The sequence below is a fragment of the Microbacterium sp. CFH 31415 genome, assembly GCF_022538185.1.
Lineage (GTDB): Bacteria > Actinomycetota > Actinomycetes > Actinomycetales > Microbacteriaceae > Microbacterium.
Window position 1 is genome coordinate 1 of sequence record NZ_JAKYXC010000016.1, and the last position, 113337, is coordinate 113337.

Consider the following 113337-nt stretch of genomic DNA (forward strand, 5'->3'; position numbering starts at 1 on the left):
CCCCCGACCTGCCCGTGCTGCTCACCGCCCCCTACTTCGTCGAGGCACTCGGCCGCGCCCAGGACGCCTGGCGCCGCATCGTCGCCACCGCCGCGGCAGCCGGCATCCCCGCCCCCGCCTTCTCCTCGTCGCTCGCCTACTACGACGGCCTCCGCGCCGAGCGCCTCCCCGCCGCCCTCGTCCAAGGACAACGCGACTTCTTCGGCGCGCACACCTACCAGCGCACCGACAAACCCGGCACCATCCACACCCTCTGGTCCGGCGACCGCACCGAGATCGAAGCCCAAGACACCCACTGACCGTCCCGTGTGACGCGGTGCGGTCGTGAGACAGGCGTCGACGGTTCCCTTCCCGCCCTCATCACAAACGTCGACGGCGCTCCCGCTCGCCGCGCGAAGACTTCACCCGTGACGGGGGACGAGTCGAGGGCGGCTCGGTCGTAGGCTCGCGTCGTCGTCGGGACTGTGGTCCGCGAGACAGCCGCCGGTCGTCTCGGACGTAGATGGAAGGGGATAGCGATGGGCTCGAAGAATCTCGCGCTGGTGGTCGGTTCGTACGGTACCGAGGCAGCCGCCTCGGAGGACTATGACGCGCTGCGCAGCGGGCAGGACTCCGGCGGCTACGAGATCGTCGGCGCGGTGGTGCTCTCGCGCAGCGAGGACGGAAAGGTCCAGGTCAAGGAGCACGGTGACAAGTCCGTCGGTCACGGCGCTGCGTGGGGAGCCGGTGCGGGCGCGGTGCTCGGCCTGTTCGCCCCTCCGCTTCTCGCGGCGACCGCCGTCGGGGCGGGAGTGGGCGCGATCCTCGGCAAGATCCGGAAGAACCACGAGGAGAAGCAGTTCGGCGTCGACGTCGACGAGTACCTCGCACCGGGGACGTCCGCGGTCGTCGCCGTCGTCGATGACAAGTGGGCCGACCGGGTCGAAGAAGCACTCGACCGTGCGGACAAGCGCATCAGCAAAGCGATCGACTCGAACGACTATGAGCGGTTGCGCAAGGCGATCGAGGAGTCCGCTGACGATGTGATCGAGCAGATCAACTCGTAGCGCGCGGCTCGGTCCTGCGGCCGTCTTCTCACCCGCCGGGTGACCGAACGCGCGGCGCATCTCGCCGCGCGTCGCCCGGCCTCGAGCTGTCGCTACGCAGTCTCGGGGCGGGCGATGCGATCTTCCGGGGCAGCCTGCTCGAGTGTGGCGGTCGCCGCGCGACGGCCTTCGGCGATGAGGCGCGGTACGTCGCGCATCGTCCATTGCGCCATGCGCTCCATCTCGGGCTGGATGAGGATGACCGACGGATCGGCGACGAGGTCCGACAGCTTCGTGCTCGTGCGCATCATGCGCGCGTTCTCCCACTTGGCGTGAAGATGCACGACGATGACGCGATCGGCTCCGAGCTTGCGCGCGGCGAAAACCGGGACGTTGTCGACCAGACCCCCGTCGGCGAGCAGCCGGCCGCCGAGCCGCACGGGCGGGAGCAGTCCAGGCACCGCGATGGTGGCGCGCAGCGCCGCACTCAAGGGGCCGCTGTCGATGACGACGGCCCGGCGCGTGCGAAGATCGGTCGCCACCGCCCCGAACCTGCGCGGCAGGTCCTCGATCCGCGGGGCTTCGCCGTGCAGCCGATGGACGGCCTCCGCGACGACCTGGGTGTCGAGCAGCCCCCAGCGCGGCTGGAAGCTCCACTTCGCGATCCGGCTCCAGCGAAAGCGTCGCGCGATCTCTTCGAGTTCGTCTCCGCCGAGCCCCGACGCGAAGGCGGATCCGACGAGGGCGCCCGAGCTCGTGCCCGTCACGATTCCCGGACGCAGGCCTCGCTCTTCGAGCACCTGGAGCACGCCGACATGGGCGGCTCCGAACGCGCCGCCGCCGCTCAGGGTGATGCCGAGCCTGGCGTCATCGGCGATCGGGAGATCGGTGGACACGTGGCGAACGTACACCCGTGCGGGCCGCGCGCGGCTGGGGCGGCCTCAGTCCGTGCTGTGGGGCGGGATGCTCGGCAGGTGCGTGCTGTCGAGCGCGACCTCTTCGGCGGGCGCGACGTATGTCTGCCGGCGGCGCACGAGCGATCGCTCGTCCGGGCGGGCGACGGCGACCTCGCTCATCGGCGGGTCCACGACCGTGGCTCGAGCGGGACGGTACAGCCGAGCGCGCCTCTTCTGGTCGACGCGCTGAGTGTCGAGGATGAGCTCGTCCTCCGCGCGGCACCGCGCGCACTCGTCATTCGAGACGGTCCGCCGGTAGTGCGGCGACCACCCGCACGTGTGCGGCGGCGGCGCCTCATCGCGGAACATGCTTCGAGGGTAGCCGCGCTGCCTGTGTTGCGCGGGCAGCACACTCTCTCGGCGTCGGGCACGCTCGTTCGAGGAGCGCCGCATCGAGGGGCAGACCTGCGCGGGGTGAATCCTGTCAACCCCCTCCGGTCGCCCGCCGCACGCTCCTAGCGTGGAGCCCATGACTGATCTGAGTGGAAAGCGCGTCGCCTTCGTCGCGACCGACGGATTCGAAGACAGCGAGCTCACCTCCCCCTGGCAGGCGGTGACGGATGCCGGCGCGACGGCCGTACTGATCGCTCCCGAGCCGGGCGAGATCGAGGGCAAGAACGGCCACAAGCAAGCCGTGGACGAACTGACAGCTGACGTCGATGCCGGCGCCTTCGACGCGCTCGTGCTGCCGGGCGGAGTCGTCAACGCCGACCACCTGCGCATGGACGGCAACGCCGTCGATTTCGCGCGGGCGTTCTTCGAACAGCAGAAGCCGGTGGCGGCCATCTGCCATGCCGCTTGGACGCTCATCGAGGCGAAGGTCGTCGAGGGCCGCACGCTGACGAGCTACCCGAGTCTGCAGACCGACCTCCGCAACGCCGGCGCGACCTGGGTTGACGAGGAGGTCGTCGTCGAGGACGGCCTGGTCACGAGCCGCACCCCCGACGACCTCCCTGCGTTCAACGCGAAGGTCGTCGAGGAGATCGCCGAGGGCCGGCACTCCGCGCAGAGCGCCTGACCCGGACGAGAGGCCTGGCCCGCATCGGCCGGGTGAGGCCTCTCCTCGCGACAGCTCCGCCCGCGACTGCTCTGGTGCGGCCGGAGAATGTTCACTAGGGTCCGAGCCATGACGCCCCAGATCGGTGTGGACGGGCCGGCTTCGGATGCTCTGCTGCGCGCAGGGCGGTTCTTCACGAGGTGGGACGAGACCGCCGATCATCGCGCTGCCTTCCTCGAAGGAGGCCGCGACGGGGACGCCTTCTATCGCGATCGGTGGAGTCACGACAAGGTGGTGCGGTCGACTCACGGGGTGAACTGCACGGGCTCCTGTTCGTGGAAGGTGTACGTGAAGGACGGCATCATCACGTGGGAGGCCCAGGAGACCGACTATCCGAGCGTCGGCCCCGACCGTCCCGAGTACGAGCCCCGCGGGTGCCCCCGCGGGGCTGCCTTCTCCTGGTACACCTACTCGCCGACGCGGGTGCGCTACCCGTACGTGCGCGGCGTGCTCCTCGAGGAGTACCGCGCGGCGAAGGCCCGAGGCAACGACCCGGTCGAGGCGTTCGGCGAGATCACCCGGAATCCCGAGACGCGGCGCCGCTACCAGCTGGCCCGCGGCAAGGGCGGTCTCGTGCGCGCATCGTGGCGCGAGGCGGTCGAACTCGTCGCGGCCGGCTACGTCCACACGATCAAGGAGTACGGGCCCGACCGGGTCGCCGGCTTCTCGCCCATCCCGGCGATGTCGATGGTGTCGCACTGCATCGGCACTCGCTTCACGCAGCTCGTCGGCGGCGTGATGACCTCGTTCTACGACTGGTACGCCGACCTTCCCGTCGCCAGCCCCCAGGTGTTCGGCGACCAGACCGACGTGCCCGAGTCGGGCGACTGGTGGGATGCGACCTACCTCATGATGTGGGGGTCGAACGTGCCGGTCACCCGCACACCCGACGCCCACTGGATGGCCGAGGTGCGGTACCGCGGTACGAAGGTTGTGACGGTCAGCCCCGACTACGCCGACAACACGAAGTTCGCCGACGAGTGGCTGCCGTGCCAGGCGGGCACCGATGCCGCCCTCGCGATGGCGATGGGGCACGTCGTGCTCAAGGAGAACTACGTCGACCGCCGCGTGCCGTTCTTCGCCGACTTCGCGCGCCAGTACACCGACCTGCCGCACCTCGTGCGCCTCGTCGAGCGCGACGGCGCCTACGTGCCGGGCACGTTCCTGACGTCGAAGGACCTCGGCGGTGACACTCCCGAGGATGAGTGGAAGACGGTGGTGCTGGATGCCGCGTCCGGCGCCCCGCGCGTGCCGAACGGCTCGATGGGGTTCCGCTACGCCGCATCGGGGGAGGGTCTCTGGAACCTCGATCTCGAGGGAGTCGAGCCGGCCCTGTCGATCGGCGACGCGCCTCAGGACGCCGATAACGTCGAGGTCCTCCTGCCGCGGTTCGACTCCGCCGACGGCTCGGGCGAGGTGCTGCGCCGGGGGGTCCCGGCGACGCGGGTCGGCGGCATCCTGGTGACCACAGTCCTCGATCTGCTGCTCGCTCAGTACGGCGTTCCCCGCGAAGGGCTGCCGGGCGAGTGGCCGAGTGGCTACGACGATGCCGACTCCCCGTACACTCCCGCATGGCAGGAGGAGATCACCGGTGTGCCGGCACAGGCGTGCACGCGCATCGCCCGGGAGTTCGCGGCGAACGCGGCCGAGTCGAACGGCCGGTCGATGATCATCATGGGTGCCGGCATCTGCCAGTGGTTCCACGGCGACGCGACCTACCGCTCGATCCTCGCGCTCCTCATCCTCACGGGTTCCATGGGGCGCAACGGCGGCGGGTGGGCGCACTACGTCGGGCAGGAGAAGTGCCGGCCGATCACCGGCTGGCTGTCGCTTGCGAATGCGCTCGACTGGAGTCGTCCACCGCGCACGATGATCGGCACAGCGTACTGGTACATGCACACCGACCAGTGGCGCTTCGACGGGTACTCCGCCGATGCGCTGGCATCGCCGCTCGCCGAGGGCAATCTCGCCGGCATGCACACGGCCGACACGATCGCCCAGTCCGCACGCCTCGGCTGGATGCCCTTCTACCCGCAGTTCGACGTCAACCCGCTCGACCTCGCCGACCAGGCCGACGCAGCGGTGGCGAACGGAGAGGCGGCGGATGCCGCATCCTACGTCGCCTCACAGCTCCGGTCCGGCGAGCTGCAGCCGGCCATCGCCGACGTCGACGCCCCCGAGAACTGGCCGCGCCTGCTCACCCTGTGGCGCTCGAATCTCATGGGGTCGAGCGCGAAGGGCAACGAGTACTTCCTCAAGCACCTGCTCGGCACGCACAGCAACGTCATGGCGACCGATGAAGCCGCCGTGCGGCCGAACGATGTGAAGTGGCACGACAAGATCCCGGAGGGGAAACTCGACCTGCTGGTCTCGGCCGACTTCCGCATGACCTCGACGACCCTCCTCTCGGACGTCGTGTTCCCCGCAGCGACCTGGTACGAGAAGCACGACCTGTCGTCGACCGACATGCATCCGTTCGTGCACGCGTTCACCCCGGCGATCGACCCGCCGTGGGAGGCGAAGAGCGACTTCGATCTGTTCCACGCCATCGCCGTCGAGTTCTCGGCGCAGGCTCGGACGCACCTCGGCACGCGCAGGGATCTCGTCTCCGTGCCGATGCAGCACGACACTCCCGGCGAGACGTCGCAGCCGGGCGGGGCGGTGCGGGACTGGTCGCGCGGTGACGGCGTCGGCGTCCCCGGCAAGACGATGCCGCAGTTCACCGTTGTCGAGCGCGACTACACCGCGATCGCCGACAAGCTCGCCACCGTCGGACCCCTCGCCGACGAGCTCGGCTTCACCATCAAGGCCGTGACCTACGACGTCTCGCACGAGGTCCAGCGGCTGGCGCAGAAGAACGGCGTGATGCTCGGCGGCGCCGCTGAGGGGCGTCCGGCGATCGACACGGACGTCAAGATGGCCGAGGCGATCCTGGCGTTCTCCGGGACGACGAACGGCGAACTCGCCTCGCAGGGGTTCCGCACGCTCGAGAAGCGCGTCGGCAAGCCGCTGGCCGACCTCGCGGAGGGCTCGGAGGAGAAGCGCATCACGTTCGCCATGACCCAGGCGGCACCCGTGCCCGTCATCACCTCGCCGGAGTGGTCGGGATCGGAGACGGGTGGGCGCCGTTACGCGCCGTTCACGGTCAACATCGAGCGGCTCAAGCCCTTCCACACACTCACCGGCCGGATGCACTTCTACCTCGATCACGCGTGGATGCGCGACCTCGGCGAGGCCTTGCCCATCTATCGCCCGCCGCTGGACATGAACCGCCTGTTCGGCGAGCCCAAGCTCGGACCCGACGGCGCGCAGCAGGTCGTGGTGCGCTATCTCACGCCCCATTCGAAGTGGTCGATCCACTCGGAGTACCAGGACAACCTCTTCATGCTGTCGCTCTCGCGCGGCGGCCCGACGGTGTGGATGAGCCCAGCGGATGCCGCGGCCATCGGTGCCGCCGACAACGACTGGGTCGAGTGCGTGAACTCCAACGGCGTGCTCGTCGCGCGGGCGATCGTGTCGCACCGCATGCCGACCGGCGTCGTGTACGTGCACCACGCGCAGGAGCGCACGATCGACGTGCCCAAGTCCGAGGCGACCGGTCGGCGGGGCGGCATCCACAACTCCGTCACGAGGCTGCTGGTCAAGCCGACGCACCTCATCGGCGGGTACGCGCAGCTGTCGTACACGTTCAACTATCTCGGCCCGACGGGCAACCAGCGCGACATGGTGGCCACGGTGCGCCGCCGCTCGCAGGAGGTGACGTACTGATGCGTGTGATGGCCCAGATGGGCATGGTGATGAACCTCGACAAGTGCATCGGGTGTCACACCTGCTCGGTCACGTGCAAGCAGGCGTGGACGAACCGCGCGGGAACCGAGTACGTGTGGTTCAACAACGTCGAGACGCGCCCCGGTCAGGGCTATCCGCGCCGCTACGAGGACCAGGAGCAGTGGCGCGGCGGTTGGACGCTCAACAAGCGCGGACGCCTGGCGCTGCGAACGGGCAGTCGCCTGAAGCGTCTGCTCACGATCTTCTCGTCGCCGGTGCAGCCGAAGCTCGCCGACTACTACGAGCCCTGGACGTACGACTACGAGACCCTGATCGACGCACCGCTCGGCGACGACTTCCCGGTGGCACGGCCGAAGTCTCTCATCACCGGTGAGGACACGAAGATCACGTGGTCGGCGAACTGGGACGACGACCTGGGAGGTGCATCGGAGATGGGGCATCTCGACCCCATCGTCGAGCGGGTGCGGCGCGAGTCGGAAGACAAGATCAAGCTGCAGTTCGAGAAGACCTTCATGTTCTATCTGCCGCGCATCTGCGAGCACTGCCTGAACCCGTCGTGCATGGCGTCCTGCCCGTCGGGCGCGATCTACAAGCGCGCCGAGGACGGGATCGTGCTCGTCGATCAGGACCGCTGCCGCGGCTGGCGCCAATGCATCACGGGTTGCCCGTACAAGAAGATCTACTTCAATCACAAGACCGGCAAGGCCGAGAAGTGCACGCTCTGCTACCCGCGCCTCGAGGTCGGCATCCCCACGGTCTGCTCCGAGACGTGTGTCGGGCGCCTCCGCTACCTCGGTCTCTTCCTCTACGACGCCGACCGCGTCACTGAGGCGGCCTCGACACCCGACCCCCAGGACCTCTACGAAGCGCAGCTCGACCTGATGCTCGACCCGGATGACCCCGAGGTCATTGCGGCGGTGCGCGCACAGGGCGACATCCCCGAGGACTGGATGGATGCCGCGCGCCGGTCTCCCGTCTACGCCCTGGCGAAGACCTACCGGGTGGCGCTGCCGCTGCACCCGGAGTACCGCACGATGCCGATGGTCTGGTACATCCCGCCGCTGTCGCCCATCGTCGACCTGCTGCGCGACCAGGGTCATGACGCCGAAGCGGCGGGCACGCTGTTCGGTGCCATCGAGGCTCTGCGCATCCCGGTCGAGTACCTCGCCGAGCTCTTCACCGCCGGAGATGCCCATCTCATCACCATCGTGCTTCGGCGCCTCGCCGCCATGCGCGCGTACCTTCGCGACATCACGCTCGACCGGGAGCGCGACGAGTCGATTCCGCAGGCGGTCGGGATGACCGGCGATTCCATCTACGAGATGTATCGCCTGCTCGCCATCGCGAAGTACGAGGACCGCTATGTCATCCCCACAGCGCACTACGAGCGAGCCCACGAGCTGGAAGAGCTGGGCTGCTCGCTCGACTTCGACGGCGGGCCTTACGGGAACGAGTCGGGCATGTTCGGCGAGGCGAGCGGGCGGCCCGTCCCGGTCGCGGTCGAGACCTTCCAGGCGCTCAAGGAGCGGCAGACGTCCGACTCGGCGGCGAGCGGCGAGTCACTGCGAGGACGCGTCAACCTCCTGAACTGGGACGGCAACGGGGCGCCGCCCGGGTTGTTCCCGCCGCGAGACGACCGACCGGATGCCCCGGACGAGGGCACGCGATGAACGCCCGAGTGGTCCACCAGGCGGCGTCACTGTGCCTGAGCTACCCCGACGACGCGGTGCTCGGATCGGCGGCGATGATCGACGATGCCCTGCGCGAGGCGGCACCGCAGGCCGCGGCATCCTTCTCCCCGCTCCTCCACTGGTGGGCGACCACGCCGCCGGCCGAGGTGCAGTCCGCGTACGTCGACACCTTCGACATGTCGCGGCGCCACGCGCTCTACCTGAGCTACTGGACGGATGGCGACACCCGCCGTCGCGGGGCCGTGCTCGCCGACCTGAAGCGCCGGTACCGCGAGCAGGGGCTGGCGATCGACGGCACGGGCGAGCTGCCCGACTTCCTGCCGCTCGTGCTCGAGTTCGCCCGGCACGCCCCGCGCGAGGGGGCGGCACTGCTCCAGGAGTACCGGCCGAGCCTCGAACTCATCCGCCTCGCCCTCGGTGACCGCGGATCGCCGTACGCCGGCGTCGTCGCTGCCGTGTGCGACACGCTTCCGGGACGCTCGCCCGCCGACCGCCAGCAGGCGATGGCGATGGCCGCAGCCGGACCGCCGCGCGAGTCCGTCGGTCTCGATCCGCACGACCCGCGGCTGCTGCCGCTCGAACCGGTCGGGAGACGCTGATGGACCTGTTCCTGTGGGGCATCCTGCCGTACATCATGGTCGCGGTGCTCGTGGGCGGCACGATCTGGCGCTACCGCTATGACCAGTTCGGCTGGACGACGCGCTCATCCCAGCTGTACGAATCACGTCTGCTGCGGATCGGCTCCCCGCTGTTCCACTTCGGGATCCTCGTCGTCGTCATCGGTCACGTCGTCGGGCTCGTCATCCCGAAGGCATGGACGGACGCCTTCGGCGTCTCGGAGGACATGTACCACCTCGCCGCGCTCGGCCTCGGCACGATCGCGGGATTCGCGACCCTCGTCGGAGTCGGCATCCTGATCTACCGGCGTCGCACCACCGGACCGGTGTTCATGGCGACGACGAAGAACGACAAGACGATGTACGTCGTCCTCGTGGCGGCGATCGTCGCGGGACTCGCGACGACGGTGCTGAGCGTCATCGGCCCGCCGCACGAGCTCAGCTACCGCGAGACGGTGGCACCCTGGTTCCGCTCGCTCTTCGTCTTCCAGCCCGACATCGCGGCGATGAGCGAGGCCTCGCTCGACTTCAAGGTCCATACCGTGATCGGCATGCTCCTCTTCATGATCTGGCCGTTCACGCGGCTCGTTCACGCGTTCACCGCGCCGGTGCACTATCTCTTCCGCCCGTACATCGTGTACCGCTCGCGCGACGGACGACCGACGACGGCGCGCGGCATCCGCCGCGGCTGGGCGCCCGTCGGGACGACGGACCGCACCCCCGACCGCAAGGCCGGCCGCAGCGGCACCAAGACCGGAGGACGACGATGAGAGTGGATGCCGCGGGCGTGGCGGGCGGTACCGTTCAGGCGCTGCCCGGCCGCACCAAGAACCTTCTGCTGGCGCTGCTGGCGTTCACGATCACGTTCTGGGCCTGGAACCTCGTGGCTCCCCTCGGCGTGCAGTACACCGCCGAGATGGGTCTGGACTCGACGCAGGCGTCGCTGCTCATCGCGACGCCTGTGCTCGTCGGCTCGCTGGGGCGCATCCTCACCGGCGCCTTCACCGACCGGTTCGGCGGGCGCCTGATGTTCACCGTGCTCACGGCGGCCTCGGCCGTGCCCGTCGTCCTCGTGGCGGTGGCGGGGGTCATGGGGTCGTACGCCCTGATGCTCGCGTTCGGGTTCCTGCTCGGCATCGCCGGAACGACGTTCGCCATCGGCATCCCGTTCGTCAACGCCTGGTACGAGCCGTCGAAGCGCGGGTTCGCGACGGGCCTCTTCGGCGCGGGCATGGGCGGCACTGCTCTGTCGGCGTTCTTCACACCGCGCATGGTGGCGTGGTTCGGCTATGTCCCGACCCACCTCATCATGGCCGGCGCCCTCCTCGTCGTCGCACTCATCGTGTGGCTGTTCATGCGGGACTCGCCGCGATGGAAACCCAACACCGCCCCAGTGATGCCGAAGCTCAAGGCGGCGTCGAAGCTCGCGGTGACCTGGCAGATGGCGTTCCTGTACGCCGTGACCTTCGGTGGCTTCGTCGCGTTCTCCACCTACTTGCCGACGTATCTCAAGGAGGTCTACGGCTACGACCTCGCCGACGCCGGTGCGCGCACGGCCGGGTTCGCCATCGCCGCCGTGATCGCACGGCCCGTCGGCGGGTGGCTGTCCGACCGCATCGGGCCGGCGACCGTGCTCGGCATCTCGCTGGGCGGCGCGGCCGTGATGGCCGTGGTGATCGCCACGCAGCCGCCGCCCGAGCTGGCGGCGGGCACCTCCTTCGTGCTCATGGCGCTCGCCCTCGGTCTGGGCACCGGCGCTGTCTTCACGTGGGTGGCTCAGCGCGCCCCGGCCGAGAAGGTGGGCACGGTGACAGGGATCGTCGGCGCAGCCGGCGGACTGGGCGGCTACTTCCCGCCGCTCGTGATGGGGGCGACGTACAACGCCGAGGCCCACAGCTACACGATCGGGCTCAGCCTTCTCTGCCTGACCGCGTTGGTCGCGCTGGGCTTCACGATCTTCCTCGCACGACGGGGGCGTCGCGCGGAGTGAGAACGGTGCCTCGGGTCACTGCTCGAGGAAGCGCACCGGCAGGTCCGCGATGTCGAGGCCCGATGCCCGCAGGAGCTCCTCGATCGCGGCGTGCTGCGTCTCCGGCGCGACGATCTGCACCCTCGCCTGCCCGTTCGTCTCTCGGCCGTCGGCCCAGAAGCTGTTCACGGCGTGTTCGTCGGCGAGCTCGGTGAGCAGCGCGAGATACCGGTCGCCCTCATCCGGCGGAACGGCAACCCCGAGCGAGGACGAGTTGATCTCCACCACGGTCCCGGAGTCGAGACCGGCCGCGGCGACGAGATCCGCGGCGTGCGCGACGAGCGGAAGGAGATGCCCGAATCCGGCGGACCGCGCTTCCTCGACCTCGACGAACGCGAACCTGGTCTCGTCCCACCTCGCCGGCTGAACGGCGAGCCCGGGTGCGACCCGGTCGAGCTCGTCGACGACCTCGACGGCATCGAACCCGAAGTCCGGGCACCGCGTGCCGCCGCTGACCGCGCTCGGGGAGGGCGAGTCGCCGTTCACCGACACGTCCGTACCCGACGGCGTGCGCACGTGGAACGACCACAGGACCGCGTCGGGGTACCCGGTCGTGCACGCGGCGTCGAGCAGTCCGGGGAGACCCGCCTGGTCCACGGTCACCGCCATCCACGACGTCGGGTTCGAGAACGTCGGCGCCTCGACCCAGCGCTCCTTCTGGACGGAGTCGACACCGGGGAGGGTGTCGATCACGCTCGCGAGCTCGTCGAACTCTGCACTCGGCCTGTCGAAGTGCTCCTCGTTGACCATCCAGGCGAACAGCACCAGGGCGGCGACGACGAGGCCGACGAGCGCGACCACCAGGAACGTGACTCCGACCCGTGCGGCGGTCTTCCCGTGAGGGCGACGACCGGCGGGGTCGGCACCCGTCTCAGGCGAGAGCGTCGTCACCATGTCGCACCGCCTCCCGACGGATCTGGGGCTCGTCGCCTCGAACCTACCGCGTGCCGGGCGGATCCGTCCCGGCGATCTTCGCGGAACCCGTGGACGGTGACCCCCAACGGGGCTACTGTCGCGGTGTCGTCGAAGCTCTCGCAGAGGGGCGGTGCCGTCATCTCCCACGCCAGTGCCGCGCGCTCGATGCCCACCCCGCAGCGGGTGCAGGGCACCTATTACACGCTGATGCTCGGCAACACGCTCGCCGCCTCATTCATCTGGGGCGTGAACACCCTCTTCCTGCTCGACGCCGGACTGTCGAATCTCGAGGCGTTCTCGGCGAACGCGTTCTTCACGGCCGGCATGCTGATCTTCGAGATCCCCACCGGCGTCGTGGCCGACACGGTCGGTCGACGGGCGTCCTACCTGCTCGGGACGATCACGCTGGCGGTCACGACCGTCATGTACTGGCTGCTGTGGGTGTGGCAGTCGCCGTTCTGGGCGTGGGCGATCGTGTCGGTGCTGCTCGGGCTCGGCTTCACCTTCTTCTCCGGCGCGGTGGATGCCTGGCTCGTCGATGCACTGAAGGCGACGGGCTACGCCGGCAGCCTCGAGACCGTGTTCGGGCGCGCGCAGATCGTCGGCGGCATCGCGATGCTGTCGGGCTCGGTGCTCGGGGGCATCGTCGCGCAGGCGACGAACCTGGGCGTGCCGTTCGTGATCAGAGGCGCCATCCTGCTGCTGATGTTCGTGGTTGCCGCCCTGCTGATGCGCGACCTCGGTTTCACGCCGGATCGCAGCGAGACGCCGCTGCGCGCGACGCGCACGGTCCTGCGCGCCTCGTTCCGGTACGGGCTGGGTGACCCGCCGGTGCGCTGGCTCATGCTCGCCAGCCCGTTCACCGCCGGCGTCGGCATCTACGTCTTCTATGCGCTCCAGCCCTATCTGCTCGAGCTCTGGGGTGACGAGGAGGCGTACACGGTGGCCGGGCTCGCCGCCGCGCTGCTGTCGGGAGCGGCGATCGTCGGCGGGGCGCTGGCCCCGTGGGTGCGCAGGCTCTTCCGTCGTCGGACGTCGGCGATCCTGCTGGCCACCGTCGCGAGTGCGCTCGTGCTGCTCGGCCTGGGACTGGTGCGCAATTTCTGGTTCGCGATCGTGCTGGTGGCGCTGTGGGGCATCGCGTCCGCGATCGACGACCCTGTGCACCGCGCATACCTCAACGACATGATCCCGTCGAAGCAGCGGGCGACGGTGCTGTCGTTCGATTCGCTGATGGGCTCGGGTGGCGGTGTGGTGATCCAGCCGGTGCTGGGACGAGCGGCGGATGTCGGGGGCTACGGCACCTCGCTCATCTGGAGCGGCGTCATCTCGGCCGTCGCGATCCCGTTCGTCCTCCTGAGCAGGGCGCAGAACGCCCCTGCCGACACCGCCAGGGAGGTCACCGCGGACCCGCAGGCATGAGGTGGTCGCACGCCATGATCGGCCGCGCCGCTCACCATCGCCCGATGCGGGTGATGCCCCACCGGAGGCATCCCCCCTACGCTCCAGTCCTGTGACCGGGGGGCCGCATCCTCGCCGCTGCGGGGCCCTCGGCCGGACGACACGGACTGTGGACGAGAGGGCATCGAGATGACCGAAGAGAAGAAGACATCGATCGTAGGACACCCGCTTCCTCCCGCCCGGTCACTGCCGTTCCCCCCGAAACCGTCGGGCAGCTATGCCGGTCGCACCCTCGCCGAGTCGACCTATTCACCTCTTCCGCCCGAGCAGCACCTCGGTGACGACGCACCGAACATCCTGGTGATCCTCATCGACGACGCCGGGCCTGCGCTGCCGGCGCCGATCGGCGGCAAGATCGATACTCCGACCCTCGAACGCATCCGCGGGGCCGGCATCGGCTACAACCGCTTCCACACCACCTCGATGTGCTCGCCGACCCGCGCGTCTCTGCTCACCGGTCGCAACCACCACCGCGTCGGGGCGGGACAGATCGCCGAGCTCGCCAACGACTGGGATGGCTACTCGGGGCACATCCCCAAGAGCAGCGCGACGATCCCCGAAGTGCTGCGTAACTACGGCTACTCGACCGCGGCGTGGGGCAAGTGGCACAACACCCCCGCCGAAGAGACGACGAAGGCGGGACCCTACGAGAACTGGCCGACCGGAAACGGGTTCGAGTACTTCTACGGCTTCCTCGCGGGTGAGGCGTCGCAGTACGAACCGAACCTCGTGCGCAATACCACGAGCGTCTTGCCGCCGAAATCGCCGGAAGAGGGCTACCACCTCAGCGAGGACATCGCCGACGACGCCATCGCGTGGCTGCGCGACCACAAGGCGCTCTCACCCGACAAGCCGTTCTTCATGTACTGGGCGACCGGCGCCATCCACGGGCCGCACCACGTCCACAAGGAGTGGGCCGACAAGTACAAGGGCGTCTTCGATGATGGATGGGACGCCTACCGCGAAGACGCCCTCGCCGGTGCGAAGGCGGCGGGCTGGGTGCCCGACGACGCCGTGCTGACCCCGCGGCCCGAGTCGCTGCAGGGCTGGGACGAGATCCCCGATCACCAGAAGCCGTTCCAGGCGCGGCTCATGGAGCTGTGCGCAGGATTCGGCGAGCACGCCGACGTGCAGGCCGGCCGCGTGGTCGACGAGCTGGAGCACCTCGGCTACGCCGACAACACCATCGTGGTCTACATCTGGGGTGACAACGGGTCTTCGGGCGAGGGCCAGAACGGCACGATCAGCGAGCTGCTCGCGCAGAACATGATCCCGACGACGGTCGACCAGCACATCGCCGCGCTCGAGGAGCTCGGCGGTCTCGACGCCCTCGGCACTCCGGCGACCGACAACCAGTACCACGCGGCGTGGGCCTGGGCGGGTTCGTCGCCGTACCAGGGCATGAAGCTCATGGCATCGCACCTGGGCGGCACGCGCAACCCGATGTTCATCCGCTGGCCCGCGCGGATCGCGCACGATCCCGAGCCGCGCACGCAGTTCCACCACGTGATCGACCTGGCGCCGACGATCTACGAGATCCTCGGCATCTCGCACCCCGACACCGTCAACGGCATCCCGCAGGACCCCATCGACGGCACGAGCTTCGCGTACTCGATCGACGAGAAGACCGCCGAAGGCCGCCATCGCGTGCAGTACTTCGAGATCATGGCGAGCCGCTCCATCTACGAGGACGGCTGGATGGCGTCGACCACCGGACCGCGCCTGCCGTGGGTTCCCGGAGCGCCGCCGGGAATGAAGACGTGGACGCCCGACCACGACGTGTGGGAGCTCTACAACCTCGACGAGGACTGGAGTCAGGCACACGACCTCGCCGACCAGCACCCCGAGAAGGTGGCGGCGCTGAAGGAGCTGTTCGCGATCGAGGCGGCGAGGAACAAGGTGCTGCCGATCGGAGGCGGCCTGTGGGTCGTGCCGTTCCACCCCGAGCTGCGCATCTCGCCGCCGTACACCGAGTGGGACATGACCGGCGACACCGTGAGAGTGCCCGAGTTCTGCGCGCCGGCGCTCGGGAACAAGCCCAACACGGTGTCGATGGAGGTGACCGTCGGCGAGAAGGCGAACGGCGTGCTCTACAAGCTCGGCGGGGCAGGGGGCGGTCTGACGGCGTTCGTCGTGGACGGCATCCTGACCTATGAGTACAACCTGTTCCTCGTGCAGCGCACCACGGTCGCGGCATCCGATCCCCTTCCGGCGGGCGATCACGCGATCGAGATCGAGACGTCCTATGTGGAGCCGCGCCCGGGCGGACCTCTCTCCGTGGTGCTGCGTGTCGACGGCGCCGAGGTCGCGGCAGGCACCGTCCCGGTCAGCGCGCCCCTGCTGTTCTCCGCAAACGACTGCCTCGACATCGGCCGCGCGTACGGCGGCGCCGTCTCGCGGGCGTACGCCGACCGGATGCCCTTCGCATTCGACGGCGAGATCGGGCGCGTACACGTGGCGTACACCGTGCCGGCGAAGGCCTGAGCCGAGGATGCGGGCGACTCCGGGTCGCCCGCGGCCGCTGGGTCGCGTCGCGTCGGTCGCTAGCCGTGGAAGGGACACCTCCCGCCGGAGGCTGCGGCGCGCACCTTGCCGCCCGACGACGGCTTGGTCGGCAGCCTGCGACGGTTCACGCCCAGACCCTGCGCGAGGACCGTGAGCCGCGGGTCGCTCAGCACGGCGATCGCCGCGGAGAGTCCGGCCAGCGCGAGCTTCTCGCCGGGGCAGCGGTGGCCGGTGCGCACCTCCGCTCCGCCGTGCGGGACGAAGGAGCTCAGAGCCTCGTAGTCGTCGACGCCGACGAACCGCTCGGGGTCGAAGTCGCCGGCGCGCACCCACGACGCGTCGTCGGTGTTCGAGCCGAAGATGTCGAGCACGACGCGTCCGCCCTTGCCCACACGGTGGCCGTCGAGTTCGACGTCGGCGATCGCCCACCCCGGCAGCATCGGCACGAAGGGCGACATGCGGCGCACCTCCTGCGCGAAGGCGAGGGCCAGCGGGCCGCCGACGAGCGAATCGCGCTCGCCGGTCTCGGCGGCGATGCGTGCTCGCCACCCAGGCTCCTCGTGCAGGCGCTTCGCCGCGAACGCCACGAACCGTGCGACGGCCACCATGGGACGGATGCTGTTCTGCAGCTCCACCCCGGCGAGTCGGGGTGTCAGCAGAGCACCGTCTCGGTCCGTGTGCCACGCCCACTCGGCGAGCGCCGTGCCCGGCGGTGCACTGAGCGAGCCGGCGCGGACCGCTTCGACGAGGCGTGCCGCGTGGCGGTCCGACCAGGCGCGGTTGAGCTGCGCCTGAACGAAGGCGGGGGAGTACGGCGCGCCGAACCCGTCGACGATCTGGGCGAGCCGCGCCGACCACCGGGTGCGCGCCGCCGCGGTGCCGGGCAGTCCCGCCCACGTCGTGATCGCGCGGCCGAGCGCCCCCACTGCCGCGTCGTATGCGGAGCGGCGACCGCCGGCGATCCAGTCCGCGAGCTCCGCCTGCCACTCGCGCTCGAGCAGCGGGGTGAGCCGCTCGACCTGGGCGTCGTCGTAGGCGACATCGACGAACGTGGCCTTGCGGTGACGGTGGTCCTCGCCGTCGAGGCTGTGCACGGAATCGTGCCCGAACAGGGTCTCCTGAACGATCGAGGGCATCGCACCGTGCCGTTCGACCAGCCGGTCGTCGTAGAAGACGTCGACGCCGTCGGCGCCTCGCACGAACAGCGCCTCCCGCCAGAGCAGCTGCATCGGAACAGCGCGCGCCCCCCGGCGCGCTCGTCGCCACAGGCTCGCGCTGAAGTCGTACCCGCGCAGGGCGAATCGGAGACCGTCGTCGATCAGCATTCCGCCACGCTCGCAGGTGCGCGGCGCCCGTGCCAGGGGGTGCGGCTCCCGCGGCGGCTGTGCTACACGGGCGCTTGGCGGGCCGCGGCGGCCTCGGTCGGCCGCGGCGGAGTCGGCCGCGGTGGCGCCTGTCGATTCAGACATTCCGGCGCTCGTCAAGGCCTCCCACCGTGTGCGGGAGGACTGGGATGCTGGGGCCGGCGTGTGGGGCGCTGGGCGAGTGCGAGGAGGCATGGCCATGGAGATGACGCGTGTGATCACCGGGGGCGATCCCCGGCCCGACCTCGTCTGGGTGGGCAACGGCGGTTGGGTGGCGTGCGACTCCCTCGCAGGCCACAGCGATCCCCATCGCGTGGTCGCCTACCTCGAGTGCAAAGACCAGATCGTCTACGTGCTCTGGGTGCACGGTCGTGCCGGCGTCGACGAATACCCCTCGCTGCGGGAGGCGCTGGCCGCCATCGCCGAGGGGATGCGCGTGCGGCGGGAGGGCAGGGCAGTGGAGACGGCGCCGGTCGCGGTTGCCGCGGCCTGACGTGGGCTCCCGGCGCGTCGTCAGTCGGGCAGGAAGTTCTCTCGTGCGAGCGGCGCCACCTCGAGCTCCGCAGCGTCAGCGCGCGTGATCCACCGCAGTTCGGCGATCTCGGCGCCGACCGTGGGACTCTGCGAGCCGATGTCGGCGGCGAACACATCGGCGACGACGAGGCAGCCGGGCTCATTGGCGGCTGCGGCGGTGAACGCGCCCAGCGAGCGGAGGTCGTCGACGGGGACGTGGATGCCGAGTTCTTCGGCGAGCTCGCGGCTGAGGGTCTCATCCGGTGACTCGCCCGGTTCGGGCTTGCCACCCGGCTGCATGAAAGCCGTCGTCCCCTCCTTGCGCACCAGCAGCAGTCGACCGTGCTCGTCGAGGATGACCGCGGCCGAGACATGGATGCGGCGGGGCTGCGTCGGCTCGTCGGGCAGGGTGGTCACCCCGGCACGCTAACAGGTCGCGCCCATACGGGCCGACGTAGAATCGCGTGTGCCTGACCAGACCCCCGCCGCCGACCTCCCGCCGAGCGGCATCGACCGTGCCGACCTCGAGACGACGCTCCGCGTCCTCGGGAGCATGGCCGGGCTCGACGAGACCCACCCCGACTTCATCGCCGTGCGGCGCGCGACCGCAGCCATGTTCAAGGCGGTCAAGAAGGAGCGGAGGCGAGAGATCCGCGAGGCGATCGCACAGGCGGACAAGGCGGTCGTCGCGGCGACGGCCACCGGAGCTCCCGACCGGATCGACGACGAGACGCGCGGCATCCCGATCAGCACGTCCACGACGGCACCGACGGCGGGCACGCTCATCAAGGCCCGCGGCTGCTACATCTGCAAGCAGCCGTACACGGTCGTCGACGCGTTCTACCACCAGCTCTGCCCCACCTGCGCGGCGATGAGCCACGAGAAGCGCAACGCCCGCACCGACCTCACCGGCAAGCGCGCCCTGCTGACAGGCGGCCGCGCGAAGATCGGCATGTACATCGCGCTGCGGCTGCTGCGCGACGGCGCGCACACGACGATCACGACCCGTTTCCCGCGCGACGCCGTGCGCCGTTTCAGCGGCCTGCCCGACGCCGCCGACTGGATCGACCGGCTCAAGATCGTCGGCATCGACCTGCGTGATCCGGCGCAGGTGATCGGCCTCGCCGACGAAGTCGCCGCCGCCGGGCCGCTCGACATCCTGATCAACAACGCGACGCAGACCGTGCGTCGCTCGCCGGGCGCGTACCAGCCGCTGGTCGACGCCGAGCTCGCGCCGCTGCCGTCCGGCCCTCTGCCCGAACTCGTCACGTTCGGTCACACGAACGACCAGCACCCACAGGCACTGGAGCGGTCGGTCACCGCGCATCCGATCCTCGCCGCCGCGGCCGCGCGCGCCGACGAGCTCACCGAGCAGGCGATGGCCGCGGGCTCGAGCTCGCTCGAACGCCTCGCGGCGGGCACGGCGATCGACGCGGGTGGGCTCATCCCCGACCTCGACCACTCGAACTCGTGGGTGCAGCGGGTGGACGAGGTCGACCCGCTCGAGATGCTCGAGGTGCAGCTCGCCAACACGACCGCGCCGTTCCTCCTCATCTCGCGACTGCGCCCGTCGCTCGCCGCCAGCCCGGCGCGGCGCACCTATGTGGTGAACGTCAGCGCGATGGAGGGTGTGTTCAACCGTGGCTACAAGGGGCCGGGGCATCCGCACACCAACATGGCGAAGGCAGCGGTCAACATGCTCACCCGCACGAGTGCGCGCGAGATGTTCGAGACCGACCGCATCCTGATGACGAGCGTCGACACCGGCTGGATCACCGACGAGCGCCCTCACCCGACGAAGGTGCGTCTCGCCGAGGAGGGCTTCCACGCCCCGCTCGACCTCGTCGACGGCGCGGCCCGCGTCTACGACCCGATCGTGCGCGGCGAGGCGGGCGAAGACCTGTTCGGCGTGTTCCTCAAGGACTACGCGCCCGGCGCATGGTGACGCTTCCCGAGCCCGGGCACCGGGTGGTCGTGCGCTACCTGCTGCCCTCGGGGCAGGCGACGGACGCGCTCGGAGAACTGCTGGAAGCGGATGCCGAGACCGTCGTCGTCGACGGCAAGCGCGGCATCGAGCGCATCGCACGGGCCGACATCATCGCGGCCAAGGAGGTTCCGCCGCCACCCGCTCCCCGACCTCGCATCGTCTAGGCTCGTCGGCTATGGCAGTCGGCGCGACCATCCACACCTTCGACGTGTCCCTGGCCGACGTCGATCGCGGTGTCTATGAAGACCTCACGCTGCGTGTGGCGCGGCATCCGTCCGAGACCGACGCGTTCATGATGACACGCGTACTCGCGTACTGCCTCGAGTACGAAGAGGGCATCGCGTTCAGCGAGGGCATCTCGGCGACCGACGAGCCGGCCGTGCTCGTGCGCGACCTCACCGGCCGCGTGATCGCGTGGATCGAGGTCGGCGCCCCCGACGCCGAGCGCCTGCACCAGGGCAGCCGGCTTGCCGAGCGCACCGTCGTGTACACGCATCGCGACCCCGCGAAGGTGATGGCGCCCTGGGCGGGGAAGCGCATCTACAACGCCGAGGGGATCGTGCTGCACAGCTTCGACCCCGGGTTCGTCGACGCGGCCGTCGCCGCGATCGCGCGGCGCAACACCATGACCCTCTCGGTCACCGAGCGCCAGCTCTACCTCGAGCTCAACGGCACCAGCACCTCGTCGGAGATCCACGACCACTCGCTCGCCTGAGTGCGCGCGAAGCCCGCGCCGCGGCTTCTCCGACCTTCCGCCACCGGCATCTCTCCTGAAGCTCGCGCGCTCCCTGTCAAACCGTCGGGAGATTTCGGCCTCTACGGCCCGCGCGCGCAACGCGCGACGGCGTTTCTCCCGACGGTTTGACCGCCGCCCGGCCTCACCCGCGGGGCAGGGGCGGCGCGCACTCGCGGGGCAGGGGCGGCGCGTGACGCGCGCAGTCCCAGGGGAAGGGCGCCGCCCCACGGGTGGAGAACGCTTCGCGGCGCGGGAGCATAAGCCTTACGCGCGCTCGCCGCAACGGGGCACCCCTGTGGGCGCAAGCGTCCTAATCTCGCCGCATGAGTTACGACAACGACGCGCGCACCGACCGGGATCGCACCGTGCACGACGCCGACACGGTTGCCGCCGCACCCGTGGCACCGGCGGACCTGTCGCACGGCCAAGCGCTCGCCGAGGAGCGCAACCGCTTCGGCGGTGTGAAGTTCGGCTCGGCGTTCTTCGGCTGGCTCGCTGCCTTCGGTGCGGTCGTCCTGCTCTCGGCCATCGTCGGCGCCGTCGGCGCCGCCATCGGCATCGAGACCGGCACCACGGTCGAAGAGGTCGCGGACGCGGCGTCCGACAACCCCGACACGGTAGGCATCGTCGGCGCCATCGCGATCGGGATCGCCCTGTTCGTCGCGTACCTCGCGGGCGGCTACGTCGCCGGGCGCATGGCGCGGTTCAGCGGCGCGGCGCAGGGCTTCGCCGTCTGGCTGTGGGGAATCGTCATCGCGATCGTGGTCGCGCTGCTCAGCCTGGCGGCCGGCAGCCGGTGGGACATCCTGTCGGCGCTCGACGGCTTCCCGCGCTTCCCGATGGACGCGACCGTGACAGGCATCATCACCGCCGTCGTGGCGGCGCTCATCACGCTCGGCGGCGCGATCCTCGGCGGCATCCTCGGGATGCGCTACCACCGCCGGGTCGATCGACTAGGCGTGGACCGCGACGCCGACGGCGTATGACCTAGAAGACCCTCGCAGGGACCATCCAGAGAAAGGAGAACGCCATGGGTGCAGGAGATGACATCAAGCACGGCGCGGAAGAGATGAAGGGCAAGGTCAAGGAGGGGGTCGGCGATATGACCGACAACGAACGCCTCCAGGCCGAAGGCAAGATGGACCAGGCCAAGGCCAACATCAAGCAGGCCGGCGACGATGTGAAGGACGCCTTCACCAACGATCGCTGATCTGGCGTGCCGCGTGCCCCCGGTTACGGCCGGGGGCACAGCCGTGCCCACGCGACCGAAGCCGCGTCGGTGCTACGCCCCGGGACGGCGCTACGCCCCGGGTCGGTGCTACGCCCCGGGACGGCGCTACGCCCCGGGACGGCGCGTGCGCACCTGCGGAGGAGCGCTCGAGTCGAGGATCGCGCGCAGGCGGGCGGCCTCGTCGGCCGGCATCCCGTACCCGTGCTCGGGCTGCGGGTAGGCGTGCGTGCGCACCTCTTCGGCGTAGGCCGAGACGGCGCCGATCATCTCGCCGCGCAGCTCGGCGTAGCGCTTGACGAACCGGGCGGTGTGGCCGTCGTAAATGCCGAGCAGGTCGTGGAAAACGAGCACCTGGCCGTCGGTGCTCGGTCCGGCGCCGATGCCGATCACTGGGATCGAGAGCTGTGGCATGATCGCCTCGGTCACGGGGCTCGGGATCGCCTCGAACACGATGGCGAAGCATCCGGCGTCCTGGAGGGCGATCGCGCTCTCGCACAGGGCGACGGCCTCCTCCGCGGTGCGGCCCTGCGCGCGGTAGCCGCCGATGTTCGCCGCGGTCTGCGGGGTGAGGCCGACGTGCCCCATCACCGGGATCCCCGCGGCGACGATCGCGCGGGCGCGGTCGACCGACGAGCCTCCGCGCTCGATCTTGACCGCGTCGCAGCCGGTCCTCTTCACGAAGCGCTGCGCGGTCTTCACGGCCTGCTCGTCGGACTGCTCGTACGACCCGAAGGGCAGGTCGGCGACGAGCAACGGCGTCGACAGCCCCCGTCGCACGGCGGCCGTGAGCATCAGCATCTCGTCGACCGTCACGGGCACGGTCGATTCGTGCCCGAGCACCGTCATCGCCGCCGAGTCGCCGACGAGAACCATGTCGACGCCTGCCGCCTCGGCGATCTGGGCGCTCGGATAGTCGTAGGCGGTGACCATCGCGATCGGCTCGCCGCGTTCCTTCATCGCGGCGAGCGCGCCGAAGGTCATGCGGGGGCGGGCCGGCTTGCCGGTCGTAGGGAAGGATCCTGCGCTCATGGGGTGGCCTCCAGGATTCGGTTGTCGATGAGTCGTGCCTTGCCGACCTGCGCGGCGACGGCCAGCAGCGCTCCGCCGTCCACACGGTCGAGCTCGGCGAGGTCGTCGGGCGACCGCAGTTCGAGGTACTCGGGCTCGATGCCGGCGCGCGCCAGCACCTCGCGTGCGGCCGCGATCACAGCATCCGCACCGGTCTCGCCGCTGCGGACGACGGCCTCGGCTGCCTCGAGAGCACGGTTCAGCGCGGTCGCCTGCTCACGCGCGGCAGGGTCGAGATAGGCGTTGCGCGAGCTCATCGCCAGCCCGTCCGGCTCGCGCACGATCGGGCATGCGACGATGCGCACCGGCATGTCGAGATCGCGCACGAGCCGGCGGATTACGAGCACCTGCTGAGCGTCCTTCTGGCCGAAGTACGCGGCATCCGGCGCCACCATCTGGAACAGCTTCGTGACGACCGTCGCCACCCCGTCGAAGTGGTGCGCGCCTCGGTGGGCGCCGTCGAGCACGTCGGTGATGCCGGCGATATGAATGGTCGTCGAGAATCCGCGTGGGTATACCTCGTCCGCCGGAGGAGCGAACAGGATTTCGGCGCCGGCCCCCGCGGCCAGTTCGGAGTCGCGCGCCTCGTTGCGCGGGTACGACGCGAGGTCCTCGTTCGGCCCGAACTGCGTCGGATTGACGAACAGCGACACCACGACGAGGTCGTTCTCGTCCCGTGCCCGGCGGACGAGCGAGAGGTGACCGTCGTGGAGGGCGCCCATCGTCGGCACGAGCCCGACGGAGGCGCCTTGCGATCGCGCATCGCGCACCGCGGCACGCACATCGGCGACGGTCCGGACGGTCCTCATGCCGGTGCCCCCTCCGAGCCGACGAGCGCGCGCGTGCGCTCGGTCAGCTCGTCGAAGAGCGGAAGAAGGCCGGGAGCGGATGCCTCGACCGCGGCCCGCTGCCGCTGCACGGTCGGCTCATCTCCGCGGACGATCGGACCGGTGAGCGCCTCGCGCGGCCCAAGGGCCGCCCAGTTCTCGACCGTGCCGCGCACGAGCGGAACGAGGTGCGCGCGGAATCCGTCGGGAAGGCCCGATGCCGCAGCCACCGTCTCGGCGGCCGCCTGCAACGTCACGAGGTAGTTCGACGCGATCGAGGCGGCCGCGTGATACCCGGCACGCTGCTCGTCGCGCACCTCGAACGGCCGGCCGCCGACGGCGAGGGCGAGCTCTTCGGCGGCCCGCAGCGCCTCGGGCGAGGTGCCCGCGACGGCGCATCCGATGCCCGCGAAGGAGTCGGCGCCCTCGGTGCCCACGAAGGCCCGCAGCGGGTGCAGCCCGAAGTCGACGCCCACCTCGGCCAGCGGCGTCGCGCCGGACGTGTGGCCCACGAGGGGCGCGGCATCGCGCGCGACCGTGCCTGCCTCGCCGATCTCGCGGTCAGGGACGCACAGGAGCACGGCGTCTGCGGGTTCGACCCGCTCGCCGCGGCCGGTCGGGCCGTGAACCTCGTAGCCCGCGGCGCGCAGCGAGGCGGCGGCGGCTCGGCCCACGCGGCCGGCCCCGACGACGCTGATGCTCGCGACGATGCGACTCTGATTCGAGGTGCTCATGATGATGGTGACGACCACTGGCGGCCGATCTGTCGAGTATCCCACTGCGGCGCGGGCGGCGAGACGCCGCGAGTTCACTCCCCGCGGGTGATGCACGGGCGCAGGGCGACCGGCACCCTTGAGGTCACCGTGGCGGAGCCGCGCCCTGCGCACGCCGGGGGAGAGGACGCCGCACCCATGGATGACGCGCCGATCGAACGGCTGACCCGGGCTCAGCGCCGGAAGGTCATCGCCCTCGGCCTGCTGCGGGCGCTCCTCTCGGCGGCGGTGCTCGTCACTCTCTACTTCCTCGTGCCGCTCGACTGGATCGACACGATCCCCGTGCCGCTCGCGATCGTCGTCGCGGCCGCCGTGCTCGCAGGGGTGACGGTGTGGCAGGTGCTCGCGATCATCCGCTCTGCTGATCCGGGCGTGCGCGCGATCGAGGCCCTCGCGGTCATCGCCCCCATCTACCTCCTCCTCTTCGCCACCATGTACTTCCTGATGTCGCGGAACGATCCCGCTGCCTTCACCGGCGACCTGTCACGCATGGACTCCCTCTACTTCACGGTGACGATCTTCGCGACGGTCGGGTTCGGTGACATCAGCGCGGTCACCGAGCTCGCCCGCGTGGTGGTGACGGTGCAGATGATCCTGAACCTCATCGTGCTCGGCGCAGGTGTGCGCCTGCTCACGATGGCCGTCAAGTACGGGCGGGAGCCGTAACCCTCGGATGCCGACGCACCGGCGCCCGCCACCGATCGCTGACCCTCAGGGCGCGGCGAGCGGGTAGCGACGACGCAGGATCACGCGCTGCACCAGCGTCCAGACGACGGTGGTCGCGAGGTAGATCGCCGCGGCGAGCGGGACGAACAGCGCCACGACGGCGGTCGTGAACTGCAGCGCCCCGACGGCGCGTGCGAATCCCGCACTCGCGAGGGGCGAGGCATCCGCTCCGTCCGTCACAGGCTGTCGGAACGCGCGTCGTGTGAGCTCGGCGGCGACGGCGATCACGACGATCAGCGCGCCGAACACCGCGAACGTGGGCGCCGTGGCGGTACCGGCGGCGATCGACCCCACGAGGCTCGCGCCGAGCGGGACGCCGAGGAGCGTCTCGGACTGCAGCGCATTCGCGTGCCCCGCGATCGCCGGGAATGCGAAGAGCGCGTAGACGACCCCGATGACCGGCGCCTGGGCCACGAGGGGCAGGCAGCCTGCGAACGGCGAGGTTCTCGTCGGCGTACAGCCTCATCGTCTCGCGCTGCAGCCGCTCACGATCGCGGCCGTACCGCTTCTGCAGGTCGCGCAGCTTCGGCGCGAGCCGGCTGCGCGTCTGCTCGGCCTTCGCCTGCGAGACGCCGGCGGGCACGAGCACGGCGCGCACCAGGAGGGTGATGAGGAGGACGGATGCCGCGGCCGCCGCCGCACCCGCGAGTGGTTCGAGGAGGGCCGTGAGCTGCATGAGCACGGCGTATGCCGCGTCGAGGACTGCGGCGACAGGGGGGAGGGCGTAGATGTCCAAGGGTGGTCCGTTCGTCGATGCCGAGGTGGTCGCGTGCGGCCACGACGACACCGGCAGACGCCGACGGCCACCCCGGCGGACGGGGAGCGCGGACGGCGCGGAACGGGGTCAGGCGGCCGGGGCCGCGTATCCCGGCGCTCGCGGACGGGAGTGCCCAGGGGCATCCGGATCGCTCTGCGCCGGACTCACCGAGACGTCGATCGCGCGCCGCGGGTGCGGCGACGACCCGACAGCGGAGGCGGGAAGCTCGACCGGAACGGCCGTGAGGGCGACGATCGCGATCGCCGCGAGCGCGGCGGCGAGCACCAGCGCGCTGGGCTCCCGGACGGCGACAGCGCCGAAGACCTCGAGCAGCAGGCGGAGCAGGATGCCCAGAGACTCGAACATGCCCACCGCCTTCCGTCGATCGCGCTCACGCTAACACGGGCATCGGGCTAGACTGACCGCGTGTTGACCTGTCGTTGTTGTCGCTGAGTGCCTCCGGCACGCCTCCGCGACCCCGACAGCCCGTCCGCGCTCAGCGCGGCGACACCACCAAGGACACATCCGTGCGTTACGCCAAGAGCGTGGCCGACCTCGTCGGCAACACCCCTCTCGTCCAGCTCACCCGCGTCACCGACGGCATCGCCGCCACCGTGCTCGCGAAGGTCGAGTACTTCAACCCCGGCAGCTCAGCCAAGGACCGCATCGCCCGCAACATCATCGACGCCGCCGAGCGCGATGGCCTCTTGAAGCCCGGCGGCACGATCGTCGAGCCGACCAGCGGGAACACCGGCGTGGGGCTCGCACTCGTCGCCCTCGAACGGGGCTACCGCATGATCTTCGTCGTGCCCGACAAGTTCGCGGGCGAGAAGGTCGCGGTCCTGAAGGCGTACGGCGCCGAGGTCGTGATCACCGAGACGAGTGTGCCGCCCGAGGATCCGGGCTCGTACTACAGCGTCTCCGACCGCCTGGCCCGTGAGATCCCCGGCGCCTTCAAGCCGAACCAGTTCGCGAACCTGAACGGCCCCCGCGCGCACTACGAGACCACCGGGCCCGAGATCTGGCGCGACACCGACGGCCGGGTGACGCACTTCGTCGCAGGCATCGGCACAGGAGGCACGATCACCGGCACCGGACGATACCTGCGCGAGGTGTCGGGTGACGCGGTGCGGGTGGTCGGCGTCGACCCCGAGGGCTCGCTCTACTCGGGCGGGCCGGTGCACGGCTATCTCGTCGAGGGCGTCGGCGAGGACTTCTGGCCCGAGAGCTACGACCCCTCGGTGCCCCACGAGCTGCAGCGGGTGTCCGACGCCGACGCGTTCGCGATGACCCGGCGCCTCGCCCGGGAGGAGGGGCTGCTCGTCGGCGGCTCGAGCGGGATGGCCGTCGTCGGCGCGCTGCGCGCGGCCCGCGACCTGCCCGCCGACGCGGTGGTCGTCGTGCTGCTGCCCGACCACGGGCGCGGCTACCTCAGCAAGATCTACGACGACGACTGGATGCGCGCGCGAGGCTTCGACGTCGCCGCGCCGGAGCCGGCCGTCGACAACGCCGACCACCGATCCGAAGGAACCCAGGCATGACCGACTCGAACGTCCCCCGCGGATTCGAGACCCGCGCCGTCCACGCCGGACAGGCGTTCGACCCGACGACGGGTGCGGTCATCCCGCCCGTCCACTTCTCGACCACGTATGCCCAGGACGGCATCGGCGGGCTCCGTCAGGGGTACGAGTACGGCCGCAGCGGCAACCCGACGCGCACCGCGCTCGAGGCGCAGCTCGCCGCGCTCGAGAGCGGTGCCCACGGCCTGTCGTTCGCGTCGGGTCTCGCCGCCGAGGACGCACTCCTGCGGTCCGTGTTGAAGCCCGGCGACGAGGTGCTCCTCGGCAGCGACGTCTACGGCGGCACCTACCGACTGCTCGCCCGGGTGCTCGCGCCGTGGGGCATCGGTCTGCGCATCGTCGACATGAGCGACCTCGCCGCGGTCGGGGCCGCGCTCGCCGAGCGGCCGGCGCGGATCCTGTGGGTCGAGACGCCGAGCAACCCGATGCTGCACATCACCGACATCGCGGGGCTCGCGCAGCTCGGCCACGATGCCGGCGCCCTCGTCGTCGTCGACAACACCTTCGCCTCGCCGGCGCTCCAGCAGCCGCTCTCGCTCGGCGCCGACGTCGTCGTCCACTCGACGACCAAGTACCTCGGCGGGCACTCCGACGTCGTCGGCGGCGCGCTGATCCTCAACGACGACGCCCTGTACGAGCAGGCGAAGTTCCACCAGTTCGCGGTGGGTGCGGTCTCCGGCCCGCTGGACGCCTGGCTCACCACGCGCGGCATCAAGACGCTCGCAGTGCGCATGCAGCGCCACAGCGAAAACGCGCAGGCGGTGGCGGAGTTTCTCGACGCGCACCCCAAGGTCGCGCGCGTGTACTACCCCGGCCTCCCGGCGCACCCCGGTCACGAGCTCGCCGCCCGCCAGATGAGCGGCTTCGGCGGCATCGTCTCCGCGGAGCTGGCGGACGCGGCATCCGCTCGCCGTCTCGCGGAGTCGACGAAGCTGTTCCAGCTGGCGGAGTCGCTCGGCGGAGTGGAGTCGCTCATGAACTACCCGGATGCGATGACCCACGCATCGGTGCGCGGCACCGAGCTCGCCGTCCCCGAAGAGCTGGTGCGGCTGTCGGTCGGCATCGAGACCGTCGACGACCTCATCGCCGACCTCGACCAGGCGCTCTCGGCCCTCTGAGCCTGGCTCGGCCTGCTCACCTGTCACAACGTGCCGCCGGAGGGGGCACTTCCCGACAGGTGAGCACCCGCGCACCCGACTCCACCTGCTCACCTGTCACAACGTGCCGCTGGAGGGGGCACTTCCCGACAGGTGAGCACCCGCGCACCCGACTCCACCTGCTCACCTGTCACAACCTGTCGCCGCAGGAGGCACTTCGCGACAGGTGAGGAGGCCCGCGCTCGAGTTCCCGGTGAGCAGGGGAACGCCGGGGTCGTAGGCTCGAAGGATGACCGAGAGCGTCCTGTCTCAGCCCCTGCAGATCGGGACCGTCACGGTGCCGAATCGCATCATGCAGACGGCGCACTCGAAGCAGTACTCCGACCGCGTCGAGTCCGATCGCGAGACCGCGTACTTCGTGCGGCGGGCGCAGGGAGGCTGCGGCCTGTTCGTCGCCGGCAACCACTTCGTGCATCCGTCGGGCTCGATCCGTGGCTTCCAGGACGCGTTCCGGCCGGAGTCGGTTCCGGCCAGCCGACGCATGACCGACGCGATCCACGACGCCGGCGCACGCGTCTTCGTGCAGCTCAACCACCACGGCGCGCAGGCGCAGCCCGACGGCCCGGACGGACCGCGCACGGTGTATGCCCCGTCGCGCATACTGTCTCCCTCGACCTCGCACGCGACGCGGGCGATGAGCCACGACGACATCGCCTCGGTTGTCGAGGCGTGGGCGACCTCGGCCGAACACGCCCGCGACGGTGGGTTCGACGGCGTCGAGATCCACATGGCGCACGGGTACCTGCTGCACCAGTTCCTCTCGCCGCTCTACAACGCCCGGCGCGACGAGTACGGCGGCGACCTCGAGGGGCGTACGCGATTCCCGCGTGAGGTGCTGCGCGCCGTGCGAGCCCGTGTCGGCGACGACTACACGGTCGGCATCCGCATCGTCGCCAACGAGTTCCACGCCGACGGTCTCGACGGCGCGGCGATGCGCGAGGTGATCGCGCGCCTTCGTGCCGAGGCCCGCATCGACTTCCTCGACCTCGCCGCCGGCGGTTACCACAACGTGCACTACGTCTTCCCGTCGTCGGCCATGCCGGTGGCGTGGCTGCGCGAGGAGGTCGCGGCGGTCAAGGCGGCGAATCCCGACGTGCCGGTGTTCGGCGTCGGGGCCGCGCAGTCCGTCGAAGCGGCCGAGGAGGTCGTCGCGTCGGGCATCGCCGACATGGTCGCCCTCACCCGGGCTCAGATCGCCGATCCCGACCTCGGGCTGAAGCTCACCGGCGCGACGGGTGCTGCCGAGGCCGGAGGCATCCGCCACTGCATCCGGCTGAATCAGGGATGCCTCGGCCGCGGCAGCCGCGGACTGGCGATGTCGTGCACCGTCAACCCGCTGGCGGGCCGGGAGCGCGAGCGTGGGGCACGCCCCCGCGCCGAGGTCGCGCAGCGGTGGATCGTGGTCGGCGGCGGACCGGCGGGCATGCGCGCCGCGGTCGAGCTCGCGGCCGACGGGCACGCCGTCACGCTGCTCGAGGCCGCCGAGGAGCTCGGCGGGCAGCTGCGGCTCGCGCGACGCGTTCCCGGCCGTGAGAGCGTCGGCCTGCTCGTGGAGGACCTGGTGCGCGATCTCGCGGACGCGGGGGTCGACGTGCGGCTCGGGGTGCGCGCGACCGCCGCCGACCTGCGCGCGGAGACCGCCGACGGCATCGTCCTCGCGACCGGGGCGACGGCACCGCGCCGCTCGTCGCTCGCGCTGGGCGGCGCGTACGCGGGCGGCTTCCCCCTCGAGGGCACGGTAGACGCGTTCGCCGCGGCATCCGACCCCTCACTCGTCGGATCGCGGATCGCCGTCGTCGACGCGGACGGCACGGCGTATGCGGCCGGCATCGTGCTCACGCTGCTCGAGCACGTCGAGGAGCTCGAGCTCGTCACGCCCTTCGAGTCGGTGTTCCCGCACATCGGCGCGGGCTACGACCGCCCCCTGCTGCTGCAGCGACTGCGCGCGCACGGCGGGTTCCGGCGCCGCACGTCGCAGTCCGTGACCGCCGTCCGCCCGGGCGCGGTCGACCTCGCCGACACTCTCACCGGCGTCGACGAGACGCTCACCGGGCTCGATGCCGTCGTGGCGGTCGAGCCGCGCGCCTCCGTCGTGATCGACGGGCTGACGGATGCCGCGCCGCGGGTCGTCACCATCGGCGACGCCTATGCGCCCCGCACGATCGACGCCGCCATCTTCGAAGCGGTCGAGGTCGCCTACGACGTCGCCGGGCTCGCGGTGCTCCGCGGCTGAGCGCGGCCGCTTCGCGCCGTCTGACGTCCGCCGGACACGCTGGCTAGGGTGGGGCGAGTGGACCCCGTCGCGGCGACGCTGATCATCCTGGCACTGGCGATCGTCGCCTTCGTGAGCAATCGCGTACCCCTCGGGATCGTCGCGCTCAGCGTCTCGCTCGCACTGTTCTTCACGGGCGTGCTCACACTGCCGCAGGCGCTCGCCGGCTTCGGCGACCCGACCGTCCTGTTCATCGCGGCCCTGTTCGTGGTGAGCGAGTCGCTCGATGCGTCGGGCGTCACCGCGTGGGCGGGGCAGAAGGTCATCGGCCGCGCGGGCACGCGCCGCCTTCCGCTCCTGGTGCTCATCTGCGTGCTCGTCGCCGGGGCGGCCGCGCTGATCAGCATCAACGGTGCGGTCGCCGCGCTCCTGCCTCTGGTGGTCGTCGTGGCATCGCGCGCCGGCATCCCGACCTCGCAGCTCCTCATGCCGCTCGCCTTCGCGGCCTCCGCCGGTTCGCTGCTGCTGCTCACCGGCACCCCCGTGAACGTCATCGTCTCGGAGATCGCCGCCGAGAACGGCGGCCGCCCCTTCGGCTACTTCGAGTTCGCCCTCGTCGGTGTTCCGCTGGTCGTCGTGACGGTCGCGTTCATGGCCCTGTTCGGCCGGCCCCTGCTTCCGGTGCGCACCGTCAGCAGCATGCCCCTCGACCTGGTGCGGCACGCGCGCCTGCTGCGGCAGCAGTACTCGCTCAGCCTCGACACCGGCGTGATCATGGGGCCGCAGAACGGGGTGAGCGAGGTAGTGATCCCGCCGCGGTCACCGCTCATCGGCTCCACGGTCTACTGCGGCATGGCCGCGCCCGGCGGCGATCTGGTGATCCTGGCCGCCCGTCGCGGTGAGGAGCAGCTGAAGGGCCAGGACATCACGCTCCAGGCGGGCGACGTGCTGCTCATGCAGGGCACGTGGGACGACCTCACCCGGCACGCCGAGAAGACGGGCGTGCTCGTGGTCGACCCGCCGGCGCGACTGCGGCGCTCGGTGCCGCTCGGCCGCGGTGCGAAGCGATCGCTCGTCGTGCTCGCAGCGATGATCGTGCTCCTCGCGACCGGCGTGGTGCCGCCCGTCGTCGCGGGACTGCTCGCGGCGATGGCGCTGGTGCTGACGCGGACGGTCACGCCGATGCAGGCGTACAGGTCGATCTCGTGGACGACGATCGTGCTGATCGCCGGCATGATCCCGCTGTCGACGGCCTTCATCGAGACCGGCACCGCCGCGCTCGTCGCCGACGGGCTGCTGTCGTTGCTCGGCGCGGGCGGACCGCACGTGGCCCTGGCGGCGCTGTGCCTGCTCACCGTCGTGCTCGGTCAGCTGATCAGCAACACCGCGACCGTGCTCATCGTCGCTCCGATCGCGGTGTCGGTCGCGGCATCCCTCGACCTGTCGGTGCAGCCGTTCATGATGGCGCTGACCGTGGCGGCGGCCGCCTCGTTCCTGACGCCCATCGCGACCCCGGTCAACCTCATGGTGATGGAGCCCGGAGGCTACCGGTTCGGCGATTACTGGAAGCTCGGACTGCCGCTGGCCGTGATCTTCCTGCTGTTCGCCGTGCTCTACGTCCCCCTGGTCTGGCCCTTCTGAGACCGGCGATGCCCGGCGAATCGCTTCGCCGGGCATCGGGAGTGCTGTGCCGCGGGAGCAGCCGCGCAGCGTCTCAGGACGGCGTCAGGCCGCGGACCAGCCCCCGTCGCTCGCGAGGGTGACGCCGTTGATGTTCACGCCGTCGTCGGAGAGCAGGAAGGTGATGGATGCCGCGAGAGCGTCGGCCTCGACCGGGTCGGACATGATCGCCATGCCGGTGCGCACACGCGCCGCTCCGAGCGGGGATGCGAAGCTCGCCTCGATGTTGGTGATCGTCGCGCCGGGGGCGACCGCGTTGACGCGGATGCCGCTGGGGCCGTACATGAAGGCGCTCGACCTGGTGAGGCCCACGACGGCGTGCTTGGACGCGGTGTAGGCCGCACCGGCGGCAGAGCCGCGCAGCGCGGCCTCGGATGCGGTGTTGACGATCGAGCCGCCGCCCTGCGCGAGCATCGTCGGGATGACCGCGCGCATGAGCTTCATCGTGCCGTCGACGTTCACGCGGAAGACGCGCTGCCAGACGGCGTCGGAGACCTCGCCGACCGGCGTCATGTCGTCCATGATCCCGGCGATGTTCGCGAGGCCGTCGATGGTGTCGCCGGCCGTCTCGACGATGCGGGCGATCGCGTCGTCGTCGGTGATGTCGGCGACGACGGCGGCGATGTCGGCGTTCGCGTGCTCGGCGACGAGTTCGTCGAGGCGCTCCTGGCTGACGTCCACCGCGACGACGCGACCGCCCTCGCGCGCGATGCGGGACGCCGTGGCGCGGCCGATGCCCGAGCCTGCTCCGGTGACGATCACGGTCTGACCGGCGAAGCGGGCCTGGTCGATGCGTTCGGTCCACTCGCGCAGCGCGACCGGGGGCACGGCGTCATCGGCACCGTCGGCGGTGACGGCCGGGGCAGCGCCGGCGGCGCCCTCGGGCACATCGCCCGCGGCGGCACGCGCGATCAGGTCGTCGAGCATCTCCTTCGTGAAGGAGCCCCGGCTGAGCTTCACGAGTCGCTTGATCGCGAGACGGCGGACCGGCGTGAAGACGTCGGGGGTCTGCCCGCTCTGGGCGAGCAGGTGCGTGAGGATCGCGTTTCCGGCGGGGTCGGCCAGCCAGTCGGCGATCGAGGAGTCCCCCGTGAGGGGCTTCGGGTTGCCCATGATGAGCTCCTTCCTAACCGGACATCGTTGTCCGGAACTATGCTACACCCGTGCAGAGCACCGCATCCCCCCGTGCGAACCGTGGTCCCGCCGCCGCCGCCGAGAATCGCAGAGCCCTGATCGCCGCCGCGCGCGAGGTGTACGCCGACGGCGGCCTCGCCGCGCCCTTCAGTGCCGTCGCCAAGCGCGCCGGCGTCGGACAGGGCAGTCTTTATCGGCATTTCCCCGATCGCACGGCGCTCGCCGTCGCGGTGTTCGAGGAGAACGTCGCCGAGCTCGAGGAGTACATCTCCGACCCCGACCGCACGATCGACGACCTGCTCGACCGGGTCGTGGCCCAGGCGGTCGAGTCCACCGCGCTGCTCGAGCTCATCACGGCCGACCTGCACGACCCGCGCGTGCAGCCGCTCGGCGAGCGCTTCGCCGTCGTCGTGTCGTCGCTGGTCGAACGCGAGCACCGTGCCGGACGCATCGGCGACCACATCGACGCCGAGGATGTGACGATGGCAGCGGTGATGCTGGCCACCGAACTGGCCCGCACCGACCCGCCGGCCCGGCCCGCCGTCGCCTCGAGGGCCAGGCACCTGTTCGCCGCCGCGTTCGCGCCGCGCTGACGCGGCGCCCTATGCTCCTCGCATGGGCAGGTTCATCTACGACACGACGGCGAACTCGGTCGACATCGATGATCGGACCCTCGCGCACCTGCGCATCGTGATCATGAACAAGCTCCGCCGGGGGGAGCCCTTCATGTTCGACGTCGAGGTGGGCGACGGCAGCGGTCGTCGAAGCTTCTGGATCCATCCCTCCGTGCCGCTGCAGTTCCACTTCTTCGGCAGCCGTCAGCCGCGGGTCAACCGACGCTGGATCGAAGACCTGATGCTGTCTGCGAGCGGGCCCTCCGGTCTCTCGATCGTCCCCGAGCCGACCGAGGACGCCGCGCCCGACGAGGACTGAGCGCCTCAGTCCTCGTCGCCGGGGGCGGGGAACTCGGTGCCCGCCACCCGCAGGGTGCCGACATCGAGGCTGTCGACCTCGACCGCGCCGAGCGTGATGTCGCCCTCCGCCGTGCCGCCCGCCGGGGCGGGCGCGGAGTCGATGTGCTCCGCGACGAGGGTGATGCCGCCCGAAGAGCTGGCCGAGTTGGCGAGGTCTTCGACCCACCGCCGGCTGAGCTGCGTCGGCTCGGGGTCGTCGAAGACGAAGCGCAGCGGAATGGAGGGGTGCAGCCACAGCGTGCTGCGCCCACGCGGTTCATCGTCCGGATGCTCCCAGGACACGGTGAAGCTCTCACCCCGCCGCAGCTTCGTCGTGATGACGACCTTGAGATGGGCCAGCGCCCGGTCTTCGATGTGGATCGGAGTGGCCGAGCCGCCGTAGTAGATGGTCCCCACGCCGCGATCCTATGCCTTGCCGCCCCGCCGAGGCTCCGGTTCCAGCAGGCGTGCGAGAAGATCGAGCGATTCGGCCTGGGTGACCGACTCGTCGAGCATCCACTGAGTCTGCAGCCCGTCGGACGCCGCGATGACCAGCGACGCCACAGCCGCGGCGTCGACGTCGGCACGGATGCGCCCGGACGTCTGCCCGCGCTCGACCCGCTCGACGAGGTCGGCGCGCACCGCCGCGAAACGCTCGGTGGCGAAGGCGGTCGCGTCGGGATGGCCGGACTCGAGGGCTGCCGCCACGAGCGTCGAGTACAGCTGCACGAGCCCGGGCACGGCGTGGTTGCGGCCAGCGGATGCGGTCATGATGTCGACCGGCGACGCGTCGACGCCGTGCGGCTCGGCCTCGCCCTGCTGGCGCTCCGCCTCGCGGTACACCTCGACGAGCAGCTGTTCGCGCGACGAGAAGTAGTGCGTCAGCGCGGCATGCGAGACGCCGATCTCCTGCGCGATCGAGCGCAGGCTGGTGCCGGCCGACCCCCGACGCGCGAAAACCTCGATGGCGCGGTCGAGGATCTGCTGCCGCCGGGCGAGACCCTTCGCGTACGGCCCGCGCGGTCGGGATGCAGCGTCGTCGTCGGTGGCGACGGCGGGCTCTTCGGGCATGCAGGCATCCTAGCCAGATCTAAAACCTCCATGTGGAGGTTTTGTGCTACCGTGCTCACGTGGCGCCACTCGGCCACGTCGGCGTCGACCACAGGAGAGGTTCCATGACGGCACTCACATCGGTTCAGCTGTTCACCGTGAAGGACGCCCTCGAGGCCGATCTGGACGGCACCCTCGCCGAGATCGCCCGCCGCGGTTTCACCGCCGTCGAGCCGTACGACTTCGTCCGTCGCGCGGCGCCGCTCGCGGCATCCCTCACCGCTCACGGCCTCACCGCCCCCACCGGCCACGCATTCCTGGCATCGACCTCCTTCGTCAACCCCGACGGCAGCGGCACCGCCCTCCCGGTGCCGACGCCCGACGAGGTGTTCGACGCCGCCGAGACCCTCGGCATGGGCACCGTCATCGACCCGTACACCGAGCCCGCCCGCTGGGAGACGCGCGAGCAGATCGAAGAGACCGCACGCCTGCTCAACGCCGCCGCCGAGATCGCGGCGGGGCGCGGGCTGCGCGTGGGGTACCACAACCATGCGCACGAGCTCGAAGCGCAGATCGGCGGGCAGACCGGGCTCGAGCTGCTCGCCGAGCTGCTGGACCCGCGGGTCGTGCTCGAGGTCGACCTGTACTGGGCGGCCCGCGCCGGAGTCGACCCCGCCGCGCTGCTCACCACGCTGGGCGACCGCGTCATCGCGGTCCACGTCAAGGACGGCACGCTCGACGCGGAGGCGATCACGGCGTACCCGCCCGCTGACCAGGTGCCGGCGGGGACGGGCAGCGTTCCGCTGACCGCGGCGCTGGATGCGGCATCCGCTCTCGAGTTCGCCATCGTCGAGTTCGACGCCTACGCCGGCGATCTGTTCGACGCGATCGAGCAGAGCCGCGTCTTCCTCGACGAGCGGGCGGCGGTCTGATGAGCGCGCCCGCCGGCGTCGGCATCATCGGCGCAGGGAACATCAGCGACCAGTACCTGCGGAACCTCACGGCCTTCCCCGATGTGAACGTCATCGCGATCGGCGACCTGCTCGAGCACCGCGCGCGCGAGCAGGCGGCGAAGTACGGGGTGCCGAAGGCCGGGGGCGTCGACCTCGTGCTCGGCGACCCGGAGATCGAGATCGTCGTCAACCTCACCATCCCCGCGGTGCACGTCGAGGTGTCCGAGGCGATCCTGGCCGCGGGCAAGCACGTGTGGACCGAGAAGCCCATTGGCGTCGATCGTGCGTCGTCGCTGCGCATGCTCGAGAAGGCGGATGCCGCGGGTCTTCGCGTCGGCGTCGCTCCCGACACGGTGCTCGGACCCGGCGTGCAGACGGCGAAGCGCGCGATCGCCCGCGGAGACATCGGGCGCCCGCTGTTCGCGCAGACGACGTTCCAATGGCAGGGGCCGGAGATCTTCCACCCCAACCCCGCGTTCCTCTACGCCGTCGGCGGCGGTCCGCTGCTCGACATGGGCCCGTACTACGTCTCGGCGCTCGTCCACGTCTTCGGTCCCGTCGCGTCGGTCGCGGCGGTCGGCCTGCGCGCCACCGACTCGCGCGTCGTGCAGGTCGGGCCGCTCGCCGGGCAGGAGTTCCCCGTCGAGATCCCCTCGACCGTCTCGGTGCTGACGCAGTTCGAGGATGGCGGCCAGGCGTCGAGCCTGTACAGCACCGATTCGCCGCTGCTGCGCCAGGGCGTCGTTGAGATCACCGGCACCGAAGGGACGCTGGTCATCCCCGATCCGAACACATTCGGCGGTCCGATCACGATCACGCGGCCGCTCGCCGAGATGATCGTGCCGCCGGCGCCGGTGGTGCAGGAGGTCGTCGAGGTCGAGCAGGAGGGCGTTCTCGCCGGCCGCGGCGTGGGCCTGCTGGACATGGTGCGGTCGATTCGCGCCGGTCGCCCGCACGTCGCGACGGGGCGCTTCGGCTACCACGTGCTCGACACGCTGCTCTCGATCGAGGAGTCCGTCGAGTCCGGCGCCTTCGTGCCGGTGCAGAGCACGATCGACGAGGTCGGGTCGATCCCGGCCGACTTCGACCCGTACGCCGCGACGCTGTAGCTCGCCGCAGACTCGGCCTCTCCGCGCCGGTGTCAGCGGGTGGCGCGGGCCAGGTTCGCCTCGAGCTGGGCCTTCGTCTGCCGCGACACGTACGCCGGCTGGTCGCGCTCGACGCGCCAGCTCTCGGCGACCGAGCCGATGTCGACGGTGTCGAACCCGAACTCGTCGTACAGCCCCGTGACGAACGCCACGGCGTCGGGGTGGTCGCTCGCGGTGGCGAGCGCGCGACGGTCCTCGGTGCCGGAGGGGGCACCCGTCGTGAGGATGTCCGTCGAGTACAGGTGGTTGAACGCCTTCACGACCTTCGAGGTGGGCAGGTGCTCCTGCAGCATCCCGGTCGTGGTCGTCTGCTTGGCGTCGAGCGCGGCGATCCGGCCGTCGCGCTCCCAGTAGTAGTTGTTCGTGTCGAGGACGATCTTGCCCGCGAGGGGCTCGACCGGGATCTGGTCCAGCGCCTTGAGCGGCACGGTCACGATGACGACGTCACCGGATGCCGCGGCATCCGTCACGGTCCCTGCCGAGACATTCGGACCGAGCTCTCCGGCGAGCGCCGTCAGCGTCTCGGGACCCCGCGAATTGCTGATCACGACCTCGTACCCGCGCTCGGCGAGGCCGCGCGCGAGGGTCGATCCGATGTGTCCTGCTCCGATGATTCCGACTCGTGTCATGCCGGAGGAGAACGCGCAGACGCCCGGCGGGAATTCCCGCCGGGCGTCATGCGGCGACTCAGAGCCGGGTCCAGGCCTCCGTCAGCACCGAGCGGAGGATCTGCTCGATCTCGGTGAACTCGTCCGGTCCGATGGTCAGCGGCGGCGCGAGCTGGATCACGGGGTCGCCGCGGTCGTCGGCCCGGCAGTACAGGCCGGCGTCGAACAGGGCCTTCGAGAGGAAGCCGCGCAGAAGACGCTCGGACTCGTCGTCGTCGAACGTCTCCTTCGTCACCTTGTCCTTCACCAGCTCGATGCCGAAGAAGTATCCGTCGCCGCGCACGTCGCCGACGATGGGCAGGTCGGTCAGCTTCTCGAGCGTCTGGCGGAAGATCGGCGAGTTCTCGCGCACCCGCTCGGGCAGGCCCTCTTCCTCGAAGATGTCGAGGTTCTCGAGCGCCACGGCGGCCGCGACAGGGTGACCGCCGAAGGTGTAGCCGTGGTAGAACGCGGTGTCGCCGTGGGCGAACGGCTCGTAGATGCGGTCCGAGACGACCGTGCCGCCGAGGGGCGCGTAGCCGCTGGTGACCGCCTTGGCGAACGTGATCATGTCGGGCTGGTACCCGTACGCGTCGCACGCGAACATGTGCCCGATGCGGCCGAAGGCGCAGATGACCTCGTCCGACACCAGCAGCACGTCGTACTTGTCGCAGATCTCGCGGACCCGCTGGAAGTAACCGGGAGGGGGCGGGAAGCATCCGCCGGAGTTCTGCACCGGCTCGAGGAAGACCGCCGCGACGGTGTCGGGACCCTCGAACTGGATCATCTCCTCGATACGGTCGGCGGCCCACACGCCGAACTCCTCGAGGCTGCCCGTGGGAGCGCCCATGTCTTCGGCGCGGTAGAAGTTCGTGTTCGGCACGCGGAAGCCGCCAGGCGTGAGCGGCTCGAACATCGCCTTCATGGCGGGGATGCCGGTGATCGCGAGGGCACCCTGCGGGGTGCCGTGGTAGGCGACGGATCGCGAGATCACCTTGTGCTTGGTGGGCTTCCCCTGCAGCTTCCAGTAGTACTTCGCGAGTTTGAAGGCCGTCTCGACCGCCTCGCCGCCTCCCGTGGAGAAGAAGACCTTGTTGAGATCGCCGGGCGCGTAGTCGGCGATGCGGTCGGCCAGCTCGATCGCGGCAGGGTGCGCGTACGACCAGATCGGGAAGAAGGCGAGCTGCTCGGCCTGCTTCGCGGCGACCTCGGCGATGCGCTTGCGGCCGTGGCCGGCGGCGACGACGAACAGGCCGGCCAGGCCATCGATGTACTTCCTGCCCTGCGAGTCCCAGATGTGGTGGCCCTCGCCCTTGACGATGATCGGTACGCCCGGTCCTTCGGTCATCACCGACTGGCGGGCGAAGTGCATCCACAGATGATCCTTGGCCATCTGCTGGAGCTCGGCCTCGGTGCGGGCGTGGCGTTCGGTCGTGGTCGACATGGGTGGGCCTTCCGTAGGACGTGTCCCCGACCCTACGCCGTAGGCCCTCGGGTGCGTCAGTGGCCTCGGCAGACAATTGGTGCGGTCTCACCGACCCGTCCGGACGCGCTGACGTGGCGCAGGCTCGGCGTCATCGCGCGCGCTCGAGCGTCACATGTTCGATCATGCACGCTCACTAAGGTTAGGCTTACCTGATCCGATACGTTCGCGAAGGAGATCCTGCATGACCCCTCGACGCACCGCGATGGCGGCACTGGCCGTCGTCGCTCTCGTCACCACCGGTTGCGCCGCCACGCCGTCAGGTTCCGGCCCCGCTCCGTCGGAGGATGCCGCCGCCATCGAGAGCGATGGCTTGCTGACGCTGTACTCGGGCCGCAGCGAGGATCTGATCGGACCGCTGATCGAGCAGTTCACCGAAGCGACGGGCATCGAGGTCGAGGCGCGATACGGCTCGACGGGCGAGATCGCTGCGCTGCTGCTCGAGGAGGGGAACGCGACTCCCGCCGAGGTGTTCCTGTCGCAGGATGCGGGCGCCCTCGGCGCGCTCACCGCGGCGGGGCTCGCCTCGACGATCCCCGCCGAGCTCGCAGGAGCGGTCCCCGCGGGCTTCACCAGCACGGACGGCAGCTGGGTCGGCATCACGGGACGCGCCCGCGTGATCGCGTACGACGGCACGCAGCTCACCGAGGACCAGGTGCCCGACTCCGCCGACGACCTCGTGGCGCCGCGCTGGAACGGCAGGGTCGCATTCGCCCCGGGCAATGCCAGCTTCCAGTCCTTCGTGACGGGGCTTCGCGTCCTCGAGGGAGAGGACGCGGCGGACGAGTGGGTCGCGGGGATGGCCGCGAATGCCCCGGTGCTGACGGAGAGCAACGGTGACTCGCTCGAGCTCGTCAACACCGGTGCGGCGCAGCTCGGCCTGATCAACCACTACTACTGGTACGAGGCGGCCGCCGAAGTCGGTGCGGACAACATGCGCGCGCAGCTGAAGTTCCTCCCCGGTGACGCGGGCGGGATCATGAACGTCACGGGGGCGGCGATCCTCGCCGGCGCACAGGGCGATCCGGACGCCCTCGCGTTCGTGGAGTATCTGCTGTCCGACGAAGGTCAGGCGTACTTCGTCGAGCAGACGTACGAGTATCCGCTGGTGCCGGGCGTCGCGGCGCCGGAGGGGCTGCCCGAGCTCGACACCCTCGTGAACCCCGGCCTCGACCTCAGCGACCTCGAGTCCGTCTCCGAGACGCAGGAGCTCCTCGCCGCACACGGTCTCATCTAGGCGCCGTGCGCCGCTCGACCCCGAGTCCTCGCCGGAAGGCCCCGCCGCTGCTGATCGCAGCGGCGGGGCTGTCGGCCGTCCTCGCGGCGATCCCGCTCGTCTACCTCGGCGTCCGCATCGGCGAAGCGGGATGGGAGGGTGTGATCCGGGTGCTGGAGCGGCCCCGGATCCCCCTACTGCTCGCGAACACCGTCGTGCTCGCGGCATCCGTCACCCTCTCCGCCGTCGTGCTGGGAGTCGCCGGCGCACTCGCCCTCAGCCGCGTCCGGCTCCCTGCGCCGCGGCTGTTCGCGGTCGCGGCCGTGCTGCCGCTCGCGGTGCCGTCGTACCTGGCGGCGTTCGGCTGGCTCGCGACCTTCCCGGGGATCCACGGATTCTGGCCGTCGTGGGCGGTGCTCACCCTTGTGACCGTTCCCTATGTGACCCTCCCCGTCGTCGGAGCGCTCCGCGGCGCACCTGCCGCGTTCGCAGAGGTCTCGCGCACGCTCGGCCACGGTCCGATGCGCACGTTCGTCTCGGTGGTCTGGCCGGGCATCCGCACCCCGACGCTCGCCGGTGCGCTGCTGACCTGCCTGTACGTGCTCGCGGACTTCGGCGGGGTCGCGCTGTTCCGCTACCCGGTGCTGACGACCGCGATCCACCAGGCGTACGGGGCGAGCTTCGACCGGTACTACGCCGCCGTCCTCGCGGGCGTGCTCGTGGTCATCGCGCTCGCGATCTTCGCGGCCGAGCGGCGCCTCCGCCCGCGCCGGGAATTCGCCGTCGGACGTGCGGGCTCCAGGCCTCCGGGCCTCACGGGATGGATCGTCCCGGTCGCCGCCGTCGTGCTGCTCATCGCGCCGATCGGCGCGGTCGCGGTGCCGGTCGCGAGTCTCGTGGCGCGCCTGCTGAACGCGCAGACGGTCGGCGAGACGGATGCCTCGGCCCTCGCCGAGGCGACGGCCAACACGATCGTCCTGTCCGTCGCCGGCGCGATCATCGCCGTGATCCTCGCCCTGCCGATCGCGACGCTTGCCGCGCGGTACGCGGGGCGGGTGGCGCGCATCCTCGAGACGGCGGGGTCCGTGCCGCTCGCGGTGCCTGGGATCGTCGTGGGACTCGGACTCGTGTTCTTCTCGCTGGTCGCTGTGCCCGCGCTCTATCAGACGTCGATCCTGCTCGCCTTCGCCTACGGCATCCTCTTCCTGCCGAAGGCGGTCGGCACGATCCGTTCGTCGATCGAGCGCGTCCCTCGTGCGCTCGGCGACGTCGCGGGGACTCTCGGGCACGCTCCGCTTGCGACGTGGTGGCGCGTGACGATACGGCTCGCGCGACCGGGGATCCTGGTCGCGGCGCTGTTCATCGCGGTGACGGCGATGAAGGAACTGCCGGCGACGCTCATGCTCCGCCCCACGGGGACGACGACGCTCGCGGTCGAGCTGTGGGCGAGGACCGACATCGCCCAGTACGGAGCCGCCGTGCCCTATGCGGTGGTGCTCGTCGTGCTCGCGACGATTCCGGCGGCGCTGCTGTCGCCGCGGGAGGAGCGTGTCGAAATGGGAAGGCCGGTATGAGCGAACTCGTGGTGGACGGTGTGGTCGTAGGCCTCGGCGGTGCGGACGTGCTGACGGATGTGTCGCTGCGGGTGCGCGACGGAGCGTTCGGAGTGATCGTCGGCCCGAGCGGCTGCGGCAAGTCGACGCTGCTGCGCACGATCGCGGGGCTGGTCCCGGCGCGCGCGGGACGCGTGGAACTCGGCGGCGAGATCGTCACGGATGCCGCTGCGGTCGTCGTGCCGCCGGAGCGCCGCGGGGTCGGCTGGGTGCCGCAGGACGCGACGCTGTTCCCGCACCTGACCGTCGCGCAGAATGTCGCGTTCGGTCGTGCCGGCCTCCGGGCGCGCCGACGACGGGCAGGGGAACGCCTTCGTGCCACCGATGACGAGCGCGTGCTCGGCGAGTTGCTGGAACTGACCGGCCTCGACGCCCTCGCCGCCCGGTACCCCGACCAGCTCTCGGGGGGTCAGGCGCAGCGGGTCGCGCTGGCACGCGCTCTGGCCGCAGAGCCCCGGCTGCTTCTGCTCGACGAGCCTTTCGCCGCGCTGGATCCGCAGCTCCGCGGCGAGCTGCGCGAGGACGTGCGCTCGCTGCTCGAGCGCTTGCGCGTGACCTGCCTGATGGTCACCCACGATCAGGACGAGGCGCTGCTGATCGCCGACACGGTGGTCGTGATGCGCGACGGGCGGGTGGTGCAGGAGAGCTCGCCCGTCGACCTCTACCGGCATCCCGTCTCGCCATGGGTCGCGACGTTCGTCGGGGAGGCCGTCTTCACCGACGGCGTCGCGGCGGGGACGGTCGCATCCACCCCGCTCGGCGATCTCGTCATCTCGCCGCCCGCGAGCGGCCCCGTCACCGTGATGCTGCGACCGGAGCAGTTCGAGCTGAGGCCGGACGGAGAGATCTCCGCCCGTGTCACACGCGTGCAGTACGGCGGGCACGCCGCACTCGTGCACCTGGAAAGCGAGGCGGGGGCCCTCCTGGCACGCGTGCGCGCTGGATCGATCCCCCGGGTCGCTGACGCGGTCGCGGTCCGCGTCAGCGGGTCCGCGATCGCCTATTCCTGATCCGGCGGGAGGGGCACGCTGGGCTCGTCGGGCGACGGGAACGTGGGTTCCTGCGGGTTCGGGGCGAGCGGCTCGTCCGGCGTCGGAACGGGCGGCTCCGTCGGGTATGGTCCGGGTGTCTCGCCCGGTGCCCCCGGTGTCTCGCCTGGAGCGCCCGGGGCGCCGGGGAAGATGTTCGGATCAGTCATGGGAAGGCCTCCTGTACCTCCCAGAGTGGGCCGGGGCGCGGCATCCCTCACCCCCGTTGACCGGGCCATGCGCGCGGTGTAGTGCTCAGGACGTGGGGGTCGACGCGCCGCTGGGGTCGGCGAGGAGCCGCTCGAACGCCGCCTCGGCCGCACCGATGAGCAGCCGGTCCTCGGCCAGCGAGGCGATGCGGATGTCGAGGCCCTCCATGTTCGCCGTCATCGCCTGCGCGCCGACCGCCGCCGTGAGCCCGTCGAGGTCGTGCTCGGCGAGCGTCGCCAGGAAGCCGCCCAGCACGACGACCGACGGATTGAGCACGTTCACGGCGTTGGCCAGTGCGGTCGCCAGGATGCCGCGCTGCCGCGTCAGCTCGTCCCGGACATCGGGCTGATCCGATGCCGCAAGCGCCGCGGCGAGAGTGGGCTCGTCGGCGGCCGACAGCCGCACGGCCGCGAGCAGCCGCGCGCGGCTCACCTCGTCCTCCAGCACGCCGTCGCCCGCCCGCCGGTCGGCGTTCGACGCGATGCCGGGCCGGTTCTGCCCGAACTCGCCGGCGTAGCCGCCGGCGCCGGCCACCGGCATCCCGTGCACGATCAGCCCGCCGCCGATGCCGCTCGCGCCGCCGTTGAGGTAGACGACGTGGTCGATGCCGCGCGCGGCTCCGTAGAGGTGCTCGGCGACGGCGCCGAGGCTGGCGTCGTTGCCCACGACCGTCGGCAGCCCGGTCGCCGCGGTGACGAGGTCGCGCACCGGCGCGTCGGTCCAGTGCAAGTGGGGGGCGTCGCGTACGAGGCCGTCAGCCGCGCGCACGAGGCCGGGCACGGCGAGGCCGACCGCGACGATGCGCGCCCCGCTCAGTCCGCCCTCCCGCCACGCCGCGATGCGCTCGGCGATGATCGCCGCGGTCTCTTCCGGGGTGACCAGGTGGTCGACGTCGATGCGCTCGCGCAGCACGATCTCGCGGTCGAGCCCGATCGCCGCCAGCGTCACGGCGTCGACCTCGGGGTTCACCGCGGCGGCGATGACACGGGGCGCGGCGGCGACCACGGGGGAGGGGCGCCCGACCCGCCGTGACGGATCGGGGGCGCGTTCCTCGACCAGTCCCTCGCGCGCGAGCTCCGCCACCAGATCGGCGATGGTCGACCGGTTCAGCCCGGTCGCTTCGGTCAGTGCGGCGCGAGACACCGGGCCGTCGAGGTGCACGAGTCGCATCAGACGGGCCAGGTTTCGCTGGCGCACGCCTTCGGCGGCGGGGGACGGATCGGTCATCCCCCTCACTGTAGGGCCGTCACCGTGATCGGATCGGTATTTGTTGCGCTTGACTCCAAATGTGGTGCGGCCTACTCTGAGGACGTCCACATCACTTTCGACGTAGAGGTCGAAACTTTCGAGAGGTTCGAGGATGAACACACGCAGCAGGATGCGCGTCTTCGCCGTGATCGCAGCTGCCGGCCTCACAGCCGGCGCACTCGCCGGCTGTACGGCCGGTGGTGGCGACGGCGACGGCGACGGCGACGGCGAAGAAGTCACACTCACCTGGTGGCACAACGCCACCAACGGTCCCCTGCCCGAGGTCTGGGAGGAAGTGGCGGCCGAGTTCGAGGAGGCCAACCCCGGCGTCAACGTCGAACAGGTCGGCTACCAGAACGAGGAGCTGCAGCGCACGCTGATCCCCAACGCGCTCGCCGCAGGCGACCCGCCGGACCTCTTCCAGGTGTGGCCCGGCGGCGAGCTGCGCGACCAGGTCGAGAACGGCTACCTGATGCCCCTCGACGACCTGATCCCCGACACCATCGAGAGCGTCGGCGCCACGGTGAACCCGTGGCAGGTCGGCGGCGAGACCTACGGGGTCCCCTTCACGTTCGGCATCGAGGGCTTCTGGTACAACACCGACATGTTCGAAGAGGCCGGCGTCGAGGTGCCCGAGACGTTCGACGACCTCGTCGACGCGGTGGGCGACCTGCGCGAATCGGGCGTCGTTCCGATCTCGGTCGGAGCCGGTGCCGGCTGGCCGGCCGCGCACTGGTGGTACCAGTTCGCGCTCAAGTCCTGCTCGCCCGAGACCCTCGCGGCGGCGGAGACGGACTTCGACTTCAGCGACCCGTGCTGGGTCGAGGCGGGCGAACAGCTGCAGGACTTCATCGGCATCGAGCCGTTCCAGGACGGCTTCCTCGGCACCGTGCCGCAGGAGGGTGCGGGCAGCTCGGCGGGCATGATCGCCAACGGCCAGGCCGCCATGGAGCTCATGGGCCACTGGAACGCAGGCACGATCGGCGGCCTCGCCCCCGACGAGCAGGTCCCGGCCTTCCTCGGCTGGTTCCCCGTGCCCGGCATCGACGGCGCGGCAGGCGACCCGACCGCCGCGCTCGGCGGCGGTGACGGCTTCGGCTGCGCGGCCGAGGCTCCGCCGGAGTGCGCCGATCTGCTCGCGTACATCATGTCCGAGGACGTCCAGCGCCGCTTCGCCGAGAGCGGCTCGGGCATCCCGACGGTGCCCGCTGCGCAGGACGGGCTCGAGGACGAGAACCTCAAGGCCGTCGCCGCCGGTCTGGCCGACGCGTCGTTCGTGCAGCTCTGGCTCGACACCGCGTTCGGCACCACCGTCGGCAACGCCATGAACGAGGGCATCGTCAACCTGTTCGCAGGCAACGGCACCCCTGAGGACATCGTCAAGCGGATGCAGGACGCCGCGGCGACGCTGTAACTATGGCCACTCTCACCACGCCCGGGCCCGCGGTCACCGCGGGCCCGGGCCCTGCACCCGCGCGCCCTCGGCGGCGCGGCGAGGCTCGCAAGCGCCTCGAGATCTTCTTCTTCATCACCCCCGCACTCGTGCTGTTCCTGGGGTTCGTGATCCTGCCGGTGATCCTCGCGGCGGTCTACAGCCTCTTCAATCTGCCTCCCGCGTTCCAGTGGGAGAACCTCGCCGACTCGGGCCGCTTCATCGGCCTCGACAACTACGTGCGGGCGCTCACGACGCCCGAGTTCCAGCGCGCCATCGCCAACACGTTCTTCATCCTGATCATGTCCCTGCTGATCCAGGGCCCGATCGCGATCGGCATCGCGCTGCTGCTCAACCGGCGCCTGCGCGGCCGCAGTGTCTTCCGCCTGCTGATCTTCGTGCCTTACGTGCTCGCCGAGGTCATCGCGGGTCTGTCGTGGCGACTCATCCTCCAGCCCAACGGGGCGGTCAACGCGACCCTCGAGGCCATCGGTCTCGGTGGGCTGGCCCAGAACTGGCTGGCCGACCCGAACCTCGCACTCTGGACGATCTTCTTCATCCTCACGTGGAAGTACATCGGCTTCGCGATCCTGCTCATGCTCGCGGGTCTGCAGGGCGTGCCCGATGAGCTGGCCGAGGCGGCGGCAATCGACGGCGCCAGCTGGTGGCAGATCCAGCGGTACATCACCCTGCCGCTCCTCGGTCCGACGATCCGCATCTGGGCGTTCCTCTCGATCATCGGCTCGCTCCAGGTCTTCGACATGATCTGGGTCACCGTTGCGCCGGCCATCCGGCGGATCTCGACCGAGTCCATGGCGACGTACATGGTGCAGCAGGGCCAGTTCGCCGGGCAGCCCGGCTACGGCAGCGCGATCGCCGTGATCCTGTTCGTCATCTCGCTCGTCATCGCACTCGTCTACCAGCGCTTCGCGCTGCGCCGCGACCTCGCGGGATCGGTCACCGGGTCCTCGGCCCGCGGCACGCGCGAGCCCGGTGTCCGCCGCAAGAGAGGGGAGGGCTGACATGTCTGCCACCACCACCATCGTCACCGGCAGCGCGGAGCCCCGCGACGTTCAGCCCGTCCGCCGCAGGTTCGACTGGGGCCAGCCGTTCGTCTACCTCGTGGCGCTCGTCATCGCGGCGATCGCCGTCGGCCCCGTGATCTACGTCTTCATCGGGGGTCTGCGCACGACTCCCGACCTCAACGCCAACCCGGCCGGCCTGCCCGATCCGTGGACCCTCGAGAACTGGATCGCCGTGCTCACCGCGCCGCGGTTCTGGGGCAATGTCTTCGCGAGCTCGGGGCTGGCCGTCTCGACGACCGTCGGCGTCGTCGTCGCGGGCATCATGGCCGCCTTCGTGCTGGCGCGCTACGACTTCCGCGGCCGTCAGGGGCTCTACACGCTGTTCGCCGCGGGCCTGATGTTCCCGCTGACCGTCGCTGCGCTGCCCCTGACGCTCATGCTGCGCACGCTCGGACTGCACGGAACGTATCTGGGCGTGATCATCCCGGGCATCGCGTTCGCCCTGCCCACCACGATCATCATCCTGGTGCCGTTCCTGCGGGCGATCCCGGCCGAGCTCGAAGAGGCGGCGATGATCGATGGTGCTTCGCGCATCGGGTTCTTCTGGCGCATCATGCTGCCGCTGGCCAAGCCGGGCCTGATCACGGTCGGCATCCTGGCCTTCGTGGCGAGCTGGAACGGCTACCTGCTGCCACTGCTCGTGATCAGCACCGGCAGCCTGCCGCAGGAACTGTGGCCGCTCCCGCTCGGCGTGACGCAGTTCTCCAGCCAGTACTCGCAGAACACCGGCGCGATCCTGGCGTACACCTCATTGGCGATGATCCCGGCGCTGGCGTTCTTCCTCGTGGCCGAGAAGCGGATCGTCGGCGGACTGACAGGAGCGGTGAAGGGATGACCCTCTCGAACCAGGCAGGCATCGAGAGCGTCGCGCCCTGGCGCGATGCGACGCTGCCGATCGACGAGCGCGTCGACGCGCTCATCGCCGAGATGAGCGTCGCCGAGAAGGTGGCGCAGCTCTACGGCGTGTGGGTCGGAGCCTCCGACGACGGCGAGGACGTCGCCCCGCACCAGCACGACATGGACGACCATGTCGACTTCGACGCCATCCTGCCGATGGGGCTCGGGCAGCTCACCCGGCCCTTCGGCACGGCTCCGGTCGACCCCGCGACCGGCGCGCTCTCGCTCCAGCGCGCGCAGCAGCGGATCATGGCCGCGAACCGCTTCGGCATCCCCGCACTGGCGCACGAGGAGTGCCTCGCCGGGTTCGCCACCTGGGGCGCGACCGCCTACCCGGTGCCGCTGAGCTGGGGAGCGTCGTTCGACCCCGACCTGGTGCGCGAGATGGGTCGCCGCATCGGAGACGACATGCGCTCCGTCGGCGTGCACCAGGGCCTCGCGCCGGTGCTCGACGTCGTGCGCGATGCCCGCTGGGGTCGCGTCGAGGAGACGATCGGCGAAGACCCCTACCTCGTGGGCACGGTCGCGACCGCCTACATCCAGGGCGTCGAGTCGGCGGGCGTCATCGCGACGCTGAAGCACTTCGTCGGCTACTCCGCCTCCAAGGGCGGCCGCAACCTGGCGCCGGTCTCGGTGGGTCCTCGCGAGCTCGCCGACGTGCTGCTGCCGCCGTTCGAGATGGCGATCCGCGAGAGCGGGGTCCGCTCGGTGATGAACTCGTACACCGACCTCGACGGCATCCCGACGGCCGCAGACGCCTCGCTGCTGACCGGCCTTCTCCGCGACGAATGGGGCTTCGAGGGCACGGTCGTCGCCGACTACTTCTCGATCGCCTTCCTGAAGGAGCTCCATCGCTACAGCGAGGAGTGGACGGATGCTGCGCGCGACGCGCTCGCTGCGGGCATCGACGTCGAGCTGCCGACCGTCAAGACCTTCGGGCCCGCGTTCGTGCGCGCCGTCGAGGATGGCGAGGTCGACGGGGGCCTCATCGACCGCGCGCTCCGGCGCGTGCTGCGGCAGAAGGCGGAGCTCGGCATGCTCGACGCCGCCTGGTCGCCGGTACCGTCCGCGCTCGCCGACCGTGACGGCGCGAGCGAGGACGTGCGCGGCAGCGTCGACCTCGACCCCGCCGCCAACCGCGACCTCGCCCGGCGTCTCGCCGAGGAGGCGGTCGTGCTGCTCTCCAACGACGGCACCCTCCCTCTGGCCCGCCCGAAGCGCATCGCCGTCGTCGGGCCGACCGCCGCGGACCCGTACGCCGTGCTGGGCTGCTACTCGTTCCCGTCGCACGTCGGGGTGCGGCATCCCGAGATCCCCATCGGCATCTCCCTGCCGACCCTGCAGGATGCGGTCGCCGCGGAGTTCCCCGACGCTGAGATCGTCTACGCACAGGGCACCACGGTCGACGGCGGCGAGACCGAGGGGTTCGACGCGGCCGCGGCCGCGGCATCCGCCGCCGATGTCGTCGTGCTCGCACTCGGCGACCGTGCCGGACTCTTCGGCCGCGGAACCAGCGGCGAAGGCTGCGACGTCGCCGACCTGTCGCTCCCCGGGGCGCAGCAGGCGCTGCTCGACGCCGTGCTCGACAGCGGTACGCCGACCGTCGTGACGCTGCTGGCCGGGCGCCCCTACGCGCTCGGCTCGGCTCCCGAGCGCGCGGCGGCGATCGTGCAGACGTTCTTCGCCGGCGAGGAAGGCACCGCGGCGATCTCCGGCGTGCTGAGCGGCCGGGTCAACCCGAGCGGGAGGCTGCCGGTGAGCGTGCCCCGCGACCCGGGCGCTCAGCCCTCGACCTATCTCGCGGCGACGCTCGCGCGGCGCAGCGAGGTGTCGAACATCGATCCCACCGCGGCGTTCGCATTCGGCCACGGCCTCGGGTACTCCCACTTCGTGTGGGCGGATGCCGCGGCCTCTGCTGCCGAGATGGGAGTCGACGGGTCGGTGACGGTGTCGATCCACGTGGGCAATGCCGGCGAGCGGGATGGCGTCGAGGTCGTGCAGCTGTACGTGCACGATCCCGTCGCATCGGTCGTGCGGCCCGTGCAGCGGCTCATCGGGTACGCGCGCGTGCCGCTGCGGGTCGGCGACCGCGTGCGCGTGTCGTTCGAGGTGCCGGCCGACCTGGTGTCGTTCACCGGCGCCGACGGCCATCGCCGCGTCGAGCCGGGCGCGATCGACTTCGGCTTCGGGCGCTCGAGCGCCGAGATCGTCGCGACCCGCACGGTGCGGGTGACGGGCGACGTGCGCCACGTCGGGAGCCGACGCGCGCTGCACGCGAAGGTCGACGTGACCCCGGAGTGAGGTCCGCCGCTACGCCCTTGCCGGGCTGATCGCCCGCACGGCCGCGTCGAAGTCGAGGGTCTGGAGCACCTCGACAGCGCGGTCGGAGCGGGCGCCGGCGAGGACGACGAACACTGCCCCGACGACGTCGATGTAGCCGACGACGCCCTCGGGCACCCGCACCTCGTAGCGGTCGACGTCGATGCGGTCCCAGCGCACGACGGCGTCAGGCGGTGCGGGCTGCTGCGGCCGGCGCGGCGGGAGTTCGCGGAGCGTGCGGACTCCGCGGGAGCGCAGGGCGGTCGGGCGTGGCGACGACGTCGGCAGTTCCAGGACCATGGGCGCGCTCCTTTCGCGTGAAGCGATCATGCGCCGCTTCCTGCGCTGGAGCAGGAGGCTTGACTCTGGTCCGGCTCCCCGGTATGCCCGGTCCGCCGGGTGAGTGGGCGCCCCAGCGGCGTATCGGAACCTCTGCCCGTCCCGAGGTCCGCGGGTGCGGGAAGGCCCAGAATCGGACATCGCGCCCGACACGCGGGGCGAGGGATGCTTCGCCCGCGCGTGTCGCCCGGATCTCCGATGTTGCGACACCCGACCCGGCGGGCTGTTCAGCGAGCGGGCGGCGGGGCGCTGCTGTCGCGCACCACGAGGTGCGTCGCTAGGTCCATGCGCAGGGTGTCGGCCGTGGCGCCGTCGGCGAGGCGCAGCGCGAGGCGCGTGGCCTCCTCGCCCATGCGCCGCAGCGGCTGGTGCACGGTCGTGAGCTGCGGGCTCATCCAGCGGGAGAGCGCGATGTCGTCGTAGCCCACGACGGACAGGTCGTCGGGCACGCGGAGTCCCGCCGCCGAGCCGGCGGCGATGACGCCGAGCGCCTGCAGATCGCTGCCGGCGAAGATGGCGGTCGGCGGGTCGGGCAGAGCCAGCAGCTCGCGGCCGTGGTGCTCCCCGCCGCCGGGGTGGAAGTCGCCGAACCGGATCAGCTCAGGGTCGATCGGCAGCCCGGCGGCGTTCATGGCCGAGCGGTAGCCGTCGACGCGGGCCAGCGAGCACATCATGTCCTCGGGGCCGGTGATCGCGGCGATCCGGTGGTGACCGAGCTCGATCAGGTGGCGCGTGGCCATGAGCCCGCCCGACCAGTTCGCCGATCCCACCGAGGGCACGTCGGGCGACGGGTCGCCCGCCGGGTCGACGATGACGAACGGGATGCCGCGCGACCGCAGCTTCTCGCGATAGGTGGCTTCCAGGTCGCTGAACACCAGCACGACCCCGACCGGTCGCCGGCGCAGGACGCCGTCGATCCAGTCGGGCGCGGGCGAGTGGCGGTCGCCGCTCACGGTCAGCACGACGGAGAGACCGGCTGCGTGCGCGACGTCTTCGACCCCCTCGATGACCTCCATCGACCAGATCGGCTCGAGCTCGTGGAAGACGAGCTCGACGAACTCGCTGCGCTGCGCGGACGCGCGGCGCTGGTAACCGTGTCGGGCGAGGTGCTCCTCGAGCCGGGCGCGGGTCGCCGGCGAGACATCCGTGCGGCCGTTCAGCACCTTCGACATCGTCGCGAGGGAGACCCCCGCTTCCGCGGCGATCTCGGCGAGGGTCACTCGGGTCGTGTCGGCCATGGTCCGATGCTACCGCCGAAAGTATCGGGCGTCGGGAGCGTAATTCTCGGAATCGAGCAGTGGACGTGGCATCCGCTCATGCTATAGGTTGTCTTAAACAACATTTAGTTCACCGTCGAACCTGGTTCGCCGCCGAATCGAGGAGCGTCATGCCCACCCCCACTCCCGCCGACAAGTTCTCCTTCGGTCTCTGGACCGTCGGCTACAACGGCACCGACCCCTTCGGCGGGCCCACCCGCAACCCGCTCGACGTCGTGCACGTTGTCGAGAAGCTCGCCGAGCTCGGCGCCTACGGCCTGACCTTCCACGATGACGACCTGTTCGCGTTCGGGTCCACCGACGCCGAGCGCCAGAAGCAGATCGACCGGCTCAAGGGCGCGCTCGCTGCCACCGGCCTCATCGTGCCGATGGTCACGACCAACCTCTTCTCGGCGCCCGTGTTCAAGGACGGCGGCTTCACCGCCAACGACCGCGACGTCCGCCGCTTCGCGCTGCGCAAGGTCTTCCGCCAGCTCGACCTCGGTGCCGAGCTCGGCGCCAAGACGTTCGTCATGTGGGGTGGCCGCGAGGGTGCCGAGTACGACTCGGCCAAGGACATCCGCCAGGCGCTGGAGCGCTACCGCGAGGCCGTGAACCTGCTCGGCGACTACGTCACCGACAAGGGCTACGACATCCGCTTCGCGATCGAGCCCAAGCCCAACGAGCCGCGCGGCGACATCCTGCTGCCGACGCTCGGCCATGCGATCGCGTTCATCGACTCTCTCGAGCGTCCCGAGCTCGTCGGCCTCAACCCCGAGGTCGGCCACGAGCAGATGGCAGGGCTCAACTTCGCCGCCGGCATCGCGCAGGCGCTGTTCCACGGCAAGCTCTTCCACATCGACCTCAACGGCCAGCGCGGGATCAAATACGACCAGGACCTCGTGTTCGGCCACGGCGACCTCCACAACGCCTTCGCCCTCGTCGATCTGCTCGAGAACGGCGGCCCCGGTGGCGTGCCCGCCTACGACGGCCCGCGCCACTTCGACTACAAGCCCTCGCGCACCGAGGACGAGGTCGGGGTGTGGGAGTCGGCCGCCGCGAACATGCGCACCTACCTGCTGCTCAAGGAGCGCGCCGCCGCATTCCGCGCCGACCCCGAGGTGCAGGAGGCGCTCGCCGCCGCGAAGGTCGACGAGCTCGCGACCCCGACCCTCAACCCGGGCGAGACGTACGACGACTTCCTCGCCGATCGCTCGGCGTACGAGGACTTCGACCCCAGCGTGTACCTGGGCGGCAAGGGCGCCGGGTTCGTGCGCCTGCAGCAGCTCGCGACCGAGCACCTGCTCGGCGCCCGCGGCTGAGGCATCCGTCCCCCAACCCCGCCCCGCTTCCCGCGAGACTTCATCTGGGCACCGAGACTGCATGCACCCGCTGCAGTCTCGGCGCGCCAGTGAAGTCTCGCGGGAAGGGACGCCTGAAGGAGTGCACATGAGCCTCGTCATGGGAGTCGACTCGTCGACCCAGTCCTGCAAGGTCGTGATCACGGATGCCGCGACCGGCGCGATCGTGCGTCAGGGGCGCGCATCCCACCCGGTCGGCACCGAGGTCGACCCCGCCGCCTGGTGGCAGGCGCTGCAGGCCGCGATCGCCGACGCCGGCGGTCTCGACGATGTCGAGGCGTGGGCTGTCGGAGGCCAGCAGCACGGCATGGTCGTGCTCGACGAGGGCGGGCGGGTCATCCGCCCGGCGCTCCTGTGGAACGACACGCGCTCCGCGCAGGCGGCGGCCGACCTCACGGCCGAGTTCGGCGCCGAGGTGCTCGCCCGCCGCACGGGACTCGTGCCCGTGGCATCCTTCACCCTCACGAAGCTCCGCTGGCTGCGCGATGCCGAGCCAGCCAACGCCGCGCGCGTCGCGGCCGTCGCGCTCCCGCACGACTGGCTGACCTGGCGCCTGCGCGGCTTCGGACCCGAGGGCGAGTCGCTGCGTGGACCGGTCCTCGACGAGCTCGTGACGGATCGATCGGATGCCTCGGGCACCGGCTACTGGAACCCCGAGACCGCCGGTTACGACCGTGACCTCCTGGCGGCGGGCCTCGGGCATGACGCACTGCTGCCGCGCGTGCTCGGCCCCGACGAGTGGGTCGAGGACGCGGACGGCCGTCGCGTCGGCGGCGGCGCGGGCGACAACGCCGGCGCCGCGCTCGGACTGGGCGCCGGACCGGGGGACGTCGTCGTGTCGATCGGCACGAGCGGCACCGTGTTCGCCGTCAGTGACGAGCGCACGATCGACCCGTCGGGCACGGTCGCCGGCTTCGCGGACTGCACGGGGCGCTTCCTGCCGCTCGTCGCCACCCTCAACGCCGCACGCGTGCTCGACGCGATCGCGGGCCTGCTCGGCGTCGACCACGCCGAGCTGTCCCGGCTCGCGCTCGCGGCGTCGCCCGGGGCGGACGGCCTCGCGCTGGTGCCGTACTTCGAGGGGGAGCGCACCCCGAACCTGCCCGACGCGACCGCGTCGCTCACCGGGATGACGCTCGCCTCGACGACGCGGGAGAACCTCGCGCGCGCCGCCGTCGAGGGGATGCTGTCGGGACTCGCAGCGGGCCTCGACGCCCTGCGGAGCCTCGGCGTGCCGCTCGAGCGCGCGCTGCTCATCGGCGGAGGCGCGCAGTCCGAGGCCGTGCGGGCGATCGCCCCCCTTGTGCTCGGTCTTGCGGTCGAGGTGCCCGAGCCCGGCGAGTACGTCGCGCTCGGCGCCGCGCGCCAGGCCGCCTCGGTGCTCGCGGGCTAGGCCCCGCCGGCCGGACTGCCGCCTCGTTGCGGACGCGCTGCTGACGGGCTGAGGCCGGTCTGCTGCCGCGCTCCGACGGGCTGCTGCCGGGCCACCCGGTCTGCGTGCGGGCCGCCCGGTCTGGCCCGCGCCCCGCACCCGTGGCCACCGGGCTGCCGAGCCGAGGCAGAATGAACCCATGCCGGAGCGCTCCGACCTCGACGCGATCGCGGCCGAGCTCTACGTCCTCCCGCCGGCCGAGTTCACGGCTGCGCGCAACGCCCGTGCCGGCATGGCCGACCGGTCGATCGCCGCGCAGGTGAAGGGGCTGCGCAAGCCCACCGTCGCCGCGTGGACGGTCAACCTCCTCGCCCGCGGCGGCCGGCTCGGCGAAGCGCTCGAGTTGTCGGCCGCGCTGCGCGAGGCACAGGACGACCTCGACGCCGCCGAGCTCTCCCGGCTCGGACGTCAGCGCCGCGCCCTCGTCGCCGCCCTCGCCACGCAGGCCGCCGGACTCGCGAAGGACGCCGGCGTCGCCGTCAGTGCCGCGGCGCGGGACGACGTCGAGAAGACGATCAATGCGGCGGTGATGGATGCCGCGGCCGCCGCCGCCGTCATGACGGGTCGCCTCGTCAGTCCGCTCGAGGCGGGCGCCTTCGAGGAGGCCGATCTCGTGGACGCGGTCGGCGGATCCCTCCCCGGCGTCGCCGCGCCTCGGCAGCGCGACGACCTCGCCGAGCGACGCGCGCGGAAGGCGGCGGAGAAGGCTGCGCGCGAGGCCGAGCGCCTCGCCAACGAGGCCGAGCGCGAGCTCGCCCGCATCGACGCGCAGCGGACCAAGCTGCAGGAGCGCGTCGACCATGTCTCCGAGCGCATCGACGACCTGCGCCGCGACCTCGAGCGGCTCGAGGCGGAGCAGGCGAAGGCACAGGCGGCGCTCGGGCAGGTCGAGGAGGAGCGGGGGGCCGCGGCATCCCGGGCCCGATCGGCCGCGAAGGACGCCGAACGCGCGCGCGACGCCCTCGACGGCTGAGGCATCTCACAGGTGTCTCGTAGCCGCCGTCCCTACCGTGGGGACATGGCCACCCCGGCGCCCCTCGCGCGCGCATCGAGTCCCGACGACACCTCGATCACGGTCTCGGCCGCCGAGCTGCGCGAGATGCGCGACGAGTTCGAGCGCTTCCTCATGGAGTACCGCTTCGGCATGCAGGAGGTCGAGACGAAGCTCGGCATCCTGCGCGACGAGTTCCAGCTCGTGCACGACTACAACCCGATCGAGCACCTCGCCAGCCGCGTCAAGTCGCCGGACAGCCTCGTCGAGAAGGTGCAGCGCAAGGGCATCGATCCCGACTTCGCCTCGATCCGCGAGCACATCACCGACATCGCCGGCGTGCGCGTCACGTGCAGCTTCGTCTCGGACGCGTACCGCCTGTTCGACCTGCTCGCCGCGCAGGACGACATCCGCGTGATCACCGTCAAGGACTACATCGCGCAGCCGAAATCGAACGGCTACAAGAGCCTCCACGCCATCGTCGAGGTGCCGGTGTTCCTCTCGAGCGGCCGCGTCGAGGTGCCCGTCGAGGTGCAGTTCCGCACGATCGCGATGGACTTCTGGGCGAGCCTCGAGCACAAGATCTACTACAAGTACGACACCAACGTGCCCGCCGGACTGCTCGATGAGCTCAAGGATGCCGCCGACACTGCCGCTGAGCTGGACGAGCGCATGGAGCGGCTGCATCGGGAGATCCGCGGCGCGGTGCACCCGGCGCCGCCGATGCGCCCCCGGCCGGTCCGCGCGATCGAGGCCTGACCTCCGGCTCTCCGGCCGGAGCAGACCGGCGTCACCACGCGGCTCACTCGTCGCTAGGGTGAGTCCGTGGACGATCTCGAGCCGACGCTGCTGATCATCCCGATCCTCGGCGTCCTCGCGCCGCTCGCAACCCGCGGACTGGGGCGATGGGTGCGCGTGCCGATCGTCGTGTTCGAGCTCGTACTCGGCATCCTCGTCGGCCCCAGCGTGCTCGGATGGGCGCAGCCGGATGCCTTCATCGACGTCCTCTCGGAGTTCGGCCTGGCGATGCTGTTCTTCGTCGCCGGGTCCGAGATCGAGTTCGCGGCGTTCCGAGGCCGTACCGGCCGACGGGCATCGCTCGGATGGCTGCTGAGCCTGCTCCTCGGCGTGGGGCTGGCCTGGATCTTCGTGCCGGGCGAGGAGGCCGTGATCATCGGCATCGCACTGTGCTCGACGGCGCTGGGCACGATCCTGCCGATCCTGCGCGACGCCGGAGAGCTCAAGACGCCGTTCGGCAAGGCGATCGGCGCGATCGGGGCGATGGGAGAATTCGGGCCGCTCATCGCGATCTCGGTGTTCCTCGGCGGCCGGGCGCCCGGTGCGTCGACGGTCGTGCTGCTGCTGTTCGTCCTGCTGGCCGGTTTCGCGATCTGGCTCGCCCTGCACGTGCCGCGTGGTGCGATGCACCGCTTCGTCAACTCGACGCTGCACACGTCCGGGCAGTTCGCGATCCGCGTCGTGCTCGTCATCCTGGCGGCGCTGATCGCGATCAGCGTGGTGCTCGACCTCGACATCCTGCTGGGCGCCTTCGCCGCGGGCATCGTCTGGCGCCTGCTCATGCGCGACGCCGCCGAGTCCGACCGATCTGCAGTGGAGAGCAAGGTCGAGGCGCTGGCGTTCGGCTTCCTGGTGCCGGTGTTCTTCATCTACACCGGGGTCACGTTCGACCTCGAGGCTCTGATCGCGCAGCCTGTCCTGCTCCTGCTGCTGCCGGTCGTGCTCGTCGTGCTGTTCCTCGTGCGCGGACTCCCCTCGACGCTCGCTGCGCCCGAGGCGTCGACCCGCCGCGACCGGCTGTCGGTCGCGCTGCTGGGGGCCACGGCGCTGCCGATCATCGTCGCGGTGACGGCGATCGGCCTCGACGAGGGCATCCTCTCGTCGGCCGCGGCCGCACTCCTCGTGGGCGCCGGGATGCTCTCGGTGCTGCTGTTCCCCCTCGTCGCGATGAGCATCCGCGGCGAGCGGCGCGTCGGATCGGCCGTGCCGGTCGAGGACGACATGGCATGAGCGTCGCCGCCATCCTCGATGCCGCCCGTGAACGCCTCACCCCGGCACGGCGGGAAGCCCTCGGCGAGCTCGTCTCGCCGCGTCGTGTGCTCGGGATCGCCCGCGCCCCGCGGATCGTGCGCGCAGGCACCGCATGGCACCTCGGCGCGCTGCTGCTGACCGACGACGCCGTGCTCGCGACGGGCGAGATCATCCGTGCCCGCAGCGAGACCATCCGCGGGTACACCGCCGAATCGCAGCGGCGCCGGGGCGAACTCGCCGCGGCCGCACGTCGCGGCGGGTTCGAGGAGGGCGAGACCGTGCACATCGGGTGGCGGATGCTGGATCCCGCCGCCCTCGACGGCACCGGGGCCGGCTCGGGCGCGTCGGACGGCCCGCTCGCCCTCGTCGCCGGCGTCCCGAGCATCCGGTGGAGCACCTCCGGCGGCTTCATGCCCCTCGACCGCTACCTCGACGAGCGGATCGGGCTCCTGCTCGACCCGCCCGCCGGCGCGTGACCTCGTAGGGGAGTGCCCGTCTCCTGTCAACAGGGGTGGGCGCGTCAGCCGACTTCCGTAGCGTGAGGGCATGGCCGCCAAGGATCTCACTCGCCAGATCGTCGTCATCAGCGCCTTCTGCTTCATGATCGTCGCCGCGATGGTCGGTTCGGGCCTGTTCGGCGGCACGTCAGTCGAAGACCTGCAGGACGGCGCGCTCTCGTCGGAGGGCTCGTACCTGGCGCCCGCCAGCACGGCGTTCTCGATCTGGTCCGTCATCTATGTCGGGCTGTTCGCCTACACGGTATGGCAGGCGTTCCCGCGGCAGCGCGAGCGCTCGCGGCAGCGGGCGGTGGGCTGGCTCATCGCCGGCACGATGGTGCTCAACGGGCTCTGGCTCGTGACGGCGCAATTCCTGACGCTGCCGCTCACTGTGCTGTCGATCGTGCTGCTGCTGGCCCTGTTGTGCGTGACCTTCCGCGCCACGCTCCTCAATCCGGGGCGCGGTGTGCTCGACGCCCTGCTCATCGACGGCGTGACCGGCCTGCACCTCGGCTGGGTCACCCTCGCCACCGTCGCCAACACGTCGGCGTGGCTCACGACGATCGTCCCCGCCGAGGCCGGTGAGAGCGCCGCCCTGTGGGGGATCGCGGTCCTCGTGGTGGTCGCCGGCATCGGCATCGGCATCGCGTGGGCGAGCGGCTGGCGCGTCGCCCCCGGGCTGGCGATGGCGTGGGGACTCACGTGGATCGGTGTCGGACGCCTCGCCGGCGAGCCCGAGAGCACCCCGATCGGCGTCGCCGCGATCGTCGTGGCCGCGGTCGTGCTGCTCGTTCCGCTGGCCGGCGCACTCGTGCATCGCGTCGCCGACGTGCGCAACGCCGAGGTCTGATCAGGCCGCGCCGAATCGCCGGGCGAACGCGCGCAGGAGCCGGACCGGTTCGGTGACGGATGCCGCGAGCACGCGCCCCGCGACGGCGTCGTAGTGCTCCGCCTCGAAGTAGCCGTCGTCGCGGTAGACCGCCATGCGTTCGGTGAACGCCTTCGTCGTGGGCTCCGGGTGGAACTGCGTCGCATACAGGCGGTCGCCCACGACGTAGGCCTGCACCGGGCACGCGGCGTTCACCGCGAGCTGCGTCGCGTCCGGCGGGAGCGCCGCGGTGCCCTCCTTGTGCGCGGTGAGCGCGGTGAAGCGTGAGGCCAGTCCGCCGAAGAGCGGGTCGGCGCGGCCGGCGTCGGTGAGCTCGATCGTTACCGGTCCGGTGTCTTCGGGGAAGGCGCGGCTCACCTCGCCCCCGAGCATACGGGTGACCACGCCGATCCCATAGCACGTGAAGAGCGCCGCCGGCCCTTCGTGGCCGGCAGAGCCGTCGGCCACCCGACGCGCGATCCGCTCGAGGGCGCCCTCGAGACGTCGCTGCACGTCGGTCTTCGTCGACTCGGGATCGGCGACGTTGAACGGGCTGCCGCCGACGAGGAACCCGCTGTAGCGGTCGAAGACGTCGTCGGGGAGCGGCTCGCGCACGAGGTCGATCCGGTGGACCTCCGCCTCATCCAGCCTCATCGCGGTGCGGAACGACTCGTACTCGGCGGCCGCCGCGCCCTGCTGCGGCCGCACGCAGACATAGAGCAGCGGCGCGGTCGTCATGCGCAGAAGTCTAGGCGGCGGCCCCACCGTCACGCGACGGCCGGGAAATCCCGCGACACGCTGTATCAGGGGGGATCTATCGCTCTCCTCGTAGTGTGGACAGAATTGGCGTCATGACGCACGCGGACGCCGAGGCTGGGGCCTCGCCGCCGCCAGAGGACCCGCGCGACCTGGCACCGTCGCACGGAGAGTCGGCGGGAACGATCGACTCCGTCGAGCCGGCGCGATGGCAACGCGCAGCCGACCTGTTCGTGCGGTGGCGCGAAGGCGACAGTCGCGCGATGGACGAGCTCGTGAGGCTCATGACACCGCCGCTGTGGCATGTCGTGCGCGCGTACGGTCTCGACCACGCACTTGCTCAGGACGTCGTGCAGACGACGTGGCTGACGCTCGTGCGGCGTCACGAGACCATCCACGACGCGCAGGCCGTGTCGGGGTGGCTCACCATGTGCGCACGCCGCGAGGCGTGGCGCGTCGGCAAGCAGCAGCGTCGGGCGGACCCGACGGAAGCCGAGGCGCTCGAACCCCACCTGCCTGTCCACGAATCCGCCGAGCAGACGGCCACCGCAGACGACGCGACACGTCGGCTGTGGGATGCCGTCTCGACGCTCAATGAACGATGCCAGCGTCTGCTGCGGATCGTCGCGTTCGAGGACCGTCCCGACTATGCCCGCATCGCGCAGGACCTGGCGATGCCCATCGGGTCCATCGGACCGACCCGCCAGCGCTGTCTCGCCAAGCTCCGGGCAGAGCTCGAGGGCTCAGGATGGGAAGGACAGGACGATGGACAATGAGGACTTCGCCGCGGATGCGGCGCTTTTCGCACGAATGCGCGCGATGTGGGAGGGGGTCGATCCTGTGCCGGCGGGTCTCGTCGACCGGATGGTCGCCGCAGTGGCCGTCGAGGACCTCACCCGCGAGTACGCGCTGCTGACCCTGGTCGAGGGTTCCCTCGCCGCAGTGCGCGGCGAGGCCGACACCGCGACGCTGCAGTTCAGCGACGGGACGACCAGCGTGCTTCTGCACACCAGTGCCACCGAAGACGGCGGACGCCGAGTCGATGGATGGGTTGATGCCACCGCTCTGGCCATCCGGCTGGTGCAGGGCGAGCGGGAGTGGTCGGCCGAGCCGGGTGAGCACGGCCGGTTCGCATTCGAAGACGTGACCCCTGGTGTGGTGCGGCTGCGCATGGTGGTGAAGGACTCCACCGGCGAGCTTCGCGATTTCGAGACACCGCAGTTCGAAGTATGACGATGCGGATGCTGCGGCCGGGGGCCGCGCTCCGCCCGATGATCGAGGAGATCCATGGCTGACGAGAATCCGCCCCGGCGACCGCCGAACGAGACGTGGCGCTCACGATACGAGGCGACGAAGCCTCTCGGTGTCGTGCTCGACCCGGCCGTCGAACCCGAACCCGGCGTTCCCGCCTACCCGACCGAATACGCACCCACCCATCTCCTCGTGAGCGCCGGCGAGGACCTGCAGCGCATCCAGACCGATCTGAGCGAGTCCGCCCGCGCCTTCGGCTGGTCGGTGAGAATCCGTCCGCTCACCCGACCCGCAGAAGGCGAGCAGGAGAGCGAGCTGGATCTCGCAGCAGCCGAGGAAGAGGCGCGCGCCGACCGCATCGAACGCCGCACTCCACCGCTCTACCGGGCCGACATCTCGCAGGATCCCAAGGTCGACGTCGATGACCAGCCCGTGCCGCCCGTCGACGCGTGGCGGCTGCTGAAGGCGGCGCGGCAGAAGTTCCCCCGAGCCGACGACGCATCGCGCACCGAGCGGGACAGCAGGAAGCTCTCCCGCGGGGTCGGGCTCGACCACGTGCTCGCGCTGGGGGCGAACGGCCGCACCAATCCCTACGGTCGGACGAACCCGTACGGTCGCACCAACCCCTACGGTCGGACGAACCCGTACGGCCGCACCAACGCCCCCGGCCCGGACGCCTACGCCGAGCCGGGAAGCGGCGGCCGCGAGATCATCACCTACATCGGGCCGAAGCCCGTGCGCACGGACGACGCCGACTACTCGGGGCGCCGACCCGTCGTCGCCGTCTTCGACACCGGGTGCGGCGACCACCCCTGGCTCGACGATCCGATCGTGACCCGCGATCCGATGTCGCCCAAGGGCCCCATCGGCGACCACGACCCGAACACGAACCCCGAGGTCTACCCCGATCAGTCCGGTCCGCTCGACGGGTTCCTCGACGAGGCGGCCGGACACGGCACGTTCGTCGCGGGCATCGTGCGCCAGGTCTGCCCCGACGCGGACATCATCGCCGTGCGCGTGGCGAACAGCCAGGGCACCGTGCTCGAGGGGGAGTTCCTCGAGGCGGTGCGGCGGCTGGTCGACGCGATGCGCGCCGGCCAGAAGGTCGACGTCATGAACATCTCGCTGGGCTACTACCACGAGACCCCCGACGACGAGCTGTTCGACGCCACGCTCGGGGAGCTGCTGGAGGAGGCGCGCATGCTGGGCTGCGCGGTCGTGTGCTCGGCCGGCAACGACTCCACCGAGCGCCCTGCGTTCCCGGCGGCGCTGTGGCAGTTCCCGGCGAAGCGGGACGACGCCGCCGCGCTCGCGAACGCAGCGCCCCACGTGTCGGTCGGCGCGCTCAATCCGAACAGCCAGACGATCGCGCTCTTCAGCAATGTCGGCGACTGGGTCAAGACCTACGCGCCCGGTGTGTCCGTCTTCAGCACGTCACCCGGATTCCTCGGCGGCATCCAGGCGGGCACGCGCGATGATCTCTACGACCTGCCGGGCGTCGCCCAGCCGCTGCCGAGGCAGAGCCTCGACCCCGACGACTGGCGCGGCGGGTTCGCGATCTGGAGCGGCACGTCGTTCGCCGCGCCGTACATCGCGGGCAAGCTCGCCCAGGCGATCGCCCCCGCCCTGATGGAACCGAAGGCGACGGCGAGCACGGCGACGGCGAGCGCGGCGAGGGCTCCCAGCGAGAACGAGATCAAGAAGCTCCTGCGCGAGGAGGCGAAGAAGCTGGAGTTCACGCCGAAGCTCTAGCCGCCAAGACGGGCGCTGTTCCCGCCAAGATAGGGGGATGACCCGTTCGGCCGACGCTCTGCACAGTGAGGCGGTGGACCTCGTCAACCGCGGTCGCTACGACGAGGCCGCTCAGGTGCTCGACCGGGCCGAGAGCGACGCCGGCGATGTCAACCTCCGGGCTCGCATCGCCGGCACGCGGGCGTACGTGCTCGCGCGGACCGGGCACGTCGCCGACGCCGAACGCATCTGCGGCGACGCGATCGCCGAGCCGGGTCTCAGCGACCACACCGTCGCGATCCTCGCCGGCCAGCTCGGAGCCCTGGCAGAGGAGGCCGGTCGCCTCGCCGACGCGGAGCGCTGGCTCACGCGCGCGATCGAGGCGCTCGCCGACGACCCGGTCGCCGAGGCGAACACGCGGGTCAACCGCAGCCTGGTGCGGATGCAGCACCGCCGCCTGGACGATGCCGAGGATGACCTGCGCTGCGCGGTCGCAGCATATGCCGCGGCCGGCATGCCGGTTGCCGAGGCTCAGGCGCGCCACAACCTCGGCTACGTCGCGATGCTCTCGGGCGACCTGGTCGGCGCACTGCAGGCCATGGTCGCCGCGGCGCCGCTCGCCGGCGACACCGCGGTCGGCGCCGCGGTCGGCGACCTGGATCGCGCCGAGGTGCTTCGCGATGCGGGCCAGACGTCCGAGGCGGAGGCGATCCTCGAGCGTGTCGCGGCGACGTTCGGCGAGCTGGGGATGCCGCTGGATCGCGCGATGGCCGAGCTCAACCTGGCGCGGTCGCTCCTGAACCATGCGCCCGAGCGCGCCGGCACCGCGGCCGCTGCCGCCTCCGCCGGCTTCGAGGCCTTCGGGAATGAGGCGTGGCGTGTGCGCGCCGAGGGCATCAGGCTGCGCGCGCTGCTCGCGCCGGAGCTGCCGGCCTCCGTCGAGCGTCCGTCGGCGGGGGAGGTCGCCGATGTCGTCGCGGCGCTCCAGCGCAACCGCTTCCTGAACGAGGCGGCGGCGCTGCGCCTGGCCTACGACCTCGCTCTCGCCGAGCGGGGCCAGCCGTCGACGCGCCCCATTCGGCCGGTGGCCTCCGCGTCGATGGAGGTGCGCCTCCTCGCCCATCAGGCACGCGCCGCACGTGCCCGCGCAGCGGGCAGGCCCGCCCTCGTGCGCCGGCACGCCGCGAACGGCCTCGACATGCTGACCGAGTGGCAGCACGCATTCGGCAGCCTCGACCTGCAGACGTCGTTCGGCATGCACGCGACCGGCCTCATCTTCGCCGGACTCGGCTCGGCCGTCGAGTCCGGCCGCCCGGACGTCCTCTTCGAGTGGTCGGAGCGCGCGCGCCACCTCAGCCAGCAGGTCACACCCCTGCGACCTCCGCCCGACGCCCGACTCGCGGAGGAGCTCGCCGAACTGCGCATGATCCGCGCAGACGACCCCGGCGAGGAGTGGCTGTCGCAGCCTCGTGCGGCTGCGCTCCGCGAGCGCGCACGCGAGCGGCAGTGGTCGGCCACAGGGGCGATCCAGGTCGATCGTCCGATCACGCTCGAAGAGCTGCGCAGCGCCCTTCCGCCCGATACCGCCCACATCGCCTACGTCTACGCGCGGACCGCCCTGGTCGCCCTTGTGGTGACCTCCGATGGCGACCACGTCGTGCCCATCCGGCAATGGGATTCGGACCTGCTCCTCGGCGGGCTGCGCGCCGATCTCGACATGGCGGCCTCTGTGCGCAGCGGGCCGATGGCTGCGGTCGTGCGACGATCCCTCGACTCGCGCCTGGAGGCGCTGTCGAACATCCTCCTGGCGGATGCGGTCAAGCGCGCCGGCCGCCGCAGGCTCGTGATCACCATCCCCGGCATCCTCGGCGGCATCCCATGGGCGATGCTGCCCGCGATGCGCGGCCACGCGTTCACGATGGCATCCTCGGCATCCCGGTGGGTGCGGATGCGAGACGGCGCCCGACCGCGCCGCCGTGCGGGCTTCGCTGTCGGACCGCGGGTCGCGCGTGGCGAGGAGGAGGTCGCGGCCGCCGCGGCCGTGTGGCGCGAGAGCACGGTACTGCGCGCGGGCGAGGCGTCCGTCGATCACGTCACCGCGCTGGCGGCCCGTGTCGACGTGCTCCATGTGGCCGCCCATGGCCGTCACACCGTCGACAACCCGCTGTTCTCGGGACTCGAGCTGGCGGACGGCACGCTGTTCGGCTACGACATCGACCTCATGCCGGAGGTTCCCGAGACCGTCGTCCTCTCGGCGTGCGAGGTCGGGCGCTCATCGGTGCGCTGGGGGGAGGAGGCGATCGGCATGACCCGCATCTGGCTGCACGCCGGAACGCAGAGCGTCGTCGCCGCCCCCGTGATCGTCGCCGACGACGCCGCGTGCGAACTGCTCGGCGCGATGCACGAGGGGCTGGCGGGCGGACAGCCGCCTTCGGAGGCGCTCGCGGCAGCCGCCGCGCACACGGGGATCGTGGCGCCGTTCCAGGTGCACGGCGCCGGATTCTGAAGATCTCGAAGAAATTCCTTCCGGCCGTGTATCAGCGGGACAGGGGCACGCTCTAGATCAATGGAACTGCTCACGCGCGACGGCATCTGGGGGTGTCGCCGCTGGGAGCGGGTGGCCGTCTCTTGGGGAGAGCGTCTGGGGACACGCGGCCATTGAGCAGAACCGGGCGGGGGATGTCGCAGAGACCCAGGTCGGCGACATCCCCCGACCTCATGCCTGCTCAGCCGCGCGACGAGTTCGCGGTTCGCCCCCGGACGATGCCCACGAAGGTCTCGACGGCGGGAGTGGTGCGCTCGGCGACCCAGGCCACCGCCACGGTCGAGACCGGACCGTCCCGCAGCGGGCGGTGCTCGACGTCCTTGCGATGGTGGAGCCGCGCGAGCGACATCGGCACGACGACGATCCCCACGCCGGCGGCGACCGTCGCGATCGCCTCGGCGGTGTCGGCGGGCGGCGTGAAGGTCGGTGCCACGGCGTCGGGAATCCGGACGCCGAGCACATCGTCGCGTGCCGCGATGACGATCTCGCCGGCCAGGTCGTCGGTGCCCAGGTCGTCGGCCGCAGTCAGGTGAGACTCCGCGGCCATCACGACGACCGGCACCTCGTCGTAGAGCGGGATGACGTGCAGGTCGTCGCGATCGATCGGCAGGCGCACGAGCGCGGCGTCGACCTCGCCGTCGACGAGGGCGCGGCGCTGATCCGCGACCTCGAGCGGCAGAAGCTCGAGCTGGACGCCGGGCACGCGGTCACGCCAGGCCGAGATCCACTTCCCGGGGGTGGCGCCGGGGATCGCGCCCAGCCGGAAAGGGCCGGCGATCTCCGGCGCAGCGGGGGCCTCGGGCGGTGCCGCAGAAGCCGGCGGCCGGCGCGGGGAACGCCCGCCCTTGCCGCCGGAAGTGCCGGCCCCGACAACGGAGGCCGCGGGCTTGCCGCCCTTTCCGCTGCGGCGGGACGAGGCATCCCGCCCAGACTTCCCCGGTCGCGCGTGCGACTTCCCGCTGCGTGCCATGGGCTTCAGCGTAGCCGGGCGCTATCGTTCGGTCATGATCGCGATCATCGCCACGGTCTTCGCCGCGCTGGCCGCCCTGCTGCATGTGTACATCTTCGTGATGGAGAGCGTGCAGTGGACGCAGCCGAAGATCTGGAAGCGGTTCGGCGTCGCCGACCAGGCCGCTGCCGAGATCACCAAGCCGATGGCCTACAACCAGGGCTTCTACAACCTGTTCCTCGCCGTCGGCACAGCCATCGGGCTCGTGCTGTTCCTGTCGGGCGCGGACGACTCTGCGCTGCGGGCGGCCGGGCTTGCGCTGGTGCTGTTCAGTCTCGGTTCGATGGTCTCGGCATCACTCGTCCTGCTCACGACCGGCATGAAGTACCTGCGCGCCGCGCTCACACAGGGCACGCTGCCGCTCATCGGCTTCGTGCTGTTCCTGTTCGCCTGAGCCGACCGCAGAATCAGCCGCACGCGGCCCACCTGCCGGCCCCGGATGCCTGTGCCTGGATCTGAGCGTCGGCCAGGAGGTCGTAGAACTCGTCGTTCGACCCGATGCGGATCGCCTCGGCATCCCCGGCGGCGACGAGCTCGTGATTGATGAAGCGGCCGTCGTCCGACCAGAGGTTGAAGAGGTAGCGGCCGTAGCGGTCCGACGTCTCGGTGTCGGGTGCCGCCCACACCGTCGCGCCTTCGGGCAGCAGCTCGCCCAGGTGGGAGCGGGCCTCGTCGGCCCAGCACTCCGGCGTGGGCGTGCCCTCGGGGGTGTCGATGCCGATCAGCCGGATGCGCACCGGCTCCGTGGTCGTGACGATGTCGTTGGGCTGCTGCGCCTGCGCCTCGATGGTGTCGCCGTCGAAGACGTACCGCACGATCAGCGGAAAGGCCCCGGCGGGGCGGGACGGGATGCCGTCGGCGACAGGGGCTTCCGTGCTGGAAGAGTTCGCGGACTCGGCGGGTGCGTCGAATGCGCCGACGCTCAGGAGCACCCACACGGCGAGACCCACGCCGATCGCGAGGACCAGGACCGATCCGAGCACGACGGCGACCGCCGTGACGAACCCCTTCATGCGCGCCACGATAGCGCGCCCCCAGGCGCGCGGGCGCCTCGGAGCGCGGTCACCCTCCGAGTTTCCGATCGTGGCGGGCCGGCCCTGCGGTCAACCCGCCGGGACTGGCCGCTCGTCGGCGGGTGTCAGGCCGCGAGGCGGAGGCCCCGCTGATCGGTCGCCACGCGCTCGCCGTCGGCGATGGTCTCGTCGTCGCCGATGAGCGATCCGACAGCCACACGCGCCTCGCTGCCGACGTGGGTGCGCACGCCGATCTTCGCTCCGGCACCGATCGCGGCGCGGGGTCCGATGTGGGCGTGGGGTGCGATGTCGGCGTCGGGACCGATCACGGCGTCCGACTCGACCCAGGCGCCGCGGCCGACGTGTGCGCCCGCGGCGATCTGAACCCCCGGCTCGACATACGCCCCCGCTTCGACGATGGCGCTCGGGTGCACCTTGGCGCCGTGCGCGATGAGGCCGCGACCGTTGACGTGCTTGCGGTAGCGCAGCGTCTCGCCCCGGTCGTTCTCGATGTCGATGTAGTTCTTGCCCACAGTCCCCTCCTGCAGCACCGAATCGTGCTGAGTACAGAAATAACGACGAACCTCGTCTATTCATTCCCGTGCATCCGTTCCCCCGGATGCACCAGTAGTTCGTCACGCTGCCCGCATCGGATTCCATCTCATTCGCGCGGCATCCGCCTCCCTCTTGCTTTTTCCATGCCCGTGAGGGCGGCGGCGAGGAATGTACGTGAGGCTGCCCGAGCGCCTCTTTCTTGGTGGGACCGAGACGGGGTCCCAGAAGGGAGAGGGAGCGATGATCGCCGATCCGCACGACGCGCACACCTGGACGGTCCTGAGCCAGGCGTCGCGGGCTGAACTGCTCATGCTCACCGTGCTCAGCTGGCTGAACACGCCCGGCTCCCGCGCCACATCCCGTCGTCGGATCGACGGAGCCGAACGGACGGCGCCGAGTGCGCGATAGCGTTCTTCGATGCAGGTGACCCGCATCCGCCTCTATCCCGTCAAGTCGTTCTCCGGACTCGACGTCGACGCCGCCGGCGTGCTGCCGTGGGGCCTGGAGGGCGACCGGCGCTGGGCGGTCGTCGACCCCGACGGCGAGCCGGTCACCGCGCGCGAGGCGAACGGCATGCTCGGCCTGTCCGCGACCCTCGACGACGCTGCGCTGGTGCTGTCGGACGGGCGTCACGGGAGCGAGCTGCGCGTGCCCGAGCCCGTGGGCGCCGCTCCGATCCGAGTGGGCCACTCGCGTCAGGGTTCGGCATTGCCGGCGGATGCCGCGGCCGACGCCTGGCTGAGTGACCGCCTCCACCGCCCGGTGAGGCTCGTGTGGCAGCCCGACCCCCGAGTGCGGTCCGTGAACCCCGCGCACGGCGGACACCCCGACGACCGCGTGTCCCTCGCGGACGTGGGGCCGCTGCTCCTCGCCAGCGAGTCGTCGACGGCGCAGCTGAACCGGTGGACCGACGACGGGACGCCGGAGCTCGACATCGTGCGTTTCCGTCCGAACGTCGTCGTCGACGGAGACCCGGCGTCGCCCTTCGCCGAGGACTCCTGGCCGTTCGTGCAGCTCGGCGACGTGCGGTTCCGCGTGAACGGCGTGTGCGATCGCTGCGTGATGACGACGATCGATCCCGACACGCTCGCGCGCGGCAAGGAGCCGATCCGCACGCTCGCGAAGCACCGACGCTGGGACGGCAAGACGTGGTTCGGGGTGTGGCTCGTCCCCGACCTGGCGTCCTCCGCGTCGCCGGCGGTGATCCGCGTGGGCGACGCCGTCGTCGCCGGCTGAGCGCTCGAACGCGCTGCGTCAGCGCGTGTGCTCGTCCGCGTGGGTGAGGGCGCGGTCGATCACGTCCAGACCGCGCACGAGCTCGTCCTCAGCGATGACGAGCGGCGGTGCGACGTGCACGCGGTTGAAGTGCGTGAACGGCCAGACGCCGTCGCGCTTGCACGCTGCCACGACGGCGGCGACGGGCGCAGCATCCGCACCACTCGCATTGAACGGCACGAGGGGCTCGCGGCTCTCGCGGTCGCGCACGAGCTCGATGGCCCAGAAGAGGCCCAGGCCGCGCACGTCCCCGACGGAGGGGTGGCGTGCCGCGATGTCGCGCAGCCGCGGCTCGACGACGCGCGCTCCGAGGTCGCGGACGCGCTCGAGGATGCAGTCGCGCTCGAAGACCTCGAACGTCGCGACGCCGGCTGCACAGGCGAGCGGGTGCCCGGAGTAGGTGAGCCCACCCGGGAACGCCATCGTGTCGAAGTGCGCGGCGATGCGGTCCGAGATCACCACGCCGCCGAGCGGCACATAGCCCGAGTTCACTCCCTTTGCGAACGTGATGAGGTCGGGCACCACATCGAAAGCCTGGAATGCGAACCATTCGCCGACGCGGCCGAATCCGACCATCACCTCGTCGGCGATGTACACGATGCCGAACCGGTCGCACAGCTCGCGGACCCCGGCGAGGTAGCCCGGCGGCGGTACCAGCACGCCGTTGGTGCCCACGATCGTCTCGATGACGATCGCCGCGATCGTCGACGCGCCCTCGAGCACGATCGTCTGCTCGAGGTGCTCGAGTGCGCGCTGCGTCTCCTCCTCGGGCGTCGCGGAATGGAACGCCGAGCGGTATGGATACGGGCCGAAGAACTTGGCGACCGAGCCGTCGGCGGGCTCGTTCGGCCACCGTCGCGGGTCACCCGTGAGCGCGATCGCCGTCGATGTGTTGCCGTGGTAGCTGCGGTACATCGACAGCACCTTGCGACGGCCGGTGACGAGTCGCGCCATGCGCACGGCGTTCTCGTTGGCGTCGGCGCCGCCGTTGGTGAAGAACACCTTGTCCATGCCGTCGGGCGCGACCCCGGCGATGCGCCGTGCGAGCTCGCCGCGGACGTCGTTCGCCATCGACGGCTGGATCGTGGCGAGCCGCCCGGCCTGCCGCTGGATGGCGTCGACGAGGTCGGGATGCTGGTGCCCGAGGTTGAGGTTCACCAGCTGGGAGCTGAAGTCGAGGAAGGCGTTGCCCTCGTAGTCCCAGAACGTCGAGCCGTCGCCGGCGGCGATCGGAAGCGGATCGATCACCGCCTGTGCGCTCCACGAATGGAAGACGTGTCCGCGATCGTCGGCGCGGACGCGGGCGTCGGCTTCGTGATCGGGCAGGGGATGGGTGGCGCCGTCGCCGTCGGTGTAGGTCGCGGCGCGGGAGAGCGTGTCGGTCATGGCGGCTCCCGGGTCGTCTCCGGACAGATCGACCGGAGATGGATTAGGCTGGGTCGGCCCAGTTTGTCAGAGCAGAAGTTGGTGCAACGGTGCCCGACCGTCGCGAAGATCAACCGATCCGTACGGATCGTCTGGTCGCAGGATCCGCGCTTGAAACCCTTCCGACCGTGCGCGAGGTGATCGCCCTCGACGCCGTCGCACAGGGTGTCCCCGAGGTGCTCGTCGGCGACGATGCGCTCGATGCCCGCGTGCGCTGGCTGCACGTGTCGGACAGTGCCGGCGTCGCCCCGCTGCTCGACGGCGGCGAGCTCCTGCTGTCGACGGGGTCGTCGTGGCCGGCGGACCCTGCCGACCTCCGCCGGTTCATCGGCGGGCTCGACGACGCGGGGCTCTCGGGGCTGATCCTCGAGCTCGGCACCCACTACCGGTACGTGCCCGCCGTGGTGGTCGAAGCGGCCCGGGAGCGGAACCTGGCGCTCATCGTCCTGCACCGCGAACTGAAGTTCATCACGATCACCGAGGCCGTCCACGGCCGCATCATCACGGGTCAGAGCGACGCGCTGCGCTCGCGCGATGAGGTGCGCGAGCGCTTCACCGCACTCGTGCTGCGCGGGTCGCCCGCCGACTTCATCGTGCATCAGCTCGCCCAGACCCTCGGCGCCCCGGTGGTCCTCGAGAACCGTGGGCACGAGGTGGTCGCCGCCGAGGTGCCGCTCGCTCTCGAAGAGGAGCTCTTCACCGAGTGGGAGCTGCGCTCGCGCTCGGCCCACCGCCGTGCCGAGCAGCGCCGCGAGCGGGGCGCGGCCCCGGGCGCGGAGGACTGGCTGGTCGTGCCCGTCGAGGCGCGCGGCGTGCGCTGGGGCACCCTGATCGCACTTCCCGGGCCCGACCATCCTGCCGGACGCACCGCCGTGATGGAGCAGGGCGCCATCGCACTCGCGGTCGGCCGTCTCGCCGACGGGGAGTCCGACGAGTGGGGTCGCATCGGGCGACGCCGCTTGGTCGACGGCCTGCTGGCCGGCCGGTTCGCCGGCGCCGGCGGTGCGGCCGCTCGACTCGAGGCGGCCGGACTGCCGTTGCGAGGCGCGCGGCTGTACGGGATCGTCGTGTCGGGCGCCGCGGTCACGGCAGAGCGAGCGGATGCCGCGGCCCGCGCCCTGCGCGGGCGCGCGCTCGCAGGCTCGGCCCCCGACGGCGTGCCCGCCCCGGCGACCACGGTGCTGCTCTCACTGCCCGCCGACACGGTGTTCGACGACTCCGCCGCTCTCGCGCTCGCCGCCGCGCTCGTGGAGGCGGGGGCGGACACCGATCGCCTGACCCTCTCGGTCGGACGCGCCGCCGAGGGCCTCGACTCGGCTCTCGCCTCCCTGCACGACGCCGTGGACCTCGCCCGCGGGCGGCGACGGCGCCCAGGCAAGGGGCCGCATCTGCGCCGGGCCGAGAACCGCCCGCTCGTGCAGCTCGTGACGGCGCTGCGCGACGACCACCGCGTGCTCGAGCACGGCGAGCGCATGCTGGCGCCCCTCATCGTGCACGACCTCACCCGCACCGGCGACCTGCTCGATGTGCTCGAGGCGATGCTTGCGCATCCGGGCAACCGCACGGCCGCGGCATCCGCTTCCCATCTGTCGCGCTCGGTGTTCTACCAGCGCATCGCCCTCATCGAAGAACTGCTCGGCGTCGACCTCGACGACGGCGAGACCCAGACCGCGCTGCACCTCGCCCTGCTGGTGCGCCGTAGCGCCGGCCGCTGAGCCCGCTCCACCCTTGGAGTCGTCTCACACTCGACGCGGGTCGATCATCGTCATGCCGGCTGGCGTCGCGGAGTCGAACGCGGGCAGCAGAGCGGCGGCCTCCGGCAGCCCGACGACGCGCTCCACGAGGGCCTCGGGGTGCAGAGCGCCGGACTCGATGAGCGCCAGCATGCCGGGGTAGTCGACGGCGGCCATGCCGTGGCTGCCGAGGAGGTCCAGCTCCCACCCGATGACGCGTGACATCGGCACGCGAGGGTGGCCGTCGACGGGCGGGAGCAGGCCGATCTGCACGTGCCGTCCACGTCGGCGCAGGCTGTGGATCGCGTCGGCGCACGTCTGCTCACTGCCGACGGCATCCACGGAGACGTCGGATCCGCCGTCGCTCAGCTCGTGGACGACGGCCGCGACGTCCCCGCCGTCGGCGAGGATGACATGATCGGCGCCGAGAGCGGATGCCGCATCCAGCGCCGCTCGATGTCGATCGACGACGATCACGCGGGCGCCGAGCGCCTTCGCGATCATGGCTCCGCTCAGGCCGACTCCGCCGGCGCCGACGATCGTCACCCACTCGCCGGCCGCCAGACGTGCCCGGCCCACGAGTCCGCGGTAGGCCGTGGCGAAGCGGCACCCGAGGGCCGCGGCGGCCTCGAAGCTCACCGACTCGGGGATCGCCACGAGGTTCGCGTCCGCGGCATGCAGCACGACACACTCGGCGAAGGACCCGTCGTGTGTGAAGCCCGGTTGCGTCTGCCCGGGGCATACCTGCGCATCGCCCCGCAGACACCATTCACAGCGCCCGCAGCCGCACACGAACGGCACCGTCACACGGTCGCCGACGGCCCACCTCCCGACGCCCTCGCCAACCTCGGCGACGATGCCCGCCAGCTCGTGCCCGGGCACGTGGGGGAGCGAGATGTCGTCGTCGTGGCCCGCCCAGCCGTGCCAGTCGCTGCGGCACAGCCCCGTCGCGCGCACCTCGACGACGACGCCGCCTTCGGGCGCCGACGGTCTCGGCACGTCACGAACCTCGGGCGCGACGCCGAAGGCGTCGTAGACGACTGCACGCATGCCTCCATCGTGGCATCGGGCGAGGGGGCGCTAAGCCAGGTACACCTTGCGGAGGGTCTCGCGCACCGTCCAGACGGTGCGCATCCCCGATTCCAGCCGCACGATCGCGCCGGTCTCGAGCTCGATCGAGGGCAGGGCCGGGTCGACGAACTCCACCGTGGCCGACCCGGCGACGACGACGAACACCTCGTCGATCTCGATGTCGGACATCGCGCCGGGGGTCATCTCCCACACGCCGATGCCCATGTCCTCGTCCAGGTCGACCGAGCCCGTGGCCGGCGACCCCGCAACGACCTGCGCAGGCGGCACGGGGAGGAGCGGAACCTCCACCTCGCCGGCGGAGACGAGGGCTCCGGCATCCAAATCGCTCATGAGTCGAACCCCAGTCCGAGGGCGTCGAGGGTCTTCAGCAGCAAATTGCGCTTGCCGCGATTGTGGTCGGCACGGTCGAGCGACCAGCGGGTCGCGTTGATGCCCAGGGCGGCGGCGGGCTCGGGAGGGAACGGCAGCGGGCGCTTGCGCACCATCTCGAGCTCGGTGCGCTCCGTGCGCTCGCCGGCGAGCAGGTCGAGCATCACGTCGGCGGCGAAGCGCGTCGCTGCCACGCCGAGGCCCGTGAATCCCGCCGCGTACGCGACGCGACCCCCGCGCGCGGTGCCGTAGAACGCGCAGAACTGGGTCGACGTGTCGATCGCGCCGGCCCACTTGTGGGTGAAGCGCAGGCCGTCCAGCTGTGGGAACGTCGTGAAGAAGTGGCCGGCCAGCTTCTCGAACGACGAGGGGCGGTCTTCGTACTGCGTGCGGACGCGCCGCCCGTAGTGGTAGACCGCGTCGTACCCGCCGAACAGGATGCGGTTGTCGCGGCTGAGCCGGTAATAGTGGAACTGGTTCGCCAGGTCGCTGATGCCCTGCCGGTCGTTCCAGCCGATCGCGGCGAGCTGCTCGGCCGACAGCGGCTCGGTCATGAGTGCGTAGTCGTACACCGGCACGGTCATGAGCCGGTTGCGCTTGAGCAGCGACGGGAAGACGTTGGTCGCCAGCGCCACGCGCCCGGCGGTGATGCGGCCGTGGGTCGCGACGACCCGCACCTTGTCGCCGGCGTCGTCGAGGGCATGGATGGGCGAGTGCTCGAAGATCTCGACGCCCGCCTCCTCGGCGGCGTGCGCGAGACCGGCGGCGAGCTTGCCCGGGTGCACGATGGCGGTCGAGCGCTGCTCCCAGACGGCCCCGAGATAGGTGGGGGAGGCGATGGATGCCTGCACCTCGGCCTCGCTGAGACGCAGCACTCCCTCTTCGCCTCGGGATGCGGCATCCGCTGCCCATTCGTCCAGCCACTCGAGCTGGTGCGGCTCGGTGGCGACGCCGAGCGAGCCGACGCGCTCCCAGTCCGCATCGATGCCGTATGCGGCGATGTCTTCGCCCATCCCGTCGAGGTTCTCGAGCCCCATCTCGTCGAGGCGGTCGATCTCGTCGGGCCAGCGGCTCAGGCCGTTGTCGCGTCCGTGCGTGAGGCTCGCCTCGCAGAACCCGCCGTTGCGGCCCGAAGCGGCCCAGCCCACGGTGCGGGCCTCCACCACGACGACGCGGATCGACGGATCGCGGCGCTTCGCCTGCAGCGCGGTCCACAGACCGGTGTAGCCCGCGCCGACCACCACGAGGTCGGCCCTAGACTCCCCGCTCACGCGTGCGCGTGCGGGGGTGTCGGGGAGGTCGTCCAGCCAGAAGACGCCCTGACGCGTCTCGGAGAGGCTGTGACGGATGACGGATGCTGCCGGCCGCTGTCGTTCGAAGACGGTCGTGCCCACGGGTATCACTTCCCTGCTCGGTGTTGTCTGCTTCGATCTTGGGGGCTGCCGGCTGCCGAGAACAGGTGATCTGGCGAACACAGGACGGATCGGTCGATTTTGCCCTGTTTCCGTCAGATCACCTGTTCTGGGAAGCACCTGGGATGGTGGATGGTGCCTCGCTACGCGTCGGGGGCGGCGTACACGCGCGATCCCTCGACGAATGTCTGCAGCACCCGCGTCGCGCCGATCTCCTCGGCCGGACCATCGAAGGGGTCGCGGTCCAGCACGACGAGGTCGGCGTACTTGCCCGCCTCTACGGTCCCGGTGGTCTCGTCGAGATGGTTCACCCAGGCCGAGCCGGCCGTGTAGGCCGTCAGCGACGTGGCGAGGTCGATCGCCTGCTCGGGGAGGAAGGCCTCGTACTCGCCCTCCTCATGGCCCGGGGCGGCGAGGCGGTTGACGGCGACGTGGATCGCCGCGAGCGGGTCGGGCGACGAGACCGACCAGTCGCTGCCGGCGGCGAGCACGGCACCCGCGCGCAGCAGGTCGCCGAAGGGGTACTGCCACGCGCTGCGTGGCTCGCCCAGGAACGGCAGCGTCAAGTCGACCATCTGCGGCTCGAGCGCGGCCCACAGCGACTGCATGTTGGCCGCGACGCCGAGCTGCCGGAAGCGCGGGACGTCGTCGGGGTGGACGACCTGGATGTGCGCGATGTGGTGACGGTTGTCGCCGTGCCCGTTGCGGCCGATCGCATGTTCGACGGCGTCGAGGCACTCCCGCACGGCACGGTCCCCGATCGCGTGGAAGTGCACCTGGAAGCCTTCGGCGTCGAGGATCGGGACGGCTTCGTTCAGCACGTCGGGGTCGACGAACGAGATGCCCGAGTTGTCGGTGAAGTGCCCGTGCCCGTCGCAGTACGGCTCGAGCATCGAGGCGGTGAAGTTCTCGGCGACCCCGTCCTGCATGACCTTGACGGATGTCGCGGCGAAGCGCCCGCCGCGGTACCGCTCGCGACGCTCGAGGAGGGAGGGAATCTGCTCGAGCCCCTGCGTGCGGTCCCACCAGATGGCGCCCACCACGCGTGCCGTCAGCGTTCCGTCGGCAGCCGCCCGCAGGTACGCCGGTCCCGGGTCGCCGGCATCCCCGTACGAGCCGACGATGGCGTCCTGCCACGCCGTGATGCCGAACGAGTGCAGGTAGCGCTGGCCGACCAGGAGCGCCTCGGTGAGCCGCTCGAGCGGCTCGTCGGGCAGGTGGCGGTTCACGAGGCTCATCGCGCCCTCATGCAGGGTTCCCGAGGGAGTGCCGTCTGCGTCGCGCTCGATGCGTCCGTCGGCGGGATCGGGCGTGTCGCGGTCGATTCCGGCCAGGCGCAGCGCGGCCGAGTTGACCCAGGCTCCGTGCCCGTCGCGGTTCGGGAAGAACGCCGGGCGATCGGCCACCACCGTGTCGAGTGCCGCCGCCGTCGGCGTTCCGCCGGGGAAGGCCGACATCTGCCAGCCGCCGCCGAGGATCCACTCGTCGTCGGGGTGGTCGGCCGCGTAGGCGCCGATCGCGTCGAGGTACTCCACCGCCGTGCCGTGCTCGGAGAGGTCGCACCGCAGCATGTCGAGGCCGCCCCACACGGGGTGCACGTGGGCGTCCTGGAACCCCGGCAGCAGCATCCGTCCCCGCAGGTCCACCAGCTCGGTCCGAGGGCCGATCAGATCGCGGACGTCGTCGCCGCCGACAGCGATGATCCTGCCGTCCGCCACTGCGACCGTGCGGGCGCGTGAGCGCACCGTGTCCGCCGTGAAGACCGGACCGCCGGTGAAGACGAGATCGGCGTACCGCACGGCGGGTCAGCCTCCCGTCATCGTGCGGGCGATCTGCGTCGCCGAGTCGCCCGCGCGCTTGAGCACCAGCGCGACCAGAGCGAGGGCGACCAGTGTGAGCAGAAGCATGATCGTCGATACCGCCGCGATCTCGGGACGCAGCCCCGTTCGCAGCGCGCTCAGCACGTAGACCGGCCACGGGGTCGTGCCCGACACCTGCACGAACGCGGCGACGATGGTGTTGTCGAGGCTCAGGGTGAACGCGAGCAGGAAGCCCGCGAGCACTGCCGGCATCGCCAGCGCGAGCGTCACGCGGCGGAACGTGGTGAACGGCTTCGCGTAGAGATCAGCGGATGCCTCCTCCAGGCGTGCGTCCTGACCCACGAGCCGCGCGCGGACGATGTACGACACCACCGCGGTCGCGAACAGCGAGGATCCCACCGACAGGCGCACGATGCCGTCGTTGAACATCGTGACGCCCATGTCCTGGCCGAGGAAGACGAAGAACGGCAGCAGCGCGACCGCGTCGACGATCTCAGGGGTCACCGACACCAGGAGCAAGAGGCCCAGGAACCACCAGACCCACTTGCCGGGATGCCGCGCCATGGCGATGCCGGCGAGAGTGCCGAGCACCGTCGCGATGATCGCTGCGATGAGGGCGGTGAGCAGCGACACGCGTACGGCGCTCTGGATCGCGGGTTTGGTGAGGATCGACATGAACGCGTCGAAGCCGAATCCGTCCCACACGGCGAGCAGGCGGCCGGTGTTGAACGAGTGCACGACGATCACGATGATCGGCAGGAACAGGAAGAGCATGACGAGCATGCCCCACACGCTGAGCGCGATGTCCGACCACGGCTTGCGCACGCGGCGACGGACGCCGGTGCCGGGCCGGCCCTCGCGAGCCCGCGCCTGCATGATCGTCTCCGTCTGGGTCTGCGTGGTCACGTCGTCACCTCCGGTGAGGCTGCGGGGGCAGCATCCGTCTTCGCCGTATCGGTGACCGGCCCGAGGACCAGCCGGTTGCGGGAGCGGAACGGCAGCGCGATCAGCCAGAGGATCAGTGCGGCCACGGCGATCGCGAGCATGATCAGGAGCATCAGCAGCACGGCCATGGCCGAACCGAGGGCCCAGTTCTGCGCCGTCTGGAACTGGCCCGCGACGATCTGACCGACCATGTTGCCCTTCGCGCCGCCCAGCACGGTCGCGGTGATGTAGTCACCCATCAGCGGGATGAACACCAGCAGGACGCCCGCGATGATGCCGGGCTGCGACAGCGGCAGCGTGACGCGGAAGAAGGTCATGACCTTGCCGGCGCCGAGGTCCTTCGAGGCCTCGCGCAGTGCCGGTCCGACCCGGTCGAACGCCACGAACAGCGGCAGGATCATCAGGGGCAGGTAGTTGTAGACCACACCGATGATCACCGCGGTGCGCGTGTACAGCAGCTCCAGCGGTCCGTCGAGCACGCCGATGCTCTGCATCAGGGTCGAGAGCCACCCTTCGGGAGCGAGGATCACCTGCCAGCCGATGGTGCGGACCAGGAAGTTCGTCCAGAACGGCACCAGCACGAGGGCGATGAGGATGCCGCGCCGCTCGGGCTTCACCTTGAAGGCCATCCAGTACGCGACCGGCGCCCCGATCACGCAGCAGAGCAGGGTGCCGATGATGCCCACCCCGAGCGTGTTCTGGAACGTCGCGATGAAGGTGGGCGAGATGGCCTCGAAGTACCTGTCCAGCGAGAGGACGTCGTTCGCGTGGGTGCCGAAGACGCCGGGCTTGTAGCCGAAGCTGAACCACACCACCATCGCGACGGGCGCGACGAAGAAGAGCAGGAGCCACGCCCACGCCGGGACCGCGAGCGCCGGGCCGACCGCGCCCGAGGCGCGATTACGCACCGGCCGCAGCCTTCACCTCGTTGTAGATCTCCACGCGCGCGGCCAGCGAGTCGTTGAGGACCTGCTCGTGCATGGTCTCGAGCTGCTCGGGCGTGAAGAAGATCATGTCGAGGCGCTCGACCTCTGCCGCTTCGGCCGCGGCCTGCGCGTCCTTCGCGCCGACGTTGTAGCCGACCCACTCGAGGTTCAGGAGCTGGTTCTCGGGGACCATTGCGAAATCGATGAACGCGTGAGCCGCCTCCGGGTGGGCGGCGCCGGTCGCGATCGCCCAGTTGTCCATCCAGAGCTCCGTCTGCGGGCCGGGGAGCACCCACTGCCAGCGGTCGGGGTCGGACGACTCCTGGATGCCGAGGCGCGCGTCGCCGTTCCACGCCATGAGCAGGGCGTGGGTGCCTTGGGGGATGGTGTTGGCACCGGCGGCGGAGTCGAACGCCGCGACGTGCGGCGCGATCTTCTCGACGAGGAAGGCGCGAGCGGCCTCGAGCTGGTCGGGGTCGTCGGTGTTCCAGTCGATGTCGTTCGCCCAGAAGTACGATCCGACGACGCCGGCGGGGTCGTCCGACATCGCGGTCTTGCCGCTCGCCTCGTTCTGTGCGGCGTCGAAGAAGTCCGCCCATGTGGTCAGCTCGCGGGTGATGACGTTCTTGTCGTACACGTAGCCGGTCGTGCCCCACGCCTTGCAGATCGAGTAGTCGTTGTTCGGGTCCCACGCGCGACCCATGAAAGCCGGATCCATGTTCGCCATGTTCGGCAGCAGGTCCTTGTTGAGCTTCTGCAGCAGGCCCTGCTCGATCATCTGCGGGATGAAGACGCCGGTGGGAACGACGATGTCGTAGCCCGACGTGCCCTTGGCCGCCACGAGCTTGGAGATGAGCTCTTCGTTCGAGCCGTAGGAGTCGAGCGTGACCTTCGGTCCGAGCTCTGCGGTGAACGCCTCGACCACCTCGGGTGCGTCGTACTCCGCCCACGTGTAGACCGAGAGGCTGTCTTCGAGCGAGCCCCCTGTCGCCTGCGGCGCCGGCGACCCGCTCCCCCCGGGCGCGCACGCCGCGAGCACGCTCGCTCCGCCGGCGAGGGCGGCGAGGCTCAGGAACCGGCGGCGCGAGAGCTCGCGCACGATCGACGGCGCCGCGCCTTCCGGCGCGAGGATGCGGATCGGGTTGCGTGAGTCGGTCATCGTGGTCTCCAGGTTCGGGTCGGGGAGCCGGGTGAGCGGGTGCTGCGGCTGTGTGGTTGTGAGAAGGACGGTTCAGACGGTGGTCGGGGGCGCGACGTAGCCGCCCTCCTGGGCGGCGTCGTCGGCGGGGAACAGCAGCACGTGGTGTGCGGCCCAGGTGCAGACGACCGCGTCGCCCACCTGCAGGGCGGGGGCGTCGGGCGTCGGGCGGCGCACGATGAGGCTCTGCTCGTCGCCGAGGCGCACGAGATACTGCATCGTGTCGCCGAGGTGCGACACCCCGATCAGCTCACCGCGTGCGGTGTTCGCATCGGTCGTCGCCGCCGGGTCGTCGGCCGCGATGCGGATGTACTCGGGCCGCACGGCGGCTTCGCCCTGACCGGTGCCTGTGAGCGTGGCGTTCGCGGCGCGCACGAGGGCGTGCGGCGACGCGATCGCCGCACCCGACTCCTCGATCCGGCCGCGGAAGAAGTTCTGCTGTCCCACGAACGCCGCGACATACGCCGATGCCGGCCGTGCGTACACCGTGTCGGCATCGGCGAGCTGCTCGATGCGACCGGCGCGCATGATCGCGATGCGGTCGCTCATCGAGAGCGCCTCGCCCTGGTCATGCGTGACGAAGATGAACGTGATGCCGAGGCGGGCCTGCAGCAGCTTGAGCTCGAGCTGCATCTCCTCCCGCAGCTGCCGGTCGAGAGCGCCGAGCGGCTCGTCGAGGAGGAGCACCGAGGGCTGATTGACGAGGGCGCGCGCGAGCGCGATGCGCTGCTGCTGGCCGCCGGAGAGCTGTGCGGGCTTGCGGTCGCCGAATCGCCGCATCTGCACCAGGTCGAGCGCCTGCGTCACCTTGTCGCGGATCTCCGTCTTCGGAGTGCGGCGCTGCTGGAGGCCGTAGGCGACATTCTCGGCGACGCTGAGATGCGGGAACAGGGCGTACGCCTGGAAGACGGTGTTGACGTCGCGGCGGTAAGGCGGAGCGTTGAGCACCGACTTGCCCGACACCCGGATGTCCCCCGCGTCGGGGTGCTCGAATCCGGCGATCATGCGCAGCGTGGTGGTCTTGCCGCACCCCGACGGGCCGAGGAGTGAGATGAATTCTCCGGGCTGGATCGTGAGCGACAGGTCGTCTACGGCGACCTGGTCGCCGTAGAGCTTCGTGATCCCGGACAGGACCACGGCGCCGCGGCCGTCCGTCGAGGCCGGGTTGGTCGCCGGAGCGGTCTCCGCGTCAGTCGCCGTCGTCACCTGATGAGGTCCTCCTGCTGCGGGTCGCGCGACGCTGCACGACCGGGTGGGATGTGTGGGTCATTCAATAGTGGGCGGTTCACCCCCCGCAACGTGCCGATGGCCGAACCGGACGATCCGGGGTCTCGCAGCGTTCGGCCTGACAGATCGTCCGGAGTTGTGTAACGGTCAGGAAACCGCAGGGTTTCGCGGCGCTCACGGCGCGCGGGCGGCCGACCGGCGCTCGGGGGCCGACAGATCGTCCGTGGAGAGGCCGCCGTGGGTCGTGTCAGCCGGCCGCCGGGCCGGTCTGGCACACCGGGCACCAGAAGACGATGCGCTCTTTCGTGGGGTCGGCGCCGAGCGATCCGCCGCGGATGATCGCGCCGCAGCGGCGGCACTCGCGCCCCTCGCGGCGGTACACCCAGGTCGAGCGACCGGGCCGGGCATCTCCCGTGAACGTGCGCCCGCTGCGGTCCCTGTTGGCGCGGATCATGCGGGCGCCGAGATCGATGATCGCCGCGGCATCCGTCTGATCCGCAGGAGTGGTGGGGAGGATGCCGCGCACGAAGAGGATCTCGTTGGCGTACTCGTTGCCGAATCCCGCCACATTGCGCTGATCCTGCAGCGCGACGTGCACTGCGCGGCGGTCGGCGGCCAGGCGCCGCGCGGCCTCGCCGGCATCCCAGTCCGCCGCGAGAGGATCCGGGCCGAGGTAGCCGACCAGCGTGTCTTCGGCGGACGTCGGCACGACGGTGATGTCGGCGAGGTCGAAGCCCACCGTCTCCCACTCCGTGCCGTCGGCCGCGGTCGCCCCGATGACGGCCCGCGCCTTGAACGCGGCATTGCGCCAGCGCTCGCCGCGTCGGTAGACGTGCCATTCGCCCTCCATCTTGAGGTGCGTGTGCAGCGTCTGATCGCCGATCCGGTGCAGCAGATGCTTCCCGCGCGACACCACGCCGTGCACCACACTGCCGGTCAGGTCGACGGCGGCGACCTGCGGGACGCGCAGCTCGAACCGGGTGACGGTCGCACCGGCCAGGGCGTCGTTCAGCCGCCGGGCCGTGCGGTAGACGGTGTCGCCCTCAGGCATTCGGCGTTCCGGCGCGCTGCCGGGCGGCGCGCTCGGCGTCGCCCGCGGTGAGGCGGCGCAGCGTCAGCCCGCGCGGGGACTCGACGAAGCCCGCCTCGCGGAGGGCGCGGCCCCAGCCGGTGCCGTGGATGAACGCGCCGTTGACCTGCTCGATGGTGAGGGTGTCGAGCCGCCGTGCGCGCGCCGTCGCGGCGAGGTCGCGCGTCGCCGCAGCGATGGCCGCCTCCTCCCCGCTGAACGCGAGGGCGGACTTGCCGCCCCGCTCGAGGTACAGCACGAGCGCGCCGTCGACCAGGACGACGAGCGCCCCCGCCTTGCGCCCCGGGCGATGGCCGACTCCCTCGAGCGCCGGCCAGCCGAGCGCCGCGCCGTACGGGTTGGCGGGGTCGGTGGCAGCGAGCGTCACAGCGCGCAGGGGCGGCGGGTCGGGCAGAGCGGCGAATTCGCGCAGACGGTCGACGGTGGTGGACGCGGCGAACTGCGCCGCGCCGAGCTTCTCGATGACGTAGCCGCGCCGGCAGTGCCCGGCCTCTTCGAAACCGGCCAGCACGCGGTACGCCTGGGCGAAACCGCCGGGCAGCCCTTCGGCCTGGACCGCGCCGCGCGTGACGACCCCGTACCGGTCGAGCAGCAGGCTCGCCGCCGCGGTGGCGCGCAGCGCGGGGTCGGGCTCGGGCGGCGGCAGCAGCGACCAGCGTCCCCCGATCGCCGGCGGCCGAGGGGGGACGGATGCCGCCACCGTCCGCACGGCGGCGCCGCGGTACAGCCGGGTGCGCGGCGTCTTGCGGGCGACGCGATGAGCCTGCGATCCGCCGCCGACGAGCGTGCGCACGGGGGCGAAGGTGTCGTTGGTGACCCTGCCCGCCCACGTCAGCCGCCAGAGTGCGTCGATCACGGACTGCTCGTTCTCGGCGCCCGTCAGCTGGCGGAGCTGTGCGGCGAAGTAGCCGCCCCCGGCGTCGAGCGCGGCGAGGAGCTGCGCGTCGAGCGACCCGTCGGGAATCTCGTCGTCGGCGACGGTGAGCGTCAGTGGGAGCGCATCGGCGGGATGCAGGGCCACCCAGCCGTCGCGGCCCGGAAGACTGCCATGCCCCGACCACACCACCTCACCGGTGGCGGTGAGCTCGTCGAGCATGGCGGGCGAGTAGTCGGCGACCCGTGCCGGCAGGATGAGCGACTCCCACGCGCTGGCCGGGATCGGCACGCCGGCGAGCTGCTCGACCACCGCCGCGACCCCGTCGACACCCTCCAACGGACGGGTGGCGTGCTGCCACACCGGCAGGAATCGGGCATACGCGTCTTGCGGAACGGGCTCGACGCTGCCCCGGATGGCCGCGAGCGAGCGCATCCGCAGCCGGCGCAGCACCTCGGCGTCGCACCACTCGGTGTCGTCACCGGCGGTGGCGGTCGACGCGGGGAGGAAGAACCCGCTGGTGAGCCGGCCCTGCGACTCGAGCCGCTGGAGCGTATGGCGTGCGACGGCGATGCCGACGCCGAGCCGCTGGGCGACAGCATCCGCCGTGAAGGGTCCGTGGGTGCGGGCGTATCGTGCGACGAGGTCGCCGAGCGGATCCGCGAGGGGCTCGAGGAACGCGGTCGGGATGCCGACGGGCAGCGCCACGCCGATGGCGTCCCGCAGGCGTCCCGCGTCTTCGACGGCGGCGACGCGCGGAGATCCGGCGATGGTGACCTGGATCGCGCGACGTGCGGTGACGAGATCGTCGAGGAGAGCGGATGCCTCGCCCTCGGTCGCCGCGCTCGTGTCGGCGCGGCTCGCCCCATCGCCGTTCGGCTCGGGGGCGGTCCGGGTGGGCTGCAGGCGGGCGGCCACCTCGGCGGCGTCGAGCGGACCGAGCAGGCGCAGCAGGTCGGCGACCCCCTCGAGGCCGCGAGCGCGGCGCTCGGGATCGAGCCGCTGCGCCTCGCGCTCGAACTGCGCGATGACGTCGGGGTCGAGCAGCTCGCGCATCTCGATCTTGCCGAGCAGCTCGGACAGCAGGGCCGGATCGACCGAGAGCGCGGCGGCACGACGCTCCGCGAGGGGAGAGTCGCCCTCGTACATGAACGCGCCGACATATCCGAAGAGCAGGTCGCGGGCGAAGGGCGACGGCTGTGACGGCTCGGTCTCGATGAGACGGATGCGGCGATCCCCGATGCTGCGCGCGATCCGCAGCAGCGACGGCACGTCGTAGACGTCCTGGAGCACCTCGCGCAGGGTCTCGAGGATGATCGGGAACGTCGGATAGCGCCGCGCGACCTCGAGCAGCTGCGCCGACCGCTGGCGCTGCTGCCACAGCGGGCTGCGGCGGCCGGGGTTGCGCCGCGGCATGAGCAGCGCCCGCGCCGCGCACTCGCGGAACCGCGAGGCGAACAGGGCTGAACCGCCGACCTCTTCGGTGACGATCTGCTCGAGCTCGTCGGGATCGAAGACGAACAGCTCCGCCCCGGGCGGCTCGGCCGAGGCATCCGGAATCCTCGCGATGATGCCGTCGTCGCTGGCGACCGCCGAACCCTCGACCCCCAGACGCTCGCGGATGCGCGCGTTGACCGCCAGCGCCCACGGCGCGTGCACCTGCATGCCGTACGGGGAATGCAGGATGACGCGCCAGTCGCCGACCTCATCGCGTCCTCGCTCCACCGTGAGCTGCTTGTCGGTCGGAAGAGTGCCGGTGGACTCGCGCTGCTCGGCCAGATAGGCGAGCAGGTTGCCCTGCGCGTAGTCGTCGAGCCCCGCCTCGCTGAGCCGCTCCTGCGCCTTGTCGGGCTTCGCCGCCGAGACCTCGCGCGAGAACTTGCCGAGCGCCTCGCCCAGCTCTGCCGGCCGGCCGATCCCGTCGCCGTGCCAGAAGGGCACCTTGCCAGGCTGCCCGAACGCGGGCACCACGTTGACGCGGTCGTGCGTGATCTCGACGATGCGCCAGCTGGTCGTGCCGAGGGTGAACACGTCGTTGACGCGCGACTCGTACACCATCTCCTCGTCGAGCTCGCCGACGCGGGCGTTCTGGGACTCGCCGGCGACGAAGACGCCGAACAGCCCGCGGTCGGGGATCGTGCCCCCGCTCGTCACCGCGATCCGCTGCGAGCCGGGGCGCCCGGTCAGGGTGCCGTGGTCGCGGTCCCAGATGAGACGCGGCCGCAGCTCGGCGAATTCGTCGGACGGGAAGCGTCCCGCGAGGAGGTCGAGCGTCGCCTCGTACGCCGAGCGGGGGAGGGAACGGAACGGCGCGCTGCGCTTGAGCGTCTCGTACCAGCCCTCGACGTCGATCGGCGCGAGCGCACACGCCGCGACGGTCTGCTGCGCGAGGATGTCGAGCGGGTTCTGCGGGACCGCGATCGCCTCGATCTGACCGGCGAGCATGCGCTCGGTGACGATCGCGGTGTGGAGCACGTCGCCGCGGTGCTTCGGGAAGAGCGCCGCGCGGCTGACCTCGCCCACCTGGTGGCCCGCGCGACCGATCCGCTGGAGGCCCGACGCCGCACTCGGCGGAGCCTCGACCTGGATCACGAGGTCGACCGCGCCCATGTCGATGCCGAGCTCGAGGCTGCTGGTCGCCACGACGCAGCGCAGCACCCCCGACTTGAGCTCCTCCTCGACCTGTGCCCGCTGCTCCTTCGACACCGAGCCGTGGTGCGCCTTGGCGAGCACCGGGTCGGCCCCGGCCGTGGCGCCGGCCTGCGCCATCATCGCGGCGGGGACGGATGCCTCGGGCAGGTCGAGCCCGAGCCGCTCGGAGTAGATCTCGTTGAGGCGCCCGGTGAGGCGCTCGGCGAGGCGGCGCGAGTTGCAGAAGACGATGGTGGAGCGCTGCTGCAGGATGCGGTCGACGATGGCCTCCTCGACGTGCGGCCACACCGAGCCGGTGACCTCGGTCTCGCCGGCGCCGGACGCCCGCGTGCGGCCGCCCGAGCCGTCGGCGAACCAGTCCTCGTCGATGACTTCGCCGTCGCCTGCGCCGTCGCCGGTCGCCGGCGTCCAGTCGGCCGGCGCTGTGGCGCCGGGCGCGGGCGGCGGGTTGAGCATGTCGTCGATCGGCACGACCACGCGCATGTCGAACGCCTTCGACGACTTCGGTGCGACGATCTCGACCGGTGCCGAGCCGCCCAGGAAGCGCGCGACCTCGTCGATCGGGCGCACGGTCGCCGAGAGTCCGATGCGCTGGGCGGGCTTGTCGAGCAGGGCGTCGAGCCGTTCGAGGCTTACGGCGAGGTGCGCGCCGCGCTTGGTCGCGGCGACCGCGTGCACCTCGTCGACGATGACGGTGTGCACGCCCTTGAGGGTCTCGCCCGCGGCGCTCGTGAGCATCAGGTACAGCGACTCGGGCGTCGTGATCAGGATGTCGGGCGGCGCCGTGACGAGCTTGCGCCGGTCGCTCGACGTGGTGTCGCCGGAGCGCACGCCGACCGACACGTCGGGCACCGCGACGCCGAGGCGGCGTCCGGACTGCCCGATGCCGACGAGCGGCGAGCGGAGGTTGCGCTCGACGTCGACGCCCAGCGCCTTGAGCGGGGAGATGTACAGGATGCGGGTCGGCGGGGCCGCGGCATCCGCTCGCCTCTTCCGGCCCTTCGCCGGAGCCGCGGGCACACTCGCGTCCTTCTCGCGGAAGACGCGGTCGATCGCCCACAGGAAGGCCGACAGCGTCTTGCCCGACCCGGTGGGGGCGACGACGAGCGCGTTCTTGCCCTTGGAGATGGCGTCCCACGCGCCGATCTGCGCGTCGGTCGGCCGGGAGAACGCGCCGCGGAACCAATCCTGCGTGGCGGGGCTGAACCGCTCGAGCACGTCGCTCATCCCTCCATCTTGGTCGAGGGCGGCGACATCGGGGCGGGGTTGACGTCGGCGGAGGTCGGCCTGACGTCAGCGCTCGGACGGGATGAGCACCCAGAGCAGCAGGTAGACCCAGATCGAGAGGCCGAAGAACACGGTCGCGAGGACGGTGAGGATCCGCACGGCGACGACGTTCACCCCGAAACGGTTGGCGACCGCGAGGCAGGCGCCGGCGATCATGCGCCCCTCGCGGGGCCGGATGAGCTGGTTCATGCGCTCATCCTGCTCCGAATGAGGCCGTCGCGACACCCGGTCCGCGGAAGACGGACCGGGTGTCGCAGAGCTCACCGCTCGGTGAGCTCGCCGTCGCGGCCGAGTTCGAGCGTCAGGTCGATGCCCAGCCGCGCGAGGAACGCGTCGTCGTGGCTCACGATCAGCACCGCGCCGCGGTAGGCGGCGAGGGCGCCGACGAGCTGCCCGACCGTGTCGAGGTCGAGGTTGTTCGTCGGCTCGTCGAGCACGATCAGCTGCGGTGCCGGGTCGGCGAGCAGCAGCCGCGCCAGGGCGACGCGGAACCGTTCGCCGCCCGACAGCGTCGACACCGGCCGCTCGACCGCGGCCCCCCGGATGAGGAACCGGGCCAGCCGGTTGCGCAGCTCGGGAATCGGCACCGCGGACGCAGCGACCGCCACGTTCTCCAGGACCGACCCGTGCTCGTCGAGGCCGTCCACCCGCTGCGGCAGGTAGCCGACCCGGTCGGTGTGCAGCTCACCGCGTACCGAACTCAGGATCAGGTCGCCCTGCGGCGGCGCATCGTGCGCCCCCTGCATGTCTCCTGCGTCCGGTACAGCACCCGGCACAGCGTCCGGTATCGCGCTCCGCACAGCATCCCCCGCGCTGGCGACGGCGCCCGCCGGTGAAACCGCCGGTACGGATCGGGTATCGGAGCCCATCCCGAGGCCGGAACCGGCGGTTTCTCCCGACCGTTCGACGCCGAGCAGGCGCTCGAGCAGGGTCGTCTTGCCCGCGCCGTTGGCGCCGATGAGCGCGACCCGCTCCTGCCCCTGCACGACCCACGACCGGTGTCCGTCGCTCAGCGTCGCGATGCGGCGCCCCGCGGGAACACCCGGGTCGGGGAGGTCGATGCGGATCGTGTCGTCGTCGCGCACGCGGCGTCCGGCGGCGTCGAGCGCCTCACGCGCCTCCGCCTCCTTGCCACGCGCCTCGGTTCGCAGCTTCCCGGCCGAGACCTGTGCCGACATCTTGCGCCCGCCGGCGACGATCCCCGGCACGCGCTTCTCGGCCTGCGCCTTCTTGCCCATCGCGCTGCGGTGGGCGAGCTTGGTCTCGGTCTCGATGCGCTCGCGCTTCTCGCGCCGCACGGCCTGCGCAGCCGCCTTCTCGGCCTGCTTCGCGGCGTCCTGCTCGCTGTCGAGCCACGCCCGCCACTCCGAGTACGGACCGCCGAACACCGAGAGCTCGTTGCCGTAGAGCTCGGCGGTCTCGTCCATCAGCTCGAGCAGCGAGACGTCGTGGCTCACCACGATGAGCGTTCCGCGCCAGCCCCGCACCATCGCGCCGAGCCGGGCCCGGGCGTCGCGGTCGAGGTTGTTCGTGGGCTCGTCGAGCAGCGCGATGGACGCCTCGCGCAGCCGGATCCCGGCGATCGCGGTGAGCACCGCCTCGCCGCCCGACAGCTCGCCGACGCGTCGGTCGAGCATGCCCGGCGACAGACCGGCCTCGGCGAGCGCGGCGTGCGCGCGCGCCTCGATGTCCCAGTCGGAGCCGACGGCGTCGAAGTGGCGCGGGTCGGCGTCGCCGGACTCGATCGCCCGCAGCGCCGACAGCGGCACCGACACACCGAGCAGCTCGGCGACGGGTCGATCGACGTCGAGGGTGAGCCGCTGCGGCAGGTACGCGACGCCGGCGGACGCCGCGACGCTGCCGGCAGCGGGGGCGAGCTCGCCGGCGATGAGCCGGAGGAGCGTGGACTTGCCCGAGCCGTTGCGGCCGACGAGGCCGGTGCGAAGGGCGCCGAAGGCGCCGGATACGTCGGCGAGGGCGAGGGTGCCGTCGGGCCATGCGAACGAGACGCGCTCGAGGATGACGGACGGGGTGAGGGTATGGGTGGACATGGGGCCTCCGTGGTGCGGTCATGCGCTGGCACCGGATGCCGCGGAATCGCCCCGACGCCGGCGGAGAGCCGGCACGCGCCGGCGGGAGCCGGCAGAAGCCGAGGAAGAGCGGCAGGATCGACGGCCAGCGCGGAATCGGAGCGCTGGGCCGTCGGAAGGATCGACGGAGCAGCGCGATTACAGCGCGGTCGCGGCGATCAGCTTCAAGGGAGTTCCTCACAGAGGGGACAAGGCCAGGGGACACGATAGCGGATGCTCCGCCCGAGCGCCTGGGAATCTCGTGCTCGCTACACCGAGGCGGAGGCCCCGTCCTCCTGCGCGAGCTGCTTGTCGAGGAACACGCGCACATCGGCGAGCTCCTGCTCTGACACGCTGTGCGTGAGGCCCGGGTAGACCCGGCCGCTCAGCTCGACGTGGCCGGGGAGCCACTCGGTCGTGTGCGCGACGAGGAAGGCCGGGATGACATCGTCGTTCGTGCCGCGCCCCCAGAACACCGGCGGCCGCCGGTCGGCCAGCTCGCTGTCGCGGGGCAGGTCGCCGGGAGTGACGTAGCCCGACAGGTTCACCGCGAACGCGAACCGCGCCGGCTCGAGCCGCATCGCCTGCAGGGCCACCGCCGCACCCTGCGAGAAGCCGAGCAGTCCGATCGTGCGATGGGCCGCGGCCGCGGCATCCGTCCACTCGATGAGTCCGCGCGCCGCGGCCGTGATGTGCGCGGGATCACGGGTCTCGAGTCCCTCGATCGGGTACCAGGAGTAGCCGGGTGCCGGGAAGGGCGGTGCGAGCGGGGCGCGCACGGCGGCGACGGCGAACTCGGGCGGCAGGTAGGGGACGAGACCGAACAGGTCGCGCTCGTCGGCGCCGTAGCCGTGCAGCAGGACGAGCAGCGGCCGCCCGTCGCGATCGCCGGCGTCGGCCGACCACAGCACGGCGTCCGCGTCGAGAGGCGTGTGGGTGCTCACGCCTCCATCCTGCCCCGGACCGGGGTCACGCCGCCTCCTCAACGCCCCGCCGGACCACTCTCGCCCGGCGGGGCGTTGAGGTATACAGGAGGCATGCCGGTGCGCACCCCCGATCCCGACCCCAACGAGCGCGACGACGACGGAACACCTCGCGATCCGCTCGGCGGCGTGGGCGCGTCGTTCGGCTCCGGCGGCCGCAGCCTGGGGGACGGCACGTTCGGATCGCCGACGCCGGATGCCGCGGGCAACCCCGGATGGCTCAGCGACATCGAGCTCGCCGAGGCCCGCCGCCGGCTGCCGATGCTGTACGTCGAGGCGCTGCCGGTCCGCACCGACGGCGTCGGCGCCGTCACGGAGGTCGGCATCCTCCTGCGCGCGACGCCGCTCGGCGAGATCACGCGCACCCTCGTCTCGGGCCGCGTCCGCTATGGCGAGACCGTGCGCGACGCGCTCTTCCGCCACGTCGAGAACGACCTCGGCCCCATGGCCTTCCCGCTGCTGCCGCCGCAGCCGCTCCCGTTCACGGTGGCCGAGTACTTCCCCCTCCCCGGCATGAGCCCGTTCCACGACGAACGCCAGCACGCCGTGTCGCTCGCCTTCGTCGTGCCCGTCTCCGGCACGTGCGAGCCGCGTCAGGATGCGCTCGAGGTCACGTGGCTGAAGCCGGAGGAAGCGGCATCCGATGCCCTCTCCGCAGAGATGGAAGGCGGACGCGGAACCCTCGTGCGCCTCGCCCTCGCGAGCGTGGGCGCCCTGCGCTGACGTCGCGTCGTAGGCTCGTCGAGTGAGCAGCGCCGCCCTCGAGCCCCTGACCTTCCCGACCGACGCCGAGGGCTGGATGGCCCTCGCCACCGACCGCGCGACCGAGCGCATCGCCCGAGTCGGGGCCCTCGACGAACAGCTGAAGGCGGAGTCCGAGCTGTCGACGATCGAGCGGCTCGAACTGTGGAACGACGCCGACCTGGCGCTGGCCGAGGCCCTCAGCGCCGTCTACCTGCTGAGCGAGGCGCACCCCGACGACGCCGTGCGCGAAGCGGCGGAGGCCCAGGTGCAGGCGGTGGAGGCGCTCAGCAGTGCCCGGCTGCTCGACCGCGATCTCTGGGCCGTCTTCGCCGAAGCAGATGCCTCGGGGCTCGACGACGACGCCGCGCGCATGCTGTCGCACCTGCTCCGCGACTTCCGACGCGGCGGCGTCGACCTCGACGACGAGAAGCGGGCGCGCGTGCGCGAGCTCACCGACCGCGACACCGAGCTGTCGCTCATCTTCTCCCGGAACGTGCGCGACGGCCGCCGCGAGGTCACCGTGCCCGCCGATGCCCTGACCGGGCTGCCGCAGGACTTCATCGACGCGCACCCCATCGGCGCCGACGGGCGGGTCACCCTCACCACCGACTACACCGACCTGCTGCCGGTGCGCGAGTTCGCGGCCGAGCGCGCGACCCGGGTGGCCCTCGTGAGCGCGTACAACGACCTCGCGTGGCCCGAGAACGACAGCGTGCTCGCCGAGCTGCTCGAGGTGCGGGCCGAGCGCGCCGAGCTGCTCGGCTTCGCCGATTGGGCAGATTACGAGACCGAGACGAGGATGATCGGCTCGGGTCCCGAGATCCCCGCTTTCCTCTCGAGACTGGATGCCGCCTCCGCCGACGCCGCGACCGTCGAGCACGCCCGGCTGCTGGAGCGGCTGCGCCGCGATGAGCCCGACGCCGACGTCGTCACGATCGCCGACTTCTGGTACCTGCTCGGCGCGCTCAAGCGCGAGGAGTACGACGTCGACGCGCAGCTGGTGCGCTCCTACCTCCCGTTCGACCGGGTGCGGGCGGGCGTGCTCGACGTCGCCGGGCGCCTGCTCGGCGTCGAGTACCGCCCCGTCGACGTGCCGACCTGGCACGAGGACGTCTCGAGCTATGACGTGCTGCGCGACGGGGAGCGCATCGGCCGCATCCACCTCGACCTGCACCCGCGCCCCGGCAAGTTCAGCCACGCGGCGTGCTTCCCGCTCGTGCCCGGGGTCTCGGAGAGGTCGCTTCCCGAGGCGGTTCTGCTGTGCAACTTCTCGCGGGGACTTCTCGCGCACGACGACGTCGTGACGTTCTTCCACGAGTTTGGGCACCTCGTGCACGACATCCTCGGCGCCGACCAGCGCTGGGTGCGCTTCAGCGGCGTCGCGACCGAGTGGGACTTCGTCGAGGCGCCGAGCCAGCTCCTCGAGGAGTGGGCGTGGGACGCCGACGTGCTGCGGTCGTTCACGGCGAACGCCGCGGGCGACCCGATCCCGGCCGAGCTCGTCGAGAAGATGCGCGTCGCCGACGCGTTCGGCCGTGCTCTCGAGGTGCGGCGCCAGCTCGGCCACGCGAACGTGTCGTACCGACTGCACGTCGATCGTCCGAACGACCTCCAGGCCGAGACCGAGCGGCTGTACTCCGAGACCAGCCCGGTCCAGCCGCTGCCGGACCTCCACCCGTACGCGGGCTTCGGGCACCTCACGGGGTACGGCGCCTGCTACTACACGTACCAGTGGAGCCTCGTGATCGCCCGCGACCTGCTCTCGGGCTTCAGCCAGGGGCTCATGGACGAGCAGACCGCGCACCGCTATCGCCGCGAGATCCTCGAGCCTGGCGGGTCGCGCGACGCCCGGGATCTCGTGAAGGCCTTCCTCGGCCGGGAGTACTCGTTCGACGCGTACCGGGAGTGGCTCGCGGGGGCCTGAGGCCGCGGCATCCCGAGTCCCTCAACCGCCGCCCGCGAGCCGCGTCCGCGCCCTCCACAGCACCCGCCGCCGCGCATGCCGAATACACAGGTCGGCGGGGTAGTCTTCACCTGCCCGAGCCGCAGTTCGCTGCGCCCAGAACACTGGTGTCGTCGAGGGCGTCGTCTCCGCCCCTCGCCACTGTCGGATGCACTCTCCGCTGGGACGAGTGTGCGATTCTGCGCCGCTCCATCCCCCCGATGAGATCGCCGACCCCCGATCCCCTAGAAGCGGAGACACTCGATGTCCGACAACGCCTCGCCCGCGCGTGACGACGCGGCCGAAGACACCAGCACCCACCCGTTCGACCGCCTGATGGCGAACGCCGCCACTCCGGACAGGCAGACCGCCGGCGCGGGGTTCACGACCGCCTTCCGCGGCTACGACAAGGAAGAGGTCGACGCGGCGGTCGCCGGCCTCAACGCGCGCGTGCACGCGGCGACCGAGCAGGTGACGCTGCTCAAGCAGAACCAGCGGCGCGCGAGCGCGGCGGTGTCGCAGAGCCGCGAGAAGGCCGACCGCCTCGAGAGCGAGCTCGCCGCGGCGACCGCGCAGCGCGAGGAGGCACTGGAGCGTCTCGAGACCGAGGTGGCCGCCGCTGCCGCGCGCGACCGCGATGCCGTCGCCCGCCTCGAAGCCGAGCTCGCGGCGGTCCAGGCGAAGCTCTCGAACTCCGAGCACCGCGTGCAGGTGCTCACCGAAGAGCTGGTCAGCGCGACCGAGGAGTCGGCGTCGCCGAACCGCCCGCAGTTCGAGGAGATCCTCCGCGTCGCCGAGGAGCAGGCGAGTGTCGTACTGCGCAACGCGACCGTGCAGGGCGAGCGACTGCTCGCCGCCGCGCACGAAGACATCGACAACCGCCGCAAGGATGCCAAGGCCGAAGCCGATGCGATCATCTCGCAGGCCCAGCACGAGGCCCAGCAGGCACGTCTGCGCATCGAGACCGAGCTCACGGCGCACCAGGCGCGCATCGAGCGCGAGGCCGCCCACGCAGCCGAGAAGGTCTCGCAGGCCGAGCGCGAGGCGGCGGCGATCCGCTCCGAGGCTGAGAAGGGCGTCGCGACGCTGCGGTCGATGGTCGCCCGCGAGACCGCGCACGCGCGCTCGGAGGCCGAGGACGCGGTGCGCGAGCTGCGCGTCCGCGCCCTCGAGTTCGAGGCATCCCTCACCCGCCGTCAGGACGACGCGCAGCAGGAGTTCCTCGTGCTGCACAACCAGGCCGTCGCCCACGCGGAGCGCATCACCCAGGACGCCAACGACCAGGTCGCCGCGTCGCTCGAGCACGCGCAGCGCGTGTCGGCGAAGGCAGACGACTTCGAGCGTCTCGTGCGTGCCCAGGCCCAGCAGGTGGAGGCGGATGCCGCCCTGCGCGCCCGCGAGCAGCTCGACCAGGCCCGCGCCAAGGCGCAGCAGATCATCGACCTGGTCACGAGCCATTCGCAGGCCGTGCTGCGCGACGCCGAAGACCGCACGCGTCAGCTGCGCTGGCAGCAGCATCAGCTGACGAGCTTCATGGCCGAGGTGAAGGACCTCATCCGTCCGACCGCGCCGCTCGACCTCGCCGACGCCGGCGTGCCGGCCGAGACGGATGCGGTTGCCGAGACGCTCGAGGACGCCGCGCCGATCGAGCACGTCGTGCATGCCCAGGACGTCGACGCGGAGCACGACGGGCATGACGCGCCCGTCGCCGACGCTGCCCAGGACGAGCAGCCGGAGTCGTCCGACGCCGGTGACTCCGCGGGTGACGGCGACGCGGACGCAGGCGTCGGGCAGGCCGCCGAGCAGCCGGACGACGCCGACGCCGACGCCGACGCGGCGCAGCCTGCCGGCGCTTGACCCGCCCGCACCCGTCCCACACGTGAAAGGGCAGGATCCGCAGCGGCGGATCCTGCCCTTTCGGCGTTCCCGGGCGTCAGGATCGCGCGGTCTCCCGCGCGATCGCGGCCACGAAGGCGTCGATGTCGTTCTCGGAGGTGTCGAACGAACACATCCAGCGCACCTCGTTCTTCGCGGCATCCCAGTCGTAGAAGCGGAAGGACTCGCGCAACCGGTCGGCGACGCCGTCCGGCAGAGTCGCGAACACGCCGTTGGCCTGCGTCGGGTGCGTGAAGCCCACCCCCTGGATGGATCCGTCGGCGAGCCCCGCCTCGATGCCTGCCCGCAGGCGCCGGGCCATCGCGTTGGAATGCGCCGCGTTGCGGTGCCACAGGTCGCCGTCGAGCAGCGCGACGAGCTGCGCCGAGACGAACCGCATCTTCGACGACAGCTGCATGTCGAGCTTGCGGAGGTAGGTGAGTCCCTGGGACGCCTCGGGGTTCAGCACCACGATCGCCTCGCCGAGCATCGCGCCGTTCTTGGTGCCGCCGAAGCTCAGCACGTCGACGCCCGCGTCGCGCGTGAAGGTACGGAACGGCACATCCAGCGAAGCAGCCGCGTTCGAGATGCGCGACCCGTCCATGTGCAGCCGCATGCCGTGGCCGTGCACGTGGTCGGCGATCGTGCGGATCTCGTCGACCGAGTAGAGGGTGCCGAGCTCGGTGGACTGCGTGATCGAGACCACGAGCGGCTGCGCCCGGTGCTCGTCGCCCCAGCCCCACGCCTCGCGGTCGATCAGCTCGGGCGTGAGCTTGCCGTCGTCGGTCGGGACGCTGAGGATCTTGATCCCGCCGACGCGCTCGGGCGCACCGCCCTCGTCGACGTTGATGTGCGCCGTGGTCGCCGAGATCACGGCGCCCCAGCGGGGAAGCATCGACTGCAGGCCCACGACGTTCGCTCCGGTGCCGTTGAACACCGGGTAGGCCTCGACCCCCTCGCCGAAGTGGCGAGCCATCACGGACTGCAGCCGCTCGGTGTAGACGTCCTCACCGTAGGCGACCTGGTGCCCGTCGTTGGCGGCCGCGATGGCCGCGAGCACCTCGGGGTGGATGCCGGAGTAGTTGTCGGATGCGAAGCCGCGGAGGTTCGGGTCGTGGATCGTGCTCACGGATGTCCAATCTAGCTGCGTGTCGTGACTCAGGATGAGCGGTCGGGTCGAGGTGCGGAGGCCTCGTGGTTCCGCGGCCGGGTCAACTGGGGCTCTGCGGCGGTCCTGAGAACGGCACGCGGGTGGCGCGGCAGGTCGGCCGAGGCCGGCGCGCCCGGGTCAGAGGGCGGGGTCGGTCAGCTCGACGATGGTGTCGTTGACCTCGGCCGCCTCGCTCGACCAGAGGTCGGCGAACCGCTGTGCGAGCGCGTCTTCGAGGCCGTCGAGGCTCTTGACACGGAAGATGACGGATGCCGCGGCCAGCGGTGCGCCCGCATCTCGAGCGCTCTTCGCGAACCCCTGCGCGACGGCTCGCGTCCACGCCTCGGTCGCGGCCTTGACGGCGGCGTAGTTCGCGCCGCCGGCGAGCGGGCGGGCGACTGCGGTCGACGAGACGACGGCGAGGCGGGCCGCCTCGGATCCGCGGAGGTCGGCGTCGAACGTGCGGCTGACGTGGCGCAGGGCGGTGAACGACCGCTCGAGGAACCGGTAGTCGTCGTCGCTCTGCCCGGTGAGTCCGCCGCCGCCGCGCCAGCCGCCGACGAGGTGAAGCACACCGTCGACCGGTCCGTCGGCGGCGTGCACGCGCTCCGCCAGCGCCCTGACATCGTGCTCGTCGGTGAGGTCGCACACCTCGGTGCGGACACCGGGAGCCGCGTCGGCCAGCTCGTCGAGCCGGCCGGCATCCCGGCCGACGGCGACGACCCGCGCCCCGGCCGAAGCCAGGACGCGGGCTGCCGCGAGACCGGAAGCGCTGGTCGCCCCGGCGATCAGCACCAGCCGACCGGCGACCCCGGCGTCAGACACCGGTGATACCGGCCGTCGACTCGATGACCGGCTTCATCTTCTTGTCGAGCGCCTCGAAGAACATCGACAGCGGGAACTCGTCGTCCATGACCGCGTCGGTGTAGCCCTTCGGCGGCCCGGCGAGGATCTCGTCGGAGAGCCCGCGGGCCCAGGCCGACGCCGGGTTCGGAGTGAGCGTGCCGCGAACGAGATCGTAGGCGGCGAGCCAGTGCGCCGTCTTCGGGCGGTCGATCGAGCGCCAGTACAGCTCGTCGATCGCGTCGGCCAGGGCGACGACCGCAGCGGGCACGTCGTCCCAGTCGAACGCGAGGGCCGTGTCGGTCCAGTGCAGCACGCCGCGCTGGTGCAGCCACGCGAACAGCAGCTGTCCGCCGAGCCCGTCGTAGTTCCGCACGCGCGAGCCGGTGATCGAGAACCGGAAGATGCGGTCGAAGATCACCGCGTACTGCACGAGTTTCGCGTGCTCGAGCATCTCGGTCTCGGCCGCCGAGAGGTCGTCGCGGGCCGACAGGCGCCCCTGGATCGCGACGCACTCGCGGAACGCGGTGAGGTCGCAGCGCAGCTCTTCGAGCGAGTAGAGGAAGTACGGCATCCGCTGCTTGATCATGAACGGGTCGAACGGCAGGTCGCCGCGCATGTGAGTGCGGTCGTGGATGATGTCCCACATCACGAAGGTCTTCTCGGTCAGCGCCTGGTCGTCGAGCATGCGTGCGGCGTCGGCGGGCAGGTCGAGCTTCGTGATCTCGGCGGCAGCCCGCACGACGCGGCGGTAGCGCGCTGCCTCGCGGTCCTGGAAGATCGCGCCCCACGTGAACGACGGGATCTCGCGCATCGCGACCGTCTCGGGGAAGAGGACGGCGCTGTTGGTGTCGTAGCCCGGCGTGAAGTCGAGGAAGCGCAGCGACACGAACAGCCTGTTGGTGTACTCGGTCTCGAGCTCGGCGATGAAGTCAGGCCAGATGACCTCGACGAGCACGGCCTCGACGTGACGGTCGGACGACCCGTTCTGCGTGTACATCGGGAAGACGACCAGGTGGCGGATGCCGTCGACGCGGTGCTGCTGCGGCTGGAAGGCCACGAGCGAGTCGAGGAAGTCGGGGACGCCGAAGTCCTCGCTCATCCAGCGCTCGAAGTCGCGGATGGATGCCGTGAGGTAGTCCGCGTCGTGCGGGAAGCGCGGGGCGAGCTCGGCGATCGACGCGATGATCGTCGTGACGTGCTCGCGCGCCTGCGGGTGGGCCGCGGCATCCGGAATCGAACCGTCCTTGACCTGCAGGTCCTGCAGAGCCGTCGCGGCGGCCTTCAGCGTGAGCCAGGCGGGCGAGGTCTCGACGCCACGGGCGTCCTCGACGACCTCGGGTTCGCCGACGATGGCCTGCGCTGCAGAAGTCGGGCTGGTGGGCATGGTGAACCTCCGATCGGTCGAGGTGGACTCCTCCGATTGTACGGGAGAACTTCCGGCATTCCAGCCCTACCGCCGGAAACATTCCTGTCGGCGGCGATCTCGCTTGGTATCCTCGACGCATGCTCAACTCCGACGCCCCGTCCGACACGGCGGCACCCGTCGACGATCCGATCGACACGATCATCGTGCGGGAGGTGTCGCTGAACGCGCGGGCCACCCTCGCCGAGCTGTCGGCCGCCGCCGGTCTCTCGGTGTCGGCGGTGCAGACCCGTCTGCGCCGGCTCGAAGCCCGCGGGGTGATCACCGGCTACCGCGCCCTCATCGACGCAGAGGCGGTCGGCAAGCCGCTGTCGGCGTTCGTCGAGATCACACCGCTCGATCCCGCGCAGCCCGACAACGCGCCCGAGATGCTCGAGCACCTGACCGAGATCGAGGCGTGTCACTCCATCGCCGGCGATGCGAGCTACATCCTCTTCGTGCGCGTGAGCACGCCCCGGCATCTGGAATCGCTGATCCGAGACATCCGCCTTGCCGCCTCGGTGAACACGCGCACCACGGTCGTGCTGCAGACCTTCTACGAGAACCGGCCGATCCTCCCCGCTTGACCCCTGGCGGGCCTCGGCGCAACCCCCGGCCCCGAGGGGCGGGCGTGGGTAGCCTCGCGCTATGGACTCGGCTACACAGAACAGCGATGGCACCGGCGTGCTCATCGTGCGGAACTCCCGGTCCGGGTCGGCGGTGATCCGCGAGGATCCCGCCGAGACGTTCGCCGAGCGCCTGCCCGCCGCCGTGGTGCGTGAGCTCGCGGAAGGCGAAGACCTCGCCGACGTCGTCGAGGAGGTGATGGAGTCGGATGCCGCGCCCGCCGTCCTCGCCGTCTACGGCGGCGACGGGTCGGTGTCGCGGATGGCGCACCTCGCGCGCCGCCACGACCGGCCGATGCTCGCCATGCCCGGCGGTACGTTCAACCACTTCGTACGGGCACTCGGACTCACCGACGTCGACGTCGCGATCGACGCGCTTCAGGCAGGGTCCGCCGTCCCGGTCGGCGTCGTGGAGGCCACCGCCGACGACGACGAGCCCGTGACGGTGCTCAACGTCGTATCGGTCGGCGCCTACCCGGAGCTGATCGGGGAGCGCGAGCGCCGCAGCAGCCTCGGCAAGTGGCTGGGCGGCGTCGCGGCCACGTGGTCCGCGCTGCGCCGCACCGAGCCGCTCACGGTCGTCCTCGACGGCAAGCGGGCCCGAGTCTGGTCGGTGTTCGTGAGCGTCGGCCGCAACGACCCCGATCGGGTGGCGACGATGCAGCGCCAAGAGGTCGATGCGTCCGTCCTCGATGTGCGCATCCACCATGCGCGCGGGTCCCGTGTGCGCGCGCTGGCGTCACTCGCCTTCGGCAAGCGCACGGCCGCCGTGCTGCGGGCGGTGCGGCTCTTCCCCCGCGATGCCGACATCGAGCGGCTCGTGGTGCCGAGCCTCGACCTGAAGGTCACGCCGCAGCCGGGGCGTCCGTCGGTCTTCGTCCACGACGGCGAGCTGGAGGAGCGGGCCCCCGGCGGCTTCCGGCTGCGCTGCGTCGCGGTGCCCGACGCCCTCCAGGTCTACGCCCCCCGCCAGTAGCGATCCGGGGATCGAGCAGCGGAACAGCGGATGCCGCGACCTATCGCGCCGCGGCATCCGTGTCCTGCTCAGTCGTGCTGGGGGAAACCCAGGTTCAGACCGCCGTGCGAGGGGTCGAGCCACCGCGAGGTGATGGCCTTCTCGGCCGTGAAGAACTCGAACCCGTGCGGTCCGTACGCCTTCGCGTCGCCGAACAGCGAGGCCTTCCAGCCGCCGAAGGAGTGGTAGGCGACGGGCACGGGGATCGGCACGTTGATGCCGATCATGCCGACCTGCGCCTCGCGCTGGAAGCGGCGAGCCGCACCGCCGTCGTTCGTGAAGATCGCCGTGCCGTTGCCGTAGAGGCTCGAGTTGATGATGTCGAGGCCGTCCTCGTAGCCCTCGACGCGCACGACCGAGAGCACCGGGCCGAAGATCTCATCGGTGTACACCGTCGAGGTGGTCGGCACCCTGTCGATGAGCGTCGGCCCGAGCCAGAACCCGTTCGCGTCGCCGTCGATCTCGGCGTCGCGGCCGTCGACGACGACCGTCGCGCCGTCGGTGCCGGCGACGTCGATGTACGACGTCACCTTGTCGCGGTGCTGGCCGGTGATGAGCGGGCCCATGTCGCAGCCCTTCATGCCGTCGCCGGTGCGCAGCGTCGCCATGCGCTCCGACACCTTCTGCACGAACTCGTCGGCGATGGTGTCGACGGCCAGGACGACCGAGATCGCCATGCAGCGCTCACCGGCCGAGCCGAAGCCGGCGTTCACGGCGGCGTCGGCGGCGAGGTCGAGGTCGGCGTCGGGGAGCACCAGCATGTGGTTCTTCGCACCGCCGAGGGCCTGCACGCGCTTGCCGTGGCCCGTCGCCGTCTCGTAGACGTACTTCGCGATGGGGGTGGAGCCGACGAACGAGATCGCCTGCACGTCCGGGTGCTCGAGGAGCGCGTCGACGGCCTCCTTGTCGCCGTGGACGACGTTGAGCACGCCGTCGGGGAGCCCGGCCTCCTTGAGGAGCGCGGCCATCCAGTTCGCGGCGGTCGGGTCCTTCTCGGACGGCTTGAGGATCACCGCGTTGCCGGCGGCCAGCGCGATCGAGAAGAACCACAGCGGAACCATCGCCGGGAAGTTGAACGGGCTGATGATGCCCACGACGCCGAGCGGCTGGCGCAGCGTGTAGACGTCGATCCCCGTCGAGACGTTCTCGGAGTAGGCACCCTTGGTCAGGTGGCCGAGCCCGCACGCGAACTCGACGACCTCCATGCCGCGCGCGATCTCGCCGAGCGCGTCGGAGAGCACCTTGCCGTGCTCGGCGGTGAGGATCTCGGCGAGTTCGCCCTTGCGGGCGTTGAGCAGCTCGCGGAAGGCGAACATGACGGTCTGCCGCTTGGCGATGGAGGCGTCGCGCCACTGCGCCCACGCCTCGGAGGCCACATCCACCGCGGCTCCGACGTCCGCCTTCGATGCGAACCGCACCTGCTTCTGCACCGTGCCGAGCGCGGGGTTGTAGACCTGGCCGGTCCGCTCGGACTCGCCGGCCCAGGCGGCCCCGCGCACCCAGTGCTCGAGGATCGTCGTCGTGGACTGATCGGTCCGCTCCAGGGTCGTCGTGTCGGTCATCGTGTGTTCCTGCCCTTCATTGGGAAGCCCTCCTCGTGAGAGGACGCGCACGCGTCAGAAGAGGTCATCTTCGACGCTCGTCAAGGCTTCATCGTAGATCGACATCGCCTGCGATACCTCGGCGTCGGTGACGACGCAGGGGGGCACCACGTGGATGCGGTTGTCGGCGGCGAAGGGCATGAGGCCCCTCGACGTCAGTTCCTTCTTCAGCTTTCCGATCACGTCGGCGCCCACCGGCTCACGCGTCTCCCGGTCGGCGACGAGCTCCATGGCCCAGAAGACGCCTTCGCCGCGGACCTCGCCGATGAGCGGATGCTTCGCCTCGAGCTCGCGCAGGCCGGGACCGATGGCGTCCGCGCCGACCCGCCGGGCGTTCTCGACGATGCCCTCGCTCTCCATCGCATCGATGGAGGCGACGATGGATGCCGCGGCCAGCGGGTGCCCGGAATAGGTGAGGCCGCCGGGGAAGACCCGCTCGTCGAAGGTCGCCGAGATGGCATCCGAGATGATGACGCCGCCGACCGGCACGTAGCCGGAGTTGACGCCCTTCGCGAAGGTGATGAGGTCGGGCACCACGTCGTGCCCCTGGAACGCGAACCAGCGCCCGGTGCGGCCGAACCCCGCCATCACCTCGTCGAGGATCAGGACGATGCCGTACTTGTCGGCGAGAGCCCGGACGCCGGCGAGGTAGCCGGGCGGCGGAAGCATGATGCCGGCGGTGCCGGGGATCGACTCGAGCAGGAGCGCTGCGATCGTCGACGGGCCCTCGGCCTGGATCACCCGTTCGAGGTGGTGCAGCGCGCGCGCCGACTCCTCCTCCGGCGTGGTCGCCCAGAACTCGCTGCGGTACAGGTACGGGCCGAAGAAGTGCACGTGCCCGCGGGCGTACTGGTTCGGCATCCGTCGCCAGTCGCCCGTCGCGACGATCGCCGCACCGGTGTTGCCGTGGTACGAGCGGTAGGTGGAGAGCACCGTGTCGCGGCCGGTGTGAAGGCGGGCCATGCGGATGGCGTTCTCGATCGCGTCGGCGCCGCCGTTGGTGAAGAAGACCTTGGCGTAGCCCTCGGGAGCCTTCGAGAGGATGCGCTGTGCGGCCCGGCCGCGTGCCAGGTTGGCCGTCGCGGGTCCGATCGTCGCGAGCTCGGCGGCCTGCTGCTGGATGGCTGCGACGACGGCGGGATGCTGGTGACCGATGTTCACGTTCACCAGCTGGCTGGAGAAGTCGAGCATCCGGTTGCCGGCGTGGTCCCACACGACCGTGCCGGATCCGCCGGCGATGACGGGCAGGTCGAGGCCGGCCTGCGCCGACCACGAGTGGAAGACGTGGTCGCGGTCGAGCTGCTTCGCCGTGGCGTCGAGATCGTCGGACATCGTGTCCTCCTGGGGATGAGTGCGTTTTCGTCTCCTCGCTACGCTCGTCGCTCATCGACCGGGGGTCAACCGACGATCCCGGTCGATGAGCGAGCGAAGCGAACGAAACGTCCGGGTGCGGCTAGTTGCCGCCCTCCTCGAGGACGACGTCCATGGGCGTGAAGGACTCGCCCGTGAGGTCGATGCCGTCGGCCTCGAGCTCGTCCAGCGCCTGCTGGATGTACTCGTTCGACCAGGCGCTCGCCGGCGGCTCCTCGGTGATGAGGTGGGCGCCGGTCTCGTTGACGGCCGAGAGCGCGCCGTCCACGGTCCGCTGCCACGCGGTCTCGTCGATGATGCCGATGCCGTCGGCCGACGGCCAGATCAGCTTGTTGATCTCGTTCATCATCCACAGCTCGTGGCTCGGACCCCACGCCGAGCCGTTCTCGATCGTGAGCAGGGCGGCCTCTTCGGGGTTGTCCCGCGCGTACACCCAGCCTTTGACGACGGCCTTCAGGAAGGCGACCGCCGTGTCGGCGTACGCCTCGTCGCTCTCGAGCCGCTCGGTGTCGGCCCAGATCGCGTCCTGGAGCATGGCTCCGACGGTGTCTTCGTAGCTGATGACGTTGAAGTCCTCCGGCTGGTAGAGCTCGCCGGTGTCGGGGTTCACCGTCTCGAGCAGCTGCGCGTACTCGTTGTAGGTCATCGCCTGCGCCGCGTCGATGTCGCCCTGCAGGAACGCGTTCATGTTGAAGTCCTGCGTGATGATCTGCACGGTGGTCGAGTCGAGGCCCTCCGCCGCCATGGCCGCGAAGATCTCCCACTCGTTGCCGAAGCCCCAGGAGCCGATCGTCTTGCCCTCGAAGTCGGCGACGGACTCGATGCCGGAGTCGGCCCACGACACCTGGAGCGTTCCCGAGCGCTGGAAGATCTGGGCGATGTCGGTGAGGTTGGCACCCGCCTCGATCGAACCGAGCACCTTGGGCACCCAGGCGATCGCGAAGTCGACGTCGCCGTTGGCCAGCGCGTCCTGGGGGACGATGTCACCGCCGGACGGGATGATCTCGACCTCCAGCCCCTCCTCCTCGAAGTACCCCTGATCGATCGCGGCGAAGTAGCCGGCGAACTGGGCCTGCGGCAGCCACTGGAGCTGGAGCTTGACCGGTGTCAGCTCGCCGCTGTCCGGGTCGCCGCTCGCGTCGGGGCTGTCCCCGCCGCCGGAGCATCCGGCGAGCAGGAGCGCGGCCGACAGGGCGAACGCGCCCGTTGCGAGCGCGCGACGTGTGCTGTGTCTCATGTCGTTCCTTTCCGACCCCTCACGGGGAGTCGCTGCGGTGGTGCATTGCCGGCCTCGCAAGGCGAGGACGTCGTGCGAGACGGCGCATCATCGCGCCCCTCCGGTCGGGATGCGGCGGAGCACGAGCCACTCCAGCAGCGCGGTCGCGAGGTAGAAGACGAGACCCAGGGCGATCGCCGCGGCGACGTAGGCCCACGCGCGCGCATAGGCGCTCGTCGCCGCGGACGTCGCGATGAACGTGCCGAGACCGCCCCGCGGCCCGCCGAAGTACTCGGCGACGAGAGCGGAGATCACCGCGAGCGAGCTCGCGATGCGGATGCCGGTCATCAGGTACGGCACGGCGGTGGGCAGGGTGACGAGACGGAACGTCTGCGACCCCGACGCCGCGTACACGTGCATCAGGTCGCGGTGGACGGGGCGGGTCTGACGGAGGCCCCGCAGGGTGTTGACGAACACGGGCACGAACGCGGCGAGCGCGGCGATGGCCTGGCGGCCGAACTGGCTGTCGGCGCCGAACATCGAGTTGAGCACAGGAGCCAGCGCCACGATCGGCACGACCGCGAGCGACGCGACGATCGGCGCCGACATACCGTCGACGGCGCGCCAGCGCGCAGCGAGCGCGGCCAGCAGGATCGCGAGCAGCGTGCCGACGACGAGTCCGAGGAGCGCGTTCGTCCCCGTGATGACGGTGGCCTGCAGGATGGCCGGCCAGAACTCGACGAGCTGCTGCAGGATCGCCGCGGGGCTCGGGAGCAGGTAGTCCGAGACGCCGACGACCGTCACCAGGAACTGCCACAGCGCGAGTCCGAGCAGACCGACGACGATCGGAGCGATCATCCGCAGGCGGCGCTCGGCGGCCGGGCTCCATCCCGCCCGCGGCGCCGACCGCGCGGTGGTCATCGCTCCTCCGCACCGCGGGGCGCGGCGCCACCCGGTCGCACGGGCGGAACGCCGTGCAGGGCCTCGCGCACCGCGGTGACCTTGGCGAAGAAGGCCGGCGTCTCGCGCAGCGACTCGTCGCGCGCGGCATCCGCTCCGAATCCCGTCTCGATGATGTCGGTGATCCGTCCTGGGCGCGGCGACATGACCACCACACGATCCGACAGGAACACCGCCTCCGGGATCGAGTGGGTCACGAACACCACGGCGGCGCCCGTCTCCGCGGCGATGCGCGACAGCTCGGCCTGCATGCGCTCGCGGGTCATCTCGTCGAGCGCGCCGAACGGCTCGTCCATCAGCAGCAGTCGCGGCTGCTCGGCGAGGGCCCGCGCGATGGCGACGCGCTGCTGCATGCCGCCGGACAGCTGATCGGGATGCCGGTCGGCGAAGTCCGACAGACCCACCAGCTCGGCGAGCCGGGCGACCCGCTCCTTGCGCTCGGCGCCTCCGACGCCGTGCAGCTCGAGCGGCAGGGCGATGTTCGCGGCGACCGTCCGCCAGGGGAGGAGCCCGGCCTGCTGGAACGCGATGCCGTAGTCCTGGTCGCGCCGAGCGCGATGCGCGGGCTTGCCGAACACCTCGACCGTGCCCGCGGTCGCCGCGTCGAGATCGGCGATGAGTCGCAGCAGCGTCGACTTGCCGCATCCCGATGGTCCGATGAGCGAGACGAACTCGCCCTCGGCGACCGTGAGCTCGATGCCGTCGAGCGCAGTGACGTCGCCGGCCTTCGAAGGGAACACCTTCGACGCCCCGTGCACGCTCACCGCGGCCGCCCGGGTCACGGGCTCCACGCTCGTCGCCGTATCGGTCATCAGGCCGCCTCTCCTCGTCGGTAGTCCTTCAGCAGCACGCCCAGCAGCGCCACGGAGCCCGCCGCGACCAGGCCGAGCGCGACAGCGCCGAAGATCGGCCCCCAGGCCTTCGCGGGGTCGCCCGACGCCTGGCCGGCGAACTGGATCAGCAGGCGTCCTATGCCGCCCTGCAGGCCGGTCGAGACCTCGGCGACGACCGCGCCGATGACAGCGTTCGCCGCGCCGAGTCTCAGTGCGGGGAGCAGGTAGGGGACGGATGCCGGCAGCCGCAGCTTCACGAGCGTCGGCCAGTACCCGGCGGCGTAGGTGTGCATGAGCTCGGTGTGGATGCGATCGGGGGACTGCAGGCCGCGCAGGGCCCCGACGGCGATCGGGAAGAAGGCGAGGTACGACGCGATCAGGGCGACCGACATCCAGTCCTGCCACTCCCAGCCGCCGATCTCGATGCGCGATCCCCAGCTCTTGACGATCGGCGCGAACGCGATGAGCGGCACGGTCTGGCTGAGGATGATCCAGGGGAGCAGGCCCCACTCGGCGAGGCGCCAGCGCTGCATGAGCAGGGCGAACGCGAAGCCCACGAGCATCCCGACGATCCAGCCCACCGCCGCGATGCCCAGGGTCGTCAGCGCTCCGAGCGCGATGACACCCCACAGCGGAGGGGAGCCCTCCTGCCGGGTGACGGGCTCGAACAGCCGGCCGACCATCACCCACACGTGGGGCATCGCCAGGTCGGTCGTGCGCGGCAGGATGCGCAGCCCGGCGACGAGCACGCCGTCCTCAGGCGCGAGCCACTTGTACAGCTCCCACACGATCACGACCGCCGCGACGCCGACGATCCCCCACACCCACGCGAGACCGGAGCGGCGCGGGCGCGGACGCGGGGCGCGCGCCGGATGAGCCGGATCGCCCGGCGCGGCGATCTGGGTCTCGATGCCGGCGGTGCTCGTCATGCCTTCGCCGTGACGTGGGCCGAGAGCGCGGGGATGACGGTCTCGCCGTACACCCGCATCGTCTCCTCCTTGTTGTCGTGCTGGAGGTAGCCCGCGAACTGGGTCACGCCGAGGGCGCGCAGCTGCTCGAGCTTGGCGATGTGCTCGTCGGCGGTGCCCAGGATGCAGAACCGGTCGACGATCTGGTCGGGAACGAAGTCGACGTGGTCGTTGTCGGCCTTGCCGTGGGTGTTGTAGTCGTACCCCTGGCGTCCCGCGATGTAGTCGGTGAGCGCGTCGGGCACGGCGCCGTGCTCGCCGTACTTCGCGACGATGTCGGCGACGTGGTTGCCGACCATCCCGCCGAACCACCGGCACTGCTCGCGCATGTGGTGCCAGTCGTCTCCGATGTACATCGGCGCGGCGACGCAGAACGAGATGGCGTCGGGGTCGCGGCCGGCGGCGGCCGCGGCATCCCTCACCGTCTTGATCATCCACGCGGCGATGTCGACGTCCGCCAGCTGCAGGATGAATCCGTCGCCCACCTCGCCCGTGAGCTTGAGCGCGAGCGGGCCGTATGCGGCGACCCAGACCTCGAGCTCCGACCCGCGGCTCCACGGGAACTGCAGGGTGGCGCCCTTGTACTCGACCGGCCGCGAGTTCGCGAGCTCGCGGATCACGTGGATCGACTCGCGCAGCTCCGACATCGTGACCGGCTTGCCGTTGGTCACGCGCACTGCGGAGTCGCCCCGCCCGATGCCGCAGATCGTGCGGTTGCCGTACAGCTCGTTGAGGGTGGCGAAGACGGAAGCCGTCACGGTCCAGTCCCGGGTCGCCGGGTTCGTCACGAACGGACCGACCGTCACGCGCTTGGTCGCGTTGAGGATCGCCGAGTGGATGACGTACGGCTCCTCCCACAGCAGGTGCGAGTCGAAGGTCCACACGTGGCTGAAGCCGTGGGCCTCCGCCAGCTGTGCGAGCTGCACGGTGCGCGCGGCGGGAGGGTTGGTCTGAAGGACGACTCCGAAGTCCATGATCTCGATACGCTCCGCTCCTCGATCGGCGATGTCAGATGAGGTACTGGGACAGGCCGCGCTTGAGGAACCGGCCGTCCCCCTTGGCCCCGAGGTACCGGCCGCCGTCGACGACGACCTTGCCGCGCGAGATGACGGTGTCGACATGACCGTCGATCTCGAATCCCTCCCACGCGGAGTGGTCCATGTTCATGTGGTGGGATGCCGCGGAGATCGTCGTGTGCCCCTTCGGGTCGTACACCACGACGTCTCCGTCGGCGCCCGGCTGGATCACGCCCTTCCGTCCGTACAGGCCGAACATGCGGGCCGGGGTCGTGCTCGTGAGCTCGACCCAGCGCTCGAGGGTGATCTTGCCGGTCACGACGCCCTGGTACATGAGGTCCATGCGGTGCTCGACCGACCCGATCCCGTTGGGGATCGCGCGGAAGTCATCGAGCCCGAGCTCCTTCTGACCCTTCATGCAGAACGGGCAGTGGTCGGTCGAGACCATCTGGATGTCGTTCGTGCGCAGCGCCTGCCACATGTGATGCTGGTGGCCCTCGTCGCGGCTGCGCAGCGGCGTCGAGCACACCCACTTCGCGCCCTCGAACTGGCCCCACTCTTCGCTGAACCCGCCGAGCTGCTCCTCGAGCGACAGGTACAGGTACTGCGGACAGGTCTCGCCGAAGACGTTCCAGCCCTGGTCTCTCGCCCAGGCGATCTGGTCGACCGCCTGCTTGGCGCTCACGTGCACGGTGTACAGGGGCGCCCCGGTGAGGTTGGCGAGCATGATCGCGCGGTGCGTCGCCTCCTCCTCCATCTGCCAGGCCCGGGCGATGCCGTGGTAGTACGGCGCCTTCTTGCCGGCCTCGGCCAGCTGTGCGGCGAGCACGTCGATGGCGGGGCCGTTCTCGGCATGCATCATCGTGAGCAGGCCGGTCTCGGCCGACACCTGCATCGCCTTCAGCACCTGCGCGTCGTCGGAGTAGAACACTCCGGGGTACGCCATGAAGAGCTTGAAGCTCGAGACGCCCTCGTCGAGCAGGCCGCGCATCGCGGCGAGCGAGTCGTCGTCGACCCCGCCGATGATCTGGTGGAACCCGTAGTCGATCGCGCAGTTGCCGGCGGCCTTCTCGTGCCACGCGGCGAGCCCGTCCTGCACGCGCTCGCCGTACTTCTGAACGGCGAAGTCGATGATCGACGTCGTCCCGCCCCATGCCGCGGCCCGCGTGCCCGTCTCGAACGTGTCGGACGCGGCGGTGCCGCCGAACGGCAGCTCCATGTGCGTGTGCGCGTCGATGCCGCCCGGGATCACATACCTGCCCGTGGCGTCGATGACGGTGTCGACCGAGGTCGACAGGTCGGTTCCCAGCAGCTGCGAGCCCGGTGCCAGCACGGCGGCGATGGTCTCGCCGTCGATGAGCACATCCGCTTCGCCGCGCCCGGTGGCCGAGACGACCGTTCCGCCGGTGATGAGTGTGGTGGTCATGTCGGCCCCTTACGGCTTCGCGATCCGCGTGTAGGAGTCGGGCCGGCGGTCGCGGTAGAACTGCCAGTCGTCGCGCATCTCCTGCACCATGTTCAGATCGAGGTCGCGCACGAGCAGCTCCTCGCTGTCGCCCGAGCCGCGCTCGCCGACGAAGTTGCCGCGCGGGTCGATCACCTGGCTCGTGCCGTAGAAGTCGACGGCGAGGTCGCCGTACTCGTTGTCCTCGCGCCCGACGCGGTTGGGCTGCAGCACGAAGTAGCCGTTCGCGACGGCGGCGGCGGGGCCTTCGACCTCCCACAGCCGGTTCGACAGCCCGGGCTTGGTGGCGTTCGGGTTGAAGACCATGTGCGCGTCGGCGAGGCCGAGCTCGCGCCATCCCTCGGGGAAGTGCCGGTCATAGCAGATGTACATCCCGATCCGCCCGACCGCGGTGTCGAACACCGGGTAGCCGAGGTTGCCCGGACGGAAGTAGAACTTCTCCCAGAACCGGTCGAGGTGCGGCAGATGATGCTTGCGGTACTTGCCGAGGATCGTGCCGTCTGCGTCGACCAGCACCGAGGTGTTGTAGTACACGCCGGTCTCGGCCTCTTCGTAGATCGGCAGCACCATGACCGTTCCGAGCTCCTTCGCGACCGACGCGAAGCGCTGCACGATCGGCCCGTCCGCCTGCTCCGCGAAGCGGTAGTACTTCTTGTCCTGCGTGATGCCGAAGTACGGCCCGTAGAACAGCTCCTGGAAGCACACGACCTGCGCACCCTGGGCCGCGGCATCCCTCGCGAATCCTTCGTGCTTGTCGAGCATCGACTCCTTGTCACCTGTCCAGGAAGTCTGCGAGATAGCCGCTCGTACCGTCGTCATGTTGTCTCCGTCCGTGCTCGATCGAGGTCCCTCGGGCTGGGACCGACGGGGCGTGACCTGGGGGCTGCCTTGCCCCTGATCCTGTCGACTCGACGTTTCCCGTCGGTTTCGGCCTGTGACGCGACAGTAAAGCCTCGTCCCGCGCGCCGCAATGGTCGGCTGGGCAGACCATAGGAGGGCCGACGCTCCCGGGCCGCTGCATCCCGGGAGGGATGCCCGCACCGGCGCTGTACATCGCGGGACGGATGCCGCGGCATCCGCTCTCGCGTACCGTGAAACGGTGTTCCGCAGCCTGAAGCCCTACCAGCTCGTCGTCGACGTGGTGGTCGCTGGGCTGTTCGCGGCGATCGCACTGCCGCTGGAGATCCAGTACACCGACCCGCTCAACGGCTTCTCGTTCGGCCTGCTCTCGGCGGTCGTCATGACGCTGCTGCTCGCGGCCGCGCTGGCGGTGCGGCGGCTGTCGCCGGGCATCGCGCTCGGGGTGGCGTGGCTGGCCGCGATCGCGCAGATGTCGTTCGGCCGGCCACCGGGGGTCGCCGACGTCGCGATCTTCGCGGTGCTCTACGCGACGGCCGCGTACGGCACGCAGCGGGTGTTCTGGCTGGGCTTCGCCTCGTCGTTCCTCGGCGCCGTCGTCATCACGGTGTACCTCGCGATCGGGCCGTACTTCGGGTCGGGCAGCGGTGTGACCTGGAGCACCATCCCCATCGCGCTGGCGGTGCTCGTGGCGGCCGGGTTCGCGCTGCTGCTGTCGTGGACGGTCGGCGCGCTCGTGCGCACGTCGCTGCGGGCGCGCGAGAACCGGCGGGCGCAGGAGCGCGCCGAGGCCGAGGCCGTCGTCGAGCAGGAGCGCGTGCGGATCGCGCGCGACATGCACGACGTCGTCGCCCACTCGCTCGCGGTGGTGATCGCCCAGGCCGACGGGGCGCGGTATGCCGCGTCATCCGATCCCTCGGTCGCGACGGCCACGCTCGCCACGATCTCGACCACCGCACGCACCGCGCTCGCCGACGTGCGGCTGCTGCTGACGCAGCTGCGCCACAGTCAGGCCGACGGGCCGCAGCCGACGCTCGCCGACCTCGAGGCGCTCTACGCCCAGGTGCGCGCGGCCGGCGTCGACCTGCGCGTCGACGTGGACCCGGCGCCGAGCGGCGAACCGCCCGCCGGCGTGCAGCTGGCGGTGTACCGCATCCTGCAGGAGGCGCTCACCAACGCGCTGCGCCACGGCGACGGCGGCGCCGTCGAGGTGCGGCTCGCGTGGAACCCCGCGCGAGTCGAGCTCGAGGTCGGCAACGGCGTCGCGGAATCGGCGGGGCCGCCCGCCGCGGGCCATGGCGTGATCGGCATGCGCGAGCGGGCTCAGCTCGTGGGCGGCAGCCTCGCCGCGGCAGCCGAGGGTGCGAGATTCGTCGTGCGCGCCTCGCTTCCGATCGGGGCGGCGACGTGAGCCGGGGTCCATGCGACGCAACGGCGGAGATCGTCCACGACACACCGGTGACGGATGCCGCGGCCCGGCGTGCCGCCCATGATCACCGATTCTGCGCACGACCGGGGGAGGACCGATGATCCGCGTCGCACTCGTGGACGACCAGGCGCTGTTCCGCGCCGGCATCCGCATGCTGGTCGATTCGCAGCCCGACCTCGAGGTCGTGGCCGAGGCGTCCGACGGGCGCGAGGCGCTCGACGTGGTCCGCTCCACCCGCCCCGACGTGGTGCTGATGGACATCCGCATGCCGGTCATGGACGGCCTGACCGCGACAGCCGAGCTGCTCGCCGACCCCGAGCCGCCGCGCATCGTCATGCTCACGACGTTCGACCTCGACGAGGCCGCGGCCCGCGCGATCCGCCAGGGCGCCAGCGGCTTCCTGCTGAAGGACGCCGACCCCGAGTTCCTGCTCGCTGCCATCCGCACCGTGCATTCGGGATCGGCCGTGATCGCGGCGTCCGCCACCCGCGACCTGTTCGCTCACTTCGCGGATGCCGCACCGCGGCCCGTTCCGCCCGCCTATGGCGGGCTCACCGAGCGCGAGCGCGAGATCTTCGCGCTCGCCGCCCGCGGCCTGTCGAACGCCGAGATCGCGGCCCGGGAGTTCCTGTCGGAGGCGACGGTGAAGACGCACATCAGCCGCATCCTGACCAAGCTCGGCCTGCGCGACCGCGTGCAGCTGGTGGTGTTCGCCTTCGAGCACGGCCTGGCGTAGCGGCGGCGCACGGGCGTGCACAACGTCGGCATTTCTGCCGCACCGGCGCCGGCATCGCGGCGCGCCGCCCGGCAACCGGTCGATCTGCCGAGGTTGTGCACGGCGCGCGGCGTCGCGGGGTCAGCGACCCTCGAGGGCGGCGCGGTGCTTGGCGTACTGGCGCCGGCCGATCAGGCGCCACG

At 71.0% G+C, this 113337-nt stretch carries 100 protein-coding genes and 3 pseudogenes (1 of these 103 only partly in view); 53 read left to right on the forward strand and 50 right to left on the reverse strand.

The annotated features are described in order from the left end of the window. Positions 1 to 299: pseudogene (locus MK786_RS14250) on the forward strand (NADP-dependent phosphogluconate dehydrogenase); the annotation flags it as partial. A 219-nt stretch (positions 300 to 518) separates the two neighbouring features. Further along, positions 519 to 1046 (forward strand): DUF1269 domain-containing protein, encoded by a 528-nt coding sequence (locus tag MK786_RS14255; RefSeq protein WP_241112903.1) that lies wholly within the window; start codon positions 519 to 521, stop codon positions 1044 to 1046. A gap of 92 nt (positions 1047 to 1138) precedes the next feature. Here MK786_RS14255 and MK786_RS14260 read toward each other — a convergent pair whose 3' ends face one another. Then, positions 1139 to 1921 carry a patatin-like phospholipase family protein gene (locus MK786_RS14260; protein ID WP_241112904.1) on the reverse strand — a complete coding sequence of 261 codons (783 nt, stop codon included), beginning with the start codon at positions 1919 to 1921 and terminating at the stop codon, positions 1139 to 1141. Between the two features lie 45 nt (positions 1922 to 1966). After that, a complete protein-coding gene (locus tag MK786_RS14265; protein WP_241112905.1) occupies positions 1967 to 2290 on the reverse strand; it encodes a hypothetical protein in 324 nt (107 codons plus the stop codon). 160 nt (positions 2291 to 2450) lie between these two features. Here MK786_RS14265 and MK786_RS14270 point away from each other — a divergent pair, with 160 nt between their 5' ends. The 6 genes from MK786_RS14270 (at position 2451) to MK786_RS14295 (ending at position 11125) form a co-directional block, all read left to right on the forward strand. After that, positions 2451 to 2999 (forward strand): type 1 glutamine amidotransferase domain-containing protein, encoded by a 549-nt coding sequence (locus MK786_RS14270; RefSeq protein WP_241112906.1) that lies wholly within the window; start codon positions 2451 to 2453, stop codon positions 2997 to 2999. 108 nt (positions 3000 to 3107) lie between these two features. Beyond that, positions 3108 to 6806 carry a nitrate reductase subunit alpha gene (locus tag MK786_RS14275; RefSeq protein WP_241112907.1) on the forward strand — a complete coding sequence of 1233 codons (3699 nt, stop codon included), beginning with the start codon at positions 3108 to 3110 and terminating at the stop codon, positions 6804 to 6806. Further along, positions 6806 to 8497: a nitrate reductase subunit beta gene (narH, locus tag MK786_RS14280; RefSeq protein WP_241112908.1), complete on the forward strand. Its 1692-nt coding sequence runs from the start codon at positions 6806 to 6808 to the stop codon at positions 8495 to 8497. The genes MK786_RS14275 and narH overlap by 1 nt, the downstream gene beginning before the upstream one ends. Continuing rightward, entirely contained in the window at positions 8494 to 9117 is a 624-nt protein-coding gene (gene narJ, locus MK786_RS14285; protein WP_241112909.1) for a nitrate reductase molybdenum cofactor assembly chaperone, read from the forward strand. The genes narH and narJ overlap by 4 nt, the downstream gene beginning before the upstream one ends. Continuing rightward, complete coding sequence (gene narI, locus MK786_RS14290; RefSeq protein ID WP_241112910.1) at positions 9117 to 9905, forward strand: respiratory nitrate reductase subunit gamma; 789 nt, start codon at positions 9117 to 9119, stop codon at positions 9903 to 9905. The genes narJ and narI overlap by 1 nt, the downstream gene beginning before the upstream one ends. Continuing rightward, complete coding sequence (locus tag MK786_RS14295; RefSeq protein ID WP_277397634.1) at positions 9902 to 11125, forward strand: NarK/NasA family nitrate transporter; 1224 nt, start codon at positions 9902 to 9904, stop codon at positions 11123 to 11125. Before narI ends, MK786_RS14295 begins: the two co-directional genes overlap by 4 nt. A gap of 15 nt (positions 11126 to 11140) precedes the next feature. Here MK786_RS14295 and MK786_RS14300 read toward each other — a convergent pair whose 3' ends face one another. Continuing rightward, complete coding sequence (locus tag MK786_RS14300) at positions 11141 to 12058, reverse strand: hypothetical protein (protein ID WP_241112911.1); 918 nt, start codon at positions 12056 to 12058, stop codon at positions 11141 to 11143. Positions 12059 to 12244: 186 nt separating this feature from the next. Here MK786_RS14300 and MK786_RS14305 point away from each other — a divergent pair, with 186 nt between their 5' ends. Together MK786_RS14305 and MK786_RS14310 are read left to right on the forward strand one after the other, a co-directional pair. Then, on the forward strand, positions 12245 to 13501 hold the full coding sequence (locus MK786_RS14305) for an MFS transporter (protein WP_241113031.1): 1257 nt from the start codon (positions 12245 to 12247) through the stop codon (positions 13499 to 13501). 168 nt (positions 13502 to 13669) lie between these two features. Continuing rightward, positions 13670 to 16024 carry an arylsulfatase gene (locus MK786_RS14310; RefSeq protein WP_241112912.1) on the forward strand — a complete coding sequence of 785 codons (2355 nt, stop codon included), beginning with the start codon at positions 13670 to 13672 and terminating at the stop codon, positions 16022 to 16024. A gap of 59 nt (positions 16025 to 16083) precedes the next feature. On the opposite strand, the gene MK786_RS14315 is transcribed toward MK786_RS14310, so the two are convergent. After that, complete coding sequence (locus MK786_RS14315) at positions 16084 to 17370, reverse strand: cytochrome P450 (RefSeq protein ID WP_241112913.1); 1287 nt, start codon at positions 17368 to 17370, stop codon at positions 16084 to 16086. Positions 17371 to 17608: 238 nt separating this feature from the next. On the opposite strand from MK786_RS14315, the gene MK786_RS14320 reads away from it, so the two are divergent. After that, positions 17609 to 17902 carry a hypothetical protein gene (locus MK786_RS14320; protein ID WP_241112914.1) on the forward strand — a complete coding sequence of 98 codons (294 nt, stop codon included), beginning with the start codon at positions 17609 to 17611 and terminating at the stop codon, positions 17900 to 17902. 20 nt (positions 17903 to 17922) lie between these two features. On the opposite strand, the gene MK786_RS14325 is transcribed toward MK786_RS14320, so the two are convergent. Beyond that, a complete protein-coding gene (locus MK786_RS14325) occupies positions 17923 to 18339 on the reverse strand; it encodes an NUDIX domain-containing protein (RefSeq protein ID WP_374200483.1) in 417 nt (138 codons plus the stop codon). A 49-nt stretch (positions 18340 to 18388) separates the two neighbouring features. On the opposite strand from MK786_RS14325, the gene MK786_RS14330 reads away from it, so the two are divergent. The 5 genes from MK786_RS14330 (at position 18389) to MK786_RS14350 (ending at position 21855) form a co-directional block, all read left to right on the forward strand. Continuing rightward, positions 18389 to 19867, forward strand: coding sequence for an SDR family NAD(P)-dependent oxidoreductase (locus MK786_RS14330; protein WP_241112915.1), 1479 nt, complete (start codon positions 18389 to 18391; stop codon positions 19865 to 19867). Then, the gene (locus MK786_RS14335; protein ID WP_241112916.1) at positions 19861 to 20073 is read left to right on the forward strand and encodes a hypothetical protein; all 213 of its coding nucleotides are present in this window, start codon (positions 19861 to 19863) and stop codon (positions 20071 to 20073) included. Before MK786_RS14330 ends, MK786_RS14335 begins: the two co-directional genes overlap by 7 nt. Before the next feature lie 11 nt (positions 20074 to 20084). Beyond that, the gene (locus MK786_RS14340; protein WP_241112917.1) at positions 20085 to 20624 is read left to right on the forward strand and encodes a YaeQ family protein; all 540 of its coding nucleotides are present in this window, start codon (positions 20085 to 20087) and stop codon (positions 20622 to 20624) included. Positions 20625 to 20968: 344 nt separating this feature from the next. Next, positions 20969 to 21631 (forward strand): hypothetical protein, encoded by a 663-nt coding sequence (locus tag MK786_RS14345; protein ID WP_241112918.1) that lies wholly within the window; start codon positions 20969 to 20971, stop codon positions 21629 to 21631. A gap of 44 nt (positions 21632 to 21675) precedes the next feature. After that, positions 21676 to 21855 carry a CsbD family protein gene (locus MK786_RS14350; RefSeq protein WP_241112919.1) on the forward strand — a complete coding sequence of 60 codons (180 nt, stop codon included), beginning with the start codon at positions 21676 to 21678 and terminating at the stop codon, positions 21853 to 21855. Between the two features lie 126 nt (positions 21856 to 21981). Here the strand turns inward: MK786_RS14350 and panB are convergent, their stop codons facing one another. From panB to MK786_RS14365, 3 genes are read right to left on the reverse strand one after another with little or no spacing between them, the layout of a single operon-like run. After that, positions 21982 to 22905, reverse strand: coding sequence for a 3-methyl-2-oxobutanoate hydroxymethyltransferase (gene panB, locus MK786_RS14355; RefSeq protein WP_374200485.1), 924 nt, complete (start codon positions 22903 to 22905; stop codon positions 21982 to 21984). Next, positions 22902 to 23753 carry a pantoate--beta-alanine ligase gene (gene panC, locus MK786_RS14360; RefSeq protein ID WP_241112920.1) on the reverse strand — a complete coding sequence of 284 codons (852 nt, stop codon included), beginning with the start codon at positions 23751 to 23753 and terminating at the stop codon, positions 22902 to 22904. The genes panB and panC overlap by 4 nt, the downstream gene beginning before the upstream one ends. After that, positions 23750 to 24505 carry a DUF2520 domain-containing protein gene (locus tag MK786_RS14365; RefSeq protein ID WP_241112921.1) on the reverse strand — a complete coding sequence of 252 codons (756 nt, stop codon included), beginning with the start codon at positions 24503 to 24505 and terminating at the stop codon, positions 23750 to 23752. Before MK786_RS14365 ends, panC begins: the two co-directional genes overlap by 4 nt. A 177-nt stretch (positions 24506 to 24682) precedes the next feature. Between MK786_RS14365 and MK786_RS14370 the strand changes: the two genes are divergently transcribed. Beyond that, positions 24683 to 25210, forward strand: a complete 528-nt coding sequence (locus MK786_RS14370; RefSeq protein WP_241112922.1) for a potassium channel family protein — start codon at positions 24683 to 24685, stop codon at positions 25208 to 25210. 45 nt (positions 25211 to 25255) lie between these two features. On the opposite strand, the gene MK786_RS16490 is transcribed toward MK786_RS14370, so the two are convergent. The 3 genes and pseudogenes from MK786_RS16490 to MK786_RS14380 all read right to left on the reverse strand — a co-directional run bounded on the left by MK786_RS16490 (position 25256) and on the right by MK786_RS14380 (position 26393). Beyond that, positions 25256 to 25684, reverse strand: a complete 429-nt coding sequence (locus MK786_RS16490) for a hypothetical protein (RefSeq protein WP_308220049.1) — start codon at positions 25682 to 25684, stop codon at positions 25256 to 25258. A gap of 85 nt (positions 25685 to 25769) precedes the next feature. Continuing rightward, positions 25770 to 25946: pseudogene (locus tag MK786_RS16495) on the reverse strand (preprotein translocase YidC); the annotation flags it as partial. A gap of 168 nt (positions 25947 to 26114) precedes the next feature. Beyond that, the gene (locus MK786_RS14380) at positions 26115 to 26393 is read right to left on the reverse strand and encodes a DUF6412 domain-containing protein (protein WP_241112923.1); all 279 of its coding nucleotides are present in this window, start codon (positions 26391 to 26393) and stop codon (positions 26115 to 26117) included. A 161-nt stretch (positions 26394 to 26554) separates the two neighbouring features. On the opposite strand from MK786_RS14380, the gene MK786_RS14385 reads away from it, so the two are divergent. The 4 genes from MK786_RS14385 (at position 26555) to MK786_RS14400 (ending at position 32617) form a co-directional block, all read left to right on the forward strand. Further along, positions 26555 to 27568, forward strand: a complete 1014-nt coding sequence (locus MK786_RS14385; RefSeq protein WP_241112924.1) for a PLP-dependent cysteine synthase family protein — start codon at positions 26555 to 26557, stop codon at positions 27566 to 27568. Continuing rightward, on the forward strand, positions 27565 to 28725 hold the full coding sequence (locus tag MK786_RS14390) for a cystathionine gamma-synthase (RefSeq protein ID WP_241112925.1): 1161 nt from the start codon (positions 27565 to 27567) through the stop codon (positions 28723 to 28725). The genes MK786_RS14385 and MK786_RS14390 overlap by 4 nt, the downstream gene beginning before the upstream one ends. 268 nt (positions 28726 to 28993) lie before the next feature. Then, positions 28994 to 30997, forward strand: a complete 2004-nt coding sequence (locus tag MK786_RS14395; protein WP_241112926.1) for an FAD-dependent oxidoreductase — start codon at positions 28994 to 28996, stop codon at positions 30995 to 30997. A 57-nt stretch (positions 30998 to 31054) separates the two neighbouring features. Continuing rightward, entirely contained in the window at positions 31055 to 32617 is a 1563-nt protein-coding gene (locus tag MK786_RS14400; RefSeq protein WP_241112927.1) for an SLC13 family permease, read from the forward strand. 84 nt (positions 32618 to 32701) lie between these two features. On the opposite strand, the gene MK786_RS14405 is transcribed toward MK786_RS14400, so the two are convergent. After that, complete coding sequence (locus MK786_RS14405) at positions 32702 to 33769, reverse strand: SDR family NAD(P)-dependent oxidoreductase (protein WP_241112928.1); 1068 nt, start codon at positions 33767 to 33769, stop codon at positions 32702 to 32704. A gap of 50 nt (positions 33770 to 33819) precedes the next feature. Here MK786_RS14405 and MK786_RS14410 point away from each other — a divergent pair, with 50 nt between their 5' ends. Further along, complete coding sequence (locus MK786_RS14410; protein ID WP_241112929.1) at positions 33820 to 34383, forward strand: TetR/AcrR family transcriptional regulator; 564 nt, start codon at positions 33820 to 33822, stop codon at positions 34381 to 34383. 22 nt (positions 34384 to 34405) lie between these two features. Continuing rightward, a complete protein-coding gene (locus MK786_RS14415; RefSeq protein WP_241112930.1) occupies positions 34406 to 34723 on the forward strand; it encodes an ATP-dependent DNA ligase in 318 nt (105 codons plus the stop codon). Positions 34724 to 34842: 119 nt separating this feature from the next. Here the strand turns inward: MK786_RS14415 and MK786_RS14420 are convergent. Together MK786_RS14420 and MK786_RS14425 are read right to left on the reverse strand one after the other, a co-directional pair. Further along, positions 34843 to 35160: pseudogene (locus tag MK786_RS14420) on the reverse strand (hypothetical protein); the annotation flags it as partial. A 9-nt stretch (positions 35161 to 35169) separates the two neighbouring features. Beyond that, positions 35170 to 35814, reverse strand: a complete 645-nt coding sequence (locus MK786_RS14425; protein ID WP_241112931.1) for a TetR/AcrR family transcriptional regulator — start codon at positions 35812 to 35814, stop codon at positions 35170 to 35172. Positions 35815 to 35918: 104 nt separating this feature from the next. Here MK786_RS14425 and MK786_RS14430 point away from each other — a divergent pair, with 104 nt between their 5' ends. Both MK786_RS14430 and MK786_RS14435 read left to right on the forward strand, forming a co-directional pair. Continuing rightward, positions 35919 to 36725 carry a sugar phosphate isomerase/epimerase gene (locus MK786_RS14430; protein ID WP_241112932.1) on the forward strand — a complete coding sequence of 269 codons (807 nt, stop codon included), beginning with the start codon at positions 35919 to 35921 and terminating at the stop codon, positions 36723 to 36725. Beyond that, positions 36725 to 37855: a Gfo/Idh/MocA family protein gene (locus tag MK786_RS14435; RefSeq protein WP_241112933.1), complete on the forward strand. Its 1131-nt coding sequence runs from the start codon at positions 36725 to 36727 to the stop codon at positions 37853 to 37855. The genes MK786_RS14430 and MK786_RS14435 overlap by 1 nt, the downstream gene beginning before the upstream one ends. Positions 37856 to 37887: 32 nt before the next feature. Here the strand turns inward: MK786_RS14435 and MK786_RS14440 are convergent, their stop codons facing one another. After that, positions 37888 to 38523 (reverse strand): NADPH-dependent F420 reductase, encoded by a 636-nt coding sequence (locus MK786_RS14440; RefSeq protein ID WP_241112934.1) that lies wholly within the window; start codon positions 38521 to 38523, stop codon positions 37888 to 37890. A 58-nt stretch (positions 38524 to 38581) separates the two neighbouring features. After that, a complete protein-coding gene (locus MK786_RS14445; protein ID WP_241112935.1) occupies positions 38582 to 39985 on the reverse strand; it encodes an aspartate aminotransferase family protein in 1404 nt (467 codons plus the stop codon). A 223-nt stretch (positions 39986 to 40208) separates the two neighbouring features. Here MK786_RS14445 and MK786_RS14450 point away from each other — a divergent pair, with 223 nt between their 5' ends. The 3 genes from MK786_RS14450 to MK786_RS14460 are packed head-to-tail and all read left to right on the forward strand — an operon-like array spanning position 40209 to position 43863. After that, entirely contained in the window at positions 40209 to 41261 is a 1053-nt protein-coding gene (locus MK786_RS14450) for an extracellular solute-binding protein (protein ID WP_241112936.1), read from the forward strand. Positions 41262 to 41266: 5 nt separating this feature from the next. Then, the gene (locus MK786_RS14455; protein ID WP_241112937.1) at positions 41267 to 42814 is read left to right on the forward strand and encodes an iron ABC transporter permease; all 1548 of its coding nucleotides are present in this window, start codon (positions 41267 to 41269) and stop codon (positions 42812 to 42814) included. Then, the gene (locus MK786_RS14460) at positions 42811 to 43863 is read left to right on the forward strand and encodes an ABC transporter ATP-binding protein (RefSeq protein ID WP_241112938.1); all 1053 of its coding nucleotides are present in this window, start codon (positions 42811 to 42813) and stop codon (positions 43861 to 43863) included. The genes MK786_RS14455 and MK786_RS14460 overlap by 4 nt, the downstream gene beginning before the upstream one ends. Before the next feature lie 273 nt (positions 43864 to 44136). On the opposite strand, the gene MK786_RS14465 is transcribed toward MK786_RS14460, so the two are convergent. Next, positions 44137 to 45318 carry an ROK family protein gene (locus MK786_RS14465; protein ID WP_241112939.1) on the reverse strand — a complete coding sequence of 394 codons (1182 nt, stop codon included), beginning with the start codon at positions 45316 to 45318 and terminating at the stop codon, positions 44137 to 44139. Positions 45319 to 45451: 133 nt separating this feature from the next. Between MK786_RS14465 and MK786_RS14470 the strand changes: the two genes are divergently transcribed. From MK786_RS14470 to MK786_RS14485, 4 genes are read left to right on the forward strand one after another with little or no spacing between them, the layout of a single operon-like run. After that, positions 45452 to 46753: an ABC transporter substrate-binding protein gene (locus tag MK786_RS14470; protein WP_241112940.1), complete on the forward strand. Its 1302-nt coding sequence runs from the start codon at positions 45452 to 45454 to the stop codon at positions 46751 to 46753. A gap of 2 nt (positions 46754 to 46755) precedes the next feature. After that, positions 46756 to 47793 carry a carbohydrate ABC transporter permease gene (locus MK786_RS14475; RefSeq protein WP_241112941.1) on the forward strand — a complete coding sequence of 346 codons (1038 nt, stop codon included), beginning with the start codon at positions 46756 to 46758 and terminating at the stop codon, positions 47791 to 47793. 1 nt (position 47794) lies between these two features. Then, positions 47795 to 48691: a carbohydrate ABC transporter permease gene (locus tag MK786_RS14480; RefSeq protein ID WP_241112942.1), complete on the forward strand. Its 897-nt coding sequence runs from the start codon at positions 47795 to 47797 to the stop codon at positions 48689 to 48691. Further along, positions 48688 to 51054: a beta-glucosidase gene (locus MK786_RS14485; protein ID WP_241112943.1), complete on the forward strand. Its 2367-nt coding sequence runs from the start codon at positions 48688 to 48690 to the stop codon at positions 51052 to 51054. Before MK786_RS14480 ends, MK786_RS14485 begins: the two co-directional genes overlap by 4 nt. Positions 51055 to 51063: 9 nt before the next feature. On the opposite strand, the gene MK786_RS14490 is transcribed toward MK786_RS14485, so the two are convergent. Then, positions 51064 to 51372, reverse strand: coding sequence for a hypothetical protein (locus MK786_RS14490; protein ID WP_241112944.1), 309 nt, complete (start codon positions 51370 to 51372; stop codon positions 51064 to 51066). A gap of 266 nt (positions 51373 to 51638) precedes the next feature. Next, on the reverse strand, positions 51639 to 52649 hold the full coding sequence (locus MK786_RS14495) for a LacI family DNA-binding transcriptional regulator (protein WP_241112945.1): 1011 nt from the start codon (positions 52647 to 52649) through the stop codon (positions 51639 to 51641). Between the two features lie 149 nt (positions 52650 to 52798). Here MK786_RS14495 and xylA point away from each other — a divergent pair, with 149 nt between their 5' ends. From xylA to MK786_RS14530, 7 genes are all read left to right on the forward strand, one after another. Continuing rightward, a complete protein-coding gene (xylA, locus tag MK786_RS14500) occupies positions 52799 to 53989 on the forward strand; it encodes a xylose isomerase (protein WP_241112946.1) in 1191 nt (396 codons plus the stop codon). Between the two features lie 127 nt (positions 53990 to 54116). After that, positions 54117 to 55421 (forward strand): xylulokinase, encoded by a 1305-nt coding sequence (gene xylB / locus MK786_RS14505; RefSeq protein ID WP_241112947.1) that lies wholly within the window; start codon positions 54117 to 54119, stop codon positions 55419 to 55421. A gap of 178 nt (positions 55422 to 55599) precedes the next feature. Then, complete coding sequence (locus MK786_RS14510) at positions 55600 to 56433, forward strand: transposase (RefSeq protein ID WP_241112948.1); 834 nt, start codon at positions 55600 to 55602, stop codon at positions 56431 to 56433. 45 nt (positions 56434 to 56478) lie between these two features. Further along, on the forward strand, positions 56479 to 57210 hold the full coding sequence (locus tag MK786_RS14515) for a GTP pyrophosphokinase family protein (protein WP_277397635.1): 732 nt from the start codon (positions 56479 to 56481) through the stop codon (positions 57208 to 57210). A 66-nt stretch (positions 57211 to 57276) separates the two neighbouring features. Continuing rightward, complete coding sequence (locus MK786_RS14520; protein WP_241112949.1) at positions 57277 to 58479, forward strand: cation:proton antiporter; 1203 nt, start codon at positions 57277 to 57279, stop codon at positions 58477 to 58479. Then, entirely contained in the window at positions 58476 to 58976 is a 501-nt protein-coding gene (locus MK786_RS14525) for a glutaminase (RefSeq protein ID WP_241112950.1), read from the forward strand. The genes MK786_RS14520 and MK786_RS14525 overlap by 4 nt, the downstream gene beginning before the upstream one ends. Positions 58977 to 59046: 70 nt before the next feature. Then, positions 59047 to 59847: a tryptophan-rich sensory protein gene (locus tag MK786_RS14530; RefSeq protein ID WP_241112951.1), complete on the forward strand. Its 801-nt coding sequence runs from the start codon at positions 59047 to 59049 to the stop codon at positions 59845 to 59847. Here MK786_RS14530 and MK786_RS14535 read toward each other — a convergent pair whose 3' ends face one another. Then, positions 59848 to 60603 carry a GMP synthase gene (locus tag MK786_RS14535; protein WP_241112952.1) on the reverse strand — a complete coding sequence of 252 codons (756 nt, stop codon included), beginning with the start codon at positions 60601 to 60603 and terminating at the stop codon, positions 59848 to 59850. A gap of 113 nt (positions 60604 to 60716) precedes the next feature. Here MK786_RS14535 and MK786_RS14540 point away from each other — a divergent pair, with 113 nt between their 5' ends. From MK786_RS14540 to MK786_RS14555, 4 genes are read left to right on the forward strand one after another with little or no spacing between them, the layout of a single operon-like run. Next, positions 60717 to 61397, forward strand: coding sequence for an RNA polymerase sigma factor (locus MK786_RS14540; protein ID WP_241112953.1), 681 nt, complete (start codon positions 60717 to 60719; stop codon positions 61395 to 61397). Beyond that, positions 61387 to 61854, forward strand: a complete 468-nt coding sequence (locus MK786_RS14545; RefSeq protein ID WP_241112954.1) for a hypothetical protein — start codon at positions 61387 to 61389, stop codon at positions 61852 to 61854. The genes MK786_RS14540 and MK786_RS14545 overlap by 11 nt, the downstream gene beginning before the upstream one ends. Before the next feature lie 54 nt (positions 61855 to 61908). Continuing rightward, complete coding sequence (locus MK786_RS14550) at positions 61909 to 63624, forward strand: S8/S53 family peptidase (protein ID WP_241112955.1); 1716 nt, start codon at positions 61909 to 61911, stop codon at positions 63622 to 63624. A gap of 37 nt (positions 63625 to 63661) precedes the next feature. After that, positions 63662 to 66109 (forward strand): CHAT domain-containing protein, encoded by a 2448-nt coding sequence (locus MK786_RS14555; RefSeq protein WP_241112956.1) that lies wholly within the window; start codon positions 63662 to 63664, stop codon positions 66107 to 66109. Between the two features lie 220 nt (positions 66110 to 66329). Here MK786_RS14555 and MK786_RS14560 read toward each other — a convergent pair whose 3' ends face one another. Further along, positions 66330 to 67118, reverse strand: coding sequence for a LysR substrate-binding domain-containing protein (locus MK786_RS14560; protein WP_241112957.1), 789 nt, complete (start codon positions 67116 to 67118; stop codon positions 66330 to 66332). Positions 67119 to 67152: 34 nt separating this feature from the next. On the opposite strand from MK786_RS14560, the gene MK786_RS14565 reads away from it, so the two are divergent. After that, positions 67153 to 67551: a DUF1304 domain-containing protein gene (locus tag MK786_RS14565; protein ID WP_241112958.1), complete on the forward strand. Its 399-nt coding sequence runs from the start codon at positions 67153 to 67155 to the stop codon at positions 67549 to 67551. A 13-nt stretch (positions 67552 to 67564) separates the two neighbouring features. Here the strand turns inward: MK786_RS14565 and MK786_RS14570 are convergent, their stop codons facing one another. Together MK786_RS14570 and MK786_RS14575 are read right to left on the reverse strand one after the other, a co-directional pair. Further along, entirely contained in the window at positions 67565 to 68170 is a 606-nt protein-coding gene (locus tag MK786_RS14570; RefSeq protein ID WP_241112959.1) for a thermonuclease family protein, read from the reverse strand. A gap of 125 nt (positions 68171 to 68295) precedes the next feature. Next, on the reverse strand, positions 68296 to 68703 hold the full coding sequence (locus tag MK786_RS14575; protein WP_191767017.1) for a transferase: 408 nt from the start codon (positions 68701 to 68703) through the stop codon (positions 68296 to 68298). A gap of 439 nt (positions 68704 to 69142) precedes the next feature. Here MK786_RS14575 and MK786_RS14580 point away from each other — a divergent pair, with 439 nt between their 5' ends. Then, on the forward strand, positions 69143 to 69961 hold the full coding sequence (locus MK786_RS14580) for an MOSC domain-containing protein (protein ID WP_241112960.1): 819 nt from the start codon (positions 69143 to 69145) through the stop codon (positions 69959 to 69961). 18 nt (positions 69962 to 69979) lie between these two features. Here the strand turns inward: MK786_RS14580 and MK786_RS14585 are convergent, their stop codons facing one another. Beyond that, positions 69980 to 71386, reverse strand: coding sequence for an aspartate aminotransferase family protein (locus MK786_RS14585; RefSeq protein ID WP_241112961.1), 1407 nt, complete (start codon positions 71384 to 71386; stop codon positions 69980 to 69982). Between the two features lie 167 nt (positions 71387 to 71553). Here MK786_RS14585 and MK786_RS14590 point away from each other — a divergent pair, with 167 nt between their 5' ends. Beyond that, complete coding sequence (locus tag MK786_RS14590; protein ID WP_241112962.1) at positions 71554 to 73140, forward strand: PucR family transcriptional regulator; 1587 nt, start codon at positions 71554 to 71556, stop codon at positions 73138 to 73140. Between the two features lie 24 nt (positions 73141 to 73164). On the opposite strand, the gene MK786_RS14595 is transcribed toward MK786_RS14590, so the two are convergent. The 13 genes from MK786_RS14595 to MK786_RS14655 all read right to left on the reverse strand — a co-directional run bounded on the left by MK786_RS14595 (position 73165) and on the right by MK786_RS14655 (position 91063). After that, positions 73165 to 74208, reverse strand: coding sequence for a zinc-dependent alcohol dehydrogenase family protein (locus MK786_RS14595; protein WP_241112963.1), 1044 nt, complete (start codon positions 74206 to 74208; stop codon positions 73165 to 73167). Between the two features lie 30 nt (positions 74209 to 74238). Continuing rightward, positions 74239 to 74580, reverse strand: coding sequence for a cupin domain-containing protein (locus MK786_RS14600; RefSeq protein WP_241112964.1), 342 nt, complete (start codon positions 74578 to 74580; stop codon positions 74239 to 74241). Beyond that, on the reverse strand, positions 74577 to 76013 hold the full coding sequence (locus MK786_RS14605) for an FAD-binding oxidoreductase (RefSeq protein ID WP_241112965.1): 1437 nt from the start codon (positions 76011 to 76013) through the stop codon (positions 74577 to 74579). The genes MK786_RS14600 and MK786_RS14605 overlap by 4 nt, the downstream gene beginning before the upstream one ends. 161 nt (positions 76014 to 76174) lie before the next feature. Next, entirely contained in the window at positions 76175 to 77830 is a 1656-nt protein-coding gene (locus MK786_RS14610; protein WP_241112966.1) for an amidohydrolase, read from the reverse strand. Positions 77831 to 77836: 6 nt separating this feature from the next. Next, positions 77837 to 78757, reverse strand: coding sequence for an ABC transporter permease (locus MK786_RS14615; RefSeq protein ID WP_308220048.1), 921 nt, complete (start codon positions 78755 to 78757; stop codon positions 77837 to 77839). Continuing rightward, complete coding sequence (locus MK786_RS14620) at positions 78754 to 79704, reverse strand: ABC transporter permease (protein ID WP_241112967.1); 951 nt, start codon at positions 79702 to 79704, stop codon at positions 78754 to 78756. Before MK786_RS14620 ends, MK786_RS14615 begins: the two co-directional genes overlap by 4 nt. After that, on the reverse strand, positions 79697 to 80881 hold the full coding sequence (locus MK786_RS14625; protein ID WP_241112968.1) for a spermidine/putrescine ABC transporter substrate-binding protein: 1185 nt from the start codon (positions 80879 to 80881) through the stop codon (positions 79697 to 79699). Before MK786_RS14625 ends, MK786_RS14620 begins: the two co-directional genes overlap by 8 nt. A gap of 72 nt (positions 80882 to 80953) precedes the next feature. Continuing rightward, positions 80954 to 82126 (reverse strand): ABC transporter ATP-binding protein, encoded by a 1173-nt coding sequence (locus MK786_RS14630; RefSeq protein WP_241112969.1) that lies wholly within the window; start codon positions 82124 to 82126, stop codon positions 80954 to 80956. 268 nt (positions 82127 to 82394) lie between these two features. Continuing rightward, positions 82395 to 83198: a DNA-formamidopyrimidine glycosylase family protein gene (locus MK786_RS14635; RefSeq protein ID WP_241112970.1), complete on the reverse strand. Its 804-nt coding sequence runs from the start codon at positions 83196 to 83198 to the stop codon at positions 82395 to 82397. Beyond that, positions 83191 to 87990: a DEAD/DEAH box helicase gene (locus MK786_RS14640; RefSeq protein ID WP_241112971.1), complete on the reverse strand. Its 4800-nt coding sequence runs from the start codon at positions 87988 to 87990 to the stop codon at positions 83191 to 83193. The genes MK786_RS14635 and MK786_RS14640 overlap by 8 nt, the downstream gene beginning before the upstream one ends. Positions 87991 to 88056: 66 nt before the next feature. Next, positions 88057 to 88239 (reverse strand): PspC domain-containing protein, encoded by a 183-nt coding sequence (locus MK786_RS14645; RefSeq protein WP_241112972.1) that lies wholly within the window; start codon positions 88237 to 88239, stop codon positions 88057 to 88059. 71 nt (positions 88240 to 88310) lie between these two features. Next, positions 88311 to 90101: an ATP-binding cassette domain-containing protein gene (locus MK786_RS14650; RefSeq protein ID WP_241112973.1), complete on the reverse strand. Its 1791-nt coding sequence runs from the start codon at positions 90099 to 90101 to the stop codon at positions 88311 to 88313. Positions 90102 to 90388: 287 nt separating this feature from the next. After that, positions 90389 to 91063, reverse strand: a complete 675-nt coding sequence (locus MK786_RS14655) for an alpha/beta hydrolase (protein WP_241112974.1) — start codon at positions 91061 to 91063, stop codon at positions 90389 to 90391. 93 nt (positions 91064 to 91156) lie between these two features. Between MK786_RS14655 and MK786_RS14660 the strand changes: the two genes are divergently transcribed. The 3 genes from MK786_RS14660 to MK786_RS14670 all read left to right on the forward strand — a co-directional run bounded on the left by MK786_RS14660 (position 91157) and on the right by MK786_RS14670 (position 95645). Then, positions 91157 to 91825 carry a DUF4916 domain-containing protein gene (locus tag MK786_RS14660; RefSeq protein ID WP_241112975.1) on the forward strand — a complete coding sequence of 223 codons (669 nt, stop codon included), beginning with the start codon at positions 91157 to 91159 and terminating at the stop codon, positions 91823 to 91825. A 76-nt stretch (positions 91826 to 91901) separates the two neighbouring features. Next, a complete protein-coding gene (locus MK786_RS14665; protein WP_277397648.1) occupies positions 91902 to 93770 on the forward strand; it encodes a M3 family metallopeptidase in 1869 nt (622 codons plus the stop codon). Positions 93771 to 94052: 282 nt separating this feature from the next. Beyond that, the gene (locus MK786_RS14670; protein WP_241112977.1) at positions 94053 to 95645 is read left to right on the forward strand and encodes a hypothetical protein; all 1593 of its coding nucleotides are present in this window, start codon (positions 94053 to 94055) and stop codon (positions 95643 to 95645) included. 76 nt (positions 95646 to 95721) lie between these two features. On the opposite strand, the gene MK786_RS14675 is transcribed toward MK786_RS14670, so the two are convergent. The 3 genes from MK786_RS14675 to MK786_RS14685 form a co-directional block, all read right to left on the reverse strand. Then, positions 95722 to 96792 (reverse strand): low specificity L-threonine aldolase, encoded by a 1071-nt coding sequence (locus tag MK786_RS14675; RefSeq protein WP_241112978.1) that lies wholly within the window; start codon positions 96790 to 96792, stop codon positions 95722 to 95724. Between the two features lie 159 nt (positions 96793 to 96951). Further along, on the reverse strand, positions 96952 to 97638 hold the full coding sequence (locus tag MK786_RS14680) for an SDR family oxidoreductase (protein WP_241112979.1): 687 nt from the start codon (positions 97636 to 97638) through the stop codon (positions 96952 to 96954). Continuing rightward, positions 97631 to 99043, reverse strand: coding sequence for a DUF6421 family protein (locus MK786_RS14685; protein ID WP_241112980.1), 1413 nt, complete (start codon positions 99041 to 99043; stop codon positions 97631 to 97633). Before MK786_RS14685 ends, MK786_RS14680 begins: the two co-directional genes overlap by 8 nt. Positions 99044 to 99162: 119 nt before the next feature. Here MK786_RS14685 and MK786_RS14690 point away from each other — a divergent pair, with 119 nt between their 5' ends. Together MK786_RS14690 and MK786_RS14695 are read left to right on the forward strand one after the other, a co-directional pair. Next, complete coding sequence (locus tag MK786_RS14690) at positions 99163 to 99648, forward strand: Lrp/AsnC family transcriptional regulator (RefSeq protein WP_241112981.1); 486 nt, start codon at positions 99163 to 99165, stop codon at positions 99646 to 99648. 61 nt (positions 99649 to 99709) lie between these two features. Then, positions 99710 to 100663: a diacylglycerol kinase family protein gene (locus MK786_RS14695; protein ID WP_241112982.1), complete on the forward strand. Its 954-nt coding sequence runs from the start codon at positions 99710 to 99712 to the stop codon at positions 100661 to 100663. A 68-nt stretch (positions 100664 to 100731) separates the two neighbouring features. Here MK786_RS14695 and MK786_RS14700 read toward each other — a convergent pair whose 3' ends face one another. The 9 genes from MK786_RS14700 to MK786_RS14740 form a co-directional block, all read right to left on the reverse strand. Next, the gene (locus MK786_RS14700; RefSeq protein WP_241112983.1) at positions 100732 to 102264 is read right to left on the reverse strand and encodes a CoA-acylating methylmalonate-semialdehyde dehydrogenase; all 1533 of its coding nucleotides are present in this window, start codon (positions 102262 to 102264) and stop codon (positions 100732 to 100734) included. A gap of 54 nt (positions 102265 to 102318) precedes the next feature. Continuing rightward, positions 102319 to 103635: an aspartate aminotransferase family protein gene (locus MK786_RS14705; protein ID WP_241112984.1), complete on the reverse strand. Its 1317-nt coding sequence runs from the start codon at positions 103633 to 103635 to the stop codon at positions 102319 to 102321. Positions 103636 to 103756: 121 nt separating this feature from the next. Further along, positions 103757 to 104911 (reverse strand): ABC transporter substrate-binding protein, encoded by a 1155-nt coding sequence (locus tag MK786_RS14710; RefSeq protein ID WP_241112985.1) that lies wholly within the window; start codon positions 104909 to 104911, stop codon positions 103757 to 103759. An 87-nt stretch (positions 104912 to 104998) separates the two neighbouring features. Then, positions 104999 to 105811, reverse strand: a complete 813-nt coding sequence (locus MK786_RS14715) for an ABC transporter permease (RefSeq protein WP_241112986.1) — start codon at positions 105809 to 105811, stop codon at positions 104999 to 105001. After that, positions 105808 to 106662, reverse strand: coding sequence for an ABC transporter ATP-binding protein (locus MK786_RS14720; RefSeq protein ID WP_241112987.1), 855 nt, complete (start codon positions 106660 to 106662; stop codon positions 105808 to 105810). The genes MK786_RS14715 and MK786_RS14720 overlap by 4 nt, the downstream gene beginning before the upstream one ends. Continuing rightward, on the reverse strand, positions 106662 to 107612 hold the full coding sequence (locus tag MK786_RS14725) for an ABC transporter permease (RefSeq protein WP_241112988.1): 951 nt from the start codon (positions 107610 to 107612) through the stop codon (positions 106662 to 106664). Before MK786_RS14725 ends, MK786_RS14720 begins: the two co-directional genes overlap by 1 nt. Continuing rightward, positions 107609 to 108625 (reverse strand): TIGR03842 family LLM class F420-dependent oxidoreductase, encoded by a 1017-nt coding sequence (locus MK786_RS14730; RefSeq protein WP_241112989.1) that lies wholly within the window; start codon positions 108623 to 108625, stop codon positions 107609 to 107611. Before MK786_RS14730 ends, MK786_RS14725 begins: the two co-directional genes overlap by 4 nt. Positions 108626 to 108659: 34 nt before the next feature. Then, positions 108660 to 110093, reverse strand: a complete 1434-nt coding sequence (gene hydA, locus MK786_RS14735; RefSeq protein ID WP_241112990.1) for a dihydropyrimidinase — start codon at positions 110091 to 110093, stop codon at positions 108660 to 108662. 9 nt (positions 110094 to 110102) lie between these two features. Further along, a complete protein-coding gene (locus tag MK786_RS14740) occupies positions 110103 to 110951 on the reverse strand; it encodes a nitrilase-related carbon-nitrogen hydrolase (RefSeq protein ID WP_241112991.1) in 849 nt (282 codons plus the stop codon). 280 nt (positions 110952 to 111231) lie between these two features. On the opposite strand from MK786_RS14740, the gene MK786_RS14745 reads away from it, so the two are divergent. Both MK786_RS14745 and MK786_RS14750 read left to right on the forward strand, forming a co-directional pair. Then, positions 111232 to 112401 carry a sensor histidine kinase gene (locus MK786_RS14745; RefSeq protein ID WP_241112992.1) on the forward strand — a complete coding sequence of 390 codons (1170 nt, stop codon included), beginning with the start codon at positions 111232 to 111234 and terminating at the stop codon, positions 112399 to 112401. Positions 112402 to 112516: 115 nt separating this feature from the next. Beyond that, the gene (locus MK786_RS14750) at positions 112517 to 113155 is read left to right on the forward strand and encodes a response regulator transcription factor (protein ID WP_241112993.1); all 639 of its coding nucleotides are present in this window, start codon (positions 112517 to 112519) and stop codon (positions 113153 to 113155) included. Between the two features lie 120 nt (positions 113156 to 113275). On the opposite strand, the gene MK786_RS14755 is transcribed toward MK786_RS14750, so the two are convergent. After that, on the reverse strand, positions 113276 to 113337 hold the end of the coding sequence (locus MK786_RS14755; RefSeq protein WP_241112994.1) for a hemerythrin domain-containing protein. 628 nt of this gene lie beyond the right edge of the window; the window shows 62 of its 690 coding nt (coding positions 629–690); its start codon lies beyond the right edge, outside the window; it ends in the stop codon at positions 113276 to 113278.

What these genes read in the sequence shown, in the direction of transcription:
- MK786_RS14255 (WP_241112903.1), top strand. Translation starts at nt 519, where the DNA reads ATGGGCTCGAAGAATCTCGCGCTGGTGGTCGGTTCGTACGGTACCGAG.
- MK786_RS14265 (WP_241112905.1), bottom strand. Translation starts at nt 2,290, where the DNA reads ATGTTCCGCGATGAGGCGCCGCCGCCGCACACGTGCGGGTGGTCGCCG.
- MK786_RS14270 (WP_241112906.1), top strand. Translation starts at nt 2,451, where the DNA reads ATGACTGATCTGAGTGGAAAGCGCGTCGCCTTCGTCGCGACCGACGGA.
- MK786_RS14275 (WP_241112907.1), top strand. Translation starts at nt 3,108, where the DNA reads ATGACGCCCCAGATCGGTGTGGACGGGCCGGCTTCGGATGCTCTGCTG.
- narH (WP_241112908.1), top strand. Translation starts at nt 6,806, where the DNA reads ATGCGTGTGATGGCCCAGATGGGCATGGTGATGAACCTCGACAAGTGC.
- narJ (WP_241112909.1), top strand. Translation starts at nt 8,494, where the DNA reads ATGAACGCCCGAGTGGTCCACCAGGCGGCGTCACTGTGCCTGAGCTAC.
- narI (WP_241112910.1), top strand. Translation starts at nt 9,117, where the DNA reads ATGGACCTGTTCCTGTGGGGCATCCTGCCGTACATCATGGTCGCGGTG.
- MK786_RS14295 (WP_277397634.1), top strand. Translation starts at nt 9,902, where the DNA reads ATGAGAGTGGATGCCGCGGGCGTGGCGGGCGGTACCGTTCAGGCGCTG.
- MK786_RS14300 (WP_241112911.1), bottom strand. Translation starts at nt 12,058, where the DNA reads ATGGTGACGACGCTCTCGCCTGAGACGGGTGCCGACCCCGCCGGTCGT.
- MK786_RS14305 (WP_241113031.1), top strand. Translation starts at nt 12,245, where the DNA reads ATGCCCACCCCGCAGCGGGTGCAGGGCACCTATTACACGCTGATGCTC.
- MK786_RS14310 (WP_241112912.1), top strand. Translation starts at nt 13,670, where the DNA reads ATGACCGAAGAGAAGAAGACATCGATCGTAGGACACCCGCTTCCTCCC.
- MK786_RS14315 (WP_241112913.1), bottom strand. Translation starts at nt 17,370, where the DNA reads ATGCTGATCGACGACGGTCTCCGATTCGCCCTGCGCGGGTACGACTTC.
- MK786_RS14320 (WP_241112914.1), top strand. Translation starts at nt 17,609, where the DNA reads ATGGAGATGACGCGTGTGATCACCGGGGGCGATCCCCGGCCCGACCTC.
- MK786_RS14335 (WP_241112916.1), top strand. Translation starts at nt 19,861, where the DNA reads ATGGTGACGCTTCCCGAGCCCGGGCACCGGGTGGTCGTGCGCTACCTG.
- MK786_RS14340 (WP_241112917.1), top strand. Translation starts at nt 20,085, where the DNA reads ATGGCAGTCGGCGCGACCATCCACACCTTCGACGTGTCCCTGGCCGAC.
- MK786_RS14345 (WP_241112918.1), top strand. Translation starts at nt 20,969, where the DNA reads ATGAGTTACGACAACGACGCGCGCACCGACCGGGATCGCACCGTGCAC.
- MK786_RS14350 (WP_241112919.1), top strand. Translation starts at nt 21,676, where the DNA reads ATGGGTGCAGGAGATGACATCAAGCACGGCGCGGAAGAGATGAAGGGC.
- panB (WP_374200485.1), bottom strand. Translation starts at nt 22,905, where the DNA reads ATGAGCGCAGGATCCTTCCCTACGACCGGCAAGCCGGCCCGCCCCCGC.
- panC (WP_241112920.1), bottom strand. Translation starts at nt 23,753, where the DNA reads ATGAGGACCGTCCGGACCGTCGCCGATGTGCGTGCCGCGGTGCGCGAT.
- MK786_RS14365 (WP_241112921.1), bottom strand. Translation starts at nt 24,505, where the DNA reads ATGAGCACCTCGAATCAGAGTCGCATCGTCGCGAGCATCAGCGTCGTC.
- MK786_RS14370 (WP_241112922.1), top strand. Translation starts at nt 24,683, where the DNA reads ATGGATGACGCGCCGATCGAACGGCTGACCCGGGCTCAGCGCCGGAAG.
- MK786_RS14380 (WP_241112923.1), bottom strand. Translation starts at nt 26,393, where the DNA reads ATGTTCGAGTCTCTGGGCATCCTGCTCCGCCTGCTGCTCGAGGTCTTC.
- MK786_RS14390 (WP_241112925.1), top strand. Translation starts at nt 27,565, where the DNA reads ATGACCGACTCGAACGTCCCCCGCGGATTCGAGACCCGCGCCGTCCAC.
- MK786_RS14395 (WP_241112926.1), top strand. Translation starts at nt 28,994, where the DNA reads ATGACCGAGAGCGTCCTGTCTCAGCCCCTGCAGATCGGGACCGTCACG.
- MK786_RS14405 (WP_241112928.1), bottom strand. Translation starts at nt 33,769, where the DNA reads ATGGGCAACCCGAAGCCCCTCACGGGGGACTCCTCGATCGCCGACTGG.
- MK786_RS14415 (WP_241112930.1), top strand. Translation starts at nt 34,406, where the DNA reads ATGGGCAGGTTCATCTACGACACGACGGCGAACTCGGTCGACATCGAT.
- MK786_RS14425 (WP_241112931.1), bottom strand. Translation starts at nt 35,814, where the DNA reads ATGCCCGAAGAGCCCGCCGTCGCCACCGACGACGACGCTGCATCCCGA.
- MK786_RS14430 (WP_241112932.1), top strand. Translation starts at nt 35,919, where the DNA reads ATGACGGCACTCACATCGGTTCAGCTGTTCACCGTGAAGGACGCCCTC.
- MK786_RS14435 (WP_241112933.1), top strand. Translation starts at nt 36,725, where the DNA reads ATGAGCGCGCCCGCCGGCGTCGGCATCATCGGCGCAGGGAACATCAGC.
- MK786_RS14440 (WP_241112934.1), bottom strand. Translation starts at nt 38,523, where the DNA reads ATGACACGAGTCGGAATCATCGGAGCAGGACACATCGGATCGACCCTC.
- MK786_RS14445 (WP_241112935.1), bottom strand. Translation starts at nt 39,985, where the DNA reads ATGTCGACCACGACCGAACGCCACGCCCGCACCGAGGCCGAGCTCCAG.
- MK786_RS14450 (WP_241112936.1), top strand. Translation starts at nt 40,209, where the DNA reads ATGACCCCTCGACGCACCGCGATGGCGGCACTGGCCGTCGTCGCTCTC.
- MK786_RS14460 (WP_241112938.1), top strand. Translation starts at nt 42,811, where the DNA reads ATGAGCGAACTCGTGGTGGACGGTGTGGTCGTAGGCCTCGGCGGTGCG.
- MK786_RS14465 (WP_241112939.1), bottom strand. Translation starts at nt 45,318, where the DNA reads ATGACCGATCCGTCCCCCGCCGCCGAAGGCGTGCGCCAGCGAAACCTG.
- MK786_RS14470 (WP_241112940.1), top strand. Translation starts at nt 45,452, where the DNA reads ATGAACACACGCAGCAGGATGCGCGTCTTCGCCGTGATCGCAGCTGCC.
- MK786_RS14475 (WP_241112941.1), top strand. Translation starts at nt 46,756, where the DNA reads ATGGCCACTCTCACCACGCCCGGGCCCGCGGTCACCGCGGGCCCGGGC.
- MK786_RS14480 (WP_241112942.1), top strand. Translation starts at nt 47,795, where the DNA reads ATGTCTGCCACCACCACCATCGTCACCGGCAGCGCGGAGCCCCGCGAC.
- MK786_RS14485 (WP_241112943.1), top strand. Translation starts at nt 48,688, where the DNA reads ATGACCCTCTCGAACCAGGCAGGCATCGAGAGCGTCGCGCCCTGGCGC.
- MK786_RS14490 (WP_241112944.1), bottom strand. Translation starts at nt 51,372, where the DNA reads ATGGTCCTGGAACTGCCGACGTCGTCGCCACGCCCGACCGCCCTGCGC.
- MK786_RS14495 (WP_241112945.1), bottom strand. Translation starts at nt 52,649, where the DNA reads ATGGCCGACACGACCCGAGTGACCCTCGCCGAGATCGCCGCGGAAGCG.
- xylA (WP_241112946.1), top strand. Translation starts at nt 52,799, where the DNA reads ATGCCCACCCCCACTCCCGCCGACAAGTTCTCCTTCGGTCTCTGGACC.
- xylB (WP_241112947.1), top strand. Translation starts at nt 54,117, where the DNA reads ATGAGCCTCGTCATGGGAGTCGACTCGTCGACCCAGTCCTGCAAGGTC.
- MK786_RS14510 (WP_241112948.1), top strand. Translation starts at nt 55,600, where the DNA reads ATGCCGGAGCGCTCCGACCTCGACGCGATCGCGGCCGAGCTCTACGTC.
- MK786_RS14515 (WP_277397635.1), top strand. Translation starts at nt 56,479, where the DNA reads ATGGCCACCCCGGCGCCCCTCGCGCGCGCATCGAGTCCCGACGACACC.
- MK786_RS14525 (WP_241112950.1), top strand. Translation starts at nt 58,476, where the DNA reads ATGAGCGTCGCCGCCATCCTCGATGCCGCCCGTGAACGCCTCACCCCG.
- MK786_RS14530 (WP_241112951.1), top strand. Translation starts at nt 59,047, where the DNA reads ATGGCCGCCAAGGATCTCACTCGCCAGATCGTCGTCATCAGCGCCTTC.
- MK786_RS14535 (WP_241112952.1), bottom strand. Translation starts at nt 60,603, where the DNA reads ATGACGACCGCGCCGCTGCTCTATGTCTGCGTGCGGCCGCAGCAGGGC.
- MK786_RS14540 (WP_241112953.1), top strand. Translation starts at nt 60,717, where the DNA reads ATGACGCACGCGGACGCCGAGGCTGGGGCCTCGCCGCCGCCAGAGGAC.
- MK786_RS14545 (WP_241112954.1), top strand. Translation starts at nt 61,387, where the DNA reads ATGGACAATGAGGACTTCGCCGCGGATGCGGCGCTTTTCGCACGAATG.
- MK786_RS14550 (WP_241112955.1), top strand. Translation starts at nt 61,909, where the DNA reads ATGGCTGACGAGAATCCGCCCCGGCGACCGCCGAACGAGACGTGGCGC.
- MK786_RS14555 (WP_241112956.1), top strand. Translation starts at nt 63,662, where the DNA reads ATGACCCGTTCGGCCGACGCTCTGCACAGTGAGGCGGTGGACCTCGTC.
- MK786_RS14560 (WP_241112957.1), bottom strand. Translation starts at nt 67,118, where the DNA reads ATGGCACGCAGCGGGAAGTCGCACGCGCGACCGGGGAAGTCTGGGCGG.
- MK786_RS14565 (WP_241112958.1), top strand. Translation starts at nt 67,153, where the DNA reads ATGATCGCGATCATCGCCACGGTCTTCGCCGCGCTGGCCGCCCTGCTG.
- MK786_RS14570 (WP_241112959.1), bottom strand. Translation starts at nt 68,170, where the DNA reads ATGAAGGGGTTCGTCACGGCGGTCGCCGTCGTGCTCGGATCGGTCCTG.
- MK786_RS14580 (WP_241112960.1), top strand. Translation starts at nt 69,143, where the DNA reads ATGCAGGTGACCCGCATCCGCCTCTATCCCGTCAAGTCGTTCTCCGGA.
- MK786_RS14585 (WP_241112961.1), bottom strand. Translation starts at nt 71,386, where the DNA reads ATGACCGACACGCTCTCCCGCGCCGCGACCTACACCGACGGCGACGGC.
- MK786_RS14595 (WP_241112963.1), bottom strand. Translation starts at nt 74,208, where the DNA reads ATGCGTGCAGTCGTCTACGACGCCTTCGGCGTCGCGCCCGAGGTTCGT.
- MK786_RS14600 (WP_241112964.1), bottom strand. Translation starts at nt 74,580, where the DNA reads ATGAGCGATTTGGATGCCGGAGCCCTCGTCTCCGCCGGCGAGGTGGAG.
- MK786_RS14625 (WP_241112968.1), bottom strand. Translation starts at nt 80,881, where the DNA reads ATGACCGACTCACGCAACCCGATCCGCATCCTCGCGCCGGAAGGCGCG.
- MK786_RS14635 (WP_241112970.1), bottom strand. Translation starts at nt 83,198, where the DNA reads ATGCCTGAGGGCGACACCGTCTACCGCACGGCCCGGCGGCTGAACGAC.
- MK786_RS14640 (WP_241112971.1), bottom strand. Translation starts at nt 87,990, where the DNA reads ATGAGCGACGTGCTCGAGCGGTTCAGCCCCGCCACGCAGGATTGGTTC.
- MK786_RS14645 (WP_241112972.1), bottom strand. Translation starts at nt 88,239, where the DNA reads ATGAACCAGCTCATCCGGCCCCGCGAGGGGCGCATGATCGCCGGCGCC.
- MK786_RS14650 (WP_241112973.1), bottom strand. Translation starts at nt 90,101, where the DNA reads ATGTCCACCCATACCCTCACCCCGTCCGTCATCCTCGAGCGCGTCTCG.
- MK786_RS14660 (WP_241112975.1), top strand. Translation starts at nt 91,157, where the DNA reads ATGCCGGTGCGCACCCCCGATCCCGACCCCAACGAGCGCGACGACGAC.
- MK786_RS14665 (WP_277397648.1), top strand. Translation starts at nt 91,902, where the DNA reads ATGGCCCTCGCCACCGACCGCGCGACCGAGCGCATCGCCCGAGTCGGG.
- MK786_RS14670 (WP_241112977.1), top strand. Translation starts at nt 94,053, where the DNA reads ATGTCCGACAACGCCTCGCCCGCGCGTGACGACGCGGCCGAAGACACC.
- MK786_RS14685 (WP_241112980.1), bottom strand. Translation starts at nt 99,043, where the DNA reads ATGCCCACCAGCCCGACTTCTGCAGCGCAGGCCATCGTCGGCGAACCC.
- MK786_RS14690 (WP_241112981.1), top strand. Translation starts at nt 99,163, where the DNA reads ATGCTCAACTCCGACGCCCCGTCCGACACGGCGGCACCCGTCGACGAT.
- MK786_RS14695 (WP_241112982.1), top strand. Translation starts at nt 99,710, where the DNA reads ATGGACTCGGCTACACAGAACAGCGATGGCACCGGCGTGCTCATCGTG.
- MK786_RS14700 (WP_241112983.1), bottom strand. Translation starts at nt 102,264, where the DNA reads ATGACCGACACGACGACCCTGGAGCGGACCGATCAGTCCACGACGACG.
- MK786_RS14705 (WP_241112984.1), bottom strand. Translation starts at nt 103,635, where the DNA reads ATGTCCGACGATCTCGACGCCACGGCGAAGCAGCTCGACCGCGACCAC.
- MK786_RS14710 (WP_241112985.1), bottom strand. Translation starts at nt 104,911, where the DNA reads ATGAGACACAGCACACGTCGCGCGCTCGCAACGGGCGCGTTCGCCCTG.
- MK786_RS14715 (WP_241112986.1), bottom strand. Translation starts at nt 105,811, where the DNA reads ATGACCACCGCGCGGTCGGCGCCGCGGGCGGGATGGAGCCCGGCCGCC.
- MK786_RS14720 (WP_241112987.1), bottom strand. Translation starts at nt 106,662, where the DNA reads ATGACCGATACGGCGACGAGCGTGGAGCCCGTGACCCGGGCGGCCGCG.
- MK786_RS14725 (WP_241112988.1), bottom strand. Translation starts at nt 107,612, where the DNA reads ATGACGAGCACCGCCGGCATCGAGACCCAGATCGCCGCGCCGGGCGAT.
- MK786_RS14730 (WP_241112989.1), bottom strand. Translation starts at nt 108,625, where the DNA reads ATGGACTTCGGAGTCGTCCTTCAGACCAACCCTCCCGCCGCGCGCACC.
- hydA (WP_241112990.1), bottom strand. Translation starts at nt 110,093, where the DNA reads ATGACCACCACACTCATCACCGGCGGAACGGTCGTCTCGGCCACCGGG.
- MK786_RS14740 (WP_241112991.1), bottom strand. Translation starts at nt 110,951, where the DNA reads ATGACGACGGTACGAGCGGCTATCTCGCAGACTTCCTGGACAGGTGAC.
- MK786_RS14750 (WP_241112993.1), top strand. Translation starts at nt 112,517, where the DNA reads ATGATCCGCGTCGCACTCGTGGACGACCAGGCGCTGTTCCGCGCCGGC.